Source organism: Embleya sp. NPDC005575, from assembly GCF_040605455.1.
In the GTDB taxonomy this organism is placed as follows: Bacteria; Actinomycetota; Actinomycetes; order Streptomycetales; family Streptomycetaceae; genus Embleya.
The window spans coordinates 1-84984 of record NZ_JBEXCV010000019.1; the positions used below are offsets into that span (position 1 = coordinate 1).

69 protein-coding genes, 1 pseudogene and 1 riboswitch are annotated in these 84984 nt (G+C 71.0%); of the genes and pseudogenes, 27 read left to right on the top strand and 43 right to left on the bottom strand.

Annotated elements, in window-relative coordinates; all coding sequences use genetic code 11:
- From ABZS54_RS09230 to ABZS54_RS09305, 16 genes are all read right to left on the bottom strand, one after another.
- The coding region (locus tag ABZS54_RS09230; RefSeq protein WP_355532690.1) for an amino acid adenylation domain-containing protein at window positions 1-4457 on the bottom strand (4457 nt) is incomplete at its 3' end.
- 378 nt (window positions 4458-4835) lie between these two features.
- Window positions 4836-6215, bottom strand: a complete 1380-nt coding sequence (locus tag ABZS54_RS09235; protein ID WP_355532692.1) for an MFS transporter — start codon at window positions 6213-6215, stop codon at window positions 4836-4838.
- Between the two features lie 14 nt (window positions 6216-6229).
- The gene (locus tag ABZS54_RS09240; RefSeq protein ID WP_355532694.1) at window positions 6230-6820 is read right to left on the bottom strand and encodes a helix-turn-helix domain-containing protein; all 591 of its coding nucleotides are present in this window, start codon (window positions 6818-6820) and stop codon (window positions 6230-6232) included.
- Between the two features lie 276 nt (window positions 6821-7096).
- Window positions 7097-10009 (bottom strand): AAA family ATPase, encoded by a 2913-nt coding sequence (locus ABZS54_RS09245; RefSeq protein ID WP_355532696.1) that lies wholly within the window; start codon window positions 10007-10009, stop codon window positions 7097-7099.
- A gap of 224 nt (window positions 10010-10233) precedes the next feature.
- Window positions 10234-11565 (bottom strand): serine hydrolase domain-containing protein, encoded by a 1332-nt coding sequence (locus ABZS54_RS09250; protein ID WP_355532698.1) that lies wholly within the window; start codon window positions 11563-11565, stop codon window positions 10234-10236.
- A gap of 158 nt (window positions 11566-11723) precedes the next feature.
- Window positions 11724-13286 (bottom strand): histidine kinase, encoded by a 1563-nt coding sequence (locus ABZS54_RS09255; protein ID WP_355532700.1) that lies wholly within the window; start codon window positions 13284-13286, stop codon window positions 11724-11726.
- A gap of 120 nt (window positions 13287-13406) precedes the next feature.
- Complete coding sequence (locus ABZS54_RS09260; RefSeq protein WP_355532702.1) at window positions 13407-14939, bottom strand: carboxylesterase family protein; 1533 nt, start codon at window positions 14937-14939, stop codon at window positions 13407-13409.
- Between the two features lie 29 nt (window positions 14940-14968).
- On the bottom strand, window positions 14969-15784 hold the full coding sequence (locus ABZS54_RS09265; RefSeq protein WP_355532704.1) for an Asp/Glu racemase: 816 nt from the start codon (window positions 15782-15784) through the stop codon (window positions 14969-14971).
- A 72-nt stretch (window positions 15785-15856) separates the two neighbouring features.
- Window positions 15857-16909: a fumarylacetoacetate hydrolase family protein gene (locus ABZS54_RS09270; protein ID WP_355532706.1), complete on the bottom strand. Its 1053-nt coding sequence runs from the start codon at window positions 16907-16909 to the stop codon at window positions 15857-15859.
- Window positions 16875-17984, bottom strand: coding sequence for a cupin domain-containing protein (locus ABZS54_RS09275; RefSeq protein ID WP_355532708.1), 1110 nt, complete (start codon window positions 17982-17984; stop codon window positions 16875-16877). Before ABZS54_RS09275 ends, ABZS54_RS09270 begins: the two co-directional genes overlap by 35 nt.
- On the bottom strand, window positions 17981-19030 hold the full coding sequence (locus ABZS54_RS09280) for a carbon-nitrogen hydrolase family protein (RefSeq protein WP_355532710.1): 1050 nt from the start codon (window positions 19028-19030) through the stop codon (window positions 17981-17983). Before ABZS54_RS09280 ends, ABZS54_RS09275 begins: the two co-directional genes overlap by 4 nt.
- A gap of 22 nt (window positions 19031-19052) precedes the next feature.
- Window positions 19053-21443, bottom strand: coding sequence for an FAD-dependent monooxygenase (locus ABZS54_RS09285; RefSeq protein WP_355532712.1), 2391 nt, complete (start codon window positions 21441-21443; stop codon window positions 19053-19055).
- Between the two features lie 118 nt (window positions 21444-21561).
- Window positions 21562-22056: a thioesterase family protein gene (locus ABZS54_RS09290; protein WP_355532714.1), complete on the bottom strand. Its 495-nt coding sequence runs from the start codon at window positions 22054-22056 to the stop codon at window positions 21562-21564.
- Window positions 22053-23741, bottom strand: a complete 1689-nt coding sequence (locus ABZS54_RS09295) for an AMP-binding protein (RefSeq protein WP_355532716.1) — start codon at window positions 23739-23741, stop codon at window positions 22053-22055. The genes ABZS54_RS09290 and ABZS54_RS09295 overlap by 4 nt, the downstream gene beginning before the upstream one ends.
- Window positions 23742-24037: 296 nt before the next feature.
- Complete coding sequence (gene glmS, locus ABZS54_RS09300) at window positions 24038-25861, bottom strand: glutamine--fructose-6-phosphate transaminase (isomerizing) (RefSeq protein WP_355532718.1); 1824 nt, start codon at window positions 25859-25861, stop codon at window positions 24038-24040.
- A 143-nt stretch (window positions 25862-26004) separates the two neighbouring features.
- Window positions 26005-26265 carry a hypothetical protein gene (locus ABZS54_RS09305; RefSeq protein WP_355532720.1) on the bottom strand — a complete coding sequence of 87 codons (261 nt, stop codon included), beginning with the start codon at window positions 26263-26265 and terminating at the stop codon, window positions 26005-26007.
- Window positions 26266-26520: 255 nt separating this feature from the next.
- On the opposite strand from ABZS54_RS09305, the gene ABZS54_RS09310 reads away from it, so the two are divergent.
- Together ABZS54_RS09310 and ABZS54_RS09315 are read left to right on the top strand one after the other, a co-directional pair.
- Window positions 26521-26649: a hypothetical protein gene (locus ABZS54_RS09310; protein ID WP_355532722.1), complete on the top strand. Its 129-nt coding sequence runs from the start codon at window positions 26521-26523 to the stop codon at window positions 26647-26649.
- Between the two features lie 67 nt (window positions 26650-26716).
- Window positions 26717-27277: a hypothetical protein gene (locus ABZS54_RS09315; protein WP_355532724.1), complete on the top strand. Its 561-nt coding sequence runs from the start codon at window positions 26717-26719 to the stop codon at window positions 27275-27277.
- Between the two features lie 8 nt (window positions 27278-27285).
- Here the strand turns inward: ABZS54_RS09315 and ABZS54_RS09320 are convergent, their stop codons facing one another.
- Together ABZS54_RS09320 and ABZS54_RS09325 are read right to left on the bottom strand one after the other, a co-directional pair.
- On the bottom strand, window positions 27286-27819 hold the full coding sequence (locus ABZS54_RS09320; RefSeq protein WP_355532726.1) for an N-acetyltransferase: 534 nt from the start codon (window positions 27817-27819) through the stop codon (window positions 27286-27288).
- Window positions 27816-28604: a GNAT family N-acetyltransferase gene (locus tag ABZS54_RS09325; protein ID WP_355532728.1), complete on the bottom strand. Its 789-nt coding sequence runs from the start codon at window positions 28602-28604 to the stop codon at window positions 27816-27818. Before ABZS54_RS09325 ends, ABZS54_RS09320 begins: the two co-directional genes overlap by 4 nt.
- Before the next feature lie 369 nt (window positions 28605-28973).
- Between ABZS54_RS09325 and ABZS54_RS09330 the strand changes: the two genes are divergently transcribed.
- The gene (locus tag ABZS54_RS09330; RefSeq protein WP_355532730.1) at window positions 28974-32546 is read left to right on the top strand and encodes an indolepyruvate ferredoxin oxidoreductase family protein; all 3573 of its coding nucleotides are present in this window, start codon (window positions 28974-28976) and stop codon (window positions 32544-32546) included.
- Window positions 32547-32647: 101 nt separating this feature from the next.
- Window positions 32648-33787, top strand: a complete 1140-nt coding sequence (locus ABZS54_RS09335; RefSeq protein WP_355532732.1) for an acyl-CoA dehydrogenase family protein — start codon at window positions 32648-32650, stop codon at window positions 33785-33787.
- A gap of 117 nt (window positions 33788-33904) precedes the next feature.
- Here the strand turns inward: ABZS54_RS09335 and ABZS54_RS09340 are convergent, their stop codons facing one another.
- The 4 genes from ABZS54_RS09340 to ABZS54_RS09355 form a co-directional block, all read right to left on the bottom strand.
- Window positions 33905-34033 (bottom strand): hypothetical protein, encoded by a 129-nt coding sequence (locus ABZS54_RS09340; RefSeq protein WP_355532734.1) that lies wholly within the window; start codon window positions 34031-34033, stop codon window positions 33905-33907.
- Complete coding sequence (locus ABZS54_RS09345) at window positions 34030-34269, bottom strand: hypothetical protein (RefSeq protein WP_355532736.1); 240 nt, start codon at window positions 34267-34269, stop codon at window positions 34030-34032. The genes ABZS54_RS09340 and ABZS54_RS09345 overlap by 4 nt, the downstream gene beginning before the upstream one ends.
- A gap of 286 nt (window positions 34270-34555) precedes the next feature.
- On the bottom strand, window positions 34556-35365 hold the full coding sequence (locus ABZS54_RS09350) for an SGNH/GDSL hydrolase family protein (protein WP_355532738.1): 810 nt from the start codon (window positions 35363-35365) through the stop codon (window positions 34556-34558).
- Between the two features lie 219 nt (window positions 35366-35584).
- Window positions 35585-36187 (bottom strand): TetR family transcriptional regulator, encoded by a 603-nt coding sequence (locus ABZS54_RS09355; RefSeq protein ID WP_355532740.1) that lies wholly within the window; start codon window positions 36185-36187, stop codon window positions 35585-35587.
- A gap of 86 nt (window positions 36188-36273) precedes the next feature.
- Between ABZS54_RS09355 and ABZS54_RS09360 the strand changes: the two genes are divergently transcribed.
- The gene (locus tag ABZS54_RS09360; RefSeq protein ID WP_355532742.1) at window positions 36274-36861 is read left to right on the top strand and encodes a hypothetical protein; all 588 of its coding nucleotides are present in this window, start codon (window positions 36274-36276) and stop codon (window positions 36859-36861) included.
- Window positions 36862-36883: 22 nt separating this feature from the next.
- On the opposite strand, the gene ligD is transcribed toward ABZS54_RS09360, so the two are convergent.
- From ligD to ABZS54_RS09375, 3 genes are all read right to left on the bottom strand, one after another.
- Window positions 36884-37852 (bottom strand): non-homologous end-joining DNA ligase, encoded by a 969-nt coding sequence (gene ligD / locus ABZS54_RS09365; protein ID WP_355532744.1) that lies wholly within the window; start codon window positions 37850-37852, stop codon window positions 36884-36886.
- Between the two features lie 171 nt (window positions 37853-38023).
- Window positions 38024-38794, bottom strand: a complete 771-nt coding sequence (locus tag ABZS54_RS09370) for an alpha/beta fold hydrolase (protein WP_355532746.1) — start codon at window positions 38792-38794, stop codon at window positions 38024-38026.
- Between the two features lie 114 nt (window positions 38795-38908).
- The gene (locus tag ABZS54_RS09375; RefSeq protein ID WP_355532748.1) at window positions 38909-39691 is read right to left on the bottom strand and encodes an AfsR/SARP family transcriptional regulator; all 783 of its coding nucleotides are present in this window, start codon (window positions 39689-39691) and stop codon (window positions 38909-38911) included.
- Between the two features lie 196 nt (window positions 39692-39887).
- Between ABZS54_RS09375 and ABZS54_RS09380 the strand changes: the two genes are divergently transcribed.
- Together ABZS54_RS09380 and ABZS54_RS09385 are read left to right on the top strand one after the other, a co-directional pair.
- Window positions 39888-40796: a metallophosphoesterase gene (locus ABZS54_RS09380; RefSeq protein ID WP_355532750.1), complete on the top strand. Its 909-nt coding sequence runs from the start codon at window positions 39888-39890 to the stop codon at window positions 40794-40796.
- Between the two features lie 29 nt (window positions 40797-40825).
- Entirely contained in the window at window positions 40826-41473 is a 648-nt protein-coding gene (locus ABZS54_RS09385) for a 4'-phosphopantetheinyl transferase superfamily protein (protein ID WP_355532752.1), read from the top strand.
- Between the two features lie 187 nt (window positions 41474-41660).
- Here ABZS54_RS09385 and ABZS54_RS09390 read toward each other — a convergent pair whose 3' ends face one another.
- Entirely contained in the window at window positions 41661-41957 is a 297-nt protein-coding gene (locus ABZS54_RS09390) for a hypothetical protein (protein WP_355532754.1), read from the bottom strand.
- Window positions 41958-42490: 533 nt separating this feature from the next.
- On the opposite strand from ABZS54_RS09390, the gene ABZS54_RS09395 reads away from it, so the two are divergent.
- The 8 genes from ABZS54_RS09395 to ABZS54_RS09430 all read left to right on the top strand — a co-directional run bounded on the left by ABZS54_RS09395 (window position 42491) and on the right by ABZS54_RS09430 (window position 48441).
- The gene (locus tag ABZS54_RS09395) at window positions 42491-43927 is read left to right on the top strand and encodes a hypothetical protein (RefSeq protein WP_355532756.1); all 1437 of its coding nucleotides are present in this window, start codon (window positions 42491-42493) and stop codon (window positions 43925-43927) included.
- Window positions 43928-44009: 82 nt separating this feature from the next.
- Window positions 44010-44576: a YetF domain-containing protein gene (locus ABZS54_RS09400; RefSeq protein WP_355532758.1), complete on the top strand. Its 567-nt coding sequence runs from the start codon at window positions 44010-44012 to the stop codon at window positions 44574-44576.
- 180 nt (window positions 44577-44756) lie between these two features.
- Window positions 44757-45155 carry a GNAT family N-acetyltransferase gene (locus ABZS54_RS09405; protein WP_355532760.1) on the top strand — a complete coding sequence of 133 codons (399 nt, stop codon included), beginning with the start codon at window positions 44757-44759 and terminating at the stop codon, window positions 45153-45155.
- Between the two features lie 160 nt (window positions 45156-45315).
- Window positions 45316-46833 (top strand): CYTH and CHAD domain-containing protein, encoded by a 1518-nt coding sequence (locus ABZS54_RS09410; protein ID WP_355532762.1) that lies wholly within the window; start codon window positions 45316-45318, stop codon window positions 46831-46833.
- Between the two features lie 41 nt (window positions 46834-46874).
- Window positions 46875-47033, top strand: a complete 159-nt coding sequence (locus ABZS54_RS09415; RefSeq protein ID WP_355532764.1) for a hypothetical protein — start codon at window positions 46875-46877, stop codon at window positions 47031-47033.
- Window positions 47034-47086: 53 nt separating this feature from the next.
- Window positions 47087-47248: a hypothetical protein gene (locus ABZS54_RS09420; RefSeq protein ID WP_355532766.1), complete on the top strand. Its 162-nt coding sequence runs from the start codon at window positions 47087-47089 to the stop codon at window positions 47246-47248.
- Window positions 47245-47793, top strand: coding sequence for a PD-(D/E)XK motif protein (locus ABZS54_RS09425; RefSeq protein WP_355532768.1), 549 nt, complete (start codon window positions 47245-47247; stop codon window positions 47791-47793). The genes ABZS54_RS09420 and ABZS54_RS09425 overlap by 4 nt, the downstream gene beginning before the upstream one ends.
- Before the next feature lie 261 nt (window positions 47794-48054).
- A complete protein-coding gene (locus ABZS54_RS09430; protein WP_355532770.1) occupies window positions 48055-48441 on the top strand; it encodes a DUF427 domain-containing protein in 387 nt (128 codons plus the stop codon).
- Window positions 48442-48553: 112 nt separating this feature from the next.
- Here ABZS54_RS09430 and dmpG read toward each other — a convergent pair whose 3' ends face one another.
- From dmpG to ABZS54_RS09470, 8 genes are all read right to left on the bottom strand, one after another.
- Entirely contained in the window at window positions 48554-49567 is a 1014-nt protein-coding gene (dmpG, locus tag ABZS54_RS09435) for a 4-hydroxy-2-oxovalerate aldolase (protein WP_355532772.1), read from the bottom strand.
- Window positions 49564-50481, bottom strand: a complete 918-nt coding sequence (locus tag ABZS54_RS09440; RefSeq protein WP_355532774.1) for an acetaldehyde dehydrogenase (acetylating) — start codon at window positions 50479-50481, stop codon at window positions 49564-49566. The genes dmpG and ABZS54_RS09440 overlap by 4 nt, the downstream gene beginning before the upstream one ends.
- Window positions 50478-51620 carry an amidohydrolase family protein gene (locus tag ABZS54_RS09445; protein ID WP_355532776.1) on the bottom strand — a complete coding sequence of 381 codons (1143 nt, stop codon included), beginning with the start codon at window positions 51618-51620 and terminating at the stop codon, window positions 50478-50480. Before ABZS54_RS09445 ends, ABZS54_RS09440 begins: the two co-directional genes overlap by 4 nt.
- Before the next feature lie 188 nt (window positions 51621-51808).
- The gene (locus tag ABZS54_RS09450) at window positions 51809-52393 is read right to left on the bottom strand and encodes a 3-hydroxyanthranilate 3,4-dioxygenase (RefSeq protein ID WP_355532778.1); all 585 of its coding nucleotides are present in this window, start codon (window positions 52391-52393) and stop codon (window positions 51809-51811) included.
- 28 nt (window positions 52394-52421) lie between these two features.
- Complete coding sequence (locus ABZS54_RS09455; protein WP_355532780.1) at window positions 52422-52886, bottom strand: RidA family protein; 465 nt, start codon at window positions 52884-52886, stop codon at window positions 52422-52424.
- Complete coding sequence (locus ABZS54_RS09460) at window positions 52883-53722, bottom strand: fumarylacetoacetate hydrolase family protein (RefSeq protein WP_355532782.1); 840 nt, start codon at window positions 53720-53722, stop codon at window positions 52883-52885. The genes ABZS54_RS09455 and ABZS54_RS09460 overlap by 4 nt, the downstream gene beginning before the upstream one ends.
- Window positions 53719-54534 carry a fumarylacetoacetate hydrolase family protein gene (locus ABZS54_RS09465; RefSeq protein ID WP_355532784.1) on the bottom strand — a complete coding sequence of 272 codons (816 nt, stop codon included), beginning with the start codon at window positions 54532-54534 and terminating at the stop codon, window positions 53719-53721. The genes ABZS54_RS09460 and ABZS54_RS09465 overlap by 4 nt, the downstream gene beginning before the upstream one ends.
- 103 nt (window positions 54535-54637) lie before the next feature.
- Window positions 54638-56101 (bottom strand): 2-hydroxymuconic semialdehyde dehydrogenase, encoded by a 1464-nt coding sequence (locus ABZS54_RS09470; RefSeq protein WP_355532786.1) that lies wholly within the window; start codon window positions 56099-56101, stop codon window positions 54638-54640.
- A gap of 329 nt (window positions 56102-56430) precedes the next feature.
- Between ABZS54_RS09470 and ABZS54_RS09475 the strand changes: the two genes are divergently transcribed.
- The 6 genes from ABZS54_RS09475 to ABZS54_RS09500 all read left to right on the top strand — a co-directional run bounded on the left by ABZS54_RS09475 (window position 56431) and on the right by ABZS54_RS09500 (window position 65911).
- The gene (locus tag ABZS54_RS09475) at window positions 56431-57951 is read left to right on the top strand and encodes a class I SAM-dependent DNA methyltransferase (protein ID WP_355532788.1); all 1521 of its coding nucleotides are present in this window, start codon (window positions 56431-56433) and stop codon (window positions 57949-57951) included.
- Window positions 57948-59168, top strand: coding sequence for a restriction endonuclease subunit S (locus ABZS54_RS09480; RefSeq protein WP_355532790.1), 1221 nt, complete (start codon window positions 57948-57950; stop codon window positions 59166-59168). The genes ABZS54_RS09475 and ABZS54_RS09480 overlap by 4 nt, the downstream gene beginning before the upstream one ends.
- Window positions 59169-59225: 57 nt before the next feature.
- A complete protein-coding gene (locus ABZS54_RS09485; protein ID WP_355532792.1) occupies window positions 59226-62687 on the top strand; it encodes a DEAD/DEAH box helicase family protein in 3462 nt (1153 codons plus the stop codon).
- 326 nt (window positions 62688-63013) lie between these two features.
- The gene (locus ABZS54_RS09490) at window positions 63014-63889 is read left to right on the top strand and encodes an alpha/beta hydrolase (RefSeq protein WP_355532794.1); all 876 of its coding nucleotides are present in this window, start codon (window positions 63014-63016) and stop codon (window positions 63887-63889) included.
- 298 nt (window positions 63890-64187) lie between these two features.
- Window positions 64188-65339, top strand: a complete 1152-nt coding sequence (locus ABZS54_RS09495) for a cytochrome P450 (RefSeq protein ID WP_355532796.1) — start codon at window positions 64188-64190, stop codon at window positions 65337-65339.
- A gap of 287 nt (window positions 65340-65626) precedes the next feature.
- Entirely contained in the window at window positions 65627-65911 is a 285-nt protein-coding gene (locus ABZS54_RS09500) for a hypothetical protein (RefSeq protein ID WP_355532798.1), read from the top strand.
- 332 nt (window positions 65912-66243) lie between these two features.
- Here the strand turns inward: ABZS54_RS09500 and ABZS54_RS09505 are convergent, their stop codons facing one another.
- The gene (locus ABZS54_RS09505; protein ID WP_355532800.1) at window positions 66244-66807 is read right to left on the bottom strand and encodes a hypothetical protein; all 564 of its coding nucleotides are present in this window, start codon (window positions 66805-66807) and stop codon (window positions 66244-66246) included.
- 360 nt (window positions 66808-67167) lie between these two features.
- Here ABZS54_RS09505 and ABZS54_RS09510 point away from each other — a divergent pair, with 360 nt between their 5' ends.
- A complete protein-coding gene (locus ABZS54_RS09510; RefSeq protein ID WP_355532802.1) occupies window positions 67168-67890 on the top strand; it encodes a polysaccharide deacetylase family protein in 723 nt (240 codons plus the stop codon).
- Window positions 67891-67985: 95 nt separating this feature from the next.
- On the opposite strand, the gene ABZS54_RS09515 is transcribed toward ABZS54_RS09510, so the two are convergent.
- Window positions 67986-68495: a Fur family transcriptional regulator gene (locus ABZS54_RS09515; RefSeq protein WP_355532804.1), complete on the bottom strand. Its 510-nt coding sequence runs from the start codon at window positions 68493-68495 to the stop codon at window positions 67986-67988.
- 101 nt (window positions 68496-68596) lie between these two features.
- Between ABZS54_RS09515 and cobG the strand changes: the two genes are divergently transcribed.
- From cobG to ABZS54_RS09530, 3 genes are all read left to right on the top strand, one after another.
- Window positions 68597-69949, top strand: a complete 1353-nt coding sequence (cobG, locus tag ABZS54_RS09520) for a precorrin-3B synthase (protein ID WP_355532806.1) — start codon at window positions 68597-68599, stop codon at window positions 69947-69949.
- A 155-nt stretch (window positions 69950-70104) separates the two neighbouring features.
- Window positions 70105-70731, top strand: a complete 627-nt coding sequence (locus ABZS54_RS09525) for a precorrin-8X methylmutase (RefSeq protein ID WP_355532808.1) — start codon at window positions 70105-70107, stop codon at window positions 70729-70731.
- Window positions 70732-70891: 160 nt separating this feature from the next.
- On the top strand, window positions 70892-72436 hold the full coding sequence (locus ABZS54_RS09530) for a precorrin-2 C(20)-methyltransferase (protein ID WP_355532810.1): 1545 nt from the start codon (window positions 70892-70894) through the stop codon (window positions 72434-72436).
- Between the two features lie 147 nt (window positions 72437-72583).
- Here ABZS54_RS09530 and ABZS54_RS09535 read toward each other — a convergent pair whose 3' ends face one another.
- Window positions 72584-73333, bottom strand: a complete 750-nt coding sequence (locus ABZS54_RS09535; RefSeq protein ID WP_355532823.1) for a cobalt-precorrin-6A reductase — start codon at window positions 73331-73333, stop codon at window positions 72584-72586.
- Window positions 73334-73608: 275 nt separating this feature from the next.
- Between ABZS54_RS09535 and ABZS54_RS09540 the strand changes: the two genes are divergently transcribed.
- On the top strand, window positions 73609-74736 hold the full coding sequence (locus ABZS54_RS09540) for a cobalt-precorrin-5B (C(1))-methyltransferase (RefSeq protein ID WP_355532812.1): 1128 nt from the start codon (window positions 73609-73611) through the stop codon (window positions 74734-74736).
- Window positions 74737-74861: 125 nt separating this feature from the next.
- Here the strand turns inward: ABZS54_RS09540 and cobM are convergent, their stop codons facing one another.
- The 6 genes from cobM to ABZS54_RS09570 all read right to left on the bottom strand — a co-directional run bounded on the left by cobM (window position 74862) and on the right by ABZS54_RS09570 (window position 83949).
- The gene (gene cobM / locus ABZS54_RS09545; RefSeq protein ID WP_355532814.1) at window positions 74862-75623 is read right to left on the bottom strand and encodes a precorrin-4 C(11)-methyltransferase; all 762 of its coding nucleotides are present in this window, start codon (window positions 75621-75623) and stop codon (window positions 74862-74864) included.
- A 7-nt stretch (window positions 75624-75630) separates the two neighbouring features.
- A complete protein-coding gene (cbiE, locus tag ABZS54_RS09550) occupies window positions 75631-76890 on the bottom strand; it encodes a precorrin-6y C5,15-methyltransferase (decarboxylating) subunit CbiE (protein ID WP_355532815.1) in 1260 nt (419 codons plus the stop codon).
- An 88-nt stretch (window positions 76891-76978) separates the two neighbouring features.
- Window positions 76979-80626 carry a cobaltochelatase subunit CobN gene (gene cobN, locus ABZS54_RS09555; RefSeq protein ID WP_355532817.1) on the bottom strand — a complete coding sequence of 1216 codons (3648 nt, stop codon included), beginning with the start codon at window positions 80624-80626 and terminating at the stop codon, window positions 76979-76981.
- A gap of 197 nt (window positions 80627-80823) precedes the next feature.
- A riboswitch (cobalamin riboswitch) is annotated at window positions 80824-80922 on the bottom strand.
- Between the two features lie 155 nt (window positions 80923-81077).
- Window positions 81078-82205 (bottom strand): beta-eliminating lyase-related protein, encoded by a 1128-nt coding sequence (locus ABZS54_RS09560; RefSeq protein WP_355532819.1) that lies wholly within the window; start codon window positions 82203-82205, stop codon window positions 81078-81080.
- Between the two features lie 104 nt (window positions 82206-82309).
- Window positions 82310-82510 (bottom strand): cold-shock protein, encoded by a 201-nt coding sequence (locus ABZS54_RS09565; protein ID WP_026218153.1) that lies wholly within the window; start codon window positions 82508-82510, stop codon window positions 82310-82312.
- A gap of 290 nt (window positions 82511-82800) precedes the next feature.
- Entirely contained in the window at window positions 82801-83949 is a 1149-nt protein-coding gene (locus ABZS54_RS09570) for a CaiB/BaiF CoA-transferase family protein (RefSeq protein WP_355532821.1), read from the bottom strand.
- 292 nt (window positions 83950-84241) lie between these two features.
- Between ABZS54_RS09570 and ABZS54_RS09575 the strand changes: the two are divergent.
- Window positions 84242-84847 (top strand): annotated as a pseudogene (locus tag ABZS54_RS09575) (winged helix-turn-helix domain-containing protein); the annotation flags it as partial.
- Window positions 84848-84984 lie beyond the last annotated feature (137 nt).

The window sequence follows — 84984 nt, forward strand, 5'->3', positions numbered from 1 at the left end:
CCCGCGATCGGCGTCCCGACCGCGATGTCCTCCTGGCCGCTGTACTTCGACAACAACACCTGGAAGACGGCGAGCAGGGTCATGAACAGGCTCGCGCCCTCCCCCGCACCGATCGCCTTCACCCGATCCGCGATCGCGGCGGGGACACCGAAGGTGACCACCTCGCCGGCGCCGGTCCGCTCGGCGGGTCGCCGGTGATCGGTGGGCAACTCCAGGGGCTCCAGGTCCGCCAACGTCGCGCGCCAGTGAGCGAGTTGCCGCTCCAGGACGTCCCCGGTCAACCACTCCCGCTGCCACACCGCGTAGTCGGCGTACTGCATCGGCAGCACCGGGAGTTCGGCCGAGCCCGCGCCCACCGCCGAGGTGTACAGCTCGGTGAGTTCGCGGGCGAGGACGGCAACCGACCAACCGTCGAAGGCGATGTGGTGCACGGTGATCGCGAGGATGTGCTCGTCGTCGGCCAGGCGGACCAGCAGGGTGCGCAGCAGCATCCCGGAGCCCAGGTCGATCGGCTCCAGTCCGTCGGTGTCGAGGATCCGCCGGGCGGCGTCCTCGCGGCTGTCCCGATGCTCGATATGCCGCAGGTCCCGGGTGTCGATGATGAATGGGCCGGGCTCGGAAACGAGTTGTCCGGGCAGACCGCGGTCGTCGGGGGCGAATCGTGTCCGCAGCACCTCGTGGCGCCCGATCAGCGCGGCGCCCGCGGTGGCCAACGCGGTGGGGTCGAACGGTCCGGTCAGGCGCAGTGCGAAGGAGATCAGGTATTCGGCGCGGCCCGGCTCCAACTGGTCCAGAAACCAAAGCCTTTGCTGAGCGAAGGAAAGCGGGAGCGGGCTGCCGTCCCGGGTGATGGGGGCGAGCCGGTTGGTTTCGTCGGTGTCCATGCCCACGACGGCCCGAGCGAGTTCGGCCGGGGTGGGCGCACTGAAGAGCGTTCGGACCGGGACGTCGACGCCCAGGGCCTTGCGCAGCCGCGAGGTGACCCGGGTGGCGAGAAGGGAGTGCCCGCCGAGTTCGAAGAAGTTGTCGTGGATGCCGATGGTGTCCACGCCCAGTACGTCCGACCAGATCGCGGTGACGGCCTGCTCCGCCGGGGTGCGCGGTGCCGTGTAGGCGGCTTCGAGGTCGGGGCGCTGTAGGTCGGGCGCGGGCAGGGCCTTGCGGTCGACCTTGCCGTTGGGGGTGAGTGGCAGTCGGTCGAGCACGACGAAGCCGGCGGGGACCATGTATTCGGGCAGGTGCCGGCGCAGGTGCGCACGCAGTTCGCCGGTCGGGGTGGTGCCGGCCGGCTCGTGGGCGACGGCGCCGGTGGGCACGACGTAGGCGATCAGGCGTTTGTCCCCGGGGACGTCCTCGCGGACGACCACCGTGGCCGCCGTGAGGCCGGGGTGGTCCAGCAGGGTCGCCTCGATCTCGCCGAGTTCGATCCGGTAGCCGCGCAACTTCACCTGGTTGTCGATCCGGCCGACGAACTCCAGCGTGCCGTCCGGGTGCCACTTGGCCAGATCGCCGGTGCGGTAGACACGTCGCGTCCGACCCGCCGCCTCGAACTCGGTGAACTTCTCCCGGGTCAGGTCCGATCGGTTCAGGTAGCCTCGGGCCAGGCCCGCGCAGCCGATTCGGATCTCCCCCGCAATGCCCACCGGAACCGGCAAGCCGTGCCGATCGACCACGAACACCTCGGTGTTCGCGACCGGTCGACCGATCGGGACGAACTCCGGGGTTCGCTCGATCCGCGCCGTGGTCGCCTCCTGCGCCGCCTCGGTGGGGCCGTACCCGTTGAGCAGCGGGACCGTGGAGTGCGCGAACCACTGCCTGATCTGCTCGTGTTGGAGCGCCTCGCCGCCGAGTCGCACCAACCGCAGGCTGTCGCCCAGCGCCTCGGGACCGTCTGCTTGCGCGATCAGCGCGGCGAAGGCGGACGGCGTGAGCCAAGCGATCGTGGCGCGCGAGTCGCGCAACAACGCGGCCAGGGTGGTGGGATCCCATTCGTCCTCGCGCAGGATCAGCGCCGCACCGCAGGTGAGCGGCGCGAAGATCTGACCCACCGAGGAGTCGAAAGCGATCGAGGCGAACTGCAACAAACGGTCGTCGTGGGTCAGTCCGAGTTCGCGCCGGGTCTCGCTCATTCGGGCGGCGAGTGCGCCGTGTTCGATCTGCACGCCCTTGGGTCGGCCGGTGGATCCGCTGGTATAGATGGTGTAGGCGAGGTCGCTCGGCCCGACCGATCGGGTCGGATTGCCGACCGGGTCCATCGGGTTGCCCGCCGAGTCCTCGGCGGTGTCCGTCCACCAGTGGTGGTCGAGGAGGATTCGCGGAGTGTGCTCCGGTAGCCGGGGCGTGTGCGTGGTCTGCGTGACGATCAAGGGGGTGTCGGAGTCCTCGATCATGTAGGTGAGCCGCTCGGTGGGATAGTCGGGGTCGAGCGGGACGTAGGCGGCACCGGCCTTGAGGATGCCCAGGAGCGCGCAGATCATCTCCGGGCCCCGGTCGAGGCATACCGCCACGGGTGCGTCGGGTCCCACGCCGTGGGCACGCAGGTGGTGCGCGAGCCGGTTGGCCCGTTCGTTCAGCTGTCGGTAGGTGAGCGTGCCGGCGCCGCAGGCGATCGCGAGGGCCTCCGGGCGCGCTGCGGCCTGCGCCTCGAAGAGCCGGTGAACAGGGGTCGGGTCGGTCGGCTCGGTGGTGTCGCCGTTCCACTCGACCAGGATCTGCCGACGCTCGGCCGGCGTGAGCGGGTCGGCGGCGGACAGCCGGCGGTCCGGGTGGCCGGTGACCTCGGCCAGGAGCGTCTGGAAGTGCCCGGCCAGGCGGACCATGGTGGCCTCGTCGAACAACTCCGTGCTGTAGACGATCATCCCGTCCAGGCCGCCGTCGGCCGCCTCGGTGAGATAGCAGGTGAAGTCGAACTTGGCATCCTGGGCCTCGACGCCGATCGGTTCGACGGTGAGGCCGGGCAGGGCCCACGCGTGGTTCTCGGGCACGTTCTGGAGCACGAACATGGTCTGGAAGAGCGGGTTGCGGGACAGGTCCCGCTCCGGCGCCAGCTCCTCCACGAGCCGCTCGAACGGCAGATCCTGATGGTCGTACGCACCCAGTGCCGTATCCCGCACCCGGCCCAGGAGTTCGGTGAACGTCGGATCACCCGCCAGATCCGTGCGCATGACCAGCGTGTTCACGAAGAACCCGATCATGTCCTCGATCTCGGCCCGATTCCGCCCCGCGATCGGCGTCCCGACCGCGATGTCCTCCTGGCCGCTGTACTTCGACAACAACACCTGGAAGACGGCGAGCAGGGTCATGAACAGGCTCGCCCCGTTGGCCGTCGCGGCCTGCCGGGCCTGCTCCGCGAGTTCGGCGGGTACGGCAAAGGTGATCGCCTCACCCGCACCGCTGCGGCGCGCGGGCCGGCGGCGGTCGGTGGGCAGTTCAAGCGGCTCCAGGTGGGCGAGTCGCTCGCGCCAGTAGCCCAGTTGCCCGTCCAGGACCTCGCCGGTGAGCCACTCCCGCTGCCAGACCGCGAAGTCGGCGTACTGCACGGCGGGCGCGGAGAGTTCGGCCGAGCGATCAGTGACGACCGCGGTGTACAGCTCGGGGAGTTCGCGCGCGAGGATGCCGGCCGACCAGCCGTCGAAGACGATGTGGTGCACGGTGATCGCGACGATGTACTCCTCGTCCGCGAGGCGGATCAGGATGCACCGGAGCATCGGCCCGACTGCGAGGTCGACCGGGTGGAACGCGTCGGTGTCGACCATCCGCCGAGCGGCTTCGCTGCGCTCACGCGCGTCGTCGAGGTCGCGCAGGTCGCGCAGGGTGATCACGACCGGCTGCGGCTCGTCGACGAGCTGCCCGGGGTTGCCGTCGTCGTCGGCGACGAACCGGGTCCGCAGCGACTCGTGCCGGGCCACCAGCGCGGTCAGCGCGGTTTCCAGCGCGGTGACGTCCAGGGGACCGCACACACGCAGCCCGAGCGGGATCAGGTACTTGGCGCGGCCCGGTTCGAGTTGGTCGAGGAACCACAACCGCTGCTGGGCGAAGGACAGCGGAAGCGGGCCGCCGTCCCGGACGACGGCCTGCATCGCCGATTCCTCCGGGGCGCCCCACTCGGTCGGGATGAGCCCGTCGAATTCGGCACCCTCCTCGAACAGACGCCGGGCGCGCAGGAAGGCCTGTTCGGCCAGGTGGGCCGAGATGGCCCGAACGGTCAGCGGAGGCGGTATCGACGTGATCCGAAAGGCGGTGCCGAATTCCGCCTCGACGCGTTCGGCCATCTCCGTCGCGCCGGCGTCCGTGCCGCCGAGTTCAAAGAAGTCGCGCTCCGGGAACGCCGATTCGGCGGCCTGGTCGATATCCAGGACGGCCTGCCAGATCGCGGCGATGCGGATTTCCGCCGGGGAAAGGCCTTCGGGTGCCGCTCCCGCGGTTGCCGGGAAAGCCACCATCGGATTCGTCGTCATGCTCCACCAGATCCTCGTCGTCAACCGGCTGCGAACGGCCCTGGTCGTCGGCCGATTTCGATGCTGGCAGGTCCGATTTGACGAGATAACTGGTTACTTTCGCCCTGCGGAGCGTGGGCACTTCTGACCGTGGCGGGGGTGGGCGCGGGCCGGCGCGGAGCGCGCGAGGCGCGGTGGCCGCGGAGCACGGGGGCGTGCGGGGGACGCGAAGCCCGGACGATGCGGGGCCGTCAGGCGGTGGGCCATGGAAACGGGGCCGTCCGCGTGATGGCCGTTGTGGTGGCGCGTGTGTGGTCGAGTGCCGGCGGTGGGGCCATCCGCCGGCGCCCGAACCTCACTCGGGCGCCGGCGCGGGGGGCGCTTCTCGTTGCGCGAGGGTCACACGCTCGACTTCATCGGGACCGTCGGCTCGGTATCCGCTACCGCTGCCACGTCCTCCGGCGCCGGAATGGCGGTCACTTGGTCGGCGACCTCGGTGTTCGACTCCGCCACGATCGACTCGGGTCGGTCGGTTCGTTTGCGCATGCCCGACCATTCGTTGCCCATGCCGGGGACCGCGATCGCGACCAGGTACAACCCGCCGACGACCCACAGCGCTCCGGTCAGGCCGGATACCGTCACCAGGCCCGCGCCCAGCAGTCCGCCGAACGGGATCCCGGCCCACGTGACCGCCTGGGCAAGGGTTTTCACGCGTCCCAGGAGCGGGGTCGGGATCAGTTCATAGGTCACCGCGCCGATGATCGGGTTCACGAACCCCGAGCCCAGGCCGCCGATCGCGAGCGTGCCGAGCACCGCCCACAGCGGCACACCGGCCGCCAGCGCGACGAAGCGCGGTACCCCGCCGATGACGAATCCGACCAGGTAGACCGTACGACGCGGCAGCCGCTCGGCCACGCCCGCCGCCACCAGCGCGGCGACGATCGAGGTCGCGGCGAAGACACTGACCACCAGCCCGATCGCCTCCGGTCCGTGTCCGGACTCCTTGGCCCACAGCGGCAACAGCACCGACATGAACGCCTGGTCGAGCAGATTCGTCACCGCGAGCATGCCGACGATCGCGCGCAACAGGCGTGCGCCGCGCAGGAAGTCGGCGCCCTCACGCAACTGGGCGAAATAGCCGCTGGTTTCGTCGACGGGCCGCTCGTGCGGCTCCGGTACGGGATTGGTCAGCGTGGTGGAGACGATGACGGCGGAGAGCGCGAACAGGCCGGCCGTGACCCACAACGCGTAGACACTGCCGCAGGAGGCCACGACGACGCCGGCCACCGCCGGCCCGACCGTGGTGGCGGTGCGCTCGACGGCTGCGGACAGCCCCGTGCCGCGTTCCAGGGAGACCTGCGCCGCGCGGGTGGCCGACGGTACGAACAGGCCCTTGGCGCCGTTGGCCGGGCCGTCCGCGATACCGACCAGTGCCATCAGGGCCAACAGTGTGGGGAAGGAAAGCCCACCCCCGAGGTAGAGCAGCGGCGCGAAGGCCATCGCGATCGCGGATACCGAATCGCCGACAACGCTGATCCGCTTCGGGCCGATGCGGTCGATCAGTGGGCCGGCCAGGGCCTGCGAGATGACGTACGGGACGATCTGGCAGAACGCCACCAGACCCGTTTTGGCGATGCTGCCGGTGGTGGTCAAAACGAACCAGGGCAGTGCGATGGACAGCACTCGATTGGCGGACAGGGCGGCGGCGTTGGCCGCGAGCATCCCGATCAGGCCACGCCGGGACTTCTTGCCGGGAAGAGCCATCGTTTGCGTGGTCATCGTTTCACTTCCGTCTAGGTGGTATCGGGAAGGCGCTGATCCTCGGTGTCGGGAAACATCTGGAACTGGAAGGTGACGCGGGCGGCGTCGGCGGCGTGCGGGGTTCGGCCCTCGGGGTCGCTGCGGCGGCGCAGCACCGCGTGGATCTCCGCCATCAGCGCCTTCGCCTCGTCGGGCGTCAGCGTGAGCATGTAGTCGCCGAAGTCCTGCGCGTCCCGCCATTGCGGCGACAGGGCCGGGGTCGCACCGATGGCCCGGAGCATGCTGTCCGCCCAGACCTGGCCGAGCGATTGCAGGAACGCGGCGCCGAGTCCCTCGGTCAAAAGGTCGTCCGGGACAACGGTGTTCGCGTGCGCGGCCTGCCACCAGCGCTCACGGCGCACCCCCCGGGCAGGCACTTCGACGATGAACCCGTGCTCGGCCAACTGGCGCAGGTGGTAGCTGGTGGCCCCGGTGTTCTTGTCCAGCCGCCGAGCCAACGTGGACGCCGTGGCCGGCCCGTCCGTACGCAGGATGCCCAGGATGCGCACCCGCAGCGGATGCGCGATGCCCCGCAGATTCCGGGCGTCCAGGCTTACCTGCTCGGGAAGTTCGGTGGGCTCCATGGCTCCACCGTACGACTCCAAAGACATCTTTGCAAAGAAAAGCTTGTACTGGACGGTAACTCTACGGATCGAGTGTGCCTTCGTGGCGGCGATGGTGGGCGGCGAAGCGGCATGGGGGCGCAGCGGGACAACCGACCGGCCGCGTAGCGGGTGTGCACCCGAGCGCGGAACGACCGATCGCCGCAAAAGCGATCAACGCATCACGACGAACCGAGACGACACCCGGGACGCGGCCGGGACGACGGGTGCGGCGACTCGGCCCCCACCCCCACCCGCCTACAGGTACAACTCCGCGACCAGTTCCGACAGCTCCCGTCGGTCCGCGCTGCCGAGTTTCCCCAGCAGGCTGGCCACGTGCTTCTCCACCGTCCGCGGCGAGATGAACAGCAGCTTGGCTATCTCCGGGTTGGCCCGTCGCTCGCCCAGCAGCGTGAGCACCTCGAACTCCCGTGCGGTGACCCCTCGTCCGGCGAGCTGCTGCGGAACCGCGCCGATCCCGGTCCGGCGTTGCATCACCCGCACACCGGCCTTGCGCAGCATCGCCCGACACGCGCCCGCGATGGCGGCCACATCGACCCCGTGGAAGTGTTGCTCGGCGGCCCGCAGCCAGTCGACCGGTTCACCCCACCCGTCGGCCAACGCCGCCTCCGCGACCAGCCGCAGCACCAGGTGGCGTCCCATCGGGAACGGCGTCGCCGCGACCTGCGCATCGGCCATCCTCGCGCTCGCCGCCGCCGCGTCCTTCTCGCGGCCGAGCAGCACCGCCTCGGCCGCCAGTACGAACTGCAGATTCCAGCGCAGCTGCGCGGCCGGGGCGGCACACGTCTCCACCAACAACTCGCGGCCCGCCCGCCCGGCGAGGACCTCCAGCAGCACCCCGAGGCCGTAGCGTCCGGACTGGTAGTAGATCGTCGGATGGGTGCGTTCCCACTCGCGCACCCGGGCCATCTCCGCCTCCGCGCCGGGCCGGTCCTCGCCCAGCAGCGCACAGATCGCCCGATGCCCGAAGACCACCGGTGCGTGAAAGGACTGTTCGCCGCCGTGGGCCCGAAATTCCGCCAGGACCACGCGCATTGCCTCGCGGCGACCCTGATGGGCCTGCGCCGCGATCTTGATCACCAGGCAGAACTGGGACTCGCTCTCCTGGTGCATCCGGGTCGTCGTCTCCCACAGCTTGTCGGCGAGACTCTCGGCTTGGGCGAACTCACAGAACAACACCTGCTGCATGGCCACCGTCGCGTCCGCCTGCGCACCGGCGGTGACCGCGCCGAGGGCGAACGCCGCCTGCCGGGCCAGCAGGATCTGCTCCGCCTCCCCGGTGCGCATCAACTCGTTGGTGGCCAACCGGATCTGCGCCCGCAAGCGCCAGATGGGCAATCCGTGTGCGTCCGCCGTGGCGAACATGTGCCGCAGGTGCACGTCCGCGTCGTCGAAGCTGTGCCGCCGCGCGAGCAGCGCGAGCACCTGGCGTCCCTGGCACGCGGTGGCAGGCAGCGGGACCTCCTCCGCGGTACGCACCGCGCGTAGCGCCAGCTCCTCGGCCCGGGTCGCCTGATCGTCGCCCTGGCTGCCCGCCAGCGTGAGCAGATGAGCCTCGACCACGTCCAGCGGGGCCAATCGGCTCGGCGCCGTGCATGTGGCCAACAGCCGCCTGGCCAGGGCAACCTGCTCGGCGGCCTTGTCCCAGTGGCCGCCGACCACGCAGACCCAGGCCAGCCGGGTCAAAAGCTCCGCGCGTTGCTCCGGGGCGAGCAGCGTCGATCCGTAGAGGTCGGCGCCGCGGCGCAACGCCTGTTCGACGTCGCCCGCCTCGGTCAGCGCGTACAGCAGCGATTCGAGCACCTCGGCCCGGGCGGTCGCGTGCGAGTGGGCCGGGATCAATTCCAGCGCGCGGTCCAGGAGCCGTTCGGCCGAGGCCGCCGCGCCGGCGCTCAGTGCCCGCCGACCGGCCGTCGCGTAGAGCATCCCGGCGCTCGGTTCGTCGCCGGTGGCCAGTCGCAGCCGGGCGGCCAGCTGGCACAGCTCGTCCGGTAGCTCCGGGAAGAGCGATTCCACCGCCGTGGCCGCGGCAGCGGCCAGCGCGCGGCGCTCGGCCGGCAGCACCCCGCTGGCCAGGGCCTCCGCGGTCCAGGTGTGGCAGAAGGTGCACCAGTCCGGCGAACTGTACGAGGGTTCCAGCAACTGGGCCTCGGTGCCCGCGCGGACCAGCGCGTGCAATTCGTCGTCGGTCAGGCCGGAGACGCGTTGCAGCGCCGCCAACGGAAAACGCCGCCCGATGATGGCTGCGGCCTGGAGGGCCCGATGCCACTGCGGCCCCAGCCGACGGGCCCGGTCGTTGACGCTGGAGGCCACGGTGGAGGGCATGTCCCTGGGCACGTTCTCGACCATCCGCCAGCCGGTGTCGGTACGGGCCAGCGCACCGGTGGCGATGCCGCCGCGCAACAACTCCTCGACCACGAACGGATTGCCGTCGGCGCTCTGTCGCAACCAGCGCGCCACGCCCTCCGGCAATTCCCCCGCGTCGACGCCCAGGCACGCGGCGGCGAGTTCGTCGACCTGATCGTCCGTCAGCGGTCCCAGCTCCAACAACTGCGCCACCCGGTGTCGTGCACTCGACTGCGCCAGGCTCAGTGCGGGCGACGGCGCGGACCTGGTACTGGCCAACAGCAGCACCGGTTGATCGGCCAGGTTGTCCACGAGGTACTCGACGATGGACATCGTCTCGGCGTCGCAGTCCTGAAGGTCGCCCAGACAGATCAGGGCACCGCGGTCCCGGCCGACCACGCTCAGCAGCCGCAGGACGGACTCGGCCAGCACGACCAGTGAGTCGTCGCCCTCGTACGGGACTCCGGCGCGCCACTCCGGGATCAGCCGGCCCAACGCGGGTCGATAGGGCGCCAGATCCGGGTCGTCGGGCACCGCACCCGAGCGCACGATGGAGAACAGCGCCTCGGTCAGTGGGCGAAAGGGCACGGTCGCACCGGCCTGGGTGGCCCGGCCGCGCAGCACCGCCATGCCCCGGTCGCCGGCGAGCGTGATGCACTCCCGCACCAACCGCGATTTGCCCAGTCCGGCATCGGCAACCAGAAAGACCGCTCCGCCCCGTCCGGTCCGTGCCCCGGCCAACGCACTGTCGAGAGTGCCGAGTTCCTCTTTACGCCCGATCACGTCCGGTGACGAAACCTGCACGCGCGGAATCTACCCCGCTCCCGTGAGAGCTACGCGTGCTCCGAGACCTTCTCCATGAAGTCGCCCGCCGCAAACCCCGAGGCGGACAATCGATCCTCGATCGAAACGACGCAAGGCCGTCGATACCGCTCCATGGCTCAAGCGACTTCGTGGTCGACGGATGGGACGCGTCGGCCGAGCCACCGCGCGGGCGTGACCCGCGCGGTGGCCGGCAAAGCGACGGGTCAGGCCGTCTTCGGCGTGGCGCGTACGCCCATGTGGACGTACCGCGAGCCGTCGGCGAGTTTGTAGAAGACCATGCTGTCCCACAGCGGGCTGCCCTCGCGGCGGCCCACGAACGTGTCCGCGTCGACGGGTATCAGGTCCCAGTCCATCGGCGGCGAGATGTCGGCCAGCGCGCCGGTGACCTCGATGTGCAGGTGCAGCCTGCCGTCGTCGTTGACGCTCACCGTGGCGAGGCAGCCCACCCGCTCGTACGTCCCGACGTGCCCCGTGACGTCCACGTCCACCGGCGTCTCGGGCGGGCCGAGCTGCTCCGGCATCTCGACGTCCGCGAGCGCGGCGAACAGCTCGCGGCCCAGCGAGCGCTGTATCGCGCCGGACTCGCCGCCGTTGACCAGCAGGCAGATCACCGTGCCGGTGTCCGGCATGACCCAGAGCATCGCGGACTGGCCGATGGTGTTGCCCGCGTGCATGATCACCCGGTGTCCGGACCACTCGTCGAGGATCCAGCCGATCCCCCACTCCGGCGCGAGGGTGTACGGGTTCGGCAGGCGCACCTGCGGCGTGGTCATCTCGCCCGGAGCGGCCAGCAGTTCGGTGCCCAGGTGGGCCCGGCCGAATGCCACCACGTCGCTGGCCCGCGCGCAGATCAGCCCGGCCGGCCCCATCGCCCGCGTCAGGCCCCAGACCGGGGTCGGCTTGCCGTCCTCGACGTGTCCCGTCGCCGCGCTGAAGCGCAGCACGTCCTCCGGCAGCGTCCAGGTGTGCGTCAGGCCCAGGGGTTCGCAGATCTGCTCGCGCAGCGCCTCGTCCCAGGTCTTGCCGGTGAGCCGCTCGACGATGCGCCCGGCGATCACGAAGCCGGAGTTGCAGTACGAGAACGTCTCGCCGATCGGGTGGTTCTGGGTCAGCTCGGCGCAGGCCGCGACGTACTTCTCCAGACAGTCGTCGCCGCGCCCGGTGTCCAGGAACAGGTCGCCGTCGATACCGGAGGTGTGCGTCAGCAGATGCCGCACGGTCACCGTCTTGGTCACCTCGGCATCGGCGACCTTGAACTCGGGCAGCAGGTCGACGACCGGCGTGTCCAGCGTGAGCCGACCCTGTTCGACGAGCAACATCAGCTGGGTCGCCGTCCAGACCTTGGACACCGAGCCGATCTGGAACAGTGAGTCGGTGGAGACCGGCGTCCCGGTGTCCTTGTTGAGCACTCCGGCGGCGAAGGAGTGCACCTCACCCTCGTGCAGGAAGGCCAGGCTCGCGCCCGGCACCTCGTATTCGGCGATCAGCTCGGCGAGACGGGCATTCCAGTACGCGGGTTCGACGGTTGCGGTCATGGGACCTCTTTCGCAGGTGGGCGGGGCGGGCGTACCGGCACGCTACGCCGACCGGGCGCGCCGGCTCATGGCCGTGACGACGAACCCGAGAGCAACCCTTGGTGCGAACGCACAAGTGGCCGCACAACTACGAGCACACCGCCACGAACCCGTCGGCGTCAGCGCGGCGCGGTGGTGTGGCCGACCCGGACCAAGCCGGATTCGTAGGCCACCACCACGGCCTGGGCACGGTCCCGGAGCGCCAGCTTGTCCAGCACATCGCGCTCGTACCGCTCGACCGTGGCCCCGTCCACCCGCATCGCCGCAGCGATCTCGCCACTCGCCTTGCCCGTCGCAACCAGGCGCAGCACCTCGATCTCGGGCGGACTCAGGTGGGTGAGAGCAGCCGGAACGGCCGCGGCCACCGGCGTCGCGGACCCGACGGCGGACTCGACAGCGGGTTCGACAACCGACCCGGCGTCCGGCTCCGTGCCCGACACCACGACAGGTTCCGCCGCCGTCACCTGGATGCTCGCCGCGACCCGGAACCCGCCCCCCTCGACGTGCCCGGCCTCGAACGACCCGCCGTGCACGGCCACCCGCTCACGCATCCCGAGCAGCCCGTGCCCACCGCCGGTCATCGCGTAGCCACCGCCGGCCTTCTCGCCGCCGCCGTTGTCACGAATCTCGATGGCGACCGCATTCGGCAGATACTCCAGCCGCACCCGCGCCATGGCCGCGCTGCCGGCGTGCTTGCGGGCGTTGGTGAGCGCCTCCTGGGTGATCCGGTACAGCGCGAGCCCGACCGGCAGCGACAGCTCGCGGCGCGCGCCGACCACCTGGAGCTCGGTCGGGAGGCCGGCCAGGCAGGATTCGGCGATCAGCCGGTCGAGGTCGTCGACGCCGGGCTGCGGAGCCGAGGGCGCGGTTTCCGGGTCGTTGTCACTGCGCAGTACGCCGAGCAGCTGGCGCATCTCGTCCAGCGCGACCCGACCCGATGCCTCCAGCGTGAGCAGCGCGCCGCGCGCGCCGTCGAGGTCGCGTTCCAGGCCGGCCCGCGCGCCGCCGGACATCAGATGCATCGTGGTGATGTGGTGCGCCACGATGTCGTGCAGTTCGCGGGCGATCCGCCGGCGCTCCTCGGTCAGCGCCCGCTCGGCCAGCAGTTCCCGGTTGACCTCGACCTGGGCCTGCCAGTGCCGCACCGCCGCGCTCGCGCCGACGACCAACACGGTCGCCACGAGGTCACCACTGACGCTGTAGAAGAGCGGCATGTCCGCGTCGCGGTAGCCGGACGTCTGGGCGGCCATGGTGAGCGCCGCGGCCGCGGCGATCGTCCTGGGCCGACAGGACAGCCCGACGGTGTACAGCGCTACCGCCAACGTGAAGCCGAAACGTTGTCCGATGTCGCTGGACAGGTTCATTCCCACCTGGAGCACGAGCACCAGCAGCAACACCTGGACCGGGGCGCGCCGACGCGCGATCAGGCACAGCGCCGCCGCGACCAGGAACGCGATGTTGCCCGCGGTCTCGCCGGGCCCGGGACCGCGCACGGTGACCGCGTAGCCGAGCAGGTCGACGGCCATCGTCACGAGCACGACCAGGATGTCCGCCCGGTTGCGGCCCCAAAAGGCCCGGCGCGTGCGGGGCGAGCCGAATACTCCCGTGGAATCCGTGGCGGGCAGATCACGGCCGGTGATCGCCTTGCCGAGCGTGGCCATGGACTTGGGGCCGAAGCCCATCCAGGGCCTCCTTCCGTGGGGATCGGCGTGCCAGTATTCCACCGCGACGATCATCGGTCGAAGCGCGCGAATCGACCGGCCTCAGGCGCCGGCCGGCGACCGGCACCGACCCCCGAGTGCTCAGGCCCCCAGCCGCTCGGCCCCTCCGTCCCCCGTGCCACCTCCGTACAGCCCACGCTTTGCCGCCCCGACCGGGTCCGTCCCCGCCGTGCTCGTCGCCGCGAAGCGCATGGTCGCCCGATTCGGCGTGGTGTAGCGCTCCCACGCGGGCAGCCCGGCATGGTTCGGGTCGCCGGTACGCACGAACGAGATCCACGCGTCGTGCATCGCGGCACCCAATTCGTCCAGGGTCCGCGGCTCGACCCCGGCCAGGAACGGCGCGTGCGCCCAGCGGTCCGCGTTGCGGAACGTGAAGGGCAGCTCCAGGCAGTGCCCCGCGCCGAGCCGGCCGTCGTACGCGGGCGTCGCGTAATCGAACTGGTAAACCCATATCGGCCGACCCTGCTCGGCGCGTGCCTCCGCGAGGGCCGCCCCCGGCAGCCGGAACAGTTCGTCGGAGACCAGGTCGGTGAGCAACCCGAGCGGGTCGGCATCCGGGCGCTCGGCCGCGAAGATCTCGTACGCCTCGCCGGCTCGCGCGCCGAACGACTCGGCGAAGCGCGCCCGAACCTGTTCGGTGGTGGCGTTCGCGTACATGTCGTTGAAACCGAACGCGAAGCAGGCCTCGTCGGCCGTCCAGCCGAGCAGGATGTCGGGCCCCGCGTTCTGCCCTGGATCAGCCGCCCCGTCGATCAGCGCCGCCAGCGGATGCCGGGTCATGGTCGAGCCGTCGATCAGTGGCAGGAACGGCACCGGCCACCGGCCCCAGCGGGCCTGCACGCCGAACATCGCGATCGTGGCCTGGACCAGCCGCTCCCACGGCAGCGCGCGCAGCTGTGCGATGTCGGCGACGCCGGCCGCTTCCAGCAGCGCGGCCGTGGTGCGCAGCGACTGCGCTCGATCGGGCGTGGCCGCGCCGAACGGCGGGCTCTGTAGGATCGCGCGCCGGAAGAGGCCGCGCCCCTCGGGGTGCGCGGCCAGCGCCGCCGTGGAGAAGGCGCCGCCCGACTGGCCGGCGACGGTGATGTCGTCCGGGTCGCCGCCGAAGGCCGCGATGTGCTCCCGGATCCAGCGCAACGCGGCGAGCTGATCGGTCAGCCAGAAGTTGCCGCACGCCTCCTCGGCGCCGACGCACAGGTAGCCGAGCGCGCCGATCCGGTAGGAGACGCTCACCACGACCAGGTCGCCGTCGCGCGCGAAGGTGTCTCCCGCGTAGATCGGCAGTGTGCCGGAGCCGCTGACGAAGCCGCCGCCGTGGATCCAGACCAGGACCGGGCGGCGGGCGTCGTCCGGGCCCGGCGTCCAGACGTTGAGCGTGAGGCAGTCCTCGTCGAACGGCGGCGCGCCGTGGCCGCCCAGGACCGCGTCCACGCGCCCGATCTGCGGCGCGCTCGGCCCGTACTCGGCCGCGTCCCGCACACCGTCCCATCCCGGATGCGGCCGGGCCGGACGCCAGCGCAGGTCGCCGACCGGCGCAGCCGCGTACGGGATGCCGCGAAACACCGCGAGGCCGTCCTCGGCGCGACCGCGCAGCGTGCCGACGGGCAGCTTCACGACGGCGTCGCGGTCGGCCCGGCCCGATATCACGTCGCCGAGCCCGGGTCGGCCGAGGTGGCGCCCCGGGTTGCGCCCAGTGGCGCGTCCGCGAACTTCCCGGACAGCAGGTGTCCGGCGCCCGGCGCGAAGGCGGGCAGGTCCAGCGCGCGGAGCATCTGGTGCACGGTGCACACCGCGGCCGAGACGACCGGCTTGCCCAGTCGCTGCTCGGCCTCCTCGATCGCGGCCAGCGAGGGCATCTGCACGCACGCGGACAACACCACCGCGTCCGCGTCCGCGTGTTCGAGCCGCTCGGCGATGCCCGGTAGGCGCAGCGGGTCGTGCGCGGCCACATCGAGGTTGTCCGGGATCTCCAGCGCCTCGAAGTCGAGCACCTCGATGCCTTCGTGGCCCAGGTACTCCACGACGGTGCGGGTCAGCGGCAGCATGTACGGCGCGACCAAGGCCACCTTGCGCGCGCCGATCGTGTGCAGCCCGTGCACGAGCGCGCCGGCGCTGGTGACCACCGGCGCGGGCGCGCCGTTCTCGACGGTGCGGCCGTGCAGCCGCTCCTCGGAGACCCGGTGGTAGCCCAGGCCCATGCTCATGATCGCCACGAGGCACGCATAGCCGAGCACGTCCACCCGCGCGTCGGTGAGTTCGACGGCGCAGCGGTCGGAGTCGGCGTCCATCGCCTTGAGTTGCTCGGGGGTGACGTGCGTCATCCGCATCCGGCTGGAGTGGAACGTGAAGCGCTCCGGCGCGACCGTCTCACGCGCCCGCAGGATCGCGGGTACCTCGGTTTCCATCGTGACGTTCGAGCTCGGCACGATCTGGCCGATGCGGTAGGGGTGGTGACGCACGGAGGTCCTCCTGCTGAATACCGGAAAACGAGAGGCTGAGTACCGGGAACGAGAGTGGGGGCGAGCCGCGCGTCAGCGGGCGTCGATCACCGGGTTGGACAGGGTGCCGATCCGCTCCACGGTCGCCTCGACCACGTCGCCGGGCCGGAGATACTGCGGCGGGACCTGGGCCGCGCCGACGCCGGACGGCGAGCCGGTGGAGATCACGTCGCCCGGCTCCAGGGTCATCCCGGAGGAGATGTCGGCGATCAGGCGCGGGATGTCGAAGAGCATGTGCCGCGTGTTGGACTTCTGCTTGACGTCGCCGTTGACCCGCAGCGACAGGTCGAGCGCCTGCGCGTCCGGGATGTCGTCGGCGGTGACCACCGCAGGGCCGAACGGGGCGTAGGAGTCCTGGCCCTTGGAGAAGAACCACTGCCCGGAGCGGCGCTGGTCGCGGGCGCTGATGTCGTTCATGATGCTGTACCCGAACACGTGGTCCCACGCGTCGGCCTCGCTCACCTTGTAGGCGGTCCGTCCGATCACGACGGCGAGTTCGCACTCCCAGTCGAGCTGCTGGGTCAGGTTGCCGTTGTGCAGGATGGGCGCGCCGGGGCCGGTCACGGCGGTGGCGGGCTTGCCGAACAGCACCGGACGCTCCGGGAGTTCCTTCGCGGTGTCCAAAGTGCGGTTGGATTCGGCCACGTGCTCGACGTAGTTGAGCCCGATGCCGATCACCTTCCCGGGTCGCAGCGGGGCCAGCAGCCGAACGTCGGTGCTCGCGTGCACGGCGTCGGCGGGTCGGCCTGCCGGGTCGCCGCTCAGCAGGTCCCGCGCGGTGTCGAACGCCTCGGCGCCGGCACGAATGAACGACAGCAGATCGCCGGGCAGTTCGGTGCCCGAGGCGGCGGCGAGCGCCACGAGGTCGATCACGTGTGCGCCGTCCTCGGCGCCCAGGCGGGACGACGAACCGTCGACGGTGTAGGTGACCAGGCGCATGGGGGTGTCCTCACTGTCCTTGCGTCCGGGCGGCGCGGTCGCGCCGCCCGGGTCGTCGTGGGGTCGGGAATCGTTGGGTCGACGATCGGCGCTGTGCCGGCCGACCGGGTGATCACGGGGTCGGCTGGTGCCCGTCGTTGTCGGCATACGCCTCTTCGCGGTGGAAGCCGAGCGAGCGCATCACCGGGAAGTCGTTGAACGAGAACAGCACCGCGTCCTCGGACGCGTCCAGGTTGGCGTGTTCGTGCCAGGCCCAGGCCGGGACCGCGAAGACGTCGCCCTCGTGCCACTCGAAGCGCTGCCCGCCGACGATCGAGACGCCGTGGCCCTTGGCCGCCGTGTAGACGACCGATCCGGTGTGCCGGTGGGCCTTGGTCGCCTGTCCGGCGCGCAGGAGTTGGATGTGCGCGCTCATCGTCGGCATCACCGAGCCGGCGGTGGCGGGGTTGGTGTACTCCATGATCACGCCGTCGTACGGCGAGCCCTCGCTCGCCTTCGCCAGGTCGAGCAGGGCCTGGTAGGTGGGCTCCCATGGCCAGGCCAGCAGCGGTGAGTAGGGCCGGGTCCACCGCTCCGTGCCGTACGGCACCAGGTTGCCGCCGTAGGTCAGGACCGAGTTGTTCACCACCTTGCCGGGCACCTGGTACACGTCGGGGTGCACCTCGTAGAAGCCCGCGTCCAGTGCGTTGACCAGCGGGATGTCCAGGCCGTCCTGCCAGATCACCGGCGCGTCGTCCGCCTCGTTGCCGTGCTCGTGCCAGGTCCCGTTCGGAGTGATCGCGAAGTCGCGGGCGCCGACCTTCAACTTCTCGCCGTCCACGACGGTCCAGGCGCCGGTGCCCTCCAGCACGAACCGCAGCGCGGCGGCCTGGTGCCGGTGTGCGGTCATCGACTCGCCCGGTCCCATGATCTGCAGACCCGTGTACAGCAGACCCGCCGCCGCGCTGACGTCCCGTCGCCCGGGGTTGACCAGCATCACCACCCGGCGGCCCGCGTCGTCCGCCTTGACCAGGTCCAGCGCCTTGCGTACCAGCGGGCGCAGTTCGGCGTAGCGCCACAGGGTGGGCACCGACTTGGGCTGCGGATACCACGGCTCGATCTCGTTCGCCACGGTCCACAGCGCACCGGCCTCGCGCGCGGCCAACTCTGCGTAGTAGGCGCTCAGTTCCGGGGTGTCGGTGACTCGGGCCCGGCCGAGCATCTTGTCGTCCTGGGTGGTCATTTCTCCTCCTCGGGGGCAGGTGCGACGGGCATCGGGACGTTTTCGTGGGTGAACGTGATCGGCGGTCTGGGCCGGTTGTCGACGTTCAGCCGGAAGATGTCGAAGCGGTTGTAGTGGCCGACGATGTCGTGCATCTGCTTGGGCTGGATGCACTTGGCGAGGTCGATATCGGCGTAGACGATGCCCTCGTCGTCGATCAGCGGCTCGGTGACCGGGCGGCCGTCCGGACCGAAGATGCCGGACAGCGCGCTGCGTTCGCGACCCAGTTGTTTGCGTACCTCCGCGTCGTCGCCGGCGATGGCGTCGACGATCTCGGGCGAGATGGTCGAGCACGCGACGACCGAGAACACCTTGCCCTCGAAGCTGTGCGCGGCGGTGCGCACCGCGATGGCGTCCGCCATGTCGTAGTCGACGGGCGCGACCGGCAGTGCGATGTAGCTTGCCGCGTGCACGAGTTCGCCCTGGGCGAGCAGGGTGAAGCGGGCCAGCGTGTTGGTGTTCTCGCCGCACGCGAGCACGCCGAGCGGGCCGATCCCGGTCGGGTGCACGCGCAGCGAGCTGCCGTCGCCGCCGGTCCAGGTCAGCTTCTCCGCCCAGGTGGGCACCAGCTTGCGGTGCACCCCGATCAGTTCGCCGTCCGCGTCGATGGTCAACATCGTGTTGTAGAGCACGCCCATGCTGTGCGGGCCGCGCTCGTTGACGCCGATCACCACCACCGCGCCGGCCGCCCGGGCGGCGGCGCGCAGCGCCTCCACGTGCGGGCCGGGCAGGTCGACCGAGGAGCGGTACAGGCGTTCGAACCAGGGTGAGCCCTGGACCGGGTTCATCGTCCAGTTCCAGTACGGGTACCCGGGCACGAACACCTCGGGGAAGACGATCAGCTCGGCGCCGTTGGCGGCGGCCTCGCGGATCAGGTCGACCGCCTTGGCCACGGTGGCGGCCGCGTCCAGGTAGACCGGCGATGCCTGCACGGCCGCGGCCTTGAACCTCGGCGGGTTGTCGCGCTGTTCGCTCGTCAGCACGATCGGCGGGGTGGGACTGTCCATGTCGGGCTCCTCGTGGTCCGGGTCAGCGCCGGCCGGGTACGGCCACCAAGGGGGAATCGCACTTTGGTCGCCAGCGCCGCGGCACCGCTTCGACCGTCTCGCGCAGCAGGTGCAGCCGGGGCGGTACGCGGTCGCTGCCCGCGCCGGGCGGCTTGCGGCTGCCCGGGCGCCACGCGCTCGGCCACGGCGCACCGGTTCCGGTGTAGCCCTGTTCGGCGGCGGCGTGCAGCGTCCACATCGGGTCGTAGAGGTGGGCGCGACCGACCGCGCACAGGTCGGCGCGGCCCGCGAGCAGGATCGAGTTGACGTCGTCGTAGGTGGAGATCGCGCCGACCGCGATGGTCGGCACGCCGGTCGCGTTGCGGATCAGGTCGGCGAACGGGGTCTGGTAGCCGCGCCCGTAGGCGGGCCGCTCGTGCGGCACCACTTCGCCGGAGGAAACGTCCATCGCGTCCGCGCCGGCCGCCGCCAGTGCCCGGGCGATCGCGACCGCGTCGTCCTCGGTGGTGCCGCCCTCGGCCCAGTCGCTCGCCGAGATCCGCACCACCAGCGGCTTGTTCGTCGGCCACACCGCGCGCACCGCGGACAGCACCTCGATCGGGAAACGCAGCCGGCCGGCGAGTGAGCCGCCGTATTCGTCCTCGCGCAGGTTGGTCAACGGGGACAGGAAGCCGGACAGCAGATGGCCGTGCCCGTACTGGAGTTCCAGCGCGTCGAAGCCGGCCCGGTCGGCCCGCGCGGCGGCGGCGGCGAACGCGGCGGTGATCGCGTCCAGGTCCGCCCGGTCCGCCTCACGCGGTCGGAAGTCGTTGTTCGCGTCCCAGGCGATCGCCGAGGCGGCCACCGTCGGCCAGCCGCTCGGGCCCAGCGACACGCTCCGGCCGTCGGCGTCCGGCACGGTGGTCGCCGCGCGGCGCCCGGCGTGGCTGAGCTGGATGCCCAGCAGCGGCCCGTCCGGCGCCTGTTCCTTGACCCGGGTGACCACGTCGCGCCATGCCGCCTCGTGCGCGTTCGACCACAGGCCCGGACATGCCTCGGTGGCCCGCCCGTTCGGCAGTACGGCCGTCATGCCCGCGAAGACCAGGCTCGCGCCGCCGAGCGCGAGCGCGCCCAGATGCGCGGACTCGAACGGGCCCGGGATGCCGTCCTGGGCCGCATACGTGGCCATCGGCGGCACCACCACGCGGTTGCGCAGTCGGATCGAGCCGAGTCGCAAGGGCTGGAACATCGGCGCCGCGTCCACCCGGTCCGGCCGGCCGGCGGTGAACGCCGCGTCCACCTGCGCCACGAACTCGGGGTCGCGCTCCAGCAGGTTGGCGTGGGTGACCCGACGGCTGCGGGTGAGCAGGTTGAAGGCGAACTGCTCGGGCGCCTGGCCCACCGCGCGGTCGATGTTCTCGAACCACTCCAGGCTGGCCTGGGCGGCGCGCTGGGTGGAGCGCACCACCGGCTTGCGTTCGGCCTCGTAGGCGGTCAGCGCGGCCGGAATGCCGGCGTGCTCGTTCAGGCACGCGGCCAGGGCGAGCGCGTCCTCCATCGCCAGCTTGGTGCCCGAACCGATGGAGAAGTGCGCGGTGTGCGCGGCGTCGCCGAGCAGCACCACGTTCTCGTGGTGCCAGGTGGCGTTGCGCACGGTGCTGAACCTGATCCAACGCGAGTTGTTCGGGATCAGCCGGTGGCCGTCCAGGTGTTCGGCCAGCAGCGCCTCGCAGCGCGCGATGCCCGCGTCGTCACTGGCACCGCGCGGCAGGTCGCGGCCGGCGAACTCGGCGAATCCACCGCGCCGCCAGGCATCCTCGGCCAGTTCGACGATGAAGGTGCTGCGTCGGTCGTCGAAGGGGTAGGCGTGCACCTGCACCACGCCGAAGTCGTGCTTGTCCACGATGAAGGTGAACGCGTCGAAGACCTTGTCGGTACCCAGCCACATGTAGCGGCAGCCGCGTTCGTCCAGGCTCGGCCGGAAGGTGTCGGCGTAGCACTCGCGCACCGTGGAGCGCACTCCGTCCGAGGCGACCACCAAGTCGTGGGTGCGCGCGAGTTCGGCCACGTCCGGCGCCTCGGTGCGGTAGCGCAGGTCCACGCCCAGCGCGACGCACCGCTCTTGGAGGATGCGCAGGAGCCGCTCCCGGCCCAGGGCGGCAAATCCGTGCCCGCCGGAGGTGAGGGTGCTGCCGCCGTAACGGATGTCGATGTCGGTCCAGCGGGCGAACCCCTCCGACATCGCGGCGAAGATCTCCGGGTCGGCCTGGGCGATACCGTCCAGGGTCTCGTCGGAGAACACCACGCCGAAGCCGAACACGTCGTCCGGGGCGTTGCGCTCCCACAGGGTGATCTCCGCGGCCGGCGAGAGCTGCTTGGCGAGGGCGGCGAAGTACAACCCGCCCGGCCCGCCACCGATGACTGCGATGCGCACAGCGTCCTCCAATGTTCCGGGCCTACCCGAGCGTATGTAATAAATTCCACGATCGTCAACAGGACGCGATATTCGAGGGTCGCGGGCACGGCGTCCGAGCCCTCGTACCGGCATGCGGTCAGGCGTACGACTCCGGTCGTTGCGGGCCGCCCCGGGACAGCGCGGCCCGGATCTCCTCGGGCCAGGGCGAGGCGCCTTTCGCGTCCGGCGGGCAGTGCACGACGGACAGCCGCCCGGTCGCGGCCACACCCTGGGTGCCGCGCACCTCGAACTCGTAGTGCAGCGAACTCGCGCCCACCCGGACGACCCGCAGCGCGGCGTGCACGGCTTCGCCGAACCACAAGCGCTCGCGGTAGTCCGCCTCGAAGTGCACCCGCGGGATCCGGCCGAACAGCTCGGCCACGCCCAGCCGGCGCAGCAGGACCGCCTCGGCCGCCTCGACCCAGCGCTGCACGGACGAGTAGTGGTAGTGGCCCGCGGCGTCGGTGTCCTGCCATTCGACCCGGCGCTCGATCACCACGGAGGGCAGTGTCGTCGCGTCCGCCGAGTCCTCGGCCGGGGCGGCCGGGTCGGGCCGGGTCGGGCGGGTTTCCTGCATCTCGTTGCCTTTCACGAGGGCTCCGGGGCAAGGGAGTTCGAGGTCGCGGCCGGCGGTATCGGCCCGGCCGGGGCCGGTGGCGCGTCGGCCTGGGCCCAGGCGCGCAGTTCGCCACGCCGCAGCTTGCCGTTGCCGGTGCGCGGGAGAGCGGCCACGAACTCGACGGCGCGCGGGTACTTGTACGGCGCGATGGCCTGCTTGACGAAGGCCTGGATGCGGCCGGCGGTGTCCGCGTCGGCGACCACCCCCTCGCGCAGCACCACGTACGCCTTGACGATCAGGCCGCGTCTGGGGTCGGGCGCGCCGACCACGCCGCACTCGGCGACGTCCGGGTGTGCGGCCAGGGCGAGTTCGACCTCGGGGCCGGCGATGTTGTAGCCGGACGAGACGATCATGTCGTCGCTGCGGGCCTGATACCAGAGGTAGCCGTCGGCGTCGCGGATGTAGGTGTCGCCGGTGATGTTCCAGCCGTCCCGCACGTAGCTGGTCTGGCGTGGATCGTCGAGGTAGCGGCACCCGGTCGGGCCCTTGACCGCGAGTTGTCCGGGCGTGCCGTCCGGGACCCGCCGGCCGGCGGCGTCGAGCACCACGGCCTCGAAGCCGGGTACCGCGCGACCGGTGGCACCGGGACGGATGTCCTGGTCGGCGGCGGAGACGAAGACGTGCAGCAACTCGGTCGCGCCGATCCCGTCGATCAGCTCGATCCCGGTCGCCGCGTGCAGGTCGTGCCAGGTCTCCGCGGGCAACGCCTCACCCGCCGACACGCACCGCCGGACGCCCTTGAGCAGGTCGGCGAGGCCCGCGCCCATGATCGCCCGGTAGGCGGTGGGCGCGGTGAACAGCACGGTGACGCCGTACTCGGCGATGATCCGGGCCAGCCGCTCGGGCGTGGCATGTTCGAGCAGCAGGCTGGCCGCGCCCACGTGCAGCGGGAAGACCACGAGGCCGCCGAGGCCGAAGGTGAAGCCCAGCGGCGGGGTGCCTGCGAACAGGTCGTCCGGGGTGGGCTTGAGGATGTGCCGGGCGAAGGTGTCGGAGTTGGCGAGCACGTCGCGGTGGAAGTGCATGGTGGCCTTGGGTCGACCGGTGGTCCCGGAGGTGAACGCGATCAGCGCGACGTCGTCGGCCGAGGTGTCCACCGCCTCGAACTCGCCGCTCTTGTGCGCACAGCGGCCGATCAGGTCGGTCGCCGCGTCGCCGCCGTAGGCGAGGGTGGTCAACCCGGGCACCCGGGCCACCGCCAACTCGTCCATGAACCGGTGGTCGCACAGCGCGACCGTGGGCGTGGCGATCTCGCACAACGTCGTCAGCTCGTGCGCCCGAAGCAGCGGCATCGTGGTGACCACGACCCCGCCCGCCTTGAGCACGCCGAACCAGCAGGCGACCAGCCACGGGTTGTTGGGGCCGCGCAACAGGACCCGGTTGCCGGGGACCAAGCCGAGGTCCTCGGTCAGCACCCGGGCCACCTGATTCGCCCGAAGCAGCAGGTCACCGTACGTCCACTGGTCATCGAGCGTGACCAGACACCGCCGATCGGGACCGAGCCGCGCCACGGTGTCGTCCAACAGGACCCGAGCACAGTTGAGCCGAGTCGGGTAGCGCAATTCCGGTAGTTCGAAACGTAGTTCGGGCCACAACTCGGCCGGTGGCAGTCGATCACGACAAAACGTGTCGACGTGAGCAGAAGGAAACAGCTCCATGTGCGCGCACCTCATCCTGGTGTCAGCGGGAGTCGCGGAGCCAGTATCTACCAATCCTGACGACAGTCAATGTATCGCGATAGATTTACGGGCAACAACCCCGGACGCATGCCCGGGATATCTACAATCCACGCAAACACGGCGTGGTGGCCTCGTGGGAAGAGGCACGGGTACGGCCGCGCGGATGCTCCTCGGGCGAGCCGTCGACCGTGCGCCGGACATGGGTCGAGCCCGTCTCCGACTGCCCTGGAGACGGGCTCGACCCATGTCCGGACCCGAGCGGGCCCGCGTCCGCGCTACTCCACCGTCACCGACTTGGCGAGGTTTCGGGGGCGGTCGATGTCCTCACCGAGGGTGCGGGCCGCGTGGTAGGCGAGGAGTTGGGTGGGGATCGTGAGGAGGATCGGGTCGAGTTCGGGTTCGTTGCGCGGGACGTCGATGCGGTCGGCCTCGAGGTCGCCCAGGTCCACGCCCTTGTGGGTGATCACGGTCAGTCGACCGCCCCGCGCGCGGATCTCGTGTGCGGCCGCGAGGTTGCGGCCGACCAGGTCGTCGTCCGGGATGATCGCCACCGTCGGCAGGTCCGCGTCGATCAGCGCGAGCGGGCCGTGCTTGAGTTCGCTGCTGGGGTAGGCCTCGGCGTGCCGGTAGGTGATCTCCTTGAACTTCTGCGCCGCCTCCCGCGCGACCGGATAACCGCGTACCCGGCCGATGAAGAACAGGCTGCGCGCATCCGCGAGCCGCCGACCCGCGTCGGCGATGGTCTGCTCGTCGGCCAGGATTTCGGCGATCTGGCCCGGCAGCGCCTGTAGGCCGGCCAGGATCCGCGCGCCGTCCGCGTGCGACAGGTCGTGCACCCGGCCCAGCGCCAGCGCCAACAGCGCGAAGCCCACCGACATGTGGGTCAACGCCTTGGTCGAGGCCACCGAGACCTCGGGCCCCGCGTGCAGATAGATGCCGCCGTCGCACTGCCGAGCGATGGACGAGCCGACCACGTTGACCAGGCCGACCACCCGACCACCCTTGCGCTGGATCTCGCGCACCGCGAAGAGCGTGTCGGCGGTCTCGCCCGACTGGCTGACCGCGACGTACAGCGTGTCCGGCTCGATCACCGGATTGCGATAGCGAAACTCCGAGGCCGGTTCGGCGTCGGCCGGCACCCGGGCCAGGTCCTCGATCAGCGCGGCCCCCAACTGACCCACGTAGTAGGCCGATCCACATCCGAGCACCTTCACCCGACGGAACCCGCGCAGCTCGCGCAGCTCGATCCGCAGACCGTCCAGCCGAGCCGAGCCGAACCGATCGTCGAGGCGGCCACCCAGCATGCGCTCGACGGAGGAGGGCTGTTCGTGGATCTCCTTGTGCATGAAGTGCTCGTGGCCCGCGAGTTCGAGCTCCTCGACGGTGAGCTCGACGGTGGTCGGCGTCTTGGTGACGTCCTGCTGCTCCCGGGTGAAGGTACGAAAACCGGTCGCGGTGACCGTGGCCAGCTCGCCGTCCTCCAGGTGCACGACCGAACTGGTGTGCCGCACCAGCGCCGAGACGTCGCTCGCGACGAACATCTCCCGCTCGCCGACGCCGATCACCAGCGGCGAACCGTTCCGGGCCACCACGATCCGGTCCGGATCGGCCCCGTCCACGACGGCGATCGCGTACGTACCGGTCACCTGTGCGAGCGTGGCCACCACCGCGGCCTCGAGCGTGTCCGCCGTCGAGCGGGCGATCAGGTGTGCGAGCACCTCGGTGTCGGTGTCCGAGGCCAGTTCGACCCCCTCGGCCGTGAGCCTGGCCCGCAGCGCGGCCGCGTTGTCGATGATGCCGTTGTGGACGACCTGGATCCGGCCGTCCGCCGACGCGTGCGGATGCGCGTTGGCCTCCGAGGGTGCGCCATGGGTGGCCCAGCGGGTGTGCCCGATGCCGACCCGCCCCGAGGTCTTGGCGGGCACGGCGGCGGCCAGCGCCTGTACCCGGCCCACCCGCCGGAACACCTTGGCCGCACCACGCGCGCCCAACACCGCGATGCCGGCCGAGTCGTAGCCTCGATACTCCAGTCTGCTCAGACCTTCGAGCAGGATGGGGGCGGCCTGCTGCGCGCCGATGTAGCCCACGATTCCGCACATGATGCTGCGCTCCTTGCTCCTGGCAGGTCGATATGTTCGGCCGCGCCGATGGATGGCTCGCGCGGCCCGCCCGGCGGGCACGGCTTCGACGGGCACGGCCTCGACAGCCGTGACCGCAGCGGCCACGGGCCGGCCCGATCGGCTCAGCCGTAAATAACGCGCCGCAGTTGGCGCTCGGTCAACTCCGGTGGCGCGACCAGGCGTTCGCTCAGTTCGGCGGCGATCAGGCGATAGATCTGCGCGTTGCGCTTGCCGTAGACCTTGTGGTGCCGATGCCGCCGCCGGACGTACTCCTCGACCGGCTCGCGGTACCACGCCAGCACGTCCTCGACGATCCGCTCCGCCTCGGCAGGCGCCAGGCCGGTTGTCGCCGCGATCCGCTCCACCAATTCGCCGTCAGCCACCCCCCGATCCTGACCTCCGCCCGCGCCGACGGCAAGAATCTGCCCGATTTCGGGCAGATTCCGGGCAGAGAAGCATTCAGAAGGACGATCGAGACGCGCGGCCGGGCAGTTGGCCGTAGAGAAAGGCGTGCACTCCGTCCGTGAGGATCGCGTCGACTCGGCCTCCCCGAGACCACTCCCCGCCGCCCCTGGCTGCCCGCCGCCGAGTACGGCCAAGCCCTGCTCGCCGCCGGCCTGCCCGAGTTCATGGTCCCCGTGTTCGAGGACACCGAGGCAGCCATCGAACGCGGCGAGCTCGCCACCACCACAGGCGACTTGTCCCGCCTGCTCGGCCGCCCGACCACCTCCCTCGCCGAGACGGTCGCCACCACACTCACGCGCTGAGCGCCGCAGCCACACGCCGGCCACTTTCGGCCTTGCCGCCCAGCGGGTACGCGGGCAGGTTGAGGGGATGATCCTCCCGTTCGCACGCGAAGGTAAGACCGGTTCGATCCAGGTGACCGTCGAGCGCGTCGAAGACCCATCGGCGATCGGACAGACCGCCGAGGCCCGGGACTTCCCGTGTCTCACCGCGCAGATCGTCTACCCCGCCCGTGGCTACGGCGCACTGTTCGGGTGGGTGCAACTGGTCCGCTCCACCGACGGCGCGTCGGCGGGCGCGGAGTTCGAGATGGACCCGTTCTCACTCTTCGCCGACGCCGGGTCGCCCTACTGCTACTTCGGCGTCGCGCCTACCCTCTTCGACTCGCCGGCCCGCGACACCCGCGCCCCGATGACCTGGCTCGCGCACACGTTCCTGGGCTGGACCCCGATGGCCGAGAGCATCGAACCGCACGTCATCCCGCTCGTCGGCTTCTCCTGGGGCTTCTCCATCGACCGCACCGAAACCATCGCCCTCCGCCCGGCCCAACCCCTCACCCCCACCGACTGGACCGCCCACCTCCCCTACCTCACCAAACAACACCCGGCCTGGACCTTCGCCCCGGCCCCCGGACGCGCGCCCGGCGCGTAACGCGCGGGCTAACGCCGGTTCGCGGTCAGGCATGTGGAATTGTCGAGGGCGAGGTGGGCCAGGACGCCTCGGCCGCCGGTGAAGGTGACGCCCGGAACGGCGAAGTCGTGGGATTCCTCGTGGAAGCCCAGGGATTCGTGCAGGCGCAGCGAGGCGGTGTTGCGGGCGTTGGTGAAGTACCAGGCGAAATCCGCGCGTTCGGCGATCCAGGCGAGGCGGGCGCGGGCCAGGCGCAGGCCCAGGCCGGCGCGGCGGGCGGTGGGGGCGACCACGATTCCGGCCAGGTAGTAGCCGACGGGGGCCGTCGGTGACGGGTCGAGGTGTACCGCGCGGGCGTAGCCGACCACCGGGTCGGCGTGGTCCGAGGGCTCCGTCGCGACCAGGAAGCAGCCGTCCGGACGGTCGAACCACGTCCGGACGCGCGCCCGCAGGTCGGGTTCGGCGCCCGCGGGACCACCGTCGTGCAGCGCGAGCAACGCCGCGCACGCGTCGAGATCGGCGGCCCGCGCACTCCGCACCACGAAGGTTCGCGACGACCTCACCCGACCCACCCCCGCGACACCAGGTATCCCGCCTCCCGGTCGAAGCCCAGGACCGTGGCGCCCTCGTCGAGCAGTCCGCCCAGTACCTCGCGCAGTGCCGCCCGCCAGGATCGGGCCACCTCGGGGTCGGTCCGACGCAGGGCCTCGATGTCCGCCGGCACCGCGACCAGCACGACCTCGGCCTCCGTGTCGCCGAGCACCGGCCGCCCGTCCCGCACCGCCAGCGCCGGCTCGGCGTCCGCGGGCGGCTCGATCGGCATCCACTCGCGCCGCACGGCCGCCCGTACCCTCGGGTCGTTCAACTCCCAGACCGCCAGAACCCGGTCGCTGGCGTCGCCGCTGTTGACGGTGTCCACCATGTCGCCGTAGAAGTTCGGCAGGTACTCCACGGGTCGCGCGCCCAGCTTGGTCAGGTTGAAGTAGGCGTTGCGGCGGACCAGCGGGTCGTACGTCCAGGTGATCCGGCGCAGCCCGCGCGCGAGCGCCCACTCCCGCTGATGCGTCTTGAGCGCGAAGCCCACCCCGCTCCCGGTCAGCGCGCCGGTGACGTGCGAGTGCAGCGTCTCGCCGATCGGCGCGCCGAAGAACGCGACCGCCGCGCCGACCAGCAGGCCGTCCCGATAGGCACCGGCGACGTAGTTCCCGGCATGTGCGAAGGCCCGCAGCAGTTCGACGCCCACCGGCGGCCCCTGACCCGGCACGGGTGGCCAGATCCCGCCGTACAGATGCTCGACGTCGCGAAACTCGCCGAGCTCGCACAGCTCCCGCACCTCCGCGTCCTGCACGCGTGCCCGTGTATGTCTCCGCGCGCGTGCCTGCGTGTCGCCCTGCTCTCGTGCCTTCGGATCGTTCATCTAGTCCGCACCGCCCTTCGCTCGGCCCGCACCACGATGCGTGCGATTCTCGCCGGGCCCACCGAGGCCTCGGCTACCCCGAGAGTCCTCGGTCCGAACGACACACATCGATACACAACTCACGGGTAACCACTGCACGCGCAAACTAAGTGACGGCCAGCGCGCCAGCCAGCAAGATCTTTGCGTCTTTTCCCCGAGATCTCGCAAGGTACTTGCGTCCTGACGACGCCGTTGGTGTGCTTGCCGCTCCCCGCCCCCACCCATCCGCCCCCACCCCATGGGGCTTCGACGGAGGCTTCCGTGCGCACAGATCAGGCTTCGCCTTCGCTTCCGGCTCCCGCATCGCCGACTCCGGCATCGCCTGCCGCGGCCTCCGTTTCCTTGGACGACAAGTACGCCGCCGAGCAGGGCCGCGTGCTGATCTCGGGTGTACAGGCACTGATCCGGCTGACCCTGGAGCAGCGCCGGCTGGACACCGCGCGCGGCCTGGACACCCGGGTCTTCGTCAGCGGGTACCAGGGTTCGCCGCTCGGCGGTGTGGACCTGGAGATGGGTCGCGCCAAGCGATTCCTGGACCCGGCCGGCGTGGTGTTCCAGGCGGGCCTGAACGAGGAACTGGCCGCGACCGCCGTCGCCGGAACCCAGCTGGTGGACCAGACCCCGGGCGCGCGGTACGCCGGGGTGACCGGCTTCTGGTACGGCAAGAACCCGGGCCTGGACCGGGCGGCGGACGCCATCCGGCACGCGACGATGGCCGGTACCGCTCCGCTCGGCGGCGCGGTCGCATGGATCGGCGACGACCCGGGCAGCAAGTCGTCGACCGTGCCCAGCTCGTGCGAGCCGATGATGGAAAGCCTGTCGATGCCGCTGCTCGCGCCGGGAACGGTCGGCGAGATCGTCGAGTTCGGCCTGCACGCGGTCGCCATGTCCCGAGCCTGCGGCCTGTGGACCGGCCTGAAGATCGTCGCCGACATCGCCGACGCGTCGACCACGGTGGACGTGTCCGAGTGGGGCAAGGACATCCCGGTCCCGGTGGCGGGCAAGCGCGGCACCCTCCCGACGCTGGTCGGCCCGGCCGCGCTCGACGCCGAGCACGACCTGATCACCCGTCGGCTCGACCTGGCCCGCGCATATGCCCGCGAGCACCGCCTCAACCGGATCGAGCACGACGCCCCGGGCGCCCGCCTGGGCATCCTCGCCGCCGGCGTGTCGTTCTCGGTGGTCCGCCGCGCACTCGCCGACCTCGGCCTGGACTCCGACAACGCGCTCGGCGTGCGGCTGATCCGCATCGGCATGCCCTTCCCACTGGACGACGCCGAACTGGCCGAACTCACCGCCGGTCTGGACGAGGTCCTGGTGGTCGAGGACAAGGTCCCGTTCCTGGAGGCCCGCCTCAAGGAGGCGCTGTACCGCCGGCCGGACGCGCCGCGCATCGTCGGTCGCCGTGACGACACCGGCCGCCCGCTGCTCACCGCGCGCGGCACGCTCGGCGCCGACGACGTGGCTCGCGCTGTCGCCGCCCGGATCGGCACCGACAACCTGCCCGCGTCCGCGACCGCGTACCTGGCCACCCTCGCCCCCAAGCGCCGCTCGCGGATCGCGCTGCCGATGCTGGCCTCGCGGACCCCGTACTTCTGTTCCGGCTGTCCGCACAACGCGTCCACCCGCACCGCCGACGACACCCTGGTCGGGGTCGGCATCGGCTGCCACGTGATGATCGCGCTGGACGGCAAGGGCCGCGGACATCAGCTCGGGCTGACCCAGATGGGCGGCGAGGGCGCGCAGTGGATCGGCCTGATGCCGTTCACCGACGACAAGCACTTCGTGCAAAACCTCGGCGACGGCACCTTCCACCACTCGGGCTCGCTGGCGATCCGGGCCGCCGTCGCGGCCGGCGCCAAGATGACCTACAAGCTCCTGTACAACGACGCGGTCGCGATGACCGGTGGCCAGAAGGCCGAAGGGCGGCTGGACGTACCGGCGTTGACCCGGTGGCTCGCGGTCGAGGGGGTGCGCAGGGTGGTGGTCACCACCGACGACCCGCGCAGCTACCGCGGAGTTCGGCTCGATCCGATCGCCAGTGTCCGACACCGCGACGAGCTCTCGGCGGCCGAGCGGGAGTTGGCCGGGCTGGACGGGGTGACCGTGCTGATCCACGACGACCGCTGCGCGGCCGAGGAGCGCCGACTGCGCAAGCGTGGGCAGTTGCCGACGCCGGCCGAGAAGGTGGTGATCAACGAGCGGGTGTGTGAGGGCTGCGGGGACTGCGGGGACAAGTCCACGTGTCTTTCGGTGCAGCCCGTGGACACCGAGTTCGGCCGCAAGACGCACATCCACCAGGGCTCGTGCAACTCGGACTTCAGCTGCCTGAGCGGCGACTGCCCATCCTTCCTGCTGGTCGAGCCGGGCACCCGCAAGGCCCGGGAGGTACCCGACCTGCCCCTGGAACCGGGTCTCCCGCAGCCCCGGTTCGCCGACGCCGACCTGCTGGTGCGGATGCCCGGCATCGGCGGCACCGGCGTGGTGACGGTCTCCTCGATCCTGCAGATGGCCGCACACCTGGACGGACTGCACGCGGCCGGCCTGGAGCAGACCGGTCTGGCCCAGAAGGGCGGCCCGGTGGTGTCCGACCTGCGCATCTCGAACCGGCCGATCGACGGCGCACTGCGCGCCTCGCGGGCCGGCGCGGACGTGCTGATCGGCTTCGACCTGCTCGGCACCGCGGCGGCGAGCAACCTGGCCACCGCCGACCCGCAACGCACGATCGCCGTGGTCAACACCGCGATCGTGCCGACCGCCGCGATGGTCACCAACCAGATCGCGCTGCCCGGTTCGCCGACCGAGACGCTGGAGCGGATCGACGCGGCGACGCGGCGGGCCGACAACCTGTACCTGGACGCGCTGGGCCTGTCCGAGGCGCTGTTCGCCGACCACATGCCCGCCAACATGATTCTGATCGGGGCCGCGTTCCAGCACGGCTGCCTGCCGCTGAGCGCGGACGCGATCGAGCGGGCGATCACCCTCAACGGCGCGGCCGTGGCCAAGAACCTGGCGGCGTTCCGCTGGGGTCGGGCGATGGCCGTGGACCCGGCCGCAGTACTGGCCGCCGCCGTCGCGGCGCCGCCGCGCGCGGTGGTCGAGGTCGACGCGGCCTCGCTCGTGCTGGCCGACGGCACGGGCGGCGACGCGGAGCTGCGCGAGGTGCTGGGCACTCGGATCGCCGACCTGACGGGGTACCAGGACGCGACCTACGCCCGCCGGTACGCCGATGACGTGCGGGCGATCCGGACCGCGGCGGTCGAGCGGGCGGGCGTGGCGGCGGGTGAACGGGTCGCGGTGGCCTACGCGAAGGCGCTGCACCACCTGATGGCGTACAAGGACGAGTACGAAGTGGCCCGCCTGCATCTGGACCCGGTGGAACAGGCCCGACGAGACGCGGAGTTCGGTCCGGACGCGGCGGTCTCGGTGCTGCTGCACCCGCCGGCGCTGCGCTACCTCGGGATGAACCGCAAGATCCGACTGCGCCGCACGGCCGGTCCGGCCTTCCGGGCGCTGCGCGCGGCGCGCGGCCTGCGCGGGACCCGCTGGGACCTGTTCGGCTACGCCGAGGTGCGTCGGGTGGAGCGCGAACTGGTGCCGCAGTACCGCGATCTGGTCCGCAGGGCGCTGCGCGAGTTGTCCGCGGCCAACGTCGACGCGGTCATCGCATTGGTGGCGCTGCCGGAGACGATCCGGGGCTACGAGGAGATCAAGCTCGCCCGGGTCGCCGAATACCGCACGGCGGCGCGGACCGCGCTGGCCGCGTTGACCGCGCCCGCGGCGGTCGCGGACACCTCGGGCGCCTCGGACACCGAGCTCGTCGCGACCGGCTGACCCACCGGCCCGTTCGCCCCGGCCGGCCCGCCCGATCCGGGTCGGCAGGCCGGCATCTCACACCCCCTCCTCCCCCGCCGCCCCCGACCTCCGGAGCAGCCGTGACCGTCGACCGCCTCCTGCCCACTCGGGATGCCGAGGACCTGCTCGATCTCACCCGTACCGTCGCCGACCGCGAGCTCGCGCCCGTGGCCGCCCGGCACGAGCGCGAGGAGTCCTACCCGGAAGGGTTGTTCGGCATCCTGGGCGACGTGGGCCTGCTGGGTCTGCCGTACCCGGAGGAGGACGGCGGCGGCGGTCAGCCGTACGAGGTCTACCTCCAGGTGCTGGAGGAACTCGCGGCTCGCTGGGCGGCGGTGGCGGTCGCCACCAGCGTGCACACGCTGGCCTGCTTCCCGGTGGCCACCTACGGTTCGCCCGCCCAGCGCGAGCGGTGGTTGCCGCAGATGCTGGAGGGTCGGCTGATCGGTGGCTACAGCCTGTCCGAGCCGCATGCGGGCTCGGACGCGGCCGCGATCATCTGCAAGGCGCGCCCGGTCGCCGACGGCTACCGAATCAATGGCACCAAGGCGTGGATCACGCACGGCGGCAAGGCGGACTTCTACGCCCTGTTCGCCCGTACCGGCGAGGGCAGTCGGGGCATCTCGTGCTTCCTGGCGCCCGGTGCGGCCGAGGGGCTGGCCTTCGGTCGGCCCGAGGAGAAGATGGGCCTCAATGCGGTGCCCACGACCAGCGCGTTCTGGGACGGCGCGGTCCTGGAGCGGGATCGACTGATCGGCGCCGAGGGGCAGGGTCTGGCCATCGCGTTGAGCGCGCTGGACTCGGGTCGGCTGGGCATCGCGGCGTGTGCGACGGGCCTGGCCCAGGCCGCGTTGGACGCGGCGGTGGAGTACGCCAACGAACGCACCACCTTCGGCCGCCGGATCGTCGACCACCAGGGCCTGGGTTTCCTGCTGGCCGACATGGCCGCCGCCGTCGACTCCGCGCGCGCCACCTACCTGGACGCGGCCCGCCGCCGCGACCTGGGCCGGCCGTACGGCCGGCAGGCCAGCGTGGCGAAGTTGATCGCCACCGATGCGGCGATGAAGGTCACCACGGACGCGGTCCAGGTCTTCGGCGGATGCGGCTACACCCGTGAGTTCCCGGTCGAGCGCTACATGCGCGAAGCCAAGATCATGCAGATCTTCGAGGGCACCAACCAGATCCAACGCATGGTCATCGCACGACAGTTCGCCCGCTGAACAGAGTTGCCTGGTCAGCACAGGAATTAGCCCTCCTGGGTGGCCCCAAAATGTGGAGCATCCAGGAGGGGCACAGACCTGTTCAAGATCAAGTGGGGCCACAGGTGGGGCACAGCCTCAGGAGCCGAATGCTGCAACCGCTGCGGTCTCCTGCTCGGCGGCCGGAACGAGGGACCGCTGCCACCGCTCTTCGAGGCGCTGCGAAATCTTGCGTGTCATTTCGTTGGACACGTGGGCGTAGCTCATCGCGCCCCCTCCTCGTCCCGGGCACGCTCGGCCAGGATCTGGCGCTCCTCTTCGCGGAGGGCTTCGACCGCGGCGATGTCCTCGTCCCAGGCGGGGGTGGGGCGGAGGGCCCAGCGGTTGAGGATGAGCGGGAGATCGCGGGCGTGGGCGTTGCCGACTTCTTCGTCGAACTTGTCGCGCCATTCTTCGGGGAGGGCGGCGCGGATGCCGTTGATGGATGCGGGCAGCTCGACCATCTCGCCGCCGATGTGGGTGGTGAACGTGGCCGCCGTGATGTCTCCCGGATGGTGATGAGAGGCCAGGGTGGCACCGCGCCGGGGGTGATCGGTAGCCGGCGCACACGGGCGGAGTACGCGACCGGGTGTGCGCCGCACGCTATGGGGCGCGCAGCCGCCCCCGATCGCATCGACGATCGGGGGCGGGCCCGGCGGACGTTCGGCACGTCCGCCGACACCAGCTGCCCGTCGTTCCCGACGGCGGGTGGGCGGCCACCTCGACCGGACCGGCCGGGCGCCCTGCGGGTCAGCCGACCCGGATCCCGGTGACGGCTTGGAGTTCGGGGAGGTAGCCCTGGCTCTGTCCGCTGCTCGTGGGGTGGTACGACTCGTCCACGGGCAGCGTGATGCCGTGGATCCACGCGTTGGACGCACAGACGCCGTGCCCGGCGAAGCGGGTGCGAACGTCGGCGAAATCGGCGTGCGCGGCGCCGGCGCGCTGCCTGGTGATCTCGGCCAGCGTGTCGGCGGCCTGGTCGAGGATGGTGCGCTTGAACTTGCTCAGGCCCAGGAAGCACGAGCCGAGTTCGAACAGGCGCGGGTAACCGAGCACAACCAGGCGGGCGTTGGGTGCGCGGTCGCGGATCTGCGCGTAGGTGGCGTCGAGGTCGGCGGGGAGTTTGTCGGTGGCGTAGGTCTTGGCCTTGGCGACGGCGACGGAACAGTCGTTGTCGGAGGCGAGCACGCAGGTCATGATCGTGTCGACGAAACCGGCGTCGTTGCCGCCGATGCTGATGGTCACCAGCGAGGTCGCGGAATTCAGCACGGCCAGTTGGCCGGAGCGCACGTCGGCGGTCTTGGCTCCGGAGCAGGCCACGAAGGCGAAGCCGCCCGGGTGGCTTCGGTTCCACAGGGCCGGATAGGCGTTGGCGCTGCGCTTGCAGGCGCCGCTGTCGGGGAGGTAGTTGCCGGCTCCGACGCCGGCGCTGTACGAGTCGCCCAGCGCCGCGTAGTTCGAGGCGGAGGCGGCCTGGGCGGTGGGCGCGACGAGCGCGGTGCCGGCGACGACGGTAACGGCGACGGCCGTCGCGGACAGGGTGCGGGGCAGCGAGAACACGAATGGTCTCCTCGGCGGACGTGGGGACGTCGTCGGAGGCGTCGGCGGGCATTGCGCTGCTGCACCTGAATCCGTTGACCCGTCGAACCGCCCGAGTCGGAACGCCCGTTCGACGTCCGGCTCTTCCGCAGTCGTCGCCCTTGGCACTCGATGTGAAACCTCATCGTCCCGCGCCCGAATCACCGCTGTATAGGCGGATTTCAGCCCCGCGACGGGCGATCACCCGCCCGCTGTCACGACCTTGAGCTCGGCGAGCGACTCCCGGATGACTTCCGCCAGGTCGCGCTCGCCGGATTCCTCGATCCAACAGTCGAACGCGATCTTGAAGACGGCGATCCCCGCCTCGGCGGCCAGACTTGCCGCCGGGTCCGCGACGCCGCGTGCGCGCAACCCGTCGGCGAGTGCCGCGGACAGGTTGGCGAGCTTGATCAGCTCGCGCTCGCGCAGTTCGGCGTTGGCCACGATGACACGTTGGCGGCGGCAGGCGAATGCGTGGCGCTCGCCGAAGAGATCGGCGGCTGCGGCGAGGGCCGCGGCCACCGCCTCGATCGGGGCGACGGCCTCGGGAGCGGCGGCAAGCGTGTTCACGAACGCCTCCTGCAACGAGCCCGAGCCCCCGAACAACACTTCGCGCTTGTCGGCGTAGTGCCGGAAGAACGTTCGCTCGGTGAGCCCCGCCCGCTGGGCGATGTCCGCCACGGTGGTCTGTTCGAACCCGCGCTCGCCGTAGAGCTCCAGGGCCGCCTCTTCGAGCCGCCCCCGCGCGTTCGGCTGCCATCGGCTCGCCCGCTCCGACGCCTCGGCCCACGCTCTCGCCGCCACCGGAGCCGAGGTGCATCGCGGCGGCGACCGACCGCGGTGCGATCGAGGCGCTCGGCGCCGCGCTCGAAGGTTCCGATCGGCCCCTCGTGATCACCGGCGGAACCCTCGGCCTCACCGCCGCGCCGGTGGCCTCCGAACGGGACATGCCGGACGCCGACGTGACGCCGCGAGCCGCCGGGAGCCTGGCGGCGCTCGCGTTCGCCGACCGAGGCGTGCGCTCGTCCGTACTGCGGTTGCCTCCGACGGTGCACGCCGAGGGTGACCACGGCTTCGTGCCGATGCTGATCGGCATCGCCCGGGACAAGGGCGTGTCCGCCTATGTCGGCGACGGATCCAACCGCCGGCCCGCGGTACACCGATCCGACGCGGCACGCCTGTTCCGCCTGGCGCTGGAACAGGCCCCGGCGGGCTCGATCCTGCACGGGGTGGCCGAGGAAGGCATCCCGATCCGTACCATCGCCGAGCTGATCGGCCGGCACCTCGACGTCCCGACCACGGCCATCGCGCCCGATCAGGCCGGCGAGCACTTCGGCTGGCTGAGCGCCTTCTTCGCGACCGACGTCCCCACCTCCAGCACGCTCACCCGCGAACTGCTGAACTGGCGGCCGACCGGCCCCGGCCTCGTCGACGACCTCGACAAGGGCCACTACTTCCACGGTCCGTCGAACCCGTGAGGTGACCCGGCCGCGGGGCTGCTCAGCGGCGCGTCAGGTCCGGGCGCAGGCGTTGCCAGGTGGGGTTGCGCAGTCGCCCGATCGTGGTCCAGCCGGACACGGTGACCTCGGCGACCAGGCGGGGGTCGACCCACTGGGCGCCGGGGACGTCCACGAAGTCGGCGAAGGGCGTGTCGGAGCGGGAGAGCGCGCCCAGGTATTCGCCGAGCTCGCCGCGTTCGGCGTCGCTCAGGCCGTGCTCCACGATGCCGGCGAAGCGCAGTCCATCCGGTGCGTCGACACCCACGAGCAGGCTCCCCGGGAGGCCGCGCAACTCGCCTCGGCCCTCGACCCAGCCGCCGATGACCACGTCGTGTGTCTCGATGTGCCTGGCCTTGACCCAGTCCGGTGAGCGCCGTCCGGGCTGGTAGTCCGAGGACAGGCGCTTGGCGACGATGCCCTCGTACCCGTTCCGCAGGCTCGTCGCCCACGCGAGTTGCACGTCGCCCTCCGCCCACTCGGGCGTCGACCATCGGGAACCGTCGAGGTCGAGGCCGGCCAGCAACATCCGGCGCTCGCGGTAAGGGGTCGACAGCAGCGACCGGCCGTCCAGGTACATCACGTCGAAGAGCATCAGGTGCACCGGCGCGTCCATGGTCAGCCGCGCCACCTTGCGCGGATTGACCACGCCCATCCGCTGCCGCAGCAGTTCGACGTCGGGCCGTCCCCGGTCGTCGAGAACCACGATCTCGCCGTCGAGCACCGCCTGTCGCTGCCCGTGCTGCACGCCGAGCCCGGCCAGCTCGGGGTAGGTGCGGGTAACGTCGGCACCGTCGCCGGACATCAGCCGTACAGTCCCGTCGCCCGCACAGTACGCCACCGTACGGGCACCGTCCCACTGGATCTCGAACCCCCAGTCGAGGTCGTATCCCTCGCCCGGCAACGGCGCCGCGGTGGCCAGCATCGGCTCGATCTCGGGCAACACGGCATGAACTTGATCCTGACCGGCCATGCCTCGATCATCGGCGGGGCATACCGGGGCCGCCGGCGGAGCCCGGATCGTGATTCGCACATTCGTTCGATCCGATGCCCGCCGGCCCGCTCACCTCGGACCGACGCCCCGCCGGCGACCGGGAGCCATTCGAGCGAGCGCCGGTGCGCCTCGTGTCCGCGACTCGGCCGCTCAGCCGGTCGGAGGCCGGCCCGTCACCGCCGAGATCACCTCGGCGATGCGTGCCGTGACCGCCGCCTGGTGGTCGGTCAGATAGAAGTGGCCACCGGAGAAGGTGTGCAGGGCGAACGTGCCGTTCGTGTGCTCGCGCCAGGACATCGCCTCGTCCAGGGTGACCTTCGGGTCGGTGTCGCCGATCAGAACGGTGATCGGGCACTCCAGCGGCTCGGCGGGCGCGCAGGTATAGGTCTCGATCGCGCGGTAGTCGGCGCGCAGCGCGGGCAGCACCATCTGCAACACCTCGTCGTTTGCCAGCAGGCTCGCGTCCGTACCGCTCATCGAGCGCAGCTCGGCGGCCAGCCCCGCGTCGTCCAGCAGGTGCAGCCGCTCGTCGCGCCGCCGGGCCGGGGCCCGCCGGCCGGAGGCGATCAGCGCGGCGGGCCGCACGCGCAGCCGGCGGGCCACCTCGAAACCGAGGACCGCGCCCATGCTGTGGCCGAACAGGACCAACGGGCGCTCCTCGTCCAGCCACGGGTCCAGCGCGACGGTGATGTGGTCCGCGAGCGTGCCGATGTCGTCGATCGGCGGTTCGGCGCGCCGATCCTGGCGGCCGGGATACTGCACACCCAGCACCTCGGCCCGATCCTTGAGCGCCGCCGACAGCGGGAACCAGAAACTTGCCGAGCCACCCGCGTGCGGCAGGGCGACCAGGCGCGAGCGTGGATCGGAAACCGGGTGGAACCGGCGGATCCAGGCGTCCGATATGGCGGAGGCGGTTGTCATGGACGAGCCCTTCTTGATCGTCGCTGCCGTGGTCGTGGCCGCTGTGGTCGTGGCTGCCGTGGTCGTGGCCGGTGTCGTCGTCGCCGTGGTCGTCGCCCGGCGAAGCGATCGTGATCAGCCGGCCATCGAGTCCGTGCGCGCGCCCAGTGGCTCCACGCCGGTGAGCACGGCGTGCTGGACCTCGCGCAGTGCCCGGGACGGTTCCAGGCCGAGCAGTTCGCGAAGCGCGCCGCGGGTGTCCTGGTACACCGCGAGCGCCTCGCCGCGGCGGCCGCAGTGGTACAGCGCGACCATCAAATGCCGGGCGAAGTTCTCGTGCAGTGGATACTCCGCGGTCAGCGCGTACAGCCGGGCGACGCTCTCCCGATAGCGGCCCAGGGCGAGGTCTGCCTCGACCACCAGTTCGAGACACTCCAGCCGGGACGCCTCCAGGCGTGCGGCGTGCGCCCGCACGATCGGGCCGTGTGCGACGCCCGCGTAGGCCGGCCCGCGCCACAGGTCCAGCGCGCTCGTGAAGATCTCCGCCGCCTCGTGCTGCCGCCCGGCCCGCAGACCCGCTCGGCCCCGGTCGACCAGGCCGTGGAAGGCGTCCGCGTCCAACCGGTCCGGTCCCGTGTGCAGGATGTAGCCGCCGGCACACGTGGCCAACGGGCCGCTGCGCGCGGGGCCCGAGGCGCCCAGCATCGCCCGCAGCCGGGACACGTACACGTGCACCGTGGACTTGGCTCGCTGCGGTCGGGCGCCCGGCCAGATCTCGGCGACGATCCGGTCGACTGTCAACAACTGGCCCCGGCGCGCGAGCAGGGCGGCCAGGAGGGTCTCCGGCTTGGGCGCCGCGATCGTACGCGGCTCGGCACCGTCGACGATCCGCACGGGGCCGAGAATCTCGTACCGCAACGGCTCTTCCCTCTCTCTGGCGGTCGGGGTCACGCTCACCGGCAGTCCGGCCTTGCTCACTGACGACGGTGACATACGGCGGGCGTGTCGCGTACCCCTGACCTACCCCTACGCGACCTTGCGCGGGAATTGCGCGGTAACTGCACTCGGCCGTGTCCGCCTTCCCAGCACCCCTCGACCCGCTTATGGTCGATCGATGAGCACTGCCCGTTCGCCCGAGCGCGCGTTGTACGCCGTCAGCGACCTGCACGCCGCGATCCCGTCCAACCGCACACTCGTCGACGGCATCCGACCCCGCACCGAGGACGACTGGATCGTCGTCGCGGGCGACGTGGCCGAGCACGTCGAGGACACCCGAGCGACCCTTCGATTGCTCGCCGACCGCTTCGCGCGGGTGGTGTGGGTTCCCGGCAATCACGAGTTGTGGTCGGCGCCGGACGACCCGGTGCAACTGCGCGGCGAACAGCGATACCGGCATCTGGTGGCGATGTGCCGGGAGTTGGGCGTGCTCACCCCCGAGGATCCGTTCGCGGTCTGGGACGGACCGGGCGGCCCGGTCACCGTGGCACCGCTGTTCGTGCTCTACGACTACACCTGGCGCCCACCGGGCGCGGCCACGCAGCAGGAGGCGCTGGACGCCGCATACGAGGCCGGCGTGGTGTGCAGCGACGAGTTCATGTTGCACCCCGACCCCTATCCGAGCCGCGGTGAGTGGTGCCGGGCCCGGGTGGCGTACAGCGAGGGCCGGCTCGCGGCGGCGGCCGATCCGGCCGCGCCGCTGCTGATGGTCAATCACTTCCCGCTGGTCCGGCAGCCCACGGACGTGATGTGGTACCCGGAGTTCGTGCAGTGGTGCGGCACCGACCTCACCGCGGACTGGCATCGCCGCTTCCCGACCGCCGCCGTGGTGTACGGCCATCTGCACATCCCGCGCACCACGTGGTACGACGGGGTGCGCTTCGAGGAGGTCTCGCTCGGTTATCCGCGCGAGCGCAAGAACGGGCTGCGGCGGCCGATCCCGCGCCGGATCGTGCCCGCCGAAACCGCCGACGCCGCCGGGGCCGGCGGGACCACCCGCCCGGGCCGGCCGGCGGGCGCCCGATGACCACCTCGCAAGCCGACGCCGGAGGTTCGATGATCGCCCGTGTACTGCCGCCCGAGGTCTTCGCCGAGGAATCCTTCGACGACCCCGACGGGCCGCCGCTGTTCCCGGCCGAGGAGGCGCTGCTGACCAAGGCGGTGGACAAGCGCCGCCGCGAGTTCACCACCGTACGCAGGTGCGCGCGACGCGCGTTGGCCCGGATGGGGGTGCCGGCAGCGCCGCTGCTGCCGGGACTGCGTGGTGCGCCCGGCTGGCCGGCCGGCGTGGTCGGCAGCATGACGCACTGTGCGGGATATCGCGCTGCGGCCGTCGCGGACCGGGACGTGCTGCTGACCCTGGGCATCGACGCCGAACCCGCATTGCCGCTGCCCGAAGGGGTGTTGACGACCGTCTCGTCGGAGACCGAACGCAAACACCTGGCCGACCTGGCCGCGGGCCGACCCGAGATCGCCTGGGACCGGCTGCTGTTCAGCGCCAAGGAGTCGGTCTACAAGGCGTGGTTCCCGCTCACCGAGCGCTGGTTGGACTTCGCCGAGGCGGAGATCGAGTTCGACCCCGCGGCCAGCACGTTCGCCGCCCGGTTGTTGATCGAGGATCGCCCGCTGGACGGGTTCGCCGGGCGCTGGCAGGTCGACGCGGGCATCGCGCTGACCACGATCGCGGTGGCCCGCCGGGGCTGAGCCGGTCGGGTGGGGCCCGAGGCGGTGCCTGCGGGTCCCACCCCGGATACGTCGGTCGGGCCTGCCCGAATGCGCGAACAATGCGAGCGTGCGGTGGATCTCGGCGAGATCCGCCGGGGACAGTACCTTCGTCATGAATTTCCCAGCCTCGTAGTGGTGTTGCGTGACACTTCGGTGGTGGAGCGGGTCATCCGGACAGTCCGGCCGCCCGGTCCGCGATCGTCGCCGCCGTCAGGTCGGCGTGGTCCTCCAGCACGGTGAAGTGGTCACCGGTGATGCCGATCGGGTCGTGCGGCAGCGGCCGGTACGCCCGCCGGTCCCAGCGACCCGCCGGGCCGATCACGGTGCCCTCGGCCAGGGCCGACAGCGACACCACGCCCGAGACCGATTCGCGCTGTCCTGTCGGCAGGACCCGCAGCGCCGCCCGCTCACCCTGGTCGCGCGCCACCGACACCCGCTCGACCCGGGCACCGGCGGCGGTCAACAGGGCGGTCAGGAAATCCGCCCACGCGGTCCGCGCGATCGCCTCGGCGCCGCGCGGACCGGGCCTGCGCGCCGGCGGCGTCTCGGGGGTGCGGGGGGCCGGGGCATTCGTCCGCGTCGACTCCGCGTGGACTCCGCGTCGATCTCCGCGTCGATCTCCGTCCGGAAGATTGTTCGCGCGAAGCGTGAGGATTCACCGGCCACGGTGTCCCAAGGAGGCAGGATCCGGCGGGGAGCCGGGCCACCTCGGGGGGACGCATGCAGGAAACCGCGCACGACGGCGATCAACCGGACGGTCATGTTCCGATTGATCTGCGCAAGGGCCTTTCGGCCGCACGGCACGACGACGAACACCCGGCCCTCGATGGGCAGACGACGCTCGCTCGGGCGCCGCTCGATCACCTGACGGACCGAGAAGTGACGGACCTTCGAAAGACGGATGTTCGGAAGCCGGACCGTCGCGCGACCGACCATCCGACGACAGGGCGTCAGGCTCCCACGCCCGCACCGGAACCGACCGGCCTGATCTACGATTTGATCCGCTGGCCGATCCGCATTCTCGCGGTGATCGTGTTGTTGCCGACCCGATTGGCTTGGGAACTGCTCAAGGTGCTCGGCCGGAGCACCCGGGACCGGATCCTGTTCCCGGCCGGTCGGCTTCTGGTGGTGCTGGGACGCGCGCTCGGGTTCGCGGTGCGGAACTGGTTCCTGATCCCGATCGTGCGGGCGATCCTGGCCATCGGGCGCCGGCTCGACATATGGGTGTGGGAGCTGATCCTGGTCCCGCTCGCGAAGGCCGTGCGGGCCGGTGTGTTCGCGGTGGGCCGGGGGTTGCGGTGGCTGGCCGTCGGCGTGTTGTGGCGCGGGCTGCGGCTGTTCGGCCGCTATGCCATCGTGCTGCCGCTGCGGTGGGTCCGGACCGTGCTGCTGCCTCCGCTCGGCGCCGCGCTGGTTGCGCTCGCCCGGTTCGTGATCCGCGCCGCCCACCTGCTGGGCACCGCGACCGCACGTGCCCTGTACTTCCTTCTCGTGGTGCCCGCCCGGTGGGGTTGGCGGACCGCCCGGGTGCTCGGTCGCGGCTTCGGACGGTGGCTCCACTACGTACTGATCGTGCCGCTGAAGTGGCTGTGGCGCGGGGTGGTGGCCGGGGCGCGGGTCGGCCGACGTGGTCTGGTCGTGCTCGGGCGGGGCGTGGGCTTCGCGCTCCGGCACGTGGTGCTGACGCCGGCCGGATGGGTGCTCCGCGGCCTGGCCCGCGGAGCCGACCTGATCGGGCGCGGCCTGCGCTTGGGCGCCCGCTTCGTGGCACGCGGGCTGTACCTCGGCCTCGTCGTCCCGATCCGCTGGGCCGGCCGAGGCACCGTGCGCGCGCTGCGGCTCGTCGGGCGCGGCATGGCGGCGGTCGGGCGCGGCATCGCGATCGTGTTCGACGTGGCCGTCGCCCGACCGGTGGTCTGGGCCTGGCATCGGGTCGTCCGCCTCGTCCGCGCACTCGGCCGGGCGCTGCGCTTCCTGATCGTGCTGCCGCTGCGCTGGGCCGGCCGCAAGACCGTACTCCTGGCCCGGTTGATCGGCCGGGCGCTGCGCTTGCTGACCGTGGTGCCGGCGCGCTGGGCCGGCCGCAAGACCGTGCGCCTCGGCCGATGGACCGGCCGCAAGACCATATCGGCCACCCGGTCGATCGGTCGGGGGCTGCGCTTCACGACGGTCCGACCGGCGATCCGGATCGGGCGCCGTACGGTGCTCCTGGGCGGCGCGACCGCTCGGGCGCTGCGCGTACTGATCGGGCGACCGCTGATATGGGCGAGGACGTCGGTCCTGACACCCACCACGCGCGCGATCGCCCACGGTTGGCACGCGACGCTCGGCCCGATCGGCGCGATCTCGCGCACCGTCTGGGCTCAATCCCGCCAGGCCGGCCGCGACGTGCGCCGCGCACTGTCGTTCGGCATGAGGTCGTCCGACAAGTAGCCGGGTCCCGGCCCCCGAATCGCCTCCAGCCGCGGATCACCAATGCGCAGAAAAGTAGCAAATCACCCATATTCTTGCCGCCATGTGGCACGACATGCTGGTCTCCGGCATCCCGTGGACCGAGAAGGCGCTCCGCACGATCCTCGTCTACATCGCGATCGTGGGCCTGCTGCGGTGGACGGGCAAACGCGAACTGGCCCAGCTCAACACCTCCGACCTGGTGGTCATGCTGCTGCTGTCCAACGTCGTGCAGAACGCGATCATCGGCCCCGACGACTCGGTCACGGGCGCGCTGTTCGGCGCCGTCGTGCTGCTCCTGTTCAACGCCGCGATGGTCCGCTGTTCGGCGCGCTGGGACGGCTTCGCCAAGGCCTTCGAGGGCACCGCCACCGTGCTCGCCCGGGACGGCGCCTACGACCACGCCCGGATCACCAGGATGGGCCTGCGGCTCGCCGACCTGGACGCGGCGGTCAAGCATCAGGGCGGCGACGACATCGCGGAAACCACCACCGTCACCCTCGAACCCGGCGGCGCCCTCCTGGTCGTCCTGCGCCGGGCCGACCAGAGCGCCGACAAGAGCGACATCGCCGCGCTCGACGCGAGACTGCACCGCATCGAGACACTGCTCCTGAGCCGACCGATCTCCTGACCCGGGCGACGTCCCGACCGAAAGCTACGCCGCCGACCCACACCAATGCCCGCAATCAAGGCCGAAGCGTCCCGGCACGCACCCCGACCATGGTGTGTCCATTGCCTGCAACGGCTTCTGGAATGGGAGCAAATCTCGTTGAATGTCGTCGTGGATACGAACGTGGCGACGATTCGGCGTGTGACGACGGTGGCGGACGTGATCGCGGCCGGGGACCTCTTCGACGACCCGGTACGCCCGGACTGGGCGGCCCGCTTCCTGGGCGAGGCGGGGCATCACATCCTGCTCGCCTACGTGGGCGCCACCCCGGTCGGGATGGTCACCGGCGTCGAGACGACGCACCCGGACAAGGGCACCGAGATGTTCCTGTACGAACTGGCCGTCGCCGACGACCACCGGCGCCACGGCATCGGCCGCGCCCTCACCGAGGCGCTGGCCGAGCTGGCCCGCAAACGCGGCTGTTACGGCATGTGGGTGCTCACCGAGCGCGACAACGAGGCCGCCCTCGCGACCTACCGCGCCGCCGCGGCCGACACCGAGTCCGACCACGTCATGTTCGCCTGGACCTTCGACACCTGAGCCGGCGCGCCCGCCCGTGTCGGGGCGGCCGAATCGGGCACAGGTATCCGCGAGCCCGGTCGGCGAGCTCCGGTTCCGGACGCACCGGCCATCACCCCCGCGGGGCGCTCCGACGACCCGGTCGAGCCCCTCCCGACGCCCCAGGAAGCAGGTGCGTGCCATGGCCGAGGTCGTGCGTGAGGTCGAGCGCAAGTATGTCGCGCCGGACGGGGTCGGTGTGCCCGACTTCGCCGGGATGTCGGGCGGGGTGCGGGTCGAGGACGGGAAGACCGTCGAGTTGGACGCGATGTACTTCGACACGCCCGCTCTGGCGCTGGCCGCGCGCGGGATCACGCTGCGCCGCCGGACCGGCGGCGCGGATGCCGGGTGGCATCTGAAGCTGCCCGCCGGGGTGGACGCACGGGACGAGGTACGGGTACCGCTGGGCGCCTCCGAGCGGGAGGTGCCGGCCGAGCTCGCGGTGCGGATCCGGGCGTTCACGCGCGACGGCGAGCCGGTGCCGACGGTCCGGCTGCGGACCGTGCGCGAGGTGCGGCTTGTACGGGCGGGCGGGCCGACCCTGGCCGAGATCGCGCGCGACGCGGTGACCGCGGAGGTGTTCGCCGGGTCGGGCGTGACCACGATGTCCTGGACCGAGGTCGAGGTCGAACTCGTGGACGGTGAGCCGGGGCTGCTGAACGCGCTGGATCGGCGGCTGGTCAAGGGAGGTTGGCGGCGCGCGGAGACCGCGTCCAAGCTCGGGCACGCGCTGGCCGAGGCGGGCCGACGGGCCGAGCGCCGGGTCGCGAAGCCGCGTGCGGGAAGCGCCGGCGCGGTGGCGCTGGACTACGTTCTCGAACAGGTCGACACGCTGCTCGCGTATGACCCCCGGGTCCGGCTCGACGAGCCCGACGCGGTGCACAAGATGCGGGTCGCCACCCGGCGGCTGCGCAGCGCCTTCCGGGTCTTCTCGAAGGTGCTCGACGAGCGGGTGACCGGCATCCTGGGCGCCGAACTCAAGTGGCTGGCTGCCGAGTTGGGACGGGTTCGGGACCAGGAGGTGCTCGTCGAACGGCTGCGCGAACGCATCGCCGCACTGCCCGCGGAGGCAGTGCTCGGACCGGTGGAGGCCCGGCTGACCGCCTGGGACGCGCGGCGCACCGCCGAGGCCCGGGCCCGCGTCCTCGCCGAACTCGACGGCGCGCGCTACTTCGCCCTCCTGGACGCGCTGGACGTCCTGGTCGCCCGCCCACCGTTCACCGCCCGGGCCGGCCAACCGGCCCGCCGCCCGGCCGCGGCGGCCCTGCGTCGCAGCGACCGGCGGATCTCCAGGCGGGCCCGGGTCGCGCTGCGCTCCCCCGCCGGGCGGGCCCGCGACACCGCCCTGCACGAGGTGCGCAAGGCGGCCAAGCGGGTCCGCTACGCCGGCGAGGCCACCCGCCCGGCGCTGGGCAAACCCGCCAAGCGGCTCACCAAGCGGGCCAAGGAGATGCAGGAACTGCTGGGCACGCACCAGGACAGCGTGCAGACCCGCAAGGCCTTGCGCCGACTGGCCATCGCGGCCCACGCCGCGGGCGAGAGCGCCTTCACGTGGGGGCTGCTCTACGGCGAGGAGGTCGTGCTCGCACAGTGCATCGAGAAGGAATTCCCGAGCCACTGGCACGACTTCGCCCGCTCCCGGTTGCGCCGGGGGCTGTAGCCGAACTCCCCGGTCCGAGGGTGTGGGATGCAGGGGTGGGCATGGACGACTGGCGTTTCGACGTACCTACGAGCGGCAGCAAGCACCTGCCCCCGGATCCGGGGTACATCAAGGGACTGGCCAGTCAGGGTTACCGCTTCGAGGAGGCCGTGGCCGACCTGGTGGACAACTCGACCGCGAGGAGCGCCGACTGCTGCTGAACAAGCAGTTCCGCGCCGCGCTGCTCGGCGGCCGACGCGGCGGCCTCAACGACGTGCCGGTGCTCAAGACGCTGCTGTATCTGCTGATGAACGAGGCGTTCACAGGCGAGCGGATCGGTCCACGGGTCAAGGACAACCTGGACCTGTGGCAGTCGCTGCTGCTGACCGCGGTCAAGAGCGAGACCGCCAAGTACGGCTCCGAGAGCACCTCGTGAGCGCCGACCATCGCAGCAGGCATCTGAGCTGCGACGCGCCGCGCGACCACCTCGACAACCGGATCCCGGTGGCACCCGGCACGAAGGCGCCGCGCCTGGGGATGCACGGGATTCGGGCGGTGTGTGTGCTGGACGGGGGTGAGCAGTTCCTCCAAGTGTCCATCGAACAGACCAAGCTGCTGCGCGAGTTCCACATCGTGTGTTGCGAGATCGCGGACCGCGTCCAGGTGGAGGGCTCGGCGCCGGTACCGGCCGTACAGGAAACGGTGCTGGCCTGGCGCAGGCTCCTGGCCCGGGGACGTCGGATGTCGCTCCAGGAGGAGATCGGCCTGTTCGGCGAGCTGCTCACGCTGATCGGCCTGGCCGCGCCCCGGCGCGGTTGCCTGCTGCTCTACCCCACCATGGAGCCCGATCAAAACGAACTCGTGATGGCCTTCGCCCTGGTCCCGCCCAGCAGCGCGATCTCCCCCGACCGCCGTCTCGTCGCGTTCCGCGCCAAGGACTCCTCCCGAGCCGCCTCCGCGATCGTGGCGGCACCGGCCTGACCGTCGTCCGTCATGCCCGAACGAGGCGACCCACCTCTCGGTGGCACCGCCCCGTTCATGGCTTCGCCCGAGGCCCGGGCCCGGCCCTCGGATCGTGGTCCTGGTGCGCCCGGAGTGACCAGGGGATGCCGCCGTTGTCGAGACAGAGGTACACCGGGCCGTGTGCCGCGCGCCGCACCCGGAATGGTTCGCCGGCTGCGACCGTTGTTCGAAAGACGGCCGGCGATACCACGACCGCCGGCGAAACCGGAGGAGACGCGCATGCCGACACCCCTGCGGGGCCACCGCGTGACGACTGTGCACAGCACGCAGACCGTGACGGTCGAGATCGACGGAGAGATCGTCGCCCGAACCGAGCGCCCGGTCGTGCTGCACGAGACCGGACTTCCGATCCGGTACTACCTGCCGCCGGGCGACGTGGACCTGACCCGCTTCAAGCCCACCGACACGCACACCACGTGTCCGTTCAAGGGTCAGGCGTCCTACTGGACCTACCTGGGCAACGGCGACACCGGGCTGCGGACCGACGTGGCCTGGGCATACCCGGATCCGATCGACGCGGTCCCGGACATCGCCGGGCATCTGTGCTTCTACGACACCGTCGCCCGGGTCACCGTCGAGGGCGAGCCGCCTGCACCGCCGGCCTGACCTACGACACCGCTCCCTCGCACCCCGAAACGACCGCGAGGCGGGCCGCAAGACGGCGGGAGGAGCCGGTACCGCCCCCTCGGCGGTACCGCCCCCTCCCCTCGCCCGCCCGCTACTTCGTGGCGTTCACCAGGTCGAGCGCGATGTCGACGATCATGTCCTCCTGGCCCCCGACCATGCCGCGCCGGCCGACCTCGACCAGGATGTCCCGGGTGTCCAGGCCATAGCGGACGGCCGCGTCCTCCGCGTGGCGCAGGAAGCTGCTGTACACACCCGCATAGCCGAGGGTCAGGGTCTCCCGGTCGACTTGGACCGGGCGGTCCTGCAACGGGCGCACGATGTCGTCCGCCGCGTCCATCAGCCGAAAGACCTCGCAGCCGTGCCGCCACCCCATCAGGTCCGCGACCGCGACGAACGCCTCCAGCGGACAGTTGCCCGCCCCCGCGCCCATCCCGGCCAGCGAGGCATCCACCCGGCGCACGCCGTGCTCCACCGCGACCACCGAATTGGCCACGCCCAGACCGAGGTTGTGGTGCGCATGGATGCCGATCTCGGTCTCCTGCGCCAGCACCTCGCGGTACGCCCGCACTCGGTCGCGGACGCCGTCCATGGTGAGCCGGCCGCCCGAGTCGGTGACGTACACACAGTGCGCGCCGTACGACTCCATCAGGCGGGCCTGGCACGCCAGTTCGTCCGCCGGTGCGAGGTGACTCATCATCAGGAAGCCGGCCACGTCCATGCCCAGCTCGCGTGCCGCGGCGATGTGCTGGGCGGAGATGTCCGCCTCGGTGCAGTGCGTGGCCACCCGGACCGAGCGAACTCCCAGGTCGTAGGCCCGGCGCAACTCGGCCAGGGTGCCGATGCCCGGCAGCAGCAGGGTGGTCAGCTTGGCCCGGGTGACCACCTCGGCCGCCGCCGCGATCCACTCGTCGTCGGAGTGCGCACCCGGCCCGTAGTTGACGCTCGAACCGGCCAGCCCGTCGCCGTGCGCGACCTCGATCGCATCCACGCCGGCCGCGTCCAGCGCGGCGGCGATCTCACGGACCTGGTCGGTGGTGTACCGGTGCCGGATGGCGTGCATGCCGTCCCGCAGGGTCACGTCCTGAACGTAGATTTCGTACGTCATCGGGTGGCCGACCTCTCTGCCACGCGCAGCGCGGCCGACGTCATGATGTCCAGGTTTCCGGCGTAGGCCGGCAGGTAGTGGGCCGCGCCCTCGACCTCCAGGAAGACCGAGACCAACCGCCCCGGCCCGCCGGCGAGTGCGGCAAGCGGGTCGTCCGAGGCGATGGCCCGGAACTGCACGTCCTGCTTGAGTCGGTAGCCCGGCACGTACTCGGCGACCTCGGCGACCATGGTCTGGATGGACGCGGTCACCGCCGCCTCGTCGGCGTCATCGCCGATCACGCAGTACACCGTGTCTCGCATGATCATCGGCGGTTCGGCCGGGTTCAGCACGATGATCGCCTTGCCTCGAGCCGCGCCGCCGACCTGTTCCAGGGCGTGCGAGGTGGTCTCGGTGAACTCGTCGATGTTGGCCCGGGTGCCGGGGCCGGCCGAGCGGGAGGAGATGGACGCGACGATCTCCGCGTAGCGCACCGGCGTTGTGCGCGACACCGCGGCGACGATGGGCACCGTTGCCTGACCGCCGCAGGTGACCATGTTCAGGTCGGCCGCGTCCAGGTGCTCGTCCAGGTTGACCGGCGGAATCACATACGGGCCGAGTGCGGCCGGCGTCAGGTCGATCAGCCGCTTCCCGTACGGCGCGAGCACCTTGGCGTTGTGCCGGTGCGCGCCCGCCGAGGTCGCGTCGAAGACGATCTCGACGTCCGCGAAGCCGGGCAGCGCGATCAGGCCCTCGACACCCTTGTCCGTGGTCGGCACGCCGAACCGGGTCGCCCGGGCCAGGCCCTCCGATTCGGGGTCGATGCCCACCATCACGGCGAGTTCGAGCGTTCGGGACACTCGGAGAATCTTGATCATCAGGTCGGTGCCGATGTTGCCCGACCCGATGATGGCGACCCTGGTCCGGTCGGTCATCGCTTCAGCCCCTTCGTGAGTTCCGCCAACTGTCGCGCCGACTCCGACCCCGGCTCCTGTATTGCGCCCTGGGTCGCGTCCTGTGCCGACACCCGCGCCGACTCCCGCGCGGTGCCGGCGGGTCCGGCGGCCTCGGCGCGCCGCCCATCGAGCCCGAAGAACCGTGCCGCGTTGCCGCCGAGGATCAACTCACGCTGTTCCGGGCTCAGTTCGGGGCATGCCCGGACCACCCCGCCCGGGTCCGACTCGCCCAGCGGGAACGGGAAGTCGGTACCGAGCATGACCCGGTCCGGCCCCATCACCTCGACCAGCAGCCGCAGCGCGCGCGGGTCGAACACGGCCGAGTCGACGTAGAACCGGCGTACGTACTCCGACGGTGGTCTGGGCGAGTCGGCCCGGACCAGGTCCCGGTTGTGCCAGGCGTTGTCGGCCCGGCCGAGCAGGAACGCGAAGCTGCCACCGCCGTGGCAGAAGCACAACTTCAGCGACTCGGGCAACTTCTCGAACGCACCCTGGAGGATCATTCCCAGGATGCTCAGCTGGGTCTCCGCGGGCATCCCGACCAGCCACGGCAACATGTGCCCGCGCATGCGCTCGCCGCCGAGCATGTCCCACGGGTGCACGAGCACCGGGATCTCCTCGGCGGCGCAGTGCGCGAGGAATTCCACGATCCCGTCGTCGCCGAGGTATCGCTCGCCGACGTGGTTGCCGATGTGCACCCCGCGGTGCCCGGCGGCCGCCGCCCGGGACGCGGTCTCGCAGGCCGCACCGATGTCCTGGAGCGGGACCTGACTCAGCGGCAACAACCGCTCCGGGTCGAGCGAGCAGTAGTCCAGGATGCGGTCGTTGACCAGGTCGCACCACTCGACCGCCCGGGCGGTCTCGGCCGCGTAGCCGAACATCAGCGGCGTCGAGGAGATCGCCTGCGCGTCCACGCCGAGCGCGTCCATGTCGGTCAACCGGCGCTCGGGGTCCCACAGCGGCGCGATCACCGGTCGGTACTCGTCCTCGCCGCTCATCATCATCCCGGTGCCGTCGCCGTGGACCCGCAGCCACGGCTCGCCCGCGCCCGTCAGGATGCGGCTCTCGGCCTGCGAGATCCTCGGGAAGACGTGCGAGTGGACGTCGATGACAGTCACGGAACCTCCGTGGTTCACCGCCGGGCTCGGCCGGCGGTCGGGGCAGTGGTGGAGATCGGGTGGCGGGGTCCGGTGCGGGGCGCCGTGGACGGCGAGCACTTCCGGCGGCGACGGCGGAGTCACGGTCACGCGACACCGGGGTCACGCGACACCGAGGTCAAGCGGCCCGGGCGCACAAGGCGCCGGGGTCACGCCGACGCGTCGGCTCGGAGCACGGTCCGTGGGCGCAGTGCGTCCGGCCATTGCCGGCCCGGGTGCGTCGCGCCGCAGTGCGGGCACGTGCGGTCGCCGTCGTAGAACGCCTCGAACAGCGGCGGCAAGTCGTCGACGATGGACTGGAGCTGCACCGGCAAGCGGTTCACCAGCCGGTGACACTCGACGCAGTACCACTCGAACGCGTCGACCAGGCCCTCGGCCCGGCTGAACTCGACCACCAAACCGATGCTGCCCACCTCCGGCCGCTGCGGTGAGTGCCGCACGTGCGGCGGCAGCAGGAAGACGTCGCCCTCGTTGATCTGGATGTCGACCGGCGGCTTGCCCTGCTCCTCCATCACCCGGAGCACCATGTTGCCCTGGAGCTGGTAGAAGAACTCCTCGATCGGGTCGTCGTGGAAGTCGGTGCGCTGGTTGGGCCCGCCGACCACGGTGACCACGAGGTCGGCCTCGGTCCAGATCTGGATGTTGCCGACCGGCGGCTTCAGCAGATCCCGGTGTTCGTCGATCCACCGGGTGAAGTTGAACGGCAGGCCATTGGTCAGTTTCGGCAGGCTCATCTCGCGGTTCCTTTCTCTCGCGATCGGTTCAGGACTCGACGACGCCGGTGGTCCTCGACGGGGTGGATCGGTTCGGCCGCGGCAGGTACGCGACGCACGAGATCTCGATCAGCAGGTGCGGATGCGGGAGTTGGTGCACCGCGACGGTCGTGCGGGTGGGACCGGTCTCATCGAAGTACTCGGCGTAGACCTCGTTGTAGCCGCCGAAATCGTTCATGCTGACCAGATAGGTGGTGAGCGAGACCGTGTCGGCCAGGCCGCCGCCGGCCGCGGCCAGCAGGTCGGCGATGTTCTCGATCACCGCCCGGGTCTGCGCCCGGATGTCGAGGTCGGTGGTACCCATCGCGTCGGCGCTCGCACCGACGAAGCTGCCGTCCGGCCGCCGGGAGCTGGTGCCGGACACGTAGACGAAGTCACCGGCCCGCTTGACGTGTGGGAACCGGCCGCGCGGGGTGGCCTTTCCGGCAACCAGGATGCCGTCGTCGGCGCTCATCGGGTGGTCACCTCCGCGCGGCCGAGGCCGGCTGCGGACACGCGCACGTGCACGCCCTCGGGCAGTGGCATCGCGGCGGTGGCAGCCCCCGCGAGCACGACCCATCCGGGCCTCAGTTCGAGGCCGACCTCGGCGGCCAGTCGGGCCGCCGCGATCAGCGAACGCAGCGGGTTGCCCAGGATCGCCGCCGAGGAGCCGCTCGCCACGACCCGCCCGTCGATCTCGACGAGCAGGCCCAGGTTGCTCAGGTTCATCCCGGTCGGGTCGTGCCAGGTGCCGAACCCGAAGCCGGCCGCCGACGCGTTGTCCGCGATCACGTCGGGAAGCGTGAAATTGAAATCGGCGTAGCGCGAGTCCAGTACCTCGTAGGCGACCGCGACGCCGGCGATCGCGCGGACCGCTTCGGCGGGGGTGACCGTGCCGGACAGCGGGCTGCCGATCAGGAACGCGATTTCCGGTTCGATCCGGGGATGGATCAGGTCGGCCAGGTCGAGCACGCCGCCCTCCTCCACCAGCATCGCGTCGGTGAGCAGGCCCCAGATCACGTCGTCCACGCCCATCTGGATCATCTTGGCGCGGCTGGTGAAGCCCATCTTGACGCCGATCAGCGCCTCGCCCCGGCTCAGCCGGCGGTCGATCACGGTGCGCTGCACCCGGTACGCGGCGGCCAGATCGAGCTCGGTGGTGTCGGTGAGGCGGGCCACGGTCCGGTGGGCGAGGGCGGCCTCGTCGAGGGTCGCGGCCAGACGGGCGACGAGTTCGGGGTCCGCTGGTTGGGGGGCGGCCGGCCGTCGGGTGTCGACTGCCTGTATGTCGACTGCCTGTATGTCGCTCATGAGGTCTCCTCCTTCGATTTCGTCGCCGCGAATGCGACCCGGACGTCGCCGAGCCCGTCGATCCGGGCCTCCAGCACGTCACCCGGGACGACCGCCACCATCGGGCCGAGTGCGCCGGTGAGCACGGTGTCTCCGGCGCGTAGCGGTCGACCGAGCCGGACGAGGGTGTCCGCGAGCCAGATCGCCGCGTTCAGCGGGTGGCCCAGGCAGGCCGCGCCGATGCCGGTGGAGACCGGCTCGCCGCGCCGCTCCAGAACCATGCCGGCGAGGCGCAGGTCCAGGTCGCCGAGCGCCACCGGCCGGGTACCGAGCACGTACATCCCGGAGGAGGCGTTGTCCGCGACGGTGTCCGCGAGGGTGATGTCCCAGTCCCGCACCCTGCTGCCGCAGACCTCGATCGCGGGCAGCACGAAGGCGGTGGCTCGGATCAGGTCGGCGACGGTGTGCCGCTCGTGCGTCAGGTCGGCGTCCAGCACGAGCGCGACCTCGGCCTCGACTCTGGGCTGGAGCACGGCGCCGACCGGGATCTCGGCGCCGTCCGGAACCGCCATGTCCGCGTACAGCATGCCGCAGTCCGGTTCCTGGACCTGGAGTTGGCGCTGCACAGCGGCGGAGGTCAGGCCGATCTTGCGCCCGACCAGCCGGCGGCCCTCGGCGAGCCGACCCAGGGTCAGCCGCTCCTGGACCGCGTACGCGTCCGCGACACCGGTGATCAGGTCGCGGATCGGCGCACACGGCACGCCGGTCCGCTCCGCGCCGAGCAGTCGTGCGGCGGCGGCGTCGATGGCCTCGCTCGTCGTCCCCGCCGCCATCCCTGTAGCTGTAGCTGTAGCTGTCGTTGTCACCGGTGTCGTCTCCGTCGTTGGTTCTTTCGCTGCCACTGTCGGAACCGTTCCTTCGGATCTTGCTGCGGATTCATATCTTGATGCAGATGTTGACCGGCTCGGAGAAGAAGTCCAACGAGTACTCGCCGCCCTCCCGGCCGATCCCGGATGCCTTGATCCCGCCGAACGGCGTCCGCAGGTCCCGCAGATTCCAGCAGTTGACCCACACGATCCCGGCCTCGACGCGCGGGGCGACCCGGTGCGCGCGGGACAGGTCGCGGGTCCAGACCGTCGCGGCCAGGCCGTACCGGCTGTCGTTGGCGAGCGCGATCGCCTCGTCCTCGGTGTCGAACGGCAGCACGTGGCAGATCGGCCCGAAGACCTCCTCCTGCACGGTGCGCGCGCTCTGCGCCAGGCCGGTGAGCACGGTCGGCTCGACGTGGAACCCCCCGTCGCGCTCGTCGCCGAAACTCGGCACACCACCGCCCGCGACGACCGTGGCGCCCTCCTCGACCGCAAGCCGATAGTAGGACAGCACCTTGTCCCGGTGCGCGGCCGAGATCATCGGCCCGTAGTCGGTCAACGCCCGTGCCCGGGCCCCGAGTTCGGCCACAAAGGCGGCGAAGATCGAGCGCTCGACGTAGACCCGCTCGGTGCACAGGCAGATCTGCCCGGAGTGGGTGAAGGCGGACCGTACGGTGCCCGCCACGGCCTCCTCGAAGTCCGCGTCGGCGAACACGATCGCCGGGTTCTTGCCGCCGAGTTCGAAGGACACCGGGGTGATGTGTTCGGCGGCCTTGCGCATGATCGCGCTGCCGGTGGCCGACTCGCCGGTGAACGCGATCGCGTCCACACCCGCATGCGCGGTGAGGAACTCCCCGGCGGCGCCCGCGCCGTGACCGTGAATCAGATTGAACGTGCCGACGGGCAGCCCGGCGTCGTGGATCACCTCGGCGAGCAGCGTCGCGGTGGACGGCGTCTCCTCGGACGGTTTGGCGACCACGGTGTTGCCGGCCGCGAGGGCGGGCGCCACCTTCCAGGTCAGCAGCAGCAGCGGGAGGTTCCACGGCGAGATGATCGCGACCACGCCCAGCGGACGGCGCACGGTGTAGTTGAGCGCCTGGCCGACGCCGCCGCTCCACCCGGGCACGGCGGTCGAATGGGCCCGCTCGGGCCGCCCGTAGAGCAGGTCGGCGTAGGCGCGAAAGTTGCCGATCGCGCGCGGGATGTCGACGCCGGCCGCGAGCTCGCGTGGCTTGCCGGTGTCGGCGACCTCGGCGTCCACGAATTCGTCGAACCGAGCCTGGATCCCGTCCGCGATCCGCCGCATCGCCTCGGCCCGCACCTCGACACTCGCCGAGCCCCACGCGGCCAGCGCACCGTGCGCGGCCGCCACGGCGGCGTCCACGATCACCCGATCGGCCTCGGGAACCTCACCCGCGACGGCCCCATCCACCGGGTTCACCAGCGGGAAGCCTTCACCACCCGCCCGAGTGAACTCCCCAGCCACATAGTGCGCGGGCAGCACACCCTCCCCGGCCACCGACCGACCCATCGCCCATCCCTTCGCCGCAAACCCCGTCCCAGGGAGCCTCTCTCGGCGAAGACATGCCCGTCCAATACTCTTTGTCCTCCACTACATGCCATTTCTGATATGCCTCAGGCCGGCAGATCGCCCGCCCAGCCGGCGCAAGCAATCACTCAGCCCCTCGGCTCGGCGACCCACACCCGACGCCGTTCATCGACTTCACACGCGCCGAGACCCCTCTGGTGACCTGCTCACCCGGATTCCGGGCTTCGCCCCCGGCAACTGCTGTCCGCCCTCGTCGGCGAGGCCGATATCGACGGTGAAGACTGTCGGCGGACTCCGTTAGCCTGCTTCGTGTGATCACGGGTGAGCTGAAGAGCAAGATCGACCGACTGTGGGACGCCTTCTGGTCCGGAGGTATCTCCAACCCACTGGAGGTGATCGAGCAGGTCACCTACCTGATGTTCATCCGGCGTCTCGACCTGCTGGAACAGGCCAAGGAGAACAAGGCCAACCGGACCGGACGGCCGATCGAGAACGCGATCTACAAGGACGAAACGCAGATCCTGCGCTGGTCGGTGTTCGTCAACGAGTCCCCCGAGAACATGCTCACCCGGGTGCGCGACGGCGTCTTCCCTTGGCTGCGCGCCCTGGGCGGTGATGGCTCCACCTACGCGCACCACATGAAGGATGCCCGCTTCACCATCACCACCCCGAACCTGCTCGCCAAGGCCGTCGACATGCTGAACGACATCGACATGGGCGACAAGGACACCAAGGGCGACCTGTACGAGTACATGCTCGGCAAGATCGCCACAGCCGGGCAGAACGGCCAGTTCCGTACGCCCCGGCACATCATCCAGCTGATCGTCGAGATGATGGCGCCGGCCCCGGGCGACGAGATCTGCGACCCGGCGTGCGGTACGGCCGGCTTCCTGGTCGCCTCCGCCGAGTACGTCGAGCGCACGCACCGCGAGGCATTGTTCGAGCCGGCCCAACGGCGGCACTTCAACGAGAGCATGTTCCACGGCTTCGACTTCGACAGCACCATGCTCCGCATCGGCAGCATGAACATGCTGCTGCACTCGGTCGAGAACCCCGATATTCGCTACCGCGACTCGCTCGCCCAGAGCGCCGCAGCCGAGGCCGACAGCTACTCGCTCATCCTCGCCAACCCACCCTTCGCCGGCAGTCTCGACTACGACGCGACGGCGGCCGACCTGCAAAAGGTCGTCAAGACCAAGAAGACCGAGCTGCTGTTCCTTGCTCTGTTCCTGCGCCTGCTCAAGCCGGGCGGCCGAGCGGCCGTGATCGTACCGGACGGGGTGTTGTTCGGCTCCAGCAAAGCGCACAAGGACCTCCGGAAGCTGCTGGTCGAGGGCCACAAACTGGACGCGGTGGTGAAGCTGCCGGGTGGCGTCTTCAAGCCGTATGCGGGGGTCTCCACGGCGATCCTGTTCTTCACCAAAACCAACAGCGGTGGTACGGACAACGTTTGGTTCTACGAGGTCACGGCGGACGGCTGGAGCCTCGACGACAGGCGCACACCGCTGCTGCCGGAGGACAAGCTCGGACCGCTGGTTGGCGATGGCGAGCTGAACGAGGACGAGCACGCGAAGAACAACCTGCCCGACGTGGTGGCGCGGTGGCGTCGCCGAAACGGAAGCGAGCAGGAGCGTGCACGGACCGAGCAGAGTTTCTGCGTTGCCAAGGGTGACATTGCCGCTCAGGGTTACGACTTGAGCCTCAACCGATACAAGGAAATCGTCCACGAAGAGGTCGGGCACCGAGCGCCATTCGAGATCATGGACGAGCTTGCAAGGATCGAAGCGGAGATCCAGCAGGGGATGAGCGAGCTGAAGGTGATGCTGGGATGAGCTCGTACCCAATTGTGCCGCTGGGAGACTTCTGCGAAATCGTATCAGGGGCAACGCCGAAGACCGGCGTGGCGGACTTCTGGGACGGGGATGTCCACTGGGTGACCCCCAAAGACCTAAGCGATCTTCAGGGGAAATTCATCGGTGATACTCGTCGAAAGATCACCGGGGCCGGCCTGCGAAGCTGCGCGACATCGGTGCTCCCTGAGGGTTCGGTGCTATTCAGCTCTCGCGCCCCCATCGGCCATGTCGCAATCAATACCGTACCGATGGCCTCGAATCAGGGCTTCAAGAGCCTTATTCCCGATCGGGAGCGCGCCGACGCGAACTACCTATACCACTGGCTCAGCGCCCACCGTTCCTACTTGGACTCCCTCGGCAACGGAGCAACCTTCAAAGAGGTTTCGAAGGCTGTCGTATCCAAGGTCGCCGTCCCTTTGCCGCCACTTGATACCCAGCGCCGTATCGCCCAGGTGCTGGACCGTGTGGCCACGCTGCGAGCCAAGCGCCGCGAGGCCATCACCCTCCTCGACGACCTCGTTCGGTCCATCTTTCTCAGCATGTTCGGAGACTCGGATCCAACCTGGCCCCGCGTTACAGTGAACGCCATTGCCAGGGACGTCAAAAACTCTATCCGAACCGGCCCATTCGGCAGTCAACTACTACATGAAGAATTTGTTGACTCCGGGATTCCTGTGCTCGGCATCGACAATGCAGTGGCCAATGAATTCAGGTGGCAGGGCCGGAGGTTCGTCAGCGAGGAAAAGTATAAGAAGCTGGCCCGGTACAGGGTTTACCCCGGTGACGTCTTGATCACCATCATGGGGACCTGCGGCCGCTGTGCGGTCGTGCCCGACGACATCCCAATTGCCATCAACACAAAGCATCTCTGCTGCATCACTCTAGAGCAGGACAAATGCCTACCGGAGTTCTTGCATCGCTACTTTCTGATGCATCCTGATTCTCGAAAGTACCTACGCCAGACCGCCAAGGGTGCGATCATGGCGGGTCTCAATATGGGCATCATCAAAGACCTTCCCGTCACGCTCCCGCCGATCGACATGCAGCAGGAATTCGTGGACAGAAGCAGGGCCGCGGAAAAGGCCAAGGCAACGAATGTGGCTCACCTCGCCGAGCTTGACGCCCTGTTTGCTTCGCTCCGGGCCCGTGCATTCCGGGGCGAGCTTTGGGCGGATAACGCTGCACCGACAACCTGAACTCCGCCGCGCCACGCTGAACCACCCCTGCGCCCGCACCAGCGAAAGGTCATCACCGTGAGCAACTTCGGGTTCCTTCAGGCCGAGTGGCCGGAGCTGCACAGTGAGGCACTCCGTGCTGAGCGGCTGGCCCACGCGGACCCGCGGGCGTCCGCGTTCTACGCGCGCCGCGTGCTGGAGCTCGCACTGACGTGGTTGTTCGAGGCGGACGATGCGCTGGAGTTGCCGTACCAGACCGATCTGGCCGCGCTGATCGCCGAGCCGACGCTGGTCAGGGCAGCCGGCCCGGCGATCCGGGCGAAGATGGATGTGATCCGCCGTCAGGGCAACGTCGCTGTGCACCGCAAGACGCCCGTCGCTCCGAAGGACGCGGTGCGTACGGTCGCCGAGCTGTTCCACGTCATGTACTGGATGGCCCACACCTACACCCTCGACCAGGCCAACCTTCCCGCGCCCGCCGTCGCGTTCGACACCGCGCTGATCCCGCGCCCGGTCTCGGCCGAGATGCGGATCGCCAAGCAGGCCGAGCTGAAGGCCCTGGCAGAAAAGTACGCCGCGCAGGACGCCGCTCTGGCAGCCGAGCGGAAGAAGAACCAGGACCTCGACGCCGAGATCGTTGAACTGCGCACGCAGATCAAGGCAGCCAAGGCGGCGAACGAGGCCCACCCGGACACCCACGACTACAACGAGGCCGAGACTCGCACCCTGATCATCGACCTCCTCCTCAAGGAGGCCGGCTGGGCACTGGACCAGCCGCAGGACCGCGAGTACTCAGTCACCGGGCTGCCGGAGTCGGCCGCCACCTCCGGCAAGGGCAAGATCGACTACGTCCTGTGGGACGACGACGGCAAGCCCCTCGCCCTTGTGGAGGCCAAGCGCACCACCCGCGACCCGAAGCAGGGCAAGCACCAGGCCAAGGTCTACGCGGACGCCTTGGAGGCGCAGTTCAACCAGCGTCCGGTGATCTTCTACACCAACGGCTACCACGCGTACCTCTGGGACGACCTGAAATACCCGCCTCGTGAGGTCCAGGGCTTCTACACCAAGGACGAGCTGCGCCTGCTGGTTCAGCGCCGCGCCGGCCGCCGCATCCTCGCGCAGCTGCCGATCAACGAGCAGATCGCCGGCCGCCATTACCAGACGAGGGCCATCCGGCGGATCGCCGACGCGTTCGAGAAGGACTCGCTGCGCCAGGCCCTGCTCGTGATGGCGACCGGCTCGGGCAAGACACGCACTGTCATCGCTCTGAGCGACCTGATGATGCGCGCCAACTGGGCCAAGCGCATCCTCTTCCTCGCCGACCGTAAGGCGCTGGTGAAGCAGGCCACCAACGCCTTCAAGGAGCACCTGCCCGGGGCCCCCGTCGTCGACCTGCTGGATGAGAAGGACCCCAACGCTCGGGTATTCGTCTCGACTTACCCGACGATGATGAACCTGATCAACCAGACCGATGCCGAGGGCCGCCGCCTCTTCGGTCCCGGCTTCTTCGACCTGATCGTCATCGACGAGGCACACCGCTCGATCTACCAGAAGTACGGCGCGATCTTCGACTACTTCGATGCTCTGTTGGTCGGGCTGACGGCCACGCCCAAGGACGAGGTCGACCGCAACACCTACCGCCGCTTCGAGCTGCAGGACGGCGTGCCCACCGACGTCTACAGCCTGGACGAGGCCGTGGCCGAGGGCTACCTGGTCGCCCCGCGCGCCGTCGACGTCCCGCTGAGTTTCCAGCGCGGCGGGATCAAGTATGACGACCTGTCCGAAGAGGACAAGGAGAAGTGGGACGAGACGGAGTGGAGCGAGGACGGTGACGTCCCCGACGAGATCACGACCGAGGAGCTCAACAAGTATCTCTTCAACGCCGACACCGTCGACAAGGCCCTGCAGGTGCTGATGACCCACGGGCTGAAGGTCGACGGCGGTGACAAGCTCGGCAAGACCATCATCTTCGCTGCCAACAACACGCACGCCGAGTTCATCGCGGAGCGCTTCGACAAGAACTACCCACACCTCAAGGGTGCCTTCGCGCAGGTCATCACCCACCGCAAGGAGTACGCGCAGAGCCTGATCGACGACTTCTCCGACTCCTCGAAGTTCCCGCAGATAGCCGTCTCCGTCGACATGCTGGACACCGGCATCGACGTCCCCGCAGTGGTCAACCTGGTCTTCTTCAAGCTGGTGCGCTCCAAGACCAAGTTCTGGCAGATGATCGGCCGCGGCACCCGCCTCGCACCCGACCTCTTCGGCCCCAACAAGAGCAAGGACGGCTTCCTGGTCTTCGACCTGTGCCAGAACATCGAGTTCTTCAACCAGAACCTGATGCGTGCTGAAGGCAAGCTCTCCCCCTCGCTCAGCCGGCGAATCTTCGAGCGCCGCGCGGACCTGCTTCTCGCACTCGACGGTGCGTCGGACTCCGGCCGGGACTCGGGCCCGGGGCCGGCCATGCACCCGGATTCCGACGGCATGGCTACTGAAGTCGGCCTGCGCTGGGACCTCGCCACGCGGCTGCACGACGAGGTCACGGCAATGAACCCGGAGAACTTCCTGGTGCGCCCGCAGCGGGAGTTCCTCGATACGTTCACCGACTTCGACGCCTGGCTCACATTCACGCCGGATGCCCACGCTCAGGTAGTCGACCACCTGGCCGGGCTCCCAACCGGCTTCCGGGACAAGGGCGATACCGGCGAGGAGGCCAAGCGCTTCGACCTGATCGCGCTCCGCCTCCAGCTCGCTGTCATGAACGGCGATCCGGGCTTCACACGCCTGCGGGACCAGGTCCAGGAAATCGCTTCCACCCTGCTCGACCAGCTGACCATCCCCGCGATCAAGACCCAGCAGCTTCTGCTCGACGAGGTTGCGGGCGACGAGTGGTGGCAGGACGTCACTCTGCCCATGCTGGAGACCATGCGCCGCCGCGTGCGTGGCCTCGTCCGCCTGATCGAGAAGAGCAAGCGCAACATCGTCTACACCGACTTCGAGGACGAACTCGGTCAGTTGACCGCCGCATCCCTGAACGGCATGGAGGTCGGCACCGACCTCACCCGCTTCGAGCAGAAGGTCCGCATCTACCTCAACACGCACCAGGAGCAGCTCGCCGTCCAGAAGATCCGGCGCAATAAGCAGATCACCGCCCTGGACCTGTCGGGGCTTGAAGCGATCTTCATCGAGGCCGGCCTCGCCACCACCGCCGACATCGACCACGTCAGGGACACCAACGGCGGCCTCGGGCTCTTCCTTCGCTCGCTGACAGGCCTGGAGCGGGACGCCGCCGCCCTGGCCTTCGAGATGTTCCAGCAGGGCAAGGCCTGCACTGCCAACCAGCTCCGCTTTTCCAACGAGCTGATCGACTACCTCGCGCGCAATGGCACGATCGACGTGGCCGCGCTCTATGAGTCCCCGTTCACGGCCATCGCCCCGACCGGCCCCGAAGCGATCTTCCACGAGGCGGACGTGGACGCCATGGTGACAATTATCCACTCGATCCGTTCCACCGCTGTCGCCGCCGACGGTGCGGCCTGACCATTTCACGCAGGAGAGAGACAGTGGCACCGCAGCAGAGCGATCAGCAAAACAACCGCCCTGGCATCAGGCGGAGCGGTCGTCTGGACTTCAGCGCGCCTGGGGACGACTGGTACGTCACCTGCCCTGCGCGCGGAACGAGGTAGGCAGGCGGCAGCGACCTCATCGAACCCCACGCAGTCCATGCAGTAGGCCGCCTGTCGGGAAGGGGGCTCCGCCGGCGAACTCCTCCAACGAAAATGAAACTAACGCCTCAAGAGAGCTTGACCCATTAGTCACTTCGGCGGTACAACTGACGCATCAGCACGCCGACGAAGGAAGAGATCATGGGCATCGCCGCCATTCCCCAGGTTGCACACCGCTTCGTGGACGTCGACGGGGTTCGGGTGTTCTACCGGGAGACCGGGCCCGCAGATGCGCCCACGCTGCTTCTGCTGCACGGGTTTCCGTCGGCCTCGCATCAGTTCCGTCGGCTCATGGACGCGCTGGGCAACGACTTTCGGCTGATCGCGCCGGACTACCCCGGATTCGGGCACACCGAGGTGCCGGTCGGGTTCACCTACTCGTTCGAGCGACTCACCGACGTGGTCGAGGGGTTCGTGGACGCACTCGGTCTGGCGCGGTACGTGCTCTACACCTTCGACTTCGGCGGCCCGATCGGCCTGCGGCTGGCCGAGCGCCGGCCGGCGGCGGTGGCCGGGCTGATCGTGCAGAACGCCAACGCCTACGCCGAGGGCCTGTCCGAGATGGCCCGCGACTTCATCGCGCTCACCCCCGACGTGCCGGGCGCCCGGGAGAAGGCCGCCCAACTCCTGGTGCTGCCGGTCACCCGGAGCCAGTACGAGGGCGGCACGACCGACCCCGCCCTGGTGGCCCCCGACGGCTGGACCCTGGACCAGCACTTCCTGGACCAACCGGGGCGCAAGGAGGCCCAGGTCGATCTGGCGCTGAACTACCACACCAACGTCACGCTGTACCCGAAGTGGCAGGCCTGGCTGGCCGAACACCGCCCGGCGACGCTCATCGTCTGGGGCCGCAACGACATCTTCTTCCCGGAACCCGGCGCACACGCCTACCTCGCCGACATCCCGAACGCCGAGCTGCACATCCTGGACACCGGCCACTTCGCCCTGGAGGACAAGCTCCCGGAAATCGCCCCCTTGATCGCGGACTTCCTGGCCCGAACCTGGAACGGCAGTTGATCGCCGGCTGATCGCGGACTTCCCGAACCGCCCGGCACGGCAGCCGATCGCCAACCTCCCGACATGATTCGGCGGCTCCGGCCGGCCACCGGGAGTGGCTCTCGGCACCGGCCGGAGTCGCTCGGCCGCCGCGACGACCCGTGTCTCGGAGGCCGACCCGACGGCGCTCCCGGGCCCGTCGCCCCGTGACAGTGGAACCGCGCCAGAACACGCTCCTCCCGAGCCGGGCAAACCGCGCTAGGTTGGCAAACACATTGTTGCCGAACGAAAGCGGTTTCCGGTGGATGTCGCCCGCGCCATGGCCCACGACCCACACGGCGTCTTCGCCCGGATGCGTGAGGCCGGCCCCGTGCACGCGATCGTCGCGCCGGACGGCAGCCCCGCGTGGTTGGTCACCAGGTACGCGGATGTCCAGGCGGCACTCGGCGACCCGCGGTTCTCGCTGGACAAGAGGCATGCCAAGCCGGGCGGTTACAAGGGATTCGAACTCCCGCCCGCCCTGGACGCCAACCTGCTCAACATGGACCCGCCCGACCACACCCGCCTGCGCCGCCTCGCCGGCCAGGCATTCACCCCGCGGCACACCGCCGACCTGCGCCCTCGTCTCGAACGTACCGTCGAGTCCCTGGCCGACGACCTCACCAGCCGCGAACGTGTCGACCTGGTCAAGGACTTCGCTTCGCCCTTCGCGGTCGGCGTGATCTGCGAACTGCTCGGCGTCCCGGCCGAGTCCCGGTCCGACTTCCGCACCTGGACCAACGCCGTACTGGGCGCGGACGCCACCCGCGAGGGCATCCGCTCGACGGTGCGCGAGATGTACGCGTTCTTCGTCGCGCTGCTCGCCGCCAAGCGCGCCGACCCCGGACCCGACCTGCTGTCCGCGCTGATCGCCGCGCGGGACGCCGACGACCGGCTCAGCGAGGACGAACTGACCTCCCTCGCCTTTCTGTTGCTCTTCGCGGGCTACGAGAATTCGGCCAACCTGATGGCCGGCGCCCTGTACGCGACGATCGAGGACGAGGCGTTGCGCGAAGCGCTGCGCGCCGATCCGGCGGCGGTTCCGGTGTTGGTCGAGGAGGTGGCCCGGCACATGTCGCCGGCCCTGCTCGCGATTCGCCGCTTCCCGCTCCAGGACCTCGAACTCGGCGGCGTCACCATCCCGGCCGGCGACACGGTCTTCCTCTCCATCGCCGCGGCCAACCGCGACCCGCGCCGCTATGCCCGCCCGGATCGGATCCAGTTGGACCGCCCCGATCCGGCCCGCCACCTGAGCTTCGGCCAGGGCATCCACTACTGCATCGGCGCACCCCTGGCCCGCCTGGAGGCCGAACTCGCGGTCCGCACCCTCTTGACCCGCTTCCCGAAGGCCCGCCGCCACGCGCCGATTTCCTGGCAGCCGTCGGTCCGAGTCCGCGGTCTGAGCAGCCTGCCGGTCGAACTCGGCAACTGACCTGCCCCACTCGTGTCGACCCTCGAACCCGCGCCCATACGGGGCGGGTTGCCGATTCCGGGTCACGGGCACGCGTCGGTATACACCGGATTCTCCGAATCGCTTCCATCCTCCCGCCCCTGGGAACAGTGAAGTGTCACAACTTTGTGAGAACCCTGTGTGGCGGCCGGATTCGCGGTGACGTCCGGACTGAAAAGCACGACAGTGTATGCAGCACGACAGGAGATCGGTGGTGCGACGCCACGACCGTCGAAGGGTGGCGTGCGCTGGATGGGGAGTCGGAGCAGATGTCTGTTCGTCGAGCGATTGCCACGCACGTGCACGAGCACCGCGTACCCGACCGAGGGACCCACGACCGGGCGCTCCTGCGCACCCGAGGCGATCGGCCGTCGGGCGTGCGCTGGTGGACCCGGCGCACCACGCAGGCCGCCGCGATGGGCGCGCTGATGATCGTGGCGTTGGTCGTCGGGCCTTCGCTCGGCATCCTGCCGTCGCTGTCCGCGCGCGTCGACGGAGTCAGCCGGATCACCAACGTGGTCCACGACTCGGACACGCCGGTCCACAAGCGCTGACCGGACGGCGCCTTCGCGCCCGACGGCCGGCTCGCCGTCGCGTCGCACCCCGACGGGGAGCCCGGCCGCTCACTCCTGCGCACTCGGGCCGGGCCCGTGACCCACGCCGAGTCCATGGCCATGCCGAGCCGTGGCTGCCGCCGAGCCGGTAAGGCGCCGGGGACTCGGCATGGGTCACGGGCCCGCTCCCACGCTCCCGGCACCCCCGCCTCCCGCACCTCCTCCGCCCGCCCGGATCAGAGCAACACCGACTCGATCACCCGGCGCAGGCCGATCTCCAGGATCTGCGGGTCGTCCCAGTCGCGCGTGACGTGGTCGAACACCACGGTGCTCTACGCGGCGCGGCCTCGGGCGGGTTCGCCGAGGTGGCGCCGGTGGTACGACCGGGTCACGATCGCCAGGAGCGGTGCCCACAGCACCAGCGGCAGATACAGCACGCCGAGCAGGTCGGCGCCGGATTCGGTCATATCGTCGTGCGGGACGAGCCACCAGAACAGGAACTGGGCCCACAGCAGGACCAGAACCACCACACCGATGTAGGCAACCCGGGTGACGAGTACCGGATCCATCCTGCGCCCGCCCACGAACGGGACCCAGCGCGGCGGATGTTCACCCCACGGGCGAACCAGCCCGAGCGTGAGAAGGGCGGCCAGTTCGGTGCTCAGACTGAGAAAGATCACCCAAGGCGCGCCCCATCCCGTCATGTTCATCTTCGCGTAGCCCTGCTCGGTGTATCCGCCGTGGTTGCCGAACACGAGCGCGAACCGCCAGATCGCCGACGGCAACGGGGTCAATGCCGCCGCGTGCGCGGCCAGGATCGCCCAGCGTGGGGCGGGCGGAACGACGGGGTCGGGCAGGGACGAAGGCGAAGCGGTGGTCCCCCGTGGTGTGATCATGTACGGAATTCTGCCGGCGGGGGTCGGCACGGGACGTCGGCGAACGGACCGGGGTCCGGGTCGGTCTCGGGGATGAGCGGCGGGGCGCGGGTACCGCCGAGGTCGGATCCGGGCCTGGTCGGGCCCGGTTGGGCGTGGCCGGAGTGGCCGGCCGCACGGTGCGGAGCGGAGCGGTCCGGGCTCCGACCGGAGCGGTTTCGGCTCGGTACGGAGTGGCCCTGTGCGCAGTGGCTCTGCCGGCGGGGACCCGGCGTCGGGGTGTGCCCGCGTCGGATGCCCCGGTGCGCCGAACCGGTGAACTCCGGCCGAGTCGTGCGTGTCCTCGCGATCGCGGTCCCGGACATGTGCAAGACACTCGACATGGACACCACCTCTGCCACGTCGCGCCGTACGTTGCTGATGGGCGCCGCCGCCACCCTCGGTCTTCTCTCCGTCGCCACCCCGTGCGCCGTCGCCACCGACGGACAGCCCACCCCCCGCCCCGCCTTCGTCCAGGAGCCGGTGTGCGAGGTCGAGGCCGGGCCGCAGCGCATCGCGGTGACCTTCGACGACGGACCCCATCCCGAGTACACCCCGCAGGTGCTGCGTGTGCTGCGGCGATTCCGGGTGTGCGCGACGTTCTGCGTCGTGGGTACGCAGGTCGAGCGTCACCCCGAGCTGCTCCGCGCGATCCACCACGAGGGTCACGCGATCGCCGGCCACTCGTGGTCGCACGCCGATCTGCAACAACTTCCGCCGGCCGGCGTCGCGCAGGAGGTGGAACGCAACCTGACCGCGATCGACCGAGTACTGCCGGGCCTTCGGGTCGGTTGGTTCCGCGCGCCGTACAACCGCTGGTCGCCCGAGGTGATGGGCGAGCTGAGCGCGAACGGCCTTCGCCCGCTGGGCTGGTCGGTCGATCCGCGCGACTGGGAGCAGCCGGGCACAGCCGAGATCGCCAAGCGCGTTCTGGCCGCGACCACGACCGGCTCGATCATCCTCAACCACGACGCGGGCGGCGACCGCACCCAGACGGTGGCCGCGCTGGACCTGTGGCTGCCTCGACTCCTGGCGAACGGATACCGCTTCGTCCAGCCGACCTGACACCCTTACGCACCGGCAACCGTCGCCTCCGCCCCTGGGCCCGATCAAGCGGCGGCGGGCGACGGCACGGCACGGGGTGGGACGAGTGCCGGAGGTCAGGGCCGTTCGGCGTGTTTGTCCGGGTGGGTGTGGTCGAAGGCGTCTGCGCGGTGGGTACAGGTGTCGCAGCGGCCACTCAGGGCGACGGCCGTCGGGTCGAGGGCGAAGCCCAGTTCGGTGGCCAGCCGGGAGGCGACCTCGTCGAGCAGGTCGCCCGGCGCGTGGCTGACCGTGCCGCAGAGGCGGCAACGTACGTGTACGTGTGCGCCGCCCACCAGGTGGCCCGCCAGGTGATAGGTGGCCGCGTCGTGGCGCAGACGGGTGAAGGCGACCAGGTCGAGGCGTTCCAGGGCGTCCAACGCGCGGTAGATGGTGGTCCGGTGCACGCCCGGCGCCGTGCGGGACACCGCAGCGAAGATCGCGTCGGCGCTCAGATGCTCGTCGGCGTCCGCGAGTACCCGAAGCACCGCGGTGCGCGCCACCGTGACCCGCTCGCCGTGCGCGCGGATCTGCCGCACCGCCTCGGCGATCGGGTCGGGGGTGGGGTGCTGCACACCGTCGTCCATATGCAACAGTGTCGCATCTGGCCGGTCGGCAACCGACATGGGGTGACAGGCCGGGCATACCGATACGAGACGTCGAGGCGCGACGAAGGGCGGTGGGTGCGGTGGTGGTCCGAGAGCGCGACGACGCCTGCCCCGGAGTCGTGGACGCGTCCCCGGCCGACGACGGCCTGATCGCGCGCGTACGCCTCCCCGGCGGCCGGCTCGACCCCGACCAGATACACGAACTCGCACTCCTGGCACGGCGATTCGGTACCGGCTCGGTCGACCTGACGGCACGCGCCAACATGCAATTGCGCGGCCTGGCCGAAGCGGACCTGCCCGCGCTCGCCGACGCCATCGCCGCAGCCGGCCTGATGCCCTCCCGCAGCCACGACCGCGTGCGCAACATCCTCGCGAGCCCACTCGCCGGCCGCGATCCGAGCGCCCTGCTGGACGCCGACGCCGTACTCACCGCCCTCGATCACGCCCTGTGCGCGACCCCGGACCTGACCGCCCTCTCCGGCCGCTTCCTGATCGGCATCGACGACGGCGGACTCCCGATCGCCTCGGCCCGCCACGACCTGGACCTCGTCGCACTCACCAAGCACGCCTTCGCGCTGCACGTCGCCGGCCACGACACCACCTGGCGCTTCGGCCCCGCCGACGCCCCGGCAGCCATCGTGCGCGCGGCCCGCGCGTTCCTGACCGCCCGAGCCCACACCGGCGCCTGGCACATCCGCGAACTGCCCGGCGGTGCCGCCCGTTTCGCCGCCCTCCTCGCGGTCGACCCCGCCCCCTTCGCAGGCCCCGGGCCCGTCACCACGCCCGGCGGGAACCACGCACCGACCACCCCGGACGCCGCACGACTCCGTCAACGCGGCGGCAGCCGGCCACCGATCGGGGTACTCGCGCAATCCGACGGCCGCTTCGCCGTCGGAGCCCTGGTGCCACTCGGACGCTTGACGCGGCAACACCTGGCCGCCCTGGTCGGATTGCGGACGGAGCTGCGGATCACCAGCGCCAGAGGCGTCGTGGTCCGTGACGTGACCGACCCCGCCGCGACCGTGGCCGCCCTCGAAGCAGCCGGCCTGCCGTGCGACCCCGCTTCCCCGTGGCGCGGCGTGACCGCGTGCAGCGGCCTGGGCGCGTGCCGCCGAGCACTGGCCGACGTGCGCACCGAGGCCACTCGACACGCATTGGGCCGCTCCTCCCGCGACACCCCACTCGGGGGCGCGGATCGTTCGAGCACCGATCGTTCGCCCGCCGACCGCCCCCAAGCCCTCGACCGCGCCGACACCCACTGGGTCGGCTGCTCCCGCGCATGCGGCAAGCCCGCCGGCGCGACGCTGCTGGTTGCCCGCGAGGACGGCACGTACGAAACCGTCCCGCCCGGTGGGGCACCCACACCGACATCCGCACCACCGTCGGTCCGCCCGCCCGCCCCGGGCTCACCCACGCCGTCCACTCCGGTATGACGGTCGACGGCCCCCGCCCGGCAGGTGCATCGGGCACGAAACCCCATGCCCGACCGGCCGGGCAACGTGCGTGCGCGACCACGAGCGCGACCCGCCCCCCGCCGCGCACACCGACGACAACCCTCACCACCCCCTCGGGCAAAGGAGCAGCCGACGTGGATGACTGGATCAAGGACGGAGCCGAGATCTACCGGCGTTCGTTCGCGACCATCCGGGCCGAGGCGGACCTGTCCCGCTTTCCCGAGGACGTCTCGCGAGTCGTCGTCCGGATGATCCACGCGTGCGGCATGACCGACCTCCCGCAGGACGTCGGCTTCCACCCGGACGTGGCCCGCGCCGGCGCCGAGGCGCTGCGGGCCGGCGCGCCGATCCTGTGCGACGCCAACATGGTCGCGTCCGGAGTCACCCGCAAGCGGCTGCCCAAGGACAACGACGTGCGCTGCCTGCTCACCGACCCGCGCACGCCGGTCCTGGCCGCCGAGCAGCACACCACCCGCAGCGCCGCCGCCGTGGACCTTTGGGTCGACGACCTCGCCGGGGCCGTGGTCGCGGTCGGGAACGCGCCCACCGCGCTGTTCCGCTTGCTCGAACTGATCGACCAGGGCGCCCCGCACCCCGCCGTGATCATCGGGATCCCGGTCGGCTTCATCGGCGCGGCCGAGTCCAAACAGGCCCTGGCCGAGCACCGCGCCGGCATCCCCTACCTCGTCGTACACGGCCGCCGCGGTGGCAGCGCGATGACCGCCGCCGTCCTGAACGCACTGGCGAGCGAACAAGAATAGGCGTCGGACAAGAGCCCGGAGCCGAACACCCGGAGCCGAACACCCGGAGCCGAGCACCCGGAGCGGTACGCCCAAAGCCGAGCGCCCCGAGCCCACCGACAAACCCGGCCGACCTGCGCCGCCGCAGCACACCCACCCACACACCCCCCAGGAGCACAGCGTGACCACCACCGGCCGCCTGTACGGCATCGGCCTCGGCCCGGGCGACCCCGAGCTGATCACCCTCAAGGCCCATCGCCTGATCACCTCGGCCGATGTGGTCGCCTACCCGGTCAAGAAGGGCGCGCGCGGCGTCGCGATCGCCATCGCCGAGCCCTACCTGAGCGACACTCAGCTCCGCCTCCCGCTCGAATACCCGGTGACCACCGAGAGCACCGACCACCCGGGCGGGTACGACGGCGCGCTCGCCGACTACTACGACTCGACCGCCGCCGAGATCGCCGCGCATCTGGACGCCGGTCGCGACGTCGCGGTGCTGTGCGAGGGCGACCCGTTCTTCTACGGCTCGTACATGTACTGGCACGAACGCCTCGCCGACCGCTACCCGGTCGAGGTCGTCCCCGGGGTGACCTCGGTCAGCGGCGCCGCCGCCGTGCTGGGTCGGCCCCTCGTGCAGCACGACGAGGTGCTCACGATCCTGCCCGGCACGCTCCCGCCCGATGTGCTCGCGGCGCGGCTGCGGACCACCGACTCGGCCGCGGTGATCAAGCTCGGCAAGCGGCATTTCCCAGCCGTTCGGGGTGCGTTCGAGCAGGCCGGGCTGGCCGATCGCACCTGGTACGTGGAGCGCGCGACCACCGATCGACAGCAGGTGCGTCCGCTCGCCGACGTGATCCCGGACGACGTCCCGTACTTCTCTCTCGTGATCACTCCATCCACGTCCCCCGGCGGCGAGTTCGCGACCAACCGCACCCCTCGTGTGCCCGAGCCGGCGTATGTGGTGCCCGAACCCACCGGCGAGCTCGGCTCGATCGACGTGGTCGGTCTCGGGCCGGCCGGTCCGGAATGGCTCACCCCCGACGCGCACGCCGCGCTCGCCGCCGCGGACCACGTGGTCGGCTACGGCCCGTACGTGGACCGCGTCCAGCCCCGTCCCGGCCAGAAGCGGCATCGCACCGACAACCGGGTCGAGGCCGAACGCGCGCGCCACGCCATCGGATTGGCCGAGGCGGGTGGCCGGGTCGCGGTGGTCTCCTCCGGCGACGCGGGCGTGTTCGCGATGGCGTCCGCCGTGCTGGAGGCCGCGCACGAGACGGCGACCGAGGTCCCGGTCCGGGTGGTCGCCGGGCTGTCCGCCATGCAGGCTGTGGCGTCTCGCGCAGGGGCGCCGCTGGGCCACGACTTCTGCGTGATCAGCCTGTCCGCGATCCTCAAGCCGTGGGACGTGATCCAGCGTCGGCTTACCGCCGCCGCCGAGGCGGACCTCGCGGTCGCGATCTACAACCCGGCCTCCAAGACCCGGCGCACCCAGGTCGCCGAGGCCCGCGACCTGTTCCTCAGGCACCGCGCCCCGAACACCCCGGTCGTGGTGGGCCGCGACGTCGGCGGGCCGACCGAGGCGGTGCACGTGGTCCGGCTGGCCGACCTGGATCCGGAGGTGGTCGACATGCGTACGCTGCTGATCATCGGCTCGTCGCAGACCCGCACCTACCGCCGGCCGGACGGCAGCACCGGCGTGTACACGCCGCGGCGCTACCCGGCCTGACGAGCCGGGGCACCCGTGTCGACGATCCTCCGTCGGGTCGGACCACCCCGCCCGGGGCCGCGGCCCGGCGCGGCCGACCCGCAGCCCGGTCGGGACGCCAGGATCGACTCGCGGCGGTCGTGTGTCACAGTGACTGGCGTGCGCGACTCACGTTCCGGCCGCCGCGGCCGACCCGCTCAGGACCCACCGCGCGGCGGCCGCCGCGTCGGTGACCTGCTCCGGCGCGCGCACCTCGGGGCGGCGAATCAGCACCACCGGCAGGCCCAGCTCGCGGGCGGCGGTGAGCTTGGCCGCCGTGAGGGCGCCGCCGCTGTCCTTGGTCACGATCGCGTCGATGCGCCGGTCGCGCAGCAGCACGATCTCGTCCTCGACCGTGAACGGCCCTCGGGACAACAGGACTTCACAGGCCCGCGGCAGTGCTCCGGTCGGCGGCTCGACGCTGCGCAGCAGGAACCACAGGTCGTCCAGGTGTGCGTACGGCGCGGTCTCCAGACGACCCGTGGTCAGGAACACCCGTCGGGCCAAGCCGGGCAGGACACGTGCGGCCTCGTCCGCGGAGTCGACCGGGTACCAGCGGTCACCCGGCACGGCGGTCCACCCCGGCCGTTGCAGGCGCAGCAGCGGAACGTCCGCCCGGGCACACGCGGCGACCGCGTTCGCCGAGATCCGGGCCGCGAACGGGTGGGTGGCGTCGACCACCGCCGCCACGGCCCGCGCCCGCAACCAGGCGACCAGGCCGGGCACGCCACCGAAGCCGCCCACGCGGGTCTCGCCGACCGGCAACACGGGTGCGCTGGTACGCCCGGCCAGCGACGACACGATCCGCAGCCCCGGTACGTCCACCAACCGCGCGGCAAGCACCCGAGCCTCGGCGGTACCTCCGAGCAGCAACACCACGCGGCCGCCGTCGCCATCCGGGCCGGGCGGGTCACTCGGGCGACCACCCTCGCCCGAAGCGACCCACCCGGGCGGGTCGCCCACACGCCCACCGTCGCCGGAAGCGACCCGGCCGGGCGCGTCGCCCTCGTGGATCGCACCCGGCGTACCGGACGCCTCCACCGCACCGATGGAGCCTCCCGAGGCCCGGTCGGGCGGCCAGATGCTCCTCGGCCCGCCGCCGGGCGCGTCGGTGCGTGCTTTCTTCGATCCGCTCACGACTGGCTCCTCGACCGATGACCCGCCCCGATCGGCTGCGCCGGGGCTGGACCACCGGAGCATGTGCAACCGCCGCGGCGACGGCCGCCTACCAGGCCCTGTTGACCGGCGAGTTTCCCGACCCGGTGACCGTATGGCTGCCCGGCGGCCAGGCACCCGCGTTCGCGCTCGCCGTCGAGGAACTCACGAAGGCGGAGTCCACGACCGACGACCCCGCACCCGGGGCCGCCATGGCCGGTGTGGTCAAGGACGCCGGCGACGACCCCGATGTCACCCACGGTGCGCTGATCCGGGCCACCGTACGGCACGCGGCGCCCGGCACCGGCGTGACCTTCCGTGCCGGCCCCGGCGTCGGCACGGTGACCCTGCCCGGCCTCCCGCTCGCGGTCGGCGAACCCGCCGTCAATCCCGTCCCACGCGAGCTGATCCGGGAAGCGGTGGCCCGAGTGGCCGCCGCGCACGGCGGTACCGGCGACGTCACGGTCGAGTTGTCCGTGGACGACGGCGCCCGGATCGCCGAACAGACCTGGAATCCGCGCCTGGGCATCCTCGGCGGCCTGTCCATCCTGGGCACCACGGGCATCGTCATCCCGTACTCGTGCTCGGCCTGGATCGACTCGATCCGCCGCGGCATCGACGTCGCGCTGGCCACCGGCGAGACGCACGTGCTCGGCGCGACCGGCACCACCTCGGAGCGGGTGGGCGCCCAGGTGTACGGCCTGTCCGGCACCGCGCTGTTGGACATGGGCGACTTCGCCGGCGCGCTGCTCAAGTACCTGCGCCGGCACCCGGTTCCGCGTCTGACCATCGCCGGCGGCTTCGCCAAGCTCTCCAAGCTCGCCGACGGCCATCTCGACCTGCACTCGGGCCGCTCGCAGGTGAACCTCGACGCACTCGCCGACCGGGCCACGGCGGTCGGCGGCAACGCCGAACTGGCGGCGCACATCCGCGCTGCGAACACCGCCCTGCACGCGCTCGAACTGGCCCGCGCGGCCGACGTCCCGCTCGGCGACGCCGTCGCGGAAGCCGCCCGGGACGCCGCCCGAGCCCTGCTGCGCGGCAGCCGACTCCCGATCACCGTCGACGTGATCGCGATCAACCGAACGGGCACCATCGTCGGGCGCGCCGCACCGAACAGGGCCTAGGCCACACCCGAGCCCCCGAATCGGCCTCGAACCAAGTCCCCGACCGGGCTTCGTACCGAGCAGCGACCCAGGCCCGGACCCCGACTCCGATCCGAACGGCGCCCGGTCAAGGCCCGCCCCGCTGCTCACCCGACCGGCCTCGGCTCGGTGCGATCGCGGATCTCGCTGTACAAGTGGCTGTCGCAGAAGCCCGGTTCACCCAGCACGCGGCCGACCATGATGATCGCCACCGCCTTGATCCCGTTGTCGCGTACCAGGGACACCAGGTCGGCCAGTTCGCCGCGCACGATCAATTCGTCCGGGCGGGACGCGCGCGCGACCACCGCAACCGGGCAGTCCGCGCCGTACAGCGGGGTCAACTCGGCGACCACCCGCTCGACCCGACCCACCGCCAGATGCAGCACCAGCAGCGCGCCGGACCGGCCCAGCGTGGCCAGGTCCTCGCCCGGCGGCATCGCCGTCGCGTTGCCGGCCACCCGGGTCAGGATCACCGTCTGGCCCACCGTGGGCAGCGTCAGCTCACGGCCCATCGCCGCAGCCGCGGCGGCGAACGCCGGTACGCCCGGGGTGATGTCCCACGGAATGCCCAGCGCGTCGAGCCGGCGCTGCTGTTCGGCCACCGCGCTGAAGAACGAGGTGTCCCCCGACTGGAGGCGGGCCACATCGTGCCCGGCCGCGTGTGCGGCGCGCAGTTCCTCGACGATCTGATCCAGGTTCAGCTCGGCGGTGTCCACGAGACGGGCTCCGGGCGGCGCCGCGTCGACCAGTTCGCGCGGCACGAGTGCGCCCGCGTACAGGCACACCGGCGATGCGGCGATGATCCGCAGCCCGCGCACCGTGATCAGGTCGGCCGCGCCGGGGCCGGCGCCGATGAAGTGGACGGTCATGGCTGCACTACTCCTCGCGGGAATCAGGCTGGGTAACAGACTCGAAGCGGGGCTTGACCGCCACCCACTGGGTGACCGGCATCGCCGGCCGCCACCCGGTGAACCGGCCCACGGGCGCGGACCGGGTGACCTGGACACGGGTCAACTCCCCGCCGAACGCGGCACGATGCCGCAACAACTCGGCCTCGGTCTCGGCGACGACGGCATTGGCCACCAACCGCCCGCCCGGGCGCAGCGCGGCCCAGCAACGCTCCACCACGCCGGGCACGGTCAGCCCGCCGCCGATGAAGATCGCGTCCGGGGCCGGGCCGAAGAGTACGTCCGGCGCTCGGCCGACCACGATCCGCAGGTCCGGCACGCCGAGTCTGATCGCGTTCGCCGCAGCCCGCTCGGCCCGTTCCGTGCGCGTCTCGAAGCCGACGGCCCGGCAGGTCGGGTGCGTCCGCATCCACTCGATCCCGATGCTGCCGCTGCCCGCGCCCACATCCCACAGCAGCTCGCCCCGACGCGGTCCGAGCGCGGCCAACGTCATCGCGCGGACCTCGCGCTTGGTCAACTGGCCGTCGTGCTCGTAGACATCGTCCGGCAGGCCCGCCAGCCGGCTCAGCCCCGGGCCCGCCTCGCACCGGACGGCCACCACGTTCAGGTCCGCGAACCGCCGCTCGGGGGCCGCCGCGAGCGCGTCGGCGCTGCCCCGCCACACCGACTCGGCCGGACCGCCCAGGTGCTCCAGTACGGTCACCGTGCTCGTCCCGAAGCCGCGTTCACACAACAGCACGGCCACGCGCCCCGGCGTCAGCCCATCCGCGCTCAGTACCAACGCCCTTGCATCCGTCGAAAGTTCGGCAGCCAAGGTATCCAGCGGTCGACCCACCGCGCTGACCACCGCGACGGCCTGCACCGCCCAACCCAGCCGCGCGCAGGCCAACGAGACCGACGAGGAAACCGGCATTACGGTGACCCGGTCGGCGCCCAACCTGCGCACCAGCGCGGCCCCGACGCCGTAGAACATCGGGTCCCCACTGGCCAGCACGCACACCTTCCGGGACACGGCCAGGTCCGCGACGAAGGCGACCGAGAACGGCGACGGCCACTGGACCCGCTCGGCCGCGCCACCCTCCACCATGGCCAAGTGCCGTGCGCCGCCGACCAACATGTCGGCGGCGCCCACCAACGCCCGTGCCGCCTCGGAGAGTCCGGCCCAGCCGTCGTCCCCGATCCCGACCACGAACACCGGGCCGGCACCCGAAAACGCCGACGCGGACACCGACTCCGATCCGGGAACCGACTCCGACACCGGGCCCAAGCCAGACCCGAGCCGGGGCCCGGACCCGGACCCGGGCCCGGAAGCCCGCTCAGTCATCCCCCGCGTCCTCGCCGCCTTCGAGATCACCCTCGACATCCAGGTACACCTCGCGCAGCCCGTCCAGCGTGGCCGCCTCCGGCTTCTCCCACATGCCCCGGTCGGCGGCTTCGAGCAGCCGTTCGGCGATTCCGCGCAGCGCCCATGGGTTGGACGTGCGCATGAACTCCCGGTTGGTCTCGTCCAGGACGTACTCGCTCGCGAGCTTCTCGTACATCCAGTCCGCGACCACGCCGGTGGTGGCGTCGTAGCCGAACAGGTAGTCCACCGTGGCGGCCAGTTCGAACGCGCCCTTGTAGCCGTGCTTGCGCATCGCCTCGATCCAGCGCGGGTTGACCACCCGGGCCCGGAAGACCCGTGCGGTCTCCTGCTGGAGCGTCCTGGTGCGGACCGCGTCCGGCATGGTCGAGTCGCCGATGTAGGCCGCCGGCGCGGTGCCGGTCAGCGCGCGTACGGCGGCAACCATGCCGCCGTGGTACTGGAAGTAGTCGTCCGAGTCGGCGATGTCGTGCTCGCGCGTGTCGGTGTTCTTGGCCGCGACCGCGATCCTGCGGTACGCGTCCTCCATGTCCTCGCGCGCGAACACCCCGTCCAGGCCCCGGCCGTAGGCGTAGCCGCCCCAGGTCGCGTACACCTCGGCCAGGTCCGCGTCGTCGCGCCACGTGCGCGCGTCGATCAGCGGCAGCAGCCCCGCGCCGTACGCTCCGGGCCGGGAACCGAACACGCGCGTGGTCGCCCGGCGCGCGTCGCCGTGTCGGGCGGTGTCCGCCCGCACGTGCGCCCGGACGTAGTTGTCCTCGTCCGGCTCGGCCAACTCCGCGACCAGCCGCACCGCGTCGTCGAGCAGCAGCACCACGTGCGGGAAGGCGTCCCGGAAGAAGCCGGAGATGCGCACTGTGACATCCACGCGCGGCCGGCCCAGCTCGGCGAGCGGAATCGCCTCGATCCCGGTCACCCGGCGCGACGCGTCGTCCCACAGCGGGCGCACGCCCAGCAGTGCCAGCACCTCGGCGATGTCGTCGCCGCTGGTGCGCATCGCGCTGGTGCCCCACACCGAAAGGCCCACCGAGCGCGGCCAGTCGCCGTCGTTGTCGGCGCGGTAGCGGGCCAACAGCGAATCGGCGAGTGCCTGTCCGGTCTCCCAGGCCAACCGACTCGGGATCGCCTTCGGGTCCACGGTGTAGAAGTTGCGGCCGGTCGGCAGCACGTTGACCAGCCCGCGCAGCGGCGAACCGCTGGGCCCGGCCGCGACGTAGCCGCCCTCCAGCGCGTGCAGCACCGCGCCGATCTCGTCGCCGGTGCGGTCCAGGCGCGGCACGATCTCGCTCGCGGCGAATGCCAACACGTCGGCGACCGCCGCCGATTCGGCGCCCAGCACCTCGTGCGTGACGGCCAAGGCCCGGGCCGGGTCCCACCCGCCCGCCTCCATCGCCGCGACCAGCCGATGCGCGCGGTCCTCGGCGTCGTCGGTCTCGGTGCGCGAGGCGCTGCCGCCCTCGACCAGGCCGAGTGATTCGCGAAGCCCGGGCAGCGCGGCGGCCTTGCCGCCCCACACCTGACGCGCCCGCAACATCGCGGTGACCAGGTTGATCCGGCCCTCGCCGATGGGCGCGCTGCCCAGGATGTGCAGGCCCTCGCGGATCTGCGCGTCCTTGACCTCGCACAACCACCCGTCCAGGTGCAGGATCAGGTCGTCGAACTCGGCCTCGTGCGGCCGGTCGGTGATGCCCAGGTCGTGGTCGAGCTTGGTGGCCTGGATCAGCGTCCAGATCTGCGCCTGGAGCGCGGGCCCCTTGGCCGGGTCGAGCGCCTGCACGTTGGCGTACTCGTCGAGCAGTTGCTCCAGCCGGGTCAGATCGCCGTACGTCTCGGCCCGCGCCATCGGCGGTACCAGGTGGTCCACGATGATCGCGTGCGCGCGCCGCTTGGCCTGCGCGCCCTCGCCCGGGTCGTTCACCAGGAACGGGTACACCAGCGGCAGGTCGCCCAACACCGCGTCCGGACCGCATTCCGCGGACAGGCCCAGGTTCTTGCCCGGCAGCCACTCCAACGTGCCGTGCTTGCCCAGGTGGACGAGCGCGTGCGCACCGAACCCGCCCGGTCCGGCGGGCGCGTCCAGCCACCAGTAGGCGGCCAGGTAGTGGTGACTCGGCGGCAGGTCCGGGTCGTGGTAGATGGCCACCGGGTTCTCGCCGAAACCGCGCGGCGGCTGGATGATCAGGATCACGTTGCCCGCGCGCAGCGCCGCGAGCACGATCTCGCCCTCGGGATCGCGCGAGTGGTCCACGTACAGCTCGCCGGGCGGCGGGCCCCAGTGCTCCTCGATGTTCGCGCGCAGCCCGAGCGGCAACTTGGCATAGCGCTCGCGGTACTCGGCCGCCGAGATCCGGACCGGGTTTCCTTCGAGTTGACCCTCCGTCAGCCACTCCGGGTCCTGGCCGCCCGCCGCGATCAGCGCGTGGATGAGCTTGTCGCCGTCCGGCGGTTCCAGCCCGGGCAGTGCGTCGGCTCCCTCCCGTGCGCCGACGTCGTAGCCGGCCGCGCGCATCGCGCGCAGCAGCGCGACCGCCGACGCCGGGGTGTCCAGGCCGACCGCGTTGCCGATCCTGGAGTGCTTGGTCGGGTACGCGGACAGCACCATGCCGACCTTGCGCTCACCGACCGGAATATGCCGAAGTCGGGCGTGCCGCACCGCGATCCCCGCCACGCGTGCGGCCCGCTCGGGGTCGGCGGCGTAGTGGGTGAGCCCGTCCGGGCCGGTCTCCTTGAACGAGAACGGGACGGTGATCAGCCGCCCGTCGAACTCGGGTACGGCGACCTGGGTGGCCGCGTCCAGCGGCGACAGACCCGCGTCGCCGGCCTCCCACTCGGCCCGGCTGGTGGTCAGGTTCAACGCCTGGAGGATGGTGATGTCCAGTCCGGCCAGCGCGCCGACATCCCACTGCTCGTCGTCGCCGCCGGCGGAGACCTCGGCGGGCTTGGCCCCGCCGGCGCCACCCGCCGCGAGCACGGTCACCAGCAGCGAGTCGAGTTCACCCAGCGCCGCGAACAACGACTCGTCCGCGCCGCGCAGCGACGCACACCAGATCGGTACGGGCCGCCCGCCCGCCTCCTCGATCGCCGCGCACAGGTCGGCCACGAACGCGGTGTTCCCGGCGAGGTGGTGGGCGCGGTAGTAGAGCACGCCCACGGCCGGGCCGTCGATCTCGCGTGCCGAGCGGTCCAACCGACCCCAGGAGGGCACCTCGACGGGCGGCTCGAAGCCGTGTCCGGTGAGCAACAGCGTGTCGGAGAGGAAGCGGTGGAGCTGGGTCAGGTTGGCCGGGCCGCCCTGGGCGAGATAGGCGTGCGCCTGTGCGCTCACCCCGGCGGGTACGGTCGCCAGTTCCATCAGCGCGGCGTCGGCGGCGAGTTCGCCGCTGAGTACGACGACCGGGCGCGGGCCGGCCAGCAGCGCGTCCAGGCCCGCCTCCCACGCGCGTCGCCCGCCGAGCAGGCGGACCACGACCAGGTCGGTGCCGTCCAGGAGCGCGGGCAGGTCGGCCACGTCGACGCGGGCCGGGTTGGCCAGGCGCCAGTCGCCCTCGCTCGCCTTGGCGCTGAGCAGGTCGGTGTCGGATGTCGACAGGAGCAGGATCACCGGGTGCCTCCGCCGATGCCGGCGTGGCGAACCACGGAGTGGATGTCGCGGTCGAACGCGCCGCGGCGGCGCGCGGGAATGCCGCTGGAGTGGGTGCCGCAGTCGAAACTGCGTACGCAAGAACGCCGGCAGGACGAAATCGTCACCTGGAGCGCCTCTCCGGGGTCCTCGCCCCATCGGACTCGGGGTGAGACGCGCAGTTCCTGACTCCCGGTCACGTCGTAGCCGTCGTATGACGTCGTACGGCGGAGCCGGTCACAGTGGCGGGACCGTCCCGGGATCACACCGGGTTCCTGCCACGCCCTCCCCGCGCCGGTAGGGCCGGCGCGGGGCCAGCATCGCTCAGTGGCCCGCCTTGACGCAACATGCCCGGATCGGCGTCGGCGCCGGTGGTGACACATGTCACCGCCGAATCCGGCCCGCGTTCGGTCCGGCGCCCGGGCGCCGTCGGTCAGCAGCTCTTGCGCACCCGGTCCACGAATGCGCCGAACTCGGCGGCGACCTCGTCGGCGGTCCATTCCAGCGCGGGATCGGCGACGGTGATCTCGGTGTACGACAGACCCGGCGGGCCCGGCGCGGTCCACCTGCCGGCCAGCCACACCCCGTGCTCGACGGCGTACTCGCGGCCGACTCGGGTAAGCAGTTCGGCCGGGTACGGCAGCCACATCTGGAACTGCTGGGTGTGCGGGACGGCCGGGTGGACGATCGCCCCGGGCACCCGGGCCAGGCCGGCGGCCACGGTCGCAGCGTGCGCGACATAGGTGCTCAGCCGAGGCAGCGTCTCGTCCAGGGCGGCGAGCGCCTCCAGCGCCATCGGCCAGGTCTGGAACGGGCGTCCGCCGTAGCGGTGCCGCCACGCGTGCGCCTCCTCGATCAATTCGGCGGTGCCCGCGAGGGCCGCACCGGCGCTCGCCCCCAGGCCCTTGTAGTAGGAGACGTACACCGAGTCGAACAGGTCTACGATCTCGTCGAGTTCGCGCCCGAGGTACGTGGTGCTCTCCCACAACCGCGCGCCGTCCAGGTGCAGCGCGGCGTCACGGTCCCGTGCGGCCTGCACGGTCGCGATCAGCTCGTCCCACGAGGGCAGTACGAACCCGTGATCGCGCAGCGGGAGTTCGTAGAAGAGCGTGCCGAATCCCTCCCCGGCGGTGCGGATGTCCTCGGCGGTGATCTGATCGGGACCCTGGGTGAGTGGCAGCGGCCGAAGTCCGGACAGGATCGACACCGCGTCGCGTTCGTAGGTCAACGGATGGGCCCTCGGGTGTATGCCGACCACGTTCGAACCGGTTGCCCCGGCATGGCAGCGCAGCGCGACCTGCTGGGCCATCGTGCCGGTGGGGAACAGCAGCGCCGCCTCGGTGCCGAGCAGCTCGGCCGTACGGGTCTCCAGGCGGGCGACCGCGCCGCCGTCGCCGTACGTGTCGGGCCATTCGTCCGGGTCGACCCCGTCTCGCGCGTACGCGGACAGCCGGGCCAGTCGTTCGGTGACCGTGGTGGGTCGTACCCCGGACAGGATCCGGTCGCATGCGCGCATCGCGCGCAGCAGGCCGACCTTCTCGTCGTTTCCGATGTATCCCATGCACGCATCATCCACCGCGGGCGGGCGAGCCGGCGGGCCGCTACAAACGCAGGCACGGCCCGCACCGGTTCGGTGCGGGCCGTGCCTGTCAATGATGTGTGCCGTCAGACGGTGATGTTCTCCGCCTGCGGGCCCTTCTGGCCCTGAACAGCGTCGTAGGAGACCTTCTGGCCCTCGACAAGCTCACGGTAGCCCTGCGACTGGATCGCCGAGTAGTGCGCGAAAACATCCGGGCCGCCGTCGTCCGCCTGGATGAAGCCGAAGCCCTTTTCCGCGTTGAACCACTTCACGGTTCCAGTAGCCATACAAGTCTCCTTCGTGGTGCCAAATGGAAATGTGCACATGCACAAGTCCAAGTCGCAACAGCAATCCTTTTTCACATGAACCCGGTTCGACATAAACAAAAAGCGCCCGACGGTCACGACCGTAAGGCGCTCACAAAATTCATGGGAACCACTACTGCAACTGCGTCGAGGCTAGCACGGAAAAGTCGCCGACCTCGGAACCCGGGAAATATTTCTCTCCGCGCCGCCCGCGCGGCTCCCGTCACCCGCCCGTGATCCCGCCCGCTTGCCCGGGCGGGCGGGCCGATCGCTCACCGCGGCTCGATGCCCAGTTCGGCCAGGATCGCCGCCGTATGCTCGCCGACCGCCGGGATCGGGCCCATCGCCGCCTCGCGATCGGTCACCGTGACCGGCGGCAGCAGCGCACGCAGCGGACCGACGGGCGAGTCGATCAGCCGCACCCGGTCCCGGGCGACGTGTTGCGGGTGCTCGGCGAACTCGGCGATGGTGCGCATCCGGGCGTTGGCGATGCCGACCTCGTCCAGGCTCGCCACGATCTCGGCGGCCGTGCGGTCCGCGAAGACCGCCTCGATCAGCTCGGTGAGCCGCTCGTTGCCGGCCACCCGCAGCGAATTGCTGCGAAACCTCGGGTCCTCGACCAGGTCCGGCCGGCCCAGCACCCGCTCGCACAGCGCGGCCCACTCGCGGTCGTTCTGCACGCCGACGAACACCTGACCGTCGTCGCCGGCGCGATAGGGGCCGTACGGCGCGATCGCCGCGTGTCGGGCCCCGGTGCGCGGCGGCGCTGTGCCGCCGTAGGTCGCGAAGTAGTACGGGAAGCCCATCCACTCGCCGAGCGCATCCAGCATGGACACCTCGAACGCGCTGCCCTCGCCGGTGACTCGGCGCTCGTACAGGGCGGTCAGCATGCCGGTGAAGGCGTACATCGCGGCGGCGATGTCGGCGATCGGGATGCCCGCCTTGGCGGGCGCGTCCGGCGTGCCGGTGACCGACAACAACCCGGCCTCGCACTGCACGAGCAGGTCGTACGCCTTCTTGTCGCGGTAGGGACCGGAAGTCCCATAACCCGATATTCCACAGACGATCAGCCGCGGAAATCTGGCTCGCAAATCCGCCGCGCCCAGCCCCAGTCGATCCGCCGCGCCGGGCGCCAGATTCTGCACGAACACGTCCGCGCGCGCGAGCAACCGGTCCAGGATTTCCGCCGCCCGCTCGTCCTTGAGGTCGAGCGCGAGGCTTTCCTTGCCCCGATTGACCCAGACGAAATGACTCGACAATCCCTCGACGGTTTCGTCGTACGCACGGGCGAAATCACCCGCGCCGGGCCGCTCGATCTTGATCACGCGTGCGCCGAGATCGGCCAGTTGCCGGGTCGCGTACGGCGCCGCGATGGCCTGTTCCAGGGAGACGACGGTGACGCCCGCGAGAGGTAGGAGCACGCGTCCATCTTGACAGAGCGTCAGGAGGGGGACGGGGCATCGGGGCGGATCCCGAGGCGGGCGGGCGGACAGCCGTGCGGGCCGCCGGGTGGCCGGGTGCCGGGGTGCCGGATCGCCCAGTCGCCGGATCGCCCAGTCGCCGGGCCACCAGGTCGCGGGGTCGCCGGGCCGCGGGGTTGCCGTGGCATCGGCTCCGATGCGGACGAGCCATCGCCCCCCCGGGGGGGCGGTTGACGGTGGTCCGGTCCACCCTTCGGCGCGCGCCGAAGCGTCGCGGGCCGATGATGGCGGCATGGACCCGATCGCACGTGCCACCGACCCGGATTCGGTCCCGCGACTCGCGGCCCTCGCCGCGCTCCTCGCCGACGAGACACGCGCGGCGGTGTGCCTGGCCCTGCTGGATCGGCGCGCCTGGACCGGCGGCGAGCTGGCCCGGCACTGCGCGGTCGCGCCGTCCACGATCAGCGAGCACCTGACCAGGCTGGTCGAGGGCGGCCTGCTGGTCCAGGAGCGGCAGGGCCGGCACCGCTACGTCCGGCTGGCCGACGCGGGGGTGGCCCGGATGGTCGAGGACCTGGCCGCCTACGCGACGCCGGCAACCCCTCGGCCGGCGAACTCGCTGCGCGCACACTCGGCCGGCGCGGCCCTGGCCCGGGGGCGCACCTGCTACGACCACCTGGCCGGCCGGCTCGGCGTGGCGATCACCGACGCGCTCACCGCCCGCGACCTGCTGCGCCAGGACGCCGGCTTCGCGCTCACCGACACCGGCGTCGACTGGCTCACCGACCTGGGCGCCGACCTGACCACCTCGCGCAAACGCCCGTTGGCCCGCCCGTGCCTGGACTGGACGGAGCGCCGCCACCACCTGGCAGGCACGGCCGGCGCCGAACTGTGCCGCCTGTTCCGGGCCCGCGGCTGGACCGAGCCGGTCGGCACGGGTCGCCTTCGAGGAGGTATTCGTGGTCGGCTTCGAGGGCGTCGAGGACCTCGGCGAGGGTGCCGGGGACCTGGGGGACGGCCTGGTGCTCGTCGGGG

Coding starts and splice junctions, on each gene's coding strand:
- ABZS54_RS09410 (WP_355532762.1), top strand. CDS start 45,316: ATGGCCGAGGTCGTGCGTGAGGTCGAGCGCAAGTATGTCGCGCCGGAC.
- ABZS54_RS09500 (WP_355532798.1), top strand. CDS start 65,627: ATGTCTGTTCGTCGAGCGATTGCCACGCACGTGCACGAGCACCGCGTA.
- dmpG (WP_355532772.1), bottom strand. CDS start 49,567: ATGACGTACGAAATCTACGTTCAGGACGTGACCCTGCGGGACGGCATG.
- ligD (WP_355532744.1), bottom strand. CDS start 37,852: ATGGCCGGTCAGGATCAAGTTCATGCCGTGTTGCCCGAGATCGAGCCG.
- ABZS54_RS09460 (WP_355532782.1), bottom strand. CDS start 53,722: ATGAGCGACATACAGGCAGTCGACATACAGGCAGTCGACACCCGACGG.
- ABZS54_RS09470 (WP_355532786.1), bottom strand. CDS start 56,101: ATGGGTCGGTCGGTGGCCGGGGAGGGTGTGCTGCCCGCGCACTATGTG.
- ABZS54_RS09340 (WP_355532734.1), bottom strand. CDS start 34,033: ATGAGCTACGCCCACGTGTCCAACGAAATGACACGCAAGATTTCGCAG.
- ABZS54_RS09430 (WP_355532770.1), top strand. CDS start 48,055: ATGCCGACACCCCTGCGGGGCCACCGCGTGACGACTGTGCACAGCACG.
- ABZS54_RS09450 (WP_355532778.1), bottom strand. CDS start 52,393: ATGAGCCTGCCGAAACTGACCAATGGCCTGCCGTTCAACTTCACCCGG.
- ABZS54_RS09515 (WP_355532804.1), bottom strand. CDS start 68,495: ATGGACGACGGTGTGCAGCACCCCACCCCCGACCCGATCGCCGAGGCG.
- ABZS54_RS09380 (WP_355532750.1), top strand. CDS start 39,888: ATGAGCACTGCCCGTTCGCCCGAGCGCGCGTTGTACGCCGTCAGCGAC.
- ABZS54_RS09235 (WP_355532692.1), bottom strand. CDS start 6,215: ATGACCACGCAAACGATGGCTCTTCCCGGCAAGAAGTCCCGGCGTGGC.
- ABZS54_RS09270 (WP_355532706.1), bottom strand. CDS start 16,909: ATGCCGACAACGACGGGCACCAGCCGACCCCGTGATCACCCGGTCGGC.
- ABZS54_RS09490 (WP_355532794.1), top strand. CDS start 63,014: ATGGGCATCGCCGCCATTCCCCAGGTTGCACACCGCTTCGTGGACGTC.
- ABZS54_RS09440 (WP_355532774.1), bottom strand. CDS start 50,481: ATGACCGACCGGACCAGGGTCGCCATCATCGGGTCGGGCAACATCGGC.
- ABZS54_RS09480 (WP_355532790.1), top strand. CDS start 57,948: ATGAGCTCGTACCCAATTGTGCCGCTGGGAGACTTCTGCGAAATCGTA.
- glmS (WP_355532718.1), bottom strand. CDS start 25,861: ATGTGCGGAATCGTGGGCTACATCGGCGCGCAGCAGGCCGCCCCCATC.
- ABZS54_RS09455 (WP_355532780.1), bottom strand. CDS start 52,886: ATGAGCGCCGACGACGGCATCCTGGTTGCCGGAAAGGCCACCCCGCGC.
- ABZS54_RS09280 (WP_355532710.1), bottom strand. CDS start 19,030: ATGGACAGTCCCACCCCGCCGATCGTGCTGACGAGCGAACAGCGCGAC.
- ABZS54_RS09560 (WP_355532819.1), bottom strand. CDS start 82,205: ATGGGATACATCGGAAACGACGAGAAGGTCGGCCTGCTGCGCGCGATG.
- ABZS54_RS09370 (WP_355532746.1), bottom strand. CDS start 38,794: ATGACAACCGCCTCCGCCATATCGGACGCCTGGATCCGCCGGTTCCAC.
- ABZS54_RS09250 (WP_355532698.1), bottom strand. CDS start 11,565: ATGACCGCAACCGTCGAACCCGCGTACTGGAATGCCCGTCTCGCCGAG.
- ABZS54_RS09495 (WP_355532796.1), top strand. CDS start 64,188: ATGGCCCACGACCCACACGGCGTCTTCGCCCGGATGCGTGAGGCCGGC.
- ABZS54_RS09385 (WP_355532752.1), top strand. CDS start 40,826: ATGATCGCCCGTGTACTGCCGCCCGAGGTCTTCGCCGAGGAATCCTTC.
- ABZS54_RS09240 (WP_355532694.1), bottom strand. CDS start 6,820: ATGGAGCCCACCGAACTTCCCGAGCAGGTAAGCCTGGACGCCCGGAAT.
- ABZS54_RS09275 (WP_355532708.1), bottom strand. CDS start 17,984: ATGACCACCCAGGACGACAAGATGCTCGGCCGGGCCCGAGTCACCGAC.
- ABZS54_RS09315 (WP_355532724.1), top strand. CDS start 26,717: ATGATCCTCCCGTTCGCACGCGAAGGTAAGACCGGTTCGATCCAGGTG.
- ABZS54_RS09505 (WP_355532800.1), bottom strand. CDS start 66,807: ATGATCACACCACGGGGGACCACCGCTTCGCCTTCGTCCCTGCCCGAC.
- ABZS54_RS09400 (WP_355532758.1), top strand. CDS start 44,010: ATGTGGCACGACATGCTGGTCTCCGGCATCCCGTGGACCGAGAAGGCG.
- ABZS54_RS09345 (WP_355532736.1), bottom strand. CDS start 34,269: ATGGTCGAGCTGCCCGCATCCATCAACGGCATCCGCGCCGCCCTCCCC.
- ABZS54_RS09540 (WP_355532812.1), top strand. CDS start 73,609: ATGACCCGCCCCGATCGGCTGCGCCGGGGCTGGACCACCGGAGCATGT.
- ABZS54_RS09295 (WP_355532716.1), bottom strand. CDS start 23,741: ATGGAGCTGTTTCCTTCTGCTCACGTCGACACGTTTTGTCGTGATCGA.
- cobM (WP_355532814.1), bottom strand. CDS start 75,623: ATGACCGTCCACTTCATCGGCGCCGGCCCCGGCGCGGCCGACCTGATC.
- ABZS54_RS09255 (WP_355532700.1), bottom strand. CDS start 13,286: ATGGGCTTCGGCCCCAAGTCCATGGCCACGCTCGGCAAGGCGATCACC.
- ABZS54_RS09465 (WP_355532784.1), bottom strand. CDS start 54,534: ATGGCGGCGGGGACGACGAGCGAGGCCATCGACGCCGCCGCCGCACGA.
- ABZS54_RS09415 (WP_355532764.1), top strand. CDS start 46,875: ATGGACGACTGGCGTTTCGACGTACCTACGAGCGGCAGCAAGCACCTG.
- ABZS54_RS09510 (WP_355532802.1), top strand. CDS start 67,168: ATGGACACCACCTCTGCCACGTCGCGCCGTACGTTGCTGATGGGCGCC.
- ABZS54_RS09565 (WP_026218153.1), bottom strand. CDS start 82,510: ATGGCTACTGGAACCGTGAAGTGGTTCAACGCGGAAAAGGGCTTCGGC.